Source organism: Enterobacter cloacae complex sp. IR5428 (genome assembly GCF_049238585.1).
Taxonomy (GTDB): Bacteria; Pseudomonadota; Gammaproteobacteria; order Enterobacterales; family Enterobacteriaceae; genus Enterobacter; species Enterobacter intestinihominis.
The window spans coordinates 57,467-170,881 of record NZ_JBMKHV010000001.1; the positions used below are offsets into that span (position 1 = coordinate 57,467).

At 55.4% G+C, this 113,415-nt stretch carries 108 protein-coding genes and 3 pseudogenes (2 of these 111 only partly in view); 56 read left to right on the forward strand and 55 right to left on the reverse strand.

Features of this window, described 5'->3' with window-relative positions:
- Positions 1–1,216: the 3' portion of a sugar metabolism global transcriptional regulator Mlc gene (gene mlc, locus ACOTXC_RS00270; protein ID WP_022647966.1), read on the forward strand. 5 nt of this gene lie to the left of the window's left edge; 1,216 of the gene's 1,221 nt are visible here — the last part of the coding sequence; the start codon falls outside the window, past its left edge; its stop codon occupies positions 1,214–1,216.
- A 131-nt stretch (positions 1,217–1,347) separates the two neighbouring features.
- Positions 1,348–2,043, forward strand: coding sequence for a dethiobiotin synthase (bioD, locus tag ACOTXC_RS00275; RefSeq protein WP_421767278.1), 696 nt, complete (start codon positions 1,348–1,350; stop codon positions 2,041–2,043).
- On the opposite strand, the gene clcB is transcribed toward bioD, so the two are convergent.
- From clcB to ACOTXC_RS00310, 7 genes are all read right to left on the reverse strand, one after another.
- Positions 1,978–3,288: a voltage-gated ClC-type chloride channel ClcB gene (clcB, locus tag ACOTXC_RS00280; protein WP_023299996.1), complete on the reverse strand. Its 1,311-nt coding sequence runs from the start codon at positions 3,286–3,288 to the stop codon at positions 1,978–1,980. The genes bioD and clcB overlap by 66 nt on opposite strands.
- A 104-nt stretch (positions 3,289–3,392) precedes the next feature.
- Positions 3,393–4,541 (reverse strand): osmoprotectant ABC transporter ATP-binding protein OsmV, encoded by a 1,149-nt coding sequence (osmV, locus tag ACOTXC_RS00285; protein WP_022647969.1) that lies wholly within the window; start codon positions 4,539–4,541, stop codon positions 3,393–3,395.
- Positions 4,541–5,188, reverse strand: a complete 648-nt coding sequence (gene osmW, locus ACOTXC_RS00290; RefSeq protein ID WP_022647970.1) for an osmoprotectant ABC transporter permease OsmW — start codon at positions 5,186–5,188, stop codon at positions 4,541–4,543. Before osmW ends, osmV begins: the two co-directional genes overlap by 1 nt.
- A gap of 8 nt (positions 5,189–5,196) precedes the next feature.
- A complete protein-coding gene (gene osmX / locus ACOTXC_RS00295) occupies positions 5,197–6,096 on the reverse strand; it encodes an osmoprotectant ABC transporter substrate-binding protein OsmX (RefSeq protein ID WP_017694085.1) in 900 nt (299 codons plus the stop codon).
- A gap of 18 nt (positions 6,097–6,114) precedes the next feature.
- A complete protein-coding gene (gene osmY / locus ACOTXC_RS00300) occupies positions 6,115–6,825 on the reverse strand; it encodes an osmoprotectant ABC transporter permease OsmY (protein ID WP_022647971.1) in 711 nt (236 codons plus the stop codon).
- A 261-nt stretch (positions 6,826–7,086) separates the two neighbouring features.
- Positions 7,087–7,830, reverse strand: coding sequence for a YoaK family protein (locus ACOTXC_RS00305; protein WP_171936418.1), 744 nt, complete (start codon positions 7,828–7,830; stop codon positions 7,087–7,089).
- Positions 7,831–8,129: 299 nt separating this feature from the next.
- Entirely contained in the window at positions 8,130–9,257 is a 1,128-nt protein-coding gene (locus ACOTXC_RS00310) for an alpha/beta hydrolase (protein ID WP_421767279.1), read from the reverse strand.
- 114 nt (positions 9,258–9,371) lie between these two features.
- On the opposite strand from ACOTXC_RS00310, the gene ACOTXC_RS00315 reads away from it, so the two are divergent.
- Positions 9,372–10,256, forward strand: coding sequence for a LysR family transcriptional regulator (locus tag ACOTXC_RS00315; RefSeq protein ID WP_023306110.1), 885 nt, complete (start codon positions 9,372–9,374; stop codon positions 10,254–10,256).
- An 86-nt stretch (positions 10,257–10,342) separates the two neighbouring features.
- Positions 10,343–11,002, forward strand: a complete 660-nt coding sequence (gene catA / locus ACOTXC_RS00320; RefSeq protein WP_023300000.1) for a type A chloramphenicol O-acetyltransferase — start codon at positions 10,343–10,345, stop codon at positions 11,000–11,002.
- A 56-nt stretch (positions 11,003–11,058) separates the two neighbouring features.
- Here catA and ACOTXC_RS00325 read toward each other — a convergent pair whose 3' ends face one another.
- The 7 genes from ACOTXC_RS00325 to ACOTXC_RS00355 all read right to left on the reverse strand — a co-directional run bounded on the left by ACOTXC_RS00325 (position 11,059) and on the right by ACOTXC_RS00355 (position 17,454).
- Positions 11,059–11,370: a YebG family protein gene (locus tag ACOTXC_RS00325; protein WP_022647976.1), complete on the reverse strand. Its 312-nt coding sequence runs from the start codon at positions 11,368–11,370 to the stop codon at positions 11,059–11,061.
- Between the two features lie 108 nt (positions 11,371–11,478).
- Complete coding sequence (gene dmsD, locus ACOTXC_RS00330) at positions 11,479–12,093, reverse strand: Tat proofreading chaperone DmsD (protein ID WP_032624331.1); 615 nt, start codon at positions 12,091–12,093, stop codon at positions 11,479–11,481.
- Positions 12,094–12,138: 45 nt separating this feature from the next.
- Complete coding sequence (locus ACOTXC_RS00335) at positions 12,139–12,993, reverse strand: dimethyl sulfoxide reductase anchor subunit family protein (RefSeq protein ID WP_421767280.1); 855 nt, start codon at positions 12,991–12,993, stop codon at positions 12,139–12,141.
- Position 12,994: 1 nt separating this feature from the next.
- On the reverse strand, positions 12,995–13,612 hold the full coding sequence (locus ACOTXC_RS00340) for a DMSO/selenate family reductase complex B subunit (protein ID WP_017384545.1): 618 nt from the start codon (positions 13,610–13,612) through the stop codon (positions 12,995–12,997).
- Positions 13,613–13,622: 10 nt separating this feature from the next.
- On the reverse strand, positions 13,623–16,061 hold the full coding sequence (gene ynfE / locus ACOTXC_RS00345; protein ID WP_421767281.1) for a selenate/tellurate reductase subunit YnfE: 2,439 nt from the start codon (positions 16,059–16,061) through the stop codon (positions 13,623–13,625).
- Between the two features lie 130 nt (positions 16,062–16,191).
- Entirely contained in the window at positions 16,192–16,497 is a 306-nt protein-coding gene (locus tag ACOTXC_RS00350) for a DUF1161 domain-containing protein (protein ID WP_006808860.1), read from the reverse strand.
- A gap of 102 nt (positions 16,498–16,599) precedes the next feature.
- Positions 16,600–17,454, reverse strand: coding sequence for a beta-1,4-mannosyl-glycoprotein beta-1,4-N-acetylglucosaminyltransferase (locus ACOTXC_RS00355; RefSeq protein ID WP_023306114.1), 855 nt, complete (start codon positions 17,452–17,454; stop codon positions 16,600–16,602).
- 192 nt (positions 17,455–17,646) lie between these two features.
- Here ACOTXC_RS00355 and ACOTXC_RS00360 point away from each other — a divergent pair, with 192 nt between their 5' ends.
- Complete coding sequence (locus ACOTXC_RS00360) at positions 17,647–18,357, forward strand: YnfC family lipoprotein (RefSeq protein WP_032622202.1); 711 nt, start codon at positions 17,647–17,649, stop codon at positions 18,355–18,357.
- Between the two features lie 17 nt (positions 18,358–18,374).
- Here the strand turns inward: ACOTXC_RS00360 and speG are convergent, their stop codons facing one another.
- Positions 18,375–18,935, reverse strand: coding sequence for a spermidine N1-acetyltransferase (speG, locus tag ACOTXC_RS00365; RefSeq protein ID WP_022647983.1), 561 nt, complete (start codon positions 18,933–18,935; stop codon positions 18,375–18,377).
- Entirely contained in the window at positions 18,935–19,273 is a 339-nt protein-coding gene (locus ACOTXC_RS00370; RefSeq protein WP_421767282.1) for a DUF1283 family protein, read from the reverse strand. Before ACOTXC_RS00370 ends, speG begins: the two co-directional genes overlap by 1 nt.
- A gap of 150 nt (positions 19,274–19,423) precedes the next feature.
- Between ACOTXC_RS00370 and ACOTXC_RS00375 the strand changes: the two genes are divergently transcribed.
- The 5 genes from ACOTXC_RS00375 to ACOTXC_RS00395 all read left to right on the forward strand — a co-directional run bounded on the left by ACOTXC_RS00375 (position 19,424) and on the right by ACOTXC_RS00395 (position 25,250).
- Entirely contained in the window at positions 19,424–19,750 is a 327-nt protein-coding gene (locus ACOTXC_RS00375; protein WP_023300008.1) for a YnfA family protein, read from the forward strand.
- Between the two features lie 111 nt (positions 19,751–19,861).
- Positions 19,862–21,076 (forward strand): D-mannonate dehydratase ManD, encoded by a 1,215-nt coding sequence (gene manD, locus ACOTXC_RS00380; RefSeq protein ID WP_023300009.1) that lies wholly within the window; start codon positions 19,862–19,864, stop codon positions 21,074–21,076.
- Positions 21,077–21,090: 14 nt separating this feature from the next.
- On the forward strand, positions 21,091–22,110 hold the full coding sequence (locus ACOTXC_RS00385) for a Zn-dependent oxidoreductase (RefSeq protein WP_421767283.1): 1,020 nt from the start codon (positions 21,091–21,093) through the stop codon (positions 22,108–22,110).
- A gap of 73 nt (positions 22,111–22,183) precedes the next feature.
- Positions 22,184–23,563: an MFS transporter gene (locus ACOTXC_RS00390; RefSeq protein ID WP_180243660.1), complete on the forward strand. Its 1,380-nt coding sequence runs from the start codon at positions 22,184–22,186 to the stop codon at positions 23,561–23,563.
- Between the two features lie 223 nt (positions 23,564–23,786).
- Positions 23,787–25,250, forward strand: coding sequence for a mannitol dehydrogenase family protein (locus ACOTXC_RS00395; protein ID WP_421767284.1), 1,464 nt, complete (start codon positions 23,787–23,789; stop codon positions 25,248–25,250).
- Between the two features lie 44 nt (positions 25,251–25,294).
- Here ACOTXC_RS00395 and ydfZ read toward each other — a convergent pair whose 3' ends face one another.
- Entirely contained in the window at positions 25,295–25,498 is a 204-nt protein-coding gene (gene ydfZ, locus ACOTXC_RS00400; RefSeq protein WP_003857405.1) for a putative selenium delivery protein YdfZ, read from the reverse strand.
- Positions 25,499–25,785: 287 nt separating this feature from the next.
- On the opposite strand from ydfZ, the gene ACOTXC_RS00405 reads away from it, so the two are divergent.
- Entirely contained in the window at positions 25,786–26,217 is a 432-nt protein-coding gene (locus ACOTXC_RS00405) for a universal stress protein (protein WP_023300013.1), read from the forward strand.
- A gap of 35 nt (positions 26,218–26,252) precedes the next feature.
- Here ACOTXC_RS00405 and ACOTXC_RS00410 read toward each other — a convergent pair whose 3' ends face one another.
- Both ACOTXC_RS00410 and ydfG read right to left on the reverse strand, forming a co-directional pair.
- Positions 26,253–26,939 carry a GntR family transcriptional regulator gene (locus ACOTXC_RS00410; protein ID WP_003857403.1) on the reverse strand — a complete coding sequence of 229 codons (687 nt, stop codon included), beginning with the start codon at positions 26,937–26,939 and terminating at the stop codon, positions 26,253–26,255.
- 90 nt (positions 26,940–27,029) lie between these two features.
- On the reverse strand, positions 27,030–27,776 hold the full coding sequence (gene ydfG, locus ACOTXC_RS00415; protein WP_022647991.1) for a bifunctional NADP-dependent 3-hydroxy acid dehydrogenase/3-hydroxypropionate dehydrogenase YdfG: 747 nt from the start codon (positions 27,774–27,776) through the stop codon (positions 27,030–27,032).
- Between the two features lie 143 nt (positions 27,777–27,919).
- Between ydfG and dcp the strand changes: the two genes are divergently transcribed.
- On the forward strand, positions 27,920–29,953 hold the full coding sequence (gene dcp, locus ACOTXC_RS00420) for a peptidyl-dipeptidase Dcp (protein ID WP_421767285.1): 2,034 nt from the start codon (positions 27,920–27,922) through the stop codon (positions 29,951–29,953).
- Positions 29,954–30,250: 297 nt separating this feature from the next.
- Here dcp and ACOTXC_RS00425 read toward each other — a convergent pair whose 3' ends face one another.
- A complete protein-coding gene (locus ACOTXC_RS00425; protein ID WP_022647993.1) occupies positions 30,251–30,358 on the reverse strand; it encodes a YnaM/YnfT family protein in 108 nt (35 codons plus the stop codon).
- Between the two features lie 208 nt (positions 30,359–30,566).
- Positions 30,567–30,794: a hypothetical protein gene (locus ACOTXC_RS00430; RefSeq protein ID WP_071881491.1), complete on the reverse strand. Its 228-nt coding sequence runs from the start codon at positions 30,792–30,794 to the stop codon at positions 30,567–30,569.
- Positions 30,795–30,943: 149 nt separating this feature from the next.
- On the opposite strand from ACOTXC_RS00430, the gene ACOTXC_RS00435 reads away from it, so the two are divergent.
- Positions 30,944–31,108, forward strand: coding sequence for a YnfU family zinc-binding protein (locus ACOTXC_RS00435; protein WP_213083702.1), 165 nt, complete (start codon positions 30,944–30,946; stop codon positions 31,106–31,108).
- A gap of 248 nt (positions 31,109–31,356) precedes the next feature.
- Here the strand turns inward: ACOTXC_RS00435 and ACOTXC_RS00440 are convergent, their stop codons facing one another.
- From ACOTXC_RS00440 to ACOTXC_RS00450, 3 genes are all read right to left on the reverse strand, one after another.
- Positions 31,357–31,575: a cold shock domain-containing protein gene (locus ACOTXC_RS00440; protein ID WP_022647994.1), complete on the reverse strand. Its 219-nt coding sequence runs from the start codon at positions 31,573–31,575 to the stop codon at positions 31,357–31,359.
- 367 nt (positions 31,576–31,942) lie between these two features.
- Positions 31,943–32,632, reverse strand: coding sequence for an SOS response-associated peptidase (locus tag ACOTXC_RS00445; protein ID WP_023306122.1), 690 nt, complete (start codon positions 32,630–32,632; stop codon positions 31,943–31,945).
- A gap of 263 nt (positions 32,633–32,895) precedes the next feature.
- Positions 32,896–33,135, reverse strand: coding sequence for a DinI family protein (locus ACOTXC_RS00450; RefSeq protein ID WP_006808847.1), 240 nt, complete (start codon positions 33,133–33,135; stop codon positions 32,896–32,898).
- A gap of 325 nt (positions 33,136–33,460) precedes the next feature.
- Between ACOTXC_RS00450 and ACOTXC_RS00455 the strand changes: the two genes are divergently transcribed.
- Positions 33,461–33,880, forward strand: a complete 420-nt coding sequence (locus ACOTXC_RS00455) for a translesion error-prone DNA polymerase V autoproteolytic subunit (RefSeq protein WP_045621679.1) — start codon at positions 33,461–33,463, stop codon at positions 33,878–33,880.
- A 1-nt stretch (position 33,881) separates the two neighbouring features.
- Positions 33,882–35,150 (forward strand): Y-family DNA polymerase, encoded by a 1,269-nt coding sequence (locus tag ACOTXC_RS00460; protein WP_032671166.1) that lies wholly within the window; start codon positions 33,882–33,884, stop codon positions 35,148–35,150.
- A gap of 79 nt (positions 35,151–35,229) precedes the next feature.
- Here ACOTXC_RS00460 and ACOTXC_RS00465 read toward each other — a convergent pair.
- Positions 35,230–35,334 (reverse strand): annotated as a pseudogene (locus ACOTXC_RS00465) (ASCH domain-containing protein); the annotation flags it as partial.
- Positions 35,335–35,451: 117 nt separating this feature from the next.
- Here ACOTXC_RS00465 and ACOTXC_RS00470 point away from each other — a divergent pair.
- Entirely contained in the window at positions 35,452–36,213 is a 762-nt protein-coding gene (locus ACOTXC_RS00470) for an OBAP family protein (protein WP_023300017.1), read from the forward strand.
- 74 nt (positions 36,214–36,287) lie between these two features.
- Here ACOTXC_RS00470 and ACOTXC_RS00475 read toward each other — a convergent pair whose 3' ends face one another.
- The 3 genes from ACOTXC_RS00475 to ACOTXC_RS00485 form a co-directional block, all read right to left on the reverse strand.
- Positions 36,288–39,596, reverse strand: a complete 3,309-nt coding sequence (locus ACOTXC_RS00475) for an autotransporter outer membrane beta-barrel domain-containing protein (protein WP_421767286.1) — start codon at positions 39,594–39,596, stop codon at positions 36,288–36,290.
- A gap of 333 nt (positions 39,597–39,929) precedes the next feature.
- Positions 39,930–40,895: a magnesium and cobalt transport protein CorA gene (locus ACOTXC_RS00480; protein WP_022648001.1), complete on the reverse strand. Its 966-nt coding sequence runs from the start codon at positions 40,893–40,895 to the stop codon at positions 39,930–39,932.
- Between the two features lie 121 nt (positions 40,896–41,016).
- Positions 41,017–41,874 carry an alpha/beta fold hydrolase gene (locus tag ACOTXC_RS00485; RefSeq protein WP_038415997.1) on the reverse strand — a complete coding sequence of 286 codons (858 nt, stop codon included), beginning with the start codon at positions 41,872–41,874 and terminating at the stop codon, positions 41,017–41,019.
- Between the two features lie 368 nt (positions 41,875–42,242).
- On the opposite strand from ACOTXC_RS00485, the gene ACOTXC_RS00490 reads away from it, so the two are divergent.
- Together ACOTXC_RS00490 and ACOTXC_RS00495 are read left to right on the forward strand one after the other, a co-directional pair.
- A complete protein-coding gene (locus ACOTXC_RS00490) occupies positions 42,243–42,608 on the forward strand; it encodes a hypothetical protein (RefSeq protein WP_023300020.1) in 366 nt (121 codons plus the stop codon).
- 10 nt (positions 42,609–42,618) lie between these two features.
- Positions 42,619–44,715, forward strand: coding sequence for a pyrroloquinoline quinone-dependent dehydrogenase (locus tag ACOTXC_RS00495; protein ID WP_022648004.1), 2,097 nt, complete (start codon positions 42,619–42,621; stop codon positions 44,713–44,715).
- 75 nt (positions 44,716–44,790) lie between these two features.
- On the opposite strand, the gene ACOTXC_RS00500 is transcribed toward ACOTXC_RS00495, so the two are convergent.
- Entirely contained in the window at positions 44,791–45,381 is a 591-nt protein-coding gene (locus ACOTXC_RS00500) for a DUF4142 domain-containing protein (protein ID WP_063849247.1), read from the reverse strand.
- 250 nt (positions 45,382–45,631) lie between these two features.
- Between ACOTXC_RS00500 and ACOTXC_RS00505 the strand changes: the two genes are divergently transcribed.
- Both ACOTXC_RS00505 and ACOTXC_RS00510 read left to right on the forward strand, forming a co-directional pair.
- On the forward strand, positions 45,632–45,910 hold the full coding sequence (locus tag ACOTXC_RS00505; protein WP_003857380.1) for a DUF1471 domain-containing protein: 279 nt from the start codon (positions 45,632–45,634) through the stop codon (positions 45,908–45,910).
- A gap of 307 nt (positions 45,911–46,217) precedes the next feature.
- Positions 46,218–46,391 (forward strand): annotated as a pseudogene (locus ACOTXC_RS00510) (GnsA/GnsB family addiction module toxin).
- Between the two features lie 86 nt (positions 46,392–46,477).
- On the opposite strand, the gene ACOTXC_RS00515 reads toward ACOTXC_RS00510, so the two are convergent.
- Both ACOTXC_RS00515 and ACOTXC_RS00520 read right to left on the reverse strand, forming a co-directional pair.
- Positions 46,478–47,314 (reverse strand): alpha/beta fold hydrolase, encoded by an 837-nt coding sequence (locus tag ACOTXC_RS00515; protein WP_250116497.1) that lies wholly within the window; start codon positions 47,312–47,314, stop codon positions 46,478–46,480.
- A 659-nt stretch (positions 47,315–47,973) separates the two neighbouring features.
- Positions 47,974–48,963, reverse strand: coding sequence for a 2-hydroxyacid dehydrogenase (locus tag ACOTXC_RS00520; protein WP_003857375.1), 990 nt, complete (start codon positions 48,961–48,963; stop codon positions 47,974–47,976).
- Between the two features lie 210 nt (positions 48,964–49,173).
- Here ACOTXC_RS00520 and ACOTXC_RS00525 point away from each other — a divergent pair, with 210 nt between their 5' ends.
- The 3 genes from ACOTXC_RS00525 to ACOTXC_RS00535 are packed head-to-tail and all read left to right on the forward strand — an operon-like array spanning position 49,174 to position 52,326.
- Positions 49,174–51,813, forward strand: a complete 2,640-nt coding sequence (locus tag ACOTXC_RS00525; RefSeq protein ID WP_421767287.1) for a YdbH family protein — start codon at positions 49,174–49,176, stop codon at positions 51,811–51,813.
- On the forward strand, positions 51,810–52,001 hold the full coding sequence (locus ACOTXC_RS00530; RefSeq protein ID WP_003857369.1) for a YnbE family lipoprotein: 192 nt from the start codon (positions 51,810–51,812) through the stop codon (positions 51,999–52,001). The genes ACOTXC_RS00525 and ACOTXC_RS00530 overlap by 4 nt, the downstream gene beginning before the upstream one ends.
- A 7-nt stretch (positions 52,002–52,008) precedes the next feature.
- Positions 52,009–52,326, forward strand: a complete 318-nt coding sequence (locus ACOTXC_RS00535) for a YdbL family protein (protein WP_022648010.1) — start codon at positions 52,009–52,011, stop codon at positions 52,324–52,326.
- Here the strand turns inward: ACOTXC_RS00535 and feaR are convergent, their stop codons facing one another.
- Complete coding sequence (gene feaR / locus ACOTXC_RS00540) at positions 52,327–53,235, reverse strand: transcriptional regulator FeaR (RefSeq protein WP_023300024.1); 909 nt, start codon at positions 53,233–53,235, stop codon at positions 52,327–52,329.
- 241 nt (positions 53,236–53,476) lie between these two features.
- Between feaR and ACOTXC_RS00545 the strand changes: the two genes are divergently transcribed.
- Together ACOTXC_RS00545 and ACOTXC_RS00550 are read left to right on the forward strand one after the other, a co-directional pair.
- Positions 53,477–54,976, forward strand: coding sequence for an aldehyde dehydrogenase family protein (locus ACOTXC_RS00545; RefSeq protein ID WP_022648012.1), 1,500 nt, complete (start codon positions 53,477–53,479; stop codon positions 54,974–54,976).
- A gap of 152 nt (positions 54,977–55,128) precedes the next feature.
- Positions 55,129–55,203, forward strand: a pseudogene (locus ACOTXC_RS00550) (hypothetical protein); the annotation flags it as partial.
- 97 nt (positions 55,204–55,300) lie between these two features.
- Here ACOTXC_RS00550 and ACOTXC_RS00555 read toward each other — a convergent pair.
- From ACOTXC_RS00555 to paaZ, 7 genes are all read right to left on the reverse strand, one after another.
- A complete protein-coding gene (locus ACOTXC_RS00555) occupies positions 55,301–56,407 on the reverse strand; it encodes a GGDEF domain-containing protein (RefSeq protein WP_045309013.1) in 1,107 nt (368 codons plus the stop codon).
- Between the two features lie 52 nt (positions 56,408–56,459).
- The gene (locus ACOTXC_RS00560) at positions 56,460–58,433 is read right to left on the reverse strand and encodes an alkyl/aryl-sulfatase (RefSeq protein ID WP_048966596.1); all 1,974 of its coding nucleotides are present in this window, start codon (positions 58,431–58,433) and stop codon (positions 56,460–56,462) included.
- Positions 58,434–58,599: 166 nt separating this feature from the next.
- Complete coding sequence (tynA, locus tag ACOTXC_RS00565) at positions 58,600–60,873, reverse strand: primary-amine oxidase (RefSeq protein WP_421767288.1); 2,274 nt, start codon at positions 60,871–60,873, stop codon at positions 58,600–58,602.
- Positions 60,874–61,032: 159 nt separating this feature from the next.
- Positions 61,033–61,428 carry a hypothetical protein gene (locus ACOTXC_RS00570; protein WP_421767289.1) on the reverse strand — a complete coding sequence of 132 codons (396 nt, stop codon included), beginning with the start codon at positions 61,426–61,428 and terminating at the stop codon, positions 61,033–61,035.
- Positions 61,406–61,699, reverse strand: a complete 294-nt coding sequence (locus ACOTXC_RS00575; protein WP_223825170.1) for a polymorphic toxin type 44 domain-containing protein — start codon at positions 61,697–61,699, stop codon at positions 61,406–61,408. Before ACOTXC_RS00575 ends, ACOTXC_RS00570 begins: the two co-directional genes overlap by 23 nt.
- Positions 61,700–61,812: 113 nt before the next feature.
- A complete protein-coding gene (locus ACOTXC_RS00580) occupies positions 61,813–62,295 on the reverse strand; it encodes an Hcp family type VI secretion system effector (protein WP_022648017.1) in 483 nt (160 codons plus the stop codon).
- A gap of 225 nt (positions 62,296–62,520) precedes the next feature.
- Entirely contained in the window at positions 62,521–64,560 is a 2,040-nt protein-coding gene (gene paaZ, locus ACOTXC_RS00585) for a phenylacetic acid degradation bifunctional protein PaaZ (protein ID WP_421767290.1), read from the reverse strand.
- 285 nt (positions 64,561–64,845) lie between these two features.
- Between paaZ and paaA the strand changes: the two genes are divergently transcribed.
- The 14 genes from paaA (at position 64,846) to ACOTXC_RS00655 (ending at position 78,205) form a co-directional block, all read left to right on the forward strand.
- Positions 64,846–65,775 carry a 1,2-phenylacetyl-CoA epoxidase subunit PaaA gene (gene paaA / locus ACOTXC_RS00590; protein ID WP_421767291.1) on the forward strand — a complete coding sequence of 310 codons (930 nt, stop codon included), beginning with the start codon at positions 64,846–64,848 and terminating at the stop codon, positions 65,773–65,775.
- A gap of 12 nt (positions 65,776–65,787) precedes the next feature.
- Positions 65,788–66,075, forward strand: coding sequence for a 1,2-phenylacetyl-CoA epoxidase subunit PaaB (gene paaB / locus ACOTXC_RS00595; RefSeq protein ID WP_003857353.1), 288 nt, complete (start codon positions 65,788–65,790; stop codon positions 66,073–66,075).
- Positions 66,076–66,083: 8 nt separating this feature from the next.
- A complete protein-coding gene (gene paaC, locus ACOTXC_RS00600; protein ID WP_063138213.1) occupies positions 66,084–66,830 on the forward strand; it encodes a 1,2-phenylacetyl-CoA epoxidase subunit PaaC in 747 nt (248 codons plus the stop codon).
- 11 nt (positions 66,831–66,841) lie between these two features.
- A complete protein-coding gene (gene paaD / locus ACOTXC_RS00605; RefSeq protein ID WP_003857347.1) occupies positions 66,842–67,339 on the forward strand; it encodes a 1,2-phenylacetyl-CoA epoxidase subunit PaaD in 498 nt (165 codons plus the stop codon).
- A 7-nt stretch (positions 67,340–67,346) separates the two neighbouring features.
- Positions 67,347–68,417 carry a 1,2-phenylacetyl-CoA epoxidase subunit PaaE gene (paaE, locus tag ACOTXC_RS00610; RefSeq protein WP_063147361.1) on the forward strand — a complete coding sequence of 357 codons (1,071 nt, stop codon included), beginning with the start codon at positions 67,347–67,349 and terminating at the stop codon, positions 68,415–68,417.
- A complete protein-coding gene (paaF, locus tag ACOTXC_RS00615; protein ID WP_022648023.1) occupies positions 68,414–69,181 on the forward strand; it encodes a 2,3-dehydroadipyl-CoA hydratase PaaF in 768 nt (255 codons plus the stop codon). The genes paaE and paaF overlap by 4 nt, the downstream gene beginning before the upstream one ends.
- A complete protein-coding gene (gene paaG / locus ACOTXC_RS00620) occupies positions 69,181–69,969 on the forward strand; it encodes a 2-(1,2-epoxy-1,2-dihydrophenyl)acetyl-CoA isomerase PaaG (protein WP_108367520.1) in 789 nt (262 codons plus the stop codon). The genes paaF and paaG overlap by 1 nt, the downstream gene beginning before the upstream one ends.
- Position 69,970: 1 nt before the next feature.
- Positions 69,971–71,395 (forward strand): 3-hydroxyacyl-CoA dehydrogenase PaaH, encoded by a 1,425-nt coding sequence (paaH, locus tag ACOTXC_RS00625; protein ID WP_421767292.1) that lies wholly within the window; start codon positions 69,971–69,973, stop codon positions 71,393–71,395.
- Positions 71,385–71,807: a hydroxyphenylacetyl-CoA thioesterase PaaI gene (paaI, locus tag ACOTXC_RS00630; RefSeq protein WP_023300032.1), complete on the forward strand. Its 423-nt coding sequence runs from the start codon at positions 71,385–71,387 to the stop codon at positions 71,805–71,807. The genes paaH and paaI overlap by 11 nt, the downstream gene beginning before the upstream one ends.
- The gene (pcaF, locus tag ACOTXC_RS00635) at positions 71,807–73,012 is read left to right on the forward strand and encodes a 3-oxoadipyl-CoA thiolase (protein WP_063849241.1); all 1,206 of its coding nucleotides are present in this window, start codon (positions 71,807–71,809) and stop codon (positions 73,010–73,012) included. The genes paaI and pcaF overlap by 1 nt, the downstream gene beginning before the upstream one ends.
- A 26-nt stretch (positions 73,013–73,038) precedes the next feature.
- A complete protein-coding gene (gene paaK, locus ACOTXC_RS00640; RefSeq protein WP_069596525.1) occupies positions 73,039–74,355 on the forward strand; it encodes a phenylacetate--CoA ligase PaaK in 1,317 nt (438 codons plus the stop codon).
- Between the two features lie 122 nt (positions 74,356–74,477).
- Positions 74,478–75,413, forward strand: a complete 936-nt coding sequence (gene paaX / locus ACOTXC_RS00645; protein ID WP_032622213.1) for a phenylacetic acid degradation operon negative regulatory protein PaaX — start codon at positions 74,478–74,480, stop codon at positions 75,411–75,413.
- 9 nt (positions 75,414–75,422) lie between these two features.
- Positions 75,423–76,028 carry a phenylacetic acid degradation protein PaaY gene (gene paaY, locus ACOTXC_RS00650; RefSeq protein ID WP_023300036.1) on the forward strand — a complete coding sequence of 202 codons (606 nt, stop codon included), beginning with the start codon at positions 75,423–75,425 and terminating at the stop codon, positions 76,026–76,028.
- A 179-nt stretch (positions 76,029–76,207) separates the two neighbouring features.
- On the forward strand, positions 76,208–78,205 hold the full coding sequence (locus ACOTXC_RS00655) for a BCCT family transporter (RefSeq protein ID WP_023300037.1): 1,998 nt from the start codon (positions 76,208–76,210) through the stop codon (positions 78,203–78,205).
- A 38-nt stretch (positions 78,206–78,243) separates the two neighbouring features.
- On the opposite strand, the gene ACOTXC_RS00660 is transcribed toward ACOTXC_RS00655, so the two are convergent.
- Positions 78,244–78,879 carry a helix-turn-helix domain-containing protein gene (locus ACOTXC_RS00660; RefSeq protein ID WP_032624309.1) on the reverse strand — a complete coding sequence of 212 codons (636 nt, stop codon included), beginning with the start codon at positions 78,877–78,879 and terminating at the stop codon, positions 78,244–78,246.
- Positions 78,880–79,082: 203 nt separating this feature from the next.
- On the opposite strand from ACOTXC_RS00660, the gene ACOTXC_RS00665 reads away from it, so the two are divergent.
- Positions 79,083–81,059 carry an alkyl/aryl-sulfatase gene (locus ACOTXC_RS00665; protein WP_022648033.1) on the forward strand — a complete coding sequence of 659 codons (1,977 nt, stop codon included), beginning with the start codon at positions 79,083–79,085 and terminating at the stop codon, positions 81,057–81,059.
- Between the two features lie 53 nt (positions 81,060–81,112).
- Here ACOTXC_RS00665 and ACOTXC_RS00670 read toward each other — a convergent pair whose 3' ends face one another.
- Together ACOTXC_RS00670 and ACOTXC_RS00675 are read right to left on the reverse strand one after the other, a co-directional pair.
- Entirely contained in the window at positions 81,113–81,865 is a 753-nt protein-coding gene (locus ACOTXC_RS00670) for a hypothetical protein (protein ID WP_022648034.1), read from the reverse strand.
- Position 81,866: 1 nt separating this feature from the next.
- Positions 81,867–82,064, reverse strand: coding sequence for a hypothetical protein (locus tag ACOTXC_RS00675; protein WP_022648035.1), 198 nt, complete (start codon positions 82,062–82,064; stop codon positions 81,867–81,869).
- Between the two features lie 258 nt (positions 82,065–82,322).
- On the opposite strand from ACOTXC_RS00675, the gene ACOTXC_RS00680 reads away from it, so the two are divergent.
- Genes ACOTXC_RS00680 through ACOTXC_RS00715 form a run of 8 tightly spaced genes read left to right on the forward strand, consistent with a single transcriptional unit; the run spans position 82,323 to position 88,203 of the window.
- Complete coding sequence (locus ACOTXC_RS00680) at positions 82,323–82,757, forward strand: nuclear transport factor 2 family protein (protein ID WP_022648036.1); 435 nt, start codon at positions 82,323–82,325, stop codon at positions 82,755–82,757.
- On the forward strand, positions 82,754–83,473 hold the full coding sequence (locus tag ACOTXC_RS00685; protein WP_023300039.1) for an SDR family NAD(P)-dependent oxidoreductase: 720 nt from the start codon (positions 82,754–82,756) through the stop codon (positions 83,471–83,473). Before ACOTXC_RS00680 ends, ACOTXC_RS00685 begins: the two co-directional genes overlap by 4 nt.
- On the forward strand, positions 83,470–84,729 hold the full coding sequence (locus ACOTXC_RS00690; protein WP_155025840.1) for an NAD(P)/FAD-dependent oxidoreductase: 1,260 nt from the start codon (positions 83,470–83,472) through the stop codon (positions 84,727–84,729). The genes ACOTXC_RS00685 and ACOTXC_RS00690 overlap by 4 nt, the downstream gene beginning before the upstream one ends.
- 1 nt (position 84,730) lies before the next feature.
- Positions 84,731–85,453, forward strand: a complete 723-nt coding sequence (locus ACOTXC_RS00695) for a DUF1365 domain-containing protein (RefSeq protein WP_417648269.1) — start codon at positions 84,731–84,733, stop codon at positions 85,451–85,453.
- Positions 85,450–86,670, forward strand: a complete 1,221-nt coding sequence (locus ACOTXC_RS00700) for an SAM-dependent methyltransferase (protein ID WP_038416012.1) — start codon at positions 85,450–85,452, stop codon at positions 86,668–86,670. The genes ACOTXC_RS00695 and ACOTXC_RS00700 overlap by 4 nt, the downstream gene beginning before the upstream one ends.
- Positions 86,667–87,152, forward strand: coding sequence for a DUF2878 domain-containing protein (locus ACOTXC_RS00705; RefSeq protein WP_421767293.1), 486 nt, complete (start codon positions 86,667–86,669; stop codon positions 87,150–87,152). The genes ACOTXC_RS00700 and ACOTXC_RS00705 overlap by 4 nt, the downstream gene beginning before the upstream one ends.
- The gene (locus ACOTXC_RS00710) at positions 87,149–87,673 is read left to right on the forward strand and encodes a hypothetical protein (RefSeq protein WP_421767294.1); all 525 of its coding nucleotides are present in this window, start codon (positions 87,149–87,151) and stop codon (positions 87,671–87,673) included. Before ACOTXC_RS00705 ends, ACOTXC_RS00710 begins: the two co-directional genes overlap by 4 nt.
- Positions 87,670–88,203 carry a DUF3833 domain-containing protein gene (locus ACOTXC_RS00715; RefSeq protein ID WP_421767295.1) on the forward strand — a complete coding sequence of 178 codons (534 nt, stop codon included), beginning with the start codon at positions 87,670–87,672 and terminating at the stop codon, positions 88,201–88,203. Before ACOTXC_RS00710 ends, ACOTXC_RS00715 begins: the two co-directional genes overlap by 4 nt.
- On the opposite strand, the gene ACOTXC_RS00720 is transcribed toward ACOTXC_RS00715, so the two are convergent.
- Positions 88,200–88,658: a DMT family transporter gene (locus ACOTXC_RS00720; RefSeq protein ID WP_022648044.1), complete on the reverse strand. Its 459-nt coding sequence runs from the start codon at positions 88,656–88,658 to the stop codon at positions 88,200–88,202. The genes ACOTXC_RS00715 and ACOTXC_RS00720 overlap by 4 nt on opposite strands.
- 4 nt (positions 88,659–88,662) lie before the next feature.
- A complete protein-coding gene (locus ACOTXC_RS00725; RefSeq protein ID WP_003857304.1) occupies positions 88,663–89,097 on the reverse strand; it encodes a DMT family transporter in 435 nt (144 codons plus the stop codon).
- A 98-nt stretch (positions 89,098–89,195) separates the two neighbouring features.
- On the opposite strand from ACOTXC_RS00725, the gene ACOTXC_RS00730 reads away from it, so the two are divergent.
- A complete protein-coding gene (locus tag ACOTXC_RS00730; protein ID WP_421767296.1) occupies positions 89,196–90,128 on the forward strand; it encodes a LysR substrate-binding domain-containing protein in 933 nt (310 codons plus the stop codon).
- Positions 90,129–90,131: 3 nt separating this feature from the next.
- Here the strand turns inward: ACOTXC_RS00730 and ACOTXC_RS00735 are convergent, their stop codons facing one another.
- Complete coding sequence (locus ACOTXC_RS00735; RefSeq protein WP_421767297.1) at positions 90,132–91,160, reverse strand: methionine synthase; 1,029 nt, start codon at positions 91,158–91,160, stop codon at positions 90,132–90,134.
- Positions 91,161–91,186: 26 nt separating this feature from the next.
- On the reverse strand, positions 91,187–92,161 hold the full coding sequence (locus ACOTXC_RS00740; protein WP_063147385.1) for a DUF1852 domain-containing protein: 975 nt from the start codon (positions 92,159–92,161) through the stop codon (positions 91,187–91,189).
- 168 nt (positions 92,162–92,329) lie between these two features.
- Between ACOTXC_RS00740 and ACOTXC_RS00745 the strand changes: the two genes are divergently transcribed.
- Positions 92,330–92,869 carry a DUF2058 domain-containing protein gene (locus ACOTXC_RS00745; RefSeq protein WP_022648048.1) on the forward strand — a complete coding sequence of 180 codons (540 nt, stop codon included), beginning with the start codon at positions 92,330–92,332 and terminating at the stop codon, positions 92,867–92,869.
- Between the two features lie 7 nt (positions 92,870–92,876).
- On the opposite strand, the gene ACOTXC_RS00750 is transcribed toward ACOTXC_RS00745, so the two are convergent.
- Together ACOTXC_RS00750 and azoR are read right to left on the reverse strand one after the other, a co-directional pair.
- Positions 92,877–93,563 carry an RluA family pseudouridine synthase gene (locus tag ACOTXC_RS00750; protein ID WP_023300051.1) on the reverse strand — a complete coding sequence of 229 codons (687 nt, stop codon included), beginning with the start codon at positions 93,561–93,563 and terminating at the stop codon, positions 92,877–92,879.
- An 89-nt stretch (positions 93,564–93,652) separates the two neighbouring features.
- Positions 93,653–94,258, reverse strand: a complete 606-nt coding sequence (gene azoR / locus ACOTXC_RS00755; RefSeq protein WP_022648050.1) for an FMN-dependent NADH-azoreductase — start codon at positions 94,256–94,258, stop codon at positions 93,653–93,655.
- 203 nt (positions 94,259–94,461) lie between these two features.
- Here azoR and hrpA point away from each other — a divergent pair, with 203 nt between their 5' ends.
- Entirely contained in the window at positions 94,462–98,364 is a 3,903-nt protein-coding gene (gene hrpA, locus ACOTXC_RS00760) for an ATP-dependent RNA helicase HrpA (RefSeq protein WP_421767298.1), read from the forward strand.
- An 83-nt stretch (positions 98,365–98,447) separates the two neighbouring features.
- Here hrpA and ACOTXC_RS00765 read toward each other — a convergent pair whose 3' ends face one another.
- From ACOTXC_RS00765 to ACOTXC_RS00785, 5 genes are all read right to left on the reverse strand, one after another.
- Entirely contained in the window at positions 98,448–99,107 is a 660-nt protein-coding gene (locus ACOTXC_RS00765; protein ID WP_023306151.1) for an O-methyltransferase, read from the reverse strand.
- Positions 99,108–99,181: 74 nt separating this feature from the next.
- Positions 99,182–100,561: an efflux transporter outer membrane subunit gene (locus ACOTXC_RS00770; protein WP_417929589.1), complete on the reverse strand. Its 1,380-nt coding sequence runs from the start codon at positions 100,559–100,561 to the stop codon at positions 99,182–99,184.
- A complete protein-coding gene (locus ACOTXC_RS00775; RefSeq protein WP_032624299.1) occupies positions 100,558–101,640 on the reverse strand; it encodes an HlyD family secretion protein in 1,083 nt (360 codons plus the stop codon). The genes ACOTXC_RS00770 and ACOTXC_RS00775 overlap by 4 nt, the downstream gene beginning before the upstream one ends.
- Before the next feature lie 22 nt (positions 101,641–101,662).
- Entirely contained in the window at positions 101,663–103,315 is a 1,653-nt protein-coding gene (locus tag ACOTXC_RS00780; protein ID WP_023300055.1) for an MFS transporter, read from the reverse strand.
- A gap of 158 nt (positions 103,316–103,473) precedes the next feature.
- Positions 103,474–104,793 (reverse strand): MFS transporter, encoded by a 1,320-nt coding sequence (locus tag ACOTXC_RS00785; RefSeq protein WP_063137718.1) that lies wholly within the window; start codon positions 104,791–104,793, stop codon positions 103,474–103,476.
- 391 nt (positions 104,794–105,184) lie between these two features.
- Here ACOTXC_RS00785 and ACOTXC_RS00790 point away from each other — a divergent pair, with 391 nt between their 5' ends.
- The 3 genes from ACOTXC_RS00790 (at position 105,185) to cybB (ending at position 108,648) form a co-directional block, all read left to right on the forward strand.
- Positions 105,185–105,979, forward strand: a complete 795-nt coding sequence (locus tag ACOTXC_RS00790) for a YdcF family protein (RefSeq protein ID WP_022648057.1) — start codon at positions 105,185–105,187, stop codon at positions 105,977–105,979.
- Between the two features lie 199 nt (positions 105,980–106,178).
- On the forward strand, positions 106,179–107,618 hold the full coding sequence (gene aldA, locus ACOTXC_RS00795) for an aldehyde dehydrogenase (protein ID WP_032624297.1): 1,440 nt from the start codon (positions 106,179–106,181) through the stop codon (positions 107,616–107,618).
- A gap of 499 nt (positions 107,619–108,117) precedes the next feature.
- Positions 108,118–108,648, forward strand: coding sequence for a cytochrome b561 (gene cybB / locus ACOTXC_RS00800; RefSeq protein WP_022648059.1), 531 nt, complete (start codon positions 108,118–108,120; stop codon positions 108,646–108,648).
- A 42-nt stretch (positions 108,649–108,690) separates the two neighbouring features.
- Here cybB and ACOTXC_RS00805 read toward each other — a convergent pair whose 3' ends face one another.
- Both ACOTXC_RS00805 and ACOTXC_RS00810 read right to left on the reverse strand, forming a co-directional pair.
- Positions 108,691–109,758 carry an oxidoreductase gene (locus tag ACOTXC_RS00805; protein ID WP_280004665.1) on the reverse strand — a complete coding sequence of 356 codons (1,068 nt, stop codon included), beginning with the start codon at positions 109,756–109,758 and terminating at the stop codon, positions 108,691–108,693.
- A gap of 13 nt (positions 109,759–109,771) precedes the next feature.
- Positions 109,772–110,515: a DeoR/GlpR family DNA-binding transcription regulator gene (locus tag ACOTXC_RS00810; RefSeq protein ID WP_023300061.1), complete on the reverse strand. Its 744-nt coding sequence runs from the start codon at positions 110,513–110,515 to the stop codon at positions 109,772–109,774.
- Positions 110,516–111,271: 756 nt separating this feature from the next.
- On the opposite strand from ACOTXC_RS00810, the gene ACOTXC_RS00815 reads away from it, so the two are divergent.
- Together ACOTXC_RS00815 and ACOTXC_RS00820 are read left to right on the forward strand one after the other, a co-directional pair.
- Positions 111,272–112,585 carry a TolC family outer membrane protein gene (locus tag ACOTXC_RS00815; RefSeq protein ID WP_421767299.1) on the forward strand — a complete coding sequence of 438 codons (1,314 nt, stop codon included), beginning with the start codon at positions 111,272–111,274 and terminating at the stop codon, positions 112,583–112,585.
- Positions 112,586–112,705: 120 nt separating this feature from the next.
- Positions 112,706–113,415: the 5' end (the start) of an Ig-like domain-containing protein gene (locus ACOTXC_RS00820; RefSeq protein WP_421767300.1), read on the forward strand. Its footprint extends 17,296 nt past the window's final position; only the first 710 of its 18,006 coding nucleotides appear in the window; it begins with the start codon at positions 112,706–112,708; its stop codon lies beyond the right edge, outside the window.

Sequence of the window (113,415 nt, forward strand, 5' to 3'; positions counted from 1 at the left end):
TGCTGATAGTCAGCCAGGGCATATCGATCAGATCAAGCAGACCAACGCGGGCGCCGTTTATCGCCTGATTGATCAGCTGGGTCCGGTTTCGCGTATCGATCTTTCGCGCCTGGCACAACTGGCACCCGCCAGTATTACCAAGATTGTCCGCGAAATGCTGGAAGCCCATCTGGTTCAGGAGACAGAAATTCAGGAGCCGGGCAGCCGTGGCCGTCCGGCGGTAGGGCTGGTGGTGGAAACGGAAGCCTGGCACTACCTGTCGCTGCGAATTAGCCGCGGGGAAATCTTCCTCGCGCTGCGCGACCTCAGCAGCAAGCTGGTGGTGGAAGACCGGCTGGAGCTCCCGCTCGATGCAGAGCAACCACTCCTCGATGCCATTCTGACCCACATCGACCAGTTCTTTATTCGTCACCAGCAGCGCCTTGAACGTTTAACGGCGATTGCGATCACCCTGCCGGGAATTATTGATACCGAAAATGGCATTGTGCACCGCATGCCGTTTTATGAAAACGTCAAAGAGATGCCGCTGGGCGACGTGCTGGAAAACCACACCGGTGTGCCGGTCTACATTCAGCATGATATCAGCGCCTGGACGATGGCGGAGGCGTTATTTGGCGCTTCCCGGGGCGCGCGCGACGTAATTCAGGTGGTGATTGATCATAACGTTGGCGCAGGTGTGATCACCGACGGGCGTCTGTTACATGCTGGCAGCAGTAGCCTGGTAGAGATTGGCCATACGCAGGTCGATCCGTACGGAAAACGCTGCTACTGCGGTAATCATGGTTGTCTGGAGACGATTGCCAGCGTCGAAAGCGTGCTGGAGCTGGCGCAGGTGCGGCTCAGCCAGTCAATGAGCTCCACGCTTCACGGTCAACCGTTGAGCGTCGAGGCATTGTGCACTGCGGCAAGGCAGGGCGATCTGCTGGCGAAGGACATCATTACCGGCGTGGGCAATAATGTCGGGCGCATTCTGGCCATTATGGTGAACCTGTTTAACCCGCAAAAAATACTGATCGGCTCCCCGCTCAGCCAGGCGGCGGATATCCTCTTCCCGGCGATTTCCGCCTGCATCAACCAGCAGGCGCTTCCCGCGTACAGTAAAAACATCGTGGTGGAAAGTACGCAATTTTCCAACCAGGGTACGATGGCTGGCGCCGCGCTGGTAAAAGATGCGATGTACAACGGCTCGTTACTGATTCGTTTGCTTCAGGGCTAACTCTTTTCCATAGATGTACGAAAATTTGCGCTATCTCAAGCCGGGTAGCGCACGCTTCCCGTAGACTTTCCCCACTGAATTATTTACCTGGTTTATATTTTTTGAAGCATACCCAAGAGGTGGAATGAGTCATGCTTAAGCGTTTCTTTATTACTGGTACGGATACGTCTGTCGGGAAGACCGTCGTATCCCGCGCGTTACTTCAGGCCCTGGCGGCAAGCGGTAAACGCGTTGCAGGATACAAGCCGGTAGCAAAAGGCAGTAAAGAGACGCCAGAAGGGCTGCGCAATAAGGACGCCCTGGTTCTGCAAAGCGTCTCGTCTCTGGAACTGCCTTATGATGCCGTCAATCCCATCGCGTTAAGCGAAGAGGAAAGCAGCGTCGCTCACAGTGGGCTTATCAACTACGGTCTGCTTTCTGATGGCCTGGCAAATCTGAGTGAAAAGGTTGACCACGTTGTCGTTGAAGGGACCGGTGGCTGGCGCAGCCTGATGAACGATTTACGTCCCCTTTCCGAGTGGGTGGTGCAGGAGCAGCTGCCGGTGATTATGGTCGTGGGCATTCAGGAAGGGCGCATCAACCATGCCTTGCTGACGGCGCAGGCTATCGCTAATGACGGCCTGCCACTGATTGGTTGGGTGGCGAACCGTATTAACCCGGGCCTTGCGCACTACGCAGAAATCATCGACGTGCTGAGCAAAAAGCTACCTGGCCCGTTGGTAGGCGAACTGCCTTATCTGCCCCGCGCCGAGCAGCGCGAATTAGCGCACTATATCGATCTCTCGGCTTTCGGCGGTATGCTGGCCGTAGATCGAGTCGTGGCGTAGCGTTCTCGACAATACCGACGCCACAACACAGGCAACCAGCAAACCGGGAAGTAAAAAATACTGCCCGGTCATCTCACATACCATCAAGGCCGACATGATTGGCGCATGCGTTGTGGCGGCGAGCAGCGTCGCCATACCCGCCAGCCCAAGCAGGATCGCCGTCTCAGAGCCAGGAAACCACAGCGCAAAGATCTGCGCAAACAGCATTCCCGTTGCCATACCAACGAACAAGGTTGGCGTAAACACGCCTCCCGGTGCGCCGGACCCGCTGCTTGCCAGCACCGCCAGGAGCTTGCAGATAAAGACGCCGGCAATTACCGACAGCAGCGGCGGCGACTGCAAAAACGCCTGAACCACGCTATAGCCATTCCCCCATACCTTCGGCGTCAGCAGCGACAGCAGCCCGACGATCAGCCCCCCCAGCGCCAGCTGCCAAGGCGGTGAAAGTTTGAGACGCAGAAACAGAGAATGGCTGAAAGCCATTAGCCACATCAGCAGCGGGCCGCACAGCCCAGCCAGCAGACCCACGCCAACGATCAGGAAATAATCCACCGCCGTAAGCATCTCGCTGAGATGGACATCATATAGCGTATTCGCGCCGGGACTTAACAGGCGCGTGGTCAGCAGGGCCACCACAGCGGCAATCACCACCGGGCCGAGGGAGGCCAGCATAAGTGTGCCAAACAGGATCTCTGCGATAAACAGGCTGCCCGCCAGCGGCGCATGATAGGCGCTGGCCATCCCGGCGGCGGCACCGCAGGCGATCCACAGTTTCCATTCGGATTTCGGCGTACAACGTTGTGCAAAAAAGGAGGCAGCGAGGGCGGCAAGCAGGATCATGGCGCCTTCCCGGCCGATGGCGCTGCCGCTGGCGACCACCAGCAACGAGGCGAGGGATTTCACCAGGCTGGCGCCGTAATCAAACTGGCCATCACCCGTCTCCAGCGCCTCCATATAATCGGTCGGGGCGTGGGGACGTTGTGCCGTCATGCGCTGCCATCCCCACAGTAGCACTCCCGCGGCCAGACCACCCAGCGCAGGCGTGAGCGCCCGCCGCCAGGGCGATAACGCGGCAGCGGCGTTCACCAGGCTTCCGCTTTCGTTGCTGAGAAACAACCACTCCAGCAGATACATGCTGTGGCGGAACACCGCAACGGCCAGCGCTGCCAGCACGCCGGTGACGGTAGCAATCAGGAGACGGCGAAACATCGCGCGGATGTCGGGGTATGCGTGAAGACGTTGCATGAAGTCGTGATTAACGGGGACGATACGATATTGTGGCGGGAAAACGTGAGGTTAGCAAAAGGTATGCGTGCGGAAAAAGGCCGGGCAGTACCCGGCCTGAATGCTTAACTCTCGCTATGAATATTCAACGCCCGGCGCGTACGCCCTGAGCTCAAATACTCCGCAATATAATCCTGGGATATCTCGCCGTTATAGCGTCCGTCCTCGTCCACAATCGGCATCCAGCTGGTGTTGCTCTCATACAGGCGAGAAAGCACCACGCGCAGGTTATCCTCGGCCTTACCTGTCATGCGGAACGGATGCAGAATATCACCGCAGCTGCCGCTGGCATTACGCGCTTCGCGGCGCTTCACAAAGCCCAGCGGTTTGCCGAGATCATCAACCACGGTAATGGCGCGAATATCGTTGTCATCCATGGTGGCGAAGGCCTCTGGCAGCGGCGTCGATTCGCGTACCGTAATCGTCGGCTGCTGGTCGGTGACGTCGCCCGCGGATACCAGCAGCAGGCGTTTCAACGTCCGGTCCTGACCAACAAACGAGCCGACAAACTCATTGGCGGGTTTCGCCAGCAGCTCGTCCGGGCTGGCGCACTGAACAATACGCCCCTGACGGAAGACGGCAATACGGTCGCCCAGCTTCAGCGCTTCGTCAATATCGTGGCTCACCAGCATCACGGTCTTTTTCAGCTTGCGCTGCATCTCAAGGAACTGGTTCTGGATCACCTCACGGTTAATCGGGTCAACCGCGCCGAATGGTTCATCCATCAGCAGGACTGGAGGATCCGCTGCCAGCGCGCGGATGACGCCGATACGCTGCTGCTGACCGCCGGACATTTCGCGCGGATAGCGGTGAAGGAATTTATGTGGATCCATTGCCACCATATCCATCAGCTCCTCGGCACGGGATTTACAGCGCGCTTTGTCCCAGCCCAGCATGCGCGGCACGACGGTAATGTTCTCTTCGATAGTCATGTTCGGGAACAGGCCAATCTGCTGGATCACGTAGCCAATGTTGCGGCGCAGGGTCACGGTGTCCATCCCGCTGGTGTCTTCGCCGTTAATCAGGATCGTCCCGCTGCTTGGCGTAATGAGACGGTTAATCATCTTCAGGGTAGTGGTTTTCCCGCAGCCGGACGGGCCGAGCAGCACGCACATTTCCCCTTCAGGCACGTTCAGATTGACGTTGTCGACGGCCTTAAACGTCTGGCCGTGCTTCTGTGAAAATTGTTTGGTGAGGTTTTCCAGTTTTATCATTATCGAATCCCCTTCGGAGTCAGTACCACCTGCAAACGGTGCAGCAACCAGTCGAGCACAATCGCTAAAAGACAAATCATCAGCGCGCCCGCAATTAACATACGAATATCACTCCCGCCAATACCGTTAAGCAGCAGCAGGCCCAGACCGCCCGCGCCAATCACGGCAGCAATCGCCATGACGCCGATGTTCATCACCACGGCGGTGCGGATGCCGCCAAAAATGACCGGCAGCGCCATTGGGATTTCCACCCAGCGCAGACGCTGCCAGAAGGTCATGCCGATGCCGCGTCCCGCTTCGCGCAGGCCGGGTGGCAGGCTGTCGAGCGCCGTGTGGGTGTTGCGCACAATCGGCAGCAGTGAATAGAGGAACACCGCCGTAATCGCGGGCAGGGCGCCAATGCCCTGACCGATCAGCGAAAAGAGCGGGATCATCAGGCCGAAAAGCGCAATTGACGGGATGGTGAGCACAATGGTGGCAATCCCCAGCACCGGCGTTGCCAGCCATTTATGGCGGACAATTAAAATACCCAGCGGCACGCCAATAACAATCGCCAGGCCCACGGCGAGTGCCACCAGCCAGAGGTGTTGCAGCGTCAGGGTTAAGAGATAGTCCCAGTTGTCGAGAATATAGTGAATCGTCTCCATAGCGCCTCCTACAGCAACTGTTTGCTACGCAGGAAATCACGGGCGACCTGCTGCGGTGACTGATGGTCGATATCCACCTTTTTATTCAGTTCGGTGATAACGTCGTTGTTGAGCTGGGCTGAGAGGGTGTTCAGCGCCTCCTCCAGCCCCGGGTTAGCCTCCAGCGTGTCTTTTCGAACAACTGGCGTCACGGCGTAACTCGGGAAGAAGCCTTTATCGTCTTCCAGCACTTTAAGATCGAAGCCCTTCACGCGCCCGTCAGTGGTGTAGATCAGCCCGGCATCGACAAACCCGTCGCGCACCGCGTTATAGACCAGCCCCGGATCCATCTGGCGGATCTGCGGGCGGTCCAGCTCCATGTTGTAGGCCGCCTGCAACGGTTTCATCCCGTCGCTACGCCCGGCAAATTCCAGGTCAAGGCCCAGCAGCCAGTTGTTATCTGGATCGGTTTTACGGATCTGCTCAATCTTTGCCACCATCTCAGACATGGTATTGATATGTTCAGCCTCGGCGCGCTTGCGCTGCATGGCAAAGGCATAGGTATTGTTCATATCGGCAGGTTTAAGCCACACCAGACCGTGCTTTGCGTCGAGGCGTTTCACCGTCTCGTATGACTCCTGCGGCGACATGCGTTTGTTGATATGGTTGAAGATGATCAGCGACGTGCCGGTGTACTCCCAGGTCATATCAATCTGCTTGTTAATCATCGCGTTACGGGAAATCACCGTCGCAATATTAGTCTGCGGCTGCACCTGAAATCCTTTCTTTTGCAGATACTGTACGGTCATGGCCGAGAGAATGTGCTGCTCGGTAAAGCTCTTTGTTGCCAGGATCAGCGGCGCGGCGAGCGCCTGGCTGGTGAAGAGCGCGGCGGCGCACAGCGCCGTCAGGCCGGAAAACAGTCTCATAGAAGCTCCTTGTTATAATTATCGCGCGAGATGCGGGCTCAGTAGTCGACCCAGTGCCGCCAGCAGCGTATCCAGAATCAGGGCGAACAGGGCGGTGGCCGCCGCGCCCAGGATCAGCGTCGGGAAGTCATTCAGATAGATCCCCGGGAAAATCAGCTCGCCGTAGCTGCTGGCGCCAATCAGGAATGCCAGCGGTGCGGTACCGACGTTAATCGCAGTGGCAATGCGAATACCGGAAAGCATCACCGGCCAGGCGTTAGGAATTTCGACCTGATGCAGGCGCTGCCATTTGGTCATGCCGATGCCGTTTGCCGCTTCCAGCAACGACGCGGGAACAGAGCACAGCCCGGCATAGGTGTTACGCACAATCGGCAGCAAAGAAGCGAGAAAGAGGGCGATAATGGCCGGTTTATCACCGATGCCAATCACCACCATCGCCAGCGCCAGAACGGCCAGCGGCGGCAGGGTGTTGCCCACGTTAAAGATTTGCATCACGTATTCGGCGATACCCCGTGCCGCTGGACGGCTCAGCAGAATACCGCTTGGAATGCCCACCAGCAGGGCAAAGAACATTGATGAAAAGACCAGAATCAGGTGCTGTTGACCGAGGTAGAGCAGGTCAACCTGGCGCGCCTTAATTGTCTCCAGTCCAATTCCCCAGGTGAGGAGAGCGAGGACCACGATAATCGCGCCGACAAAAAGCAGCGAACGTTTAAGTAATGGGTGCATTGCGGTGTGTCTCCCTGTGCGCATGCGTTATAGCAACCACCTGTTGCGGTTGCCTGTTGTTATGCCATGTTTCGGCAGGGGTACTTCACCTATAGCAAGCGAAACGGAAGGGTTCCAGCAAAGGGGGTAAAACAGTAACCCTATGAAATTAGTGACAACCTGAGTTAAGCCTTATGGCGTAAGGGCTGTCAGTGGGAAGGCAGAATAGTCTTAAAGAAGCACGCCTCAAGTGACAACGTCACTTGAGGCGTGCTGATCACCCTATCGACTAAGCGCGGCGCGTACCTTTCGAACGCGCCACGAGATACGAACGATTGAAAAGGCGGCGATAAACACCAGCATCAGGCCCAGTGCCAGCATCGCGTGGAATCCAAACTCTCTGAAGAGGATCAGCCCCGCAATCCCGCCGGTAATAAACGAGAAAAGGGTGGTTAAATGGGTTTTGAGCTGGCTCTTTTGCGCGGCCGTGTCTTTGGAATAATCCCGGCGCAGCATGGCGACCATAACGGAGGCCAGCGAAATGCCGGCATCGGTCAGCGTGCCGGTAATGTGCGTGGATCTCACCCGACCGCCGGAAAGCTGAGTTGAGGTGGAGTTATGAATTCCCATCAAACCGCACAGGAAAAGAATAATCTCCTGATTCGTGGCGAAGGAGTGAAAATACATTTCATAGAGGGATACCCCGGCAAGTAATAGCCCTTCAAAAAATAAAACCTGGCTGAATATCAGCCTGACGTTATGGATAATTCCCCAGATAACAATAATCCGCGCAACAATGGCGCCAGTGACAAACGACAGAATAATGGCGCCAAAAAAAAGAATATCACTGAGATCGGTGGAGGAAACTTCGCTGGATAACTGCGATGTATTACCCGTCATATGAGAGGGGAAAAAGCCGAACGCGCCCAGCGCAATGGCATTCAGCAGTCCCGCGGAGGTCGCCAGCCAGAGTGCAAGACGACGATCCTCCTGATGCGTTCGTTCTTTCTTTAATTTAATCAGCAAAGAATACCTCCAGTTTGAGCTTTGCCTGAATGCTCAAGCTAACAAAGCGATGTCGCCGACTGACCAGGATATTGCTTAATTATTATTTCAACGGGAGGAGTGCGAGGTTTTGTAATTAAATAAAATAACCCTGTTAATATAATGCCTTATTGCAGATGCCACGAGCAGACTGACGGGCAAAAATACTGTCCCAGTGTGCATGCACGCTGTAGCGGGATGGGATTTGATTCAGTGTAGACATAGGTGTCATTCACGACGATGAGAAGAGATGCCCCCGTGATTTCCGGGGGCTTAGAGTGTTATTTCAGACTGGTTTTGAAGAACTGCTCAAACTGCGCGAACGGGATTTTTCCTTCGACGTTATCGTAGAGATCAACATGGTTTGCACCGGGAACAATCACCAGCTCTTTCTCTTTGCTGCCGACGGCTTTGAACGCATCCTCCGCAAAATAACGAGAGTGTGCGTTTTCACCGGTCACAATCAGCGTTGGGATAGTGATCTCCCCGGCATAGCTCAGCAGCGGCATATTCATAAAGGATAACGGCATGGTCGCAGTCCACGCGCCGGTGGAGTTTACGGAACGGGCATGGAAACCGCGCGGCATACGGTAGTAATCATAGAACTCTTTCAGTACCGGATGCGGATCGGTGGGCAGTGCTTCCGGCAGAATGCGCTCGGCCGCCGTCACCTTGCCATTCTCATCGACATTAATATCGTGGCCGCCATGGGCGAAAGTGCCGCTTTCAGCATCTTTCCAGCGCTGCGCGTTCAGATACTGCAACACGGCCCGACGATCGGCCGCTGAATAGCGATCTTTCCCGTTGCCCACGCCGTGACCCATCGCGCGGCTCATATCGTACATTACGCTGGTGGCGACCGCCTTCACGCGGGTATCCATGGATGCCGCGTTCAGCGCCATACCGCCCCAGCCGCAGATACCAAGAATGCCGATACGGTTACGGTCGACTTCTTTCTGTAACCCCAGGAAATCCACAGCGGCGCTAAAGTCTTCGGTGTTGAGGTCAGGGGAGGCAACGTTACGCGGCTGGCCGCCACTTTCCCCCGTGTAGGATGGGTCGAAGGCCAGGGCCACGAACCCCTGCTCAGCCAGAGTCTGGGCGTACAGACCGCTGGATTGTTCTTTAACCGCACCGAACGGCCCACTGACGGCTATCGCCGCCAGTTTCTGGTCGCCGTGGTTCCTGGGAATGTACAGATCGCCCACCAGAGTGATCCCGTACCGGTTCTGGAACGTCACTTTGCGGTGGTTGACTTTATTGCTCTCGGCGAAGGTTTTATCCCAGGTTGTCACCATCGAAACGGGGGCGTTAGGATTTTGCGTTTCTGCATAACTCATTGTTGTCACTCCACTTAATGATGCGCATAACAGCAGCGCAACGGACAGTTTTTGGGTGAATGTTTTCATAAGAGGTACCGTGTGTTGTTGTAATGAGGCCATTATAGTTAGCAGAAATAATGCTGATTAGAGGCCTGAAGCTGCTAGGATTAATATCATTTTGTTATGAATTGACGAGGCATGATGGCGAAGCGGGAAAACTATAATGAACTGTATCTCTTTATCCAGGTGGTGCGGGAGGGAAGCTTCACGGCAGCCGCACAGCGGCTCGGGCTGGCGCAATCCGGGATCAGCCGATCGGTTCGCGAGCTGGAAGAGCGGCTGGGCGTTCAGCTTCTGGTGCGTACTACGCGCAAGCTGTCGCTGACACACGCCGGGGAACAGCTTTACCAGACCGCCGGTTCCGCCTTTGATGCGCTTGATACCGGGTTGACCAGACTGGCGCATTACCGCCAGACGCCGTCCGGCACGGTGCGCATTAATGCCAGCCAGCACGCCATCGAGAAATGTCTGCTGCCAAAGCTCGCTATCTTCAAACAGCGTTACCCGGATATCCGTCTGGAATTGATGAATGAGAGCCGGTTCGTGGATATCATTGCCGAGCGATTCGACGCGGGCGTCCGGCTGGGACCAGAGGTGGGACAAGGAATGATTGCGGTGCGCATCACGCCCGATATGGAGATGGCTGTGGTTGCCGCCCCGGCGCATTTTCGGCGCTATGGTTTCCCGCAGACGCCCGCCGATCTGGATGCTCATCCCTGCATTGCCTACCAGTTTGCAGACGGTAACCACTATCAATGGGAGCTTGTTCAGGACGGGAAACGAGTTACGCACCGGCCTGAGGGGCAATGGGCCTTTTCCGACAGCTACATGGAGGCTGAAGCGGCCCGGCTGGAACTCGGGCTGGCCTATGTCCCGGTTGAGCTGGTGGCTGACGATCTGGAGCGTGGCACGCTTATACGCGTCTTACAGCGCTACAGCCTGCGGATGGACGGGCTTTACCTCTATTACCCGCACCGCAACGTGTCCCCGGCGCTGAGAGCGGTTATCGATACGTTGAAAATTTAAGGCAGCCTCTGCTCGACGGTCTATACAGCTCCTGGGTTTGTGGTACGCTACTATTTTATATAGCGCTGCTTAATTAAGGCAAAGAAATGACAAAAATAACGCCAGAATATACGGCTGTAGACTTATCGAGTTGGGCAAGGAAAGAACATTTTGAAGTCTTTCAGAGCTTTGCTCAATGCACGATTAACCAAACGGTTCAGCTGGATATCACTGCGCTGCTGAAGCATATCAAACAGGTTGGCTGGAAATTTTATCCTTCGATTATTTCCCTTATTTCGACAGTCGTTAACCGCCATTCTGAGTTCCGTATGGCTATGAAGGATAATGAGCTTGTAATATGGAATGAGGTGCATCCCAGCTATACCCTTTTCCATAAAGAGACGGAGACGTTTTCATCATTATGGAGTCACTTCGACGGGAATATTCATCACTTTCAGAACGTTTATGCAGAAGACGTTTCTCGCTATGGTGATAATCTTGCCTACTGGCCCAAAGAAGAGTACCGGGAAAATATATTCTTCATATCGGATATTCCGTGGGTCAGTTTTACCAGTTTTAATATCAACGTGGCTAACATGCAGAACTTTTTTGCGCCCATGTTCACGTTTGGAAAATACTTTAACCAGGATGGAAAAGTCTTGTTGCCTTTCGCCGTTCAGGTTCATCATTCTGTCTGTGATGGTTTCCATGTGGCCAGACTAATCAACGAGTTGCAAGAGTTGTGTGATAATTTACCGCACTATTAAGCCGCGAGCCGTTTCCGGCCCGCGGCAGCAGGACAGGTGATGAGTCGTTCTGACGATCAGGCGGCTTTGACGGCCCGGATTTTTTTGCTGCTATCCGCCTCTGGCGCTGTTTTATCCGTTGCAGCATTGAGCTCGGGAAGCTTGCTGGTACGCAGGATATGCTGCACGGACTCTTTCTGCTCGGCAAGATACAGACCAAGGTTTTCCGCCTGCGTTTCATCCATCTGCATTCCGCTTTGCAGCAGCCAGTCGGTGAACGCTTCTGCCATGTCGAGCAGTTTGTCGTGAGCGTCAGCCTCTTTCTTACTGGCAAAAGTCATTTTCTCTTCACCTTTTCTTACGACCACGAATTTTGTTTCAACAGCCATTTTGCACCTCCAATACTGTAATTATATACAGTATAGCAGTTCCGGATCTGCGTTGCAGCAAAAATGTCCGAACCTGGCTTACACAACGGATGTACAAGCCAGGAGCTGTTATCGGTACAGCGTTTTTTCTGCAATCGGGATCAGCAAAGTGGACTGCCATTCTGCCAGCGTCAGCTGGGCAAGTTTACCCAGCGCCGTGTAGAACGGATGGGCCGCGTTTTCAACGAATACGCTAAGGAAACGCGTGCTCCACGGCAGCAGATGCCAGGCCATAAGCTGGTCGCGTTCTGTGTCGCGACCGTTCTCGGCAAGCCATGCCGCCAGCATCAGCAACGTTCCGAAGTGATCTTCCGGCTCATTCTGCTGCATCTCAAAGGCGATATGGTTTTCACGCATCCACTGGCGCAATGCAAGGGTCGAATCGCCAAACAGCACGGACTCGCGATCGAGCCAGACGGAGCCCCACGGGGGGGCGGGAAGGGCATACGGGCCAATAAACAGACGCTGCCAGGCGTCTTTCAACGCTTCGTCCGACGGGTTCTTAAACATACTGGCCACGGGCTGCAGGCTTTCCTGCGCCAGCGGCCAGTCCTGCACCCAGTCACCTGCGGTCAGGGCACTCACCAGCGGTGCGGTCTGCTCGCTGTCAGGGGCAAAATAAAACAGCGCGCCCAGTACCCGGGCGCTGAACGCGAACGATTCGCGGTGTGAGACGTCATTCATTACAACTTTCCTTACTTGTGCGCGGGGGTAGCCCGCGCACCTGTGTTAACCTGCAATTGCTAACCCTGCGGTCATATGCAAACCATAAAATAGCCCACGGCCAATCAGTTCACCCACAGCCACCAGCACGAAACCTGCAAACAGGCCGAGCGTTTTCGGTTCCTGACGACGAATAAGTGGACAGATCCAGCAGCCTAAACCCGCCGCCAGCAGCGCGATGCGCCATACCTGAAGCGAACCATAATCCGGCAGCAGGGCGTTAGCCTGCTGGATAGAACTCTGGATCGTCCCCAGCGTATTGCTTTGCAACACGACGACCGCCACGCATGCGATGAGTGCCAGTACGCTGACAGACGCGGCAAGGGTACCTTTGTATGTCACGTTTGCGACCCGCAGAAGCAGCGCGGCCAGCATCGGGCCAGTAAGAGCCATCGTCAGGAAGAAGGCCAACGTGGTGTAGCCCGTATACCAGGTCGGAACGGTATCGATCTGATAGACCCGGGTCATCGCCCAGACAAAAACGACACCCAGGAGCTGGCTGACAACCATCCAGATTTTGCCTAAAGCTGGGGGCATTTTACCGATAACCAACACCAGCCACCAGAAACCGCCCACGGCAAAGAAGATCGAACCCGCCGCGATCTCATTACTCAGCGCTGACGCTCCCACGCGGTTAAGCGAGTTGAAGGCGCGCAGCGGGGAGCCAAGATGCAGTACCGAGGCCATAAACCCAATACCCATTACCAGCCAGAGAAAAAACAGGCTGCGCACGATGCGTATTCTTGCCTTGTCATCACCTTCACTCAGCCAGGCGAAGCCCATCACGATTAATGCGCCAGCCACGCACTGCCCGAAAACGGTGAAGATCACCAGCGGCCATTCATGCCATCCACTTCCCATCTCACACCTCCTTCGGGTTTGCCAGGTAGCCGGTGGTGTCACCCGTCGGACGGCTGTTGGCGTTAGGTTTAATCACAATACTCGGCTTCGTGAAGTGCGCAGACGGCAGCGGCGCGACCGCAGCAAGCTGGCCGTGTTTTTTGCGCAGCTCTTCAATCGGGCCAAAGTCCAGCGCGCGCAGCGGGCAGGACTCGACGCAGATGGGCTTTTTGCCGTCCGCCACGCGGCTGTGGCAGCCGTCGCACTTGGTCATGTGGCCTTTAGCCGCGTTATACTGCGGCGCGCCGTACGGGCAGGCCATGTGGCAGTAGCGACAGCCGATGCAGACATCCTCGTCCACCACCACAAAACCGTCGTCTCGCTTGTGCATTGCCCCGCTCGGGCAGACCTTAGTGCAGGCCGGATCTTCGCAGTGGTTGCAGGCAATCGACAGGTAATAGGCGAAGACGTTCTGATGCCAGACGCCGTTATCCTCCTGCCAGTCGCCGCCCGCGTATTCATAAATACGACGGAAGCTGACGTCCGGGGTCAGATCTTTGTAATCCTTGCAGGCCAGCTCGCAGGTTTTACACCCGGTGCAGCGGCTGGAATCAATAAAAAATCCATACTGGGTTGTCATCGGTTAATCCTTATGCCTTCTCGATCTGCACCAGGTTCGTGTGCTGCGGATTGCCTTTCGCCAGCGGTGACGGGCGGTGTGTGGTCAGGGTATTGATGCAGGAGCCGTGATCGACACGATCGCCGTTCATGTTGGCGTCATGCCAGGCGCCCTGGCCCATCGCGCTCACACCAGGCATGATGCGCGGGGTGACTTTGGCGGCAATGCGCACTTCGCCGCGATCGTTAAACACGCGCACCGTGTCACCGTTTTTAATGCCGCGCTTCTCGGCGTCTACAGGGTTAAGCCACACCTCCTGGCGACAGGCGGCCTGGAGCACATCCACGTTGCCGTAGCTGGAGTGGGTACGGGCTTTAAAGTGGAAACCGAACAGTTGCAGCGGGAATTTGCTGCGCTCGGGCGCGTCCCAGCCTTCAAAGGTTGAGGTATAGACCGGTAGCGGGGTGATGGTTTCGTCTTTTTGCAGTTCCCAGGTTGCCGTAATATCCGCCAGCTTGCTGGAGTAGATCTCGATTTTCCCGGACGGGGTTTTGAGCGGATTGGCATCCGGATCGTCACGGAATTTTTTATAGGCCACAAAATGTCCATTTGGATCTTTGCGCTTATAAATACCCATTTTTTTCAGCGCGTCGTAGGACGGCAGCAGCGGATCTTTGGCAACCATTTTGGCGTAAAGGTAGCGCAGCCACTGCTCCTGCGTACGGCCTTCGGTGAATTTCTGATAGACATCCGGTCCGAGACGTTTCGCTACTTCGCTCATGATCCAGTAGATGGGTTTGCGCTCAAACTTCGGGGCGGTTACCGGCTGGAGGAAAATCAGGTATCCCATGTTGCCGGCGTAATCGTTGGGGATGATATCTTCCTGCTCAACGGTCATCAGGTCCGGCAGGACAATATCGGCATACTTCGCGGACGAGGTCATGAAGTTGTCGATAACGACGATCGTTTCGCACTTACTCTCATCCTGCAAAATGTCGTGAGTTTTGTTGATATCAGAGTGCTGGTTGATGATGGTATTACCCGCATAGTTCCAGATGAACTTGATCGGCACATCCAGCTTATCCTTGCCGCGTACGCCGTCGCGCAGGGCGGTCATCTCCGGTCCACGCACGATGGCATCCGTCCAGCTGAAGCAGGAGATTTGCGTTTTCACCGGATTTTCCGGCAGCGGCATACGTTCGATGGTGATGGTGTAGGTCGATTCGCGCGCGCCGCTGTTGCCGCCGTTAATGCCGACGTTGCCGGTCAGGATCGGCAGCATGGCGATGGCGCGGGATGTCTGCTCGCCGTTGGCCTGACGCTGCGGGCCCCAGCCCTGGCAAATGTAGGCCGGTTTTGCCGAACCGATTTCACGGGCCAGCTTAATAATGCGATCGGCAGGAATGCCTGTAATGCGCGACGCCCATTCCGGGGTTTTCGCGGTTTTGTCATCACCCTGGCCGAGAATATAGGCTTTGTAATGACCGTTAACAGGTGCGCCTTCCGGCAGGGTTTTTTCGTCATAACCCACGCAGTATTTATCGAGGAAAGGCTGATCGACGAGGTTTTCATTAATCAGCACCCACGCAATACCTGCCACCAGTGCGGCATCGGTGCCCGGACGAATCGGGATCCACTCGTCTTCGCGGCCTGCGGCGGTGTCGGTGTAGCGCGGATCGATAACGATCATCCGTGCGTTAGACCGTTCACGTGCCTGTTCAAGGTAGTAAGTGATCCCGCCGCCGCTCATGCGCGTTTCTGCCGGATTATTGCCGAACATCACCACCAGTTTGGTGTTTTCGATATCTGATGTACTGTTGCCGTCGTTGCTGCCGTAGGTGTAGGGCATTGCGCAGGCGATCTGCGCGGTGCTGTAGGTGCCGTAGTGGCTGAGGAAGCCGCCGTAGCAGTTCATCAGGCGTGCCACCAGCGAGGCGTAAGGGGAGGAGCGGGTGATATTGCCGCCGACAATTCCGGAGGAGTAGTTAATGTAGACCGCTTCGTTGCCGTATTTTTCGACCACGCTTTTCAGGCTCGCGGCGATGGTGTCCAGCGCTTCTTCCCAGGTGATACGTTCAAACTTGCCTTCTCCGCGTTTGCCCACGCGTTTCATCGGATAGTTCAGACGGTCTGGATGATTAATGCGACGGCGAATTGAACGGCCTCGCAGGCAGGCGCGAACCTGATGGTTGCCGTAAACATCCTCGCCGGTATTATCCGTTTCAACCCAATAGACTTCGTCATCGCGAACGTGCAGACGCAGCGCGCAGCGGCTACCGCAGTTTACCGAGCAGGCGCCCCAGACGACTTTATCTTCCGCTGGCTGAATAGCGGTCTGCACTGCGGCGGCGGCGCTTTTCAGACCAAAAGGCAATGCGATCCCACCGGCGGCAAGCGCCAGAGATCCTATGGCAGTAGATTTAACCAGAGTTCGACGGCTTATCCCGTCGTGATGTTCAACTTCGGACATAACTCACCCCATCATTGTTAATAATTATTTTCACCCGTGACTACAACCGGGCTAATGATGGGGGGAGTGTTACTTATTTAGAGGTATTAAATATTAATCCTCGTCAACTCAGGGGAATTGAGTGGGAAAATCATTGCGGCTCAGCGGGTGCATTCTCCTGCGTACCTGCACCGCTTACCGGGTAGTTTCCGCTACTGGTGCGAGTGTACAAAATTTTGAAAGTATCGTTGGCGCAATGCCCAACGACCTGCGCATCCGGCTGGTCGGCCTGATCGTTCGGCACGATGTTCAGGGTAAAGCCAGACTCCGGTACGCCGTTGTTGATAATCTTCTGCTGAATGTCGCTTTTCACGCGCTCGCAGGAGTCCGGGGCCGCAAGAATAGCAGGTGAAGCACTCATTAACAGCAGGGCGGTAATCCAGGGTAACCGTTTCATCTGTAGCTCCTTTTCACTGTGTAGACTGTAAGCATAGCAGGGTTAGGGTAAGCTTTTGTTTTTGTGTCTCTCTTTCTGAATTGTCCTGGAGCCCCGCCTGCGTCATAAAATAAATTGCGAATAATGGTGCTGATTGTCTACCAGATAAGAAGGCAGGGTGCGTTTTGATACCTCTTGCCTGACCAGTTTTCGGTCTCGTCCCCAGATATCTTCGGCGTTGGTGATAACCTTCATAATATGTTCCGGGTTATTAAATTCCGGCAGATCGTATTCGGTATGAGAAATGGTAGACATTTTTTCGGAAATTCTTTCTGGGGTCATTACCCAGGAGAAATGCCAGCCGCCATCTTTCACAACCTTATTATTGATTTTTAGCCAGTTCCATTTAAACCATGACCAGTTTTTATCTTTGCGTGCACGCTTCCAGTTTCTGAAAGATTCAGGCTCACCGTGGAAGAAATGCTTAAGGTTGTAATAGGACGTCGCGCGGGGCAAGGTACATTTTCTCGGCGTACCATCCATGTTGTGAACCTGAAGATTAAACTGATAGTTGAACACGTTTTGATGAATAGTCGTGCAGAGCGCGCGTGGATTAATGGCCCTGACCGTCTCGGGAGAGAAAATTTCATCAACGTCTGACACCAGAATCAGATCGTCGTCTGCCGCGTCTTTTAACCCATTCATAATGGAGTTGCGAAGCGCTGCTTCATTTGCCCAGGCATCAACCTGGTTATTGTCAGCACTGTTTAAAATAGGCTGCGCGTCAAAAGGCACGTAAATAATTTTGTCTCTGAATTTGGCAAACTTCGTAATATCGAAATGTAATTCTCGCGGTATGCCCGTAAAAGAGTGTGTTGCTTCTACAATGACAAAACGGTCAACGACATCAGCGAGCGTATGTAATCTGATGTCGAGCAACATATCTTCGTCATAGTACAAAAAACAGTCGTAAATCATGATGTTAACCCGAAAATTTAAGAATCTAATTTTATAATAATGTGGAATTTTCCGCGCCCAAAGTAGCCACTTTGGCAGGTCTCGTCAATGCAAATGACGGATTTATACAGCGTAAAGAGTCAAATGAAGTGCTGTTATGTAAGTTGCTGTATTTGCTAATATGATTGTATCTCACTCTGAACGGTAAATGATGTGAATAAATACGCAGCGATAACGCTACTGGCAACGGTACTGGTGGGATGTGACAACAACACCGCGCCGCTGTCATTTACGCCGGAGATGGCGAGCTTTTCGAACGAGTTTGACTTTGACCCTCTGCGCGGGCCGGTGAAAGATTTTACCCAGACGCTGTTGAACGATAAGGGTGAAGTCTCTAAACGCGTGACCGGAACGATGTCGTCGGAGGGGTGTTTCGATACCCTTGAACTGCACGATCTGGAGGCTAACACGGGCGTTGCGCTGGTGCTGGATGCTAACTACTACGTCGATGCGGAAACCCAGCAGCAGAAGGTGAAGTTGCAGGGAAAATGTCAGCTGGCGGAACTGCCGTCTGCCGGCCTGACGTGGGACACCGACGATAACGGGTTTGTGGTTGCCGCGCACAGCAAAGAGATGGAAGTGAAGTACCAGTATGATACCGACGGCTACCCGCTCGGTAAAACCACGGTCTCCGGCGACCAGCGTTTATCGGTCAAATCGATGCCGTCGAAAGATCTGCGTAAGCGCATGGATTATACGGCGGTAAGCCTGTTGAACGATAAACCGATGGGCAATGTAAAGCAGAGTTGCGATTACGATCGCCACAACAACCCGGTGAGCTGCGAGCTGGTTATCGTCGATGACAGCGTTAAACCTGCCATTGAGCGCAAGTACACCATCAAAAACAGCATTGAATATTATTAAGAATAAAACCGCGCAGGTTACTGCGCGGTGGGTTTAAGCAGGTTGGCGGAGGAGGATTTATGCCCGGCCAGATGCTGATGCTGGAAAATGCACATGCGGATGGTGTTACGGTATTCGCCATTAATAAAGAACTCATGGATCAGTTCACCTTCCACCATAAAGCCGAGCTTACGGTAGATATGAATCGCTTTTTCGTTCTCTTTATCGACGATGAGGTAAAGCTTGTAGAGATTCAGGACGTTAAACCCATAATCCATCGCCAGCTTTGCCGCCCGCGACGCAAGACCTTTCCCCTGGTGCTCCGGTGAAATAATGATCTGAAATTCCGCCCGACGGTGAACATGGTTGATCTCAACCAGCTCAACCAGCCCGGCTTTCTCACCTTCGCACTCCACCACAAACCGGCGTTCACTTTGATCGTGGATATGCTTATCGTAGAGATCGGACAGCTCGACGAAGGCCTCGTAAGGCTCTTCAAACCAGTAGCGCATTACGCTGGCATTGTTGTCGAGCTGGTGGACAAAGCGTAAATCTTCGCGCTCCAGCGGACGGAGCTTTACGTCACACGGCGTAGACATTACGGTGCTACCGTGCGGCCAGTGCGACGATCGAGACAGCGCAGGGTGTTAGGCTCCCAGTAAGCGTTGACGTTGGCACTTTGCTGGCATTTGTCGCGGGTATCAAACGCGACGTCTTCTTTATCCCACTCTTTTTCCACGCGCTTATTCACTTTCTGACGCAGGCTGCGGGTGTCATTCCATTGTTCTTTGTCCATGGCAGCATTCTGGCGGCTTTGCGCGCTGTCACCAGACTCAATGATGAGTTTGCTGGTTTCGGCTGATGCCGTTGCGGTGAAGGCGAACGAGGACAGCGCCAGTGCGGCTGTCAGACAAAGGCGTTTGCTTAATGTAGTCATAGCGTTTCCTTTAAACGGGTGCAGACAATCGGATTACCCCGTTGGATTCTACACCAATCCGAAAGGGTGTCATACCCGCGCGGCAGGTATGGGAACGATGAGAGCATTATCGCGTATGATGTCTAAATCAATCCTCACGAAACGAGAAAAATGTTCAAAACGACGCTGCTTTTTTTCGCGACCGCGCTGTGTGAAATCATCGGATGCTTTTTGCCGTGGCTCTGGCTAAAGCGGGGCGCTTCCGCGCTGCTGCTGATCCCGGCGGGTGTGTCCCTGGTCCTTTTCGTCTGGCTGCTCACCCTGCATCCGGCCGCCAGCGGGCGGGTTTATGCGGCCTACGGGGGGGTGTACGTCTGTACTGCGCTGCTGTGGCTGCGCTTTGTCGATGGCATCAGGCTAAGCCTGTATGACTGGGCAGGCGCGCTGGTTGCCCTGTGCGGCATGTTGATCATCGTGGCCGGCTGGGGACGCGCATAGTCGTCCTCATAGTGTGATCACCCGCTGATTTTTCGATCGTTATACTTGTATGGTAGTAGTGTAGTTGCGTAAATTTCCTGCATCACAACGAGCGATGTAAGGAAATGGATTATGAAGATTGTCGGGGCTGAAGTATTTGTCACCTGCCCGGGGCGTAACTTTGTCACCCTTAAAATCACCACCGATGAGGGCATTGTCGGCCTGGGTGATGCCACGCTTAACGGACGTGAACTTTCCGTTGCCTCCTACCTGAAAGATCACCTGTGCCCTCAGCTGATTGGCCGCGATGCGCACCGCATCGAAGATATCTGGCAATTCTTCTATAAAGGCGCGTACTGGCGTCGTGGCCCGGTCACCATGTCAGCGATTTCTGCCGTGGATATGGCGCTGTGGGACATCAAAGCGAAAGCCGCGAACATGCCGCTCTATCAACTTCTTGGCGGAGCCTCCCGGGAAGGGGTGATGGTTTATTGTCATACCACCGGGCACACCATTGACGACGTACTGGAAGATTATGCCCGTCATAAAGAGATGGGCTTCAAGGCTATTCGCGTGCAGTGCGGCGTGCCGGGGATGAAAACCACCTATGGTATGTCTAAAGGAAAAGGGCTGGCGTATGAGCCTGCAACCAAGGGCGACTGGCCGGACGAGCAGCTTTGGTCCACCGAGAAATACCTCGACTTCACGCCGAAACTGTTCGACGCAGTGCGCAGTCAGTTCGGCTTCAACGAACATCTCCTTCACGACATGCACCACCGTCTGACGCCCATCGAAGCGGCGCGATTCGGCAAAAGCATTGAAGAGTACCGCCTGTTCTGGATGGAAGACCCGACTCCCGCTGAAAACCAGGAGTGTTTCCGCCTGATCCGCCAGCACACCGTCACGCCCATTGCGGTGGGGGAAGTGTTCAACAGCATCTGGGACTGCAAGCAGCTGATTGAAGAGCAGCTCATTGACTATATCCGCGCCACCATAACCCATGCGGGCGGCATCACCGGGATGCGTCGCATTGCTGACTTTGCCTCACTCTACCAGGTGCGTACCGGCTCACACGGCCCGTCGGATCTGTCGCCGATTTGCCACGCCGCGGCGCTGCATTTTGACCTGTGGGTACCGAACTTTGGCGTGCAGGAGTATATGGGGTATTCAGAGCAGATGCTGGAAGTGTTCCCGCACAGCTGGCGCTTCGATAACGGCTATATGCACCCGGGCGACAAGCCAGGGCTGGGCATTGAGTTTGATGAGAAGCTGGCAGCGAAATACCCGTACGAACCGGCCTGTCTGCCGGTGGCCCGTCTGGAAGACGGCACCCTCTGGAACTGGTAAACGAGGAGCGAATAATGAAAAGCGTAGTGATCCAACAGCCGAATGCGCTGGTGATTGAGGAGCGTCCTCTCCCGTTGCCGGGCGCAGGCGACGTCCGCGTCAGAATTAAACTCGCCGGTATCTGCGGTTCAGACAGCCATATCTATCGCGGGCATAACCCGTTTGCGAAATACCCGCGGGTAATCGGTCACGAGTTCTTTGGCGAAATAGACGCGGTTGGCGAAGGTGTGGAGAGTACCCGACTGGCCCAGCGCGTGTCTGTGGATCCGGTGATCAGCTGCGGGCACTGCTACCCGTGTTCCGTCGGAAAACCGAACGTTTGTACCTCGCTGGTGGTGCTGGGCGTCCACCGTGACGGTGGCTTCAGCGAATACGCCGTCGTGCCGGCGAAAAATGCCTGGCACATTCCGGATGCGATCCCTGACAAACACGCGGTGATGGTTGAGCCCTTCACCATTGCCGCCAACGTGACGGGGCAGGCGAAACCCACCGAACAGGACGTGGCGCTGATCTACGGCGCAGGCCCGATGGGGCTGGTCACCGTGCAGGCGCTAAAGGGCGTTTACAAGGTGAAGCAGGTCATCGTGGTGGATCGGATTGATGAGCGGCTGGGGATGGCGCAACGCAGCGGCGCAGACTGGGTCTTCAACAACAGCGAGCACTCATTACAGGCCGCGCTGGATGAAAAAGGCATCAAGCCGACGTTAATCATCGATGCTGCCTGTCATCCATCCATTTTGCAGGAAGCGATTACGCTGGCGTCTCCGGCGGCGCGCATCGTGCTGATGGGCTTCTCCAGCGACCCGAGCCAGATCGTGCAGCAGGGGATCACCGGCAAAGAGCTGTCGATCTTCTCTTCGCGCCTGAATGCCAACAATTTCCCGGTGGTCATTGACTGGCTGGAAAAAGGGCTGATCGACCCTGAAAAACTGGTCACCCATACATTTGACTATCACCACGTTACAGACGCCATCGAACTGTTTGAAAAAGACCAGCGGCAGTGCTGCAAAGTCTTGCTCACGTTCGACCAATAATAATTCACGCGGCTAAGAGCCTGCGAAGACAGGCTCTCAGTGGTACGCATCTTACCTTGCAGAGATAGCCATTATGACTCAAGCACAACCTCAAAGAAGTACGTCAGACCTGGTGAAAGCCGCCGTATCCGGCTGGCTGGGCACCGCCCTGGAGTTTATGGATTTTCAGCTTTACTCCCTTGGCGCCGCGCTGGTATTCCATGAAATTTTCTTCCCTGAACAATCCGCGGCCATGGCGCTGATCCTGGCGATGGGGACCTATGGGGCAGGCTACATCGCGCGTATCGTCGGGGCATTTATCTTCGGCAGAATGGGAGACAGAATTGGCCGCAAAAAGGTGCTGTTTATCACCATCACCATGATGGGGATCTGCACCACCTTAATCGGCGTCCTGCCAACCTACGCGCAGATCGGGATTTTCGCACCGGTGCTGCTGGTGACGCTGCGTATTATTCAGGGGCTGGGCGCGGGGGCAGAAATCTCCGGCGCAGGTACCATGCTGGCGGAGTACGCGCCGAAGGGTAAACGCGGCATCATCTCCTCGCTGGTGGCCATGGGAACCAACTGCGGGACGCTGAGCGCCACGGCGATCTGGGCCGTGATGTTCTTTGCCCTCGATCGTGAAGAACTTATTGCCTGGGGCTGGCGCGTGCCATTCCTCGCCAGCGTGGTGGTGATGATCTTCGCCATCTGGCTGCGTATGAACCTTAAAGAGAGCCCGGTGTTTGAGAAGGTTAACGACGCTGAAACCATTGCGCCGGTTGCTGCGCCGGATACCTCATTAGGCGCGATGTTTAAGAGCAAATCGTTCTGGCTGGCGACGGGGCTGCGCTTTGGTCAGGCCGGCAACTCAGGTTTGATTCAGACTTTCCTTGCCGGATATCTGGTGCAGACGCTGTTGTTTGATAAGGCGATCCCAACCGATGCGCTGATGATCAGTTCGATTCTCGGCTTCCTCTCCATCCCGCTGCTGGGCTGGCTGTCCGATAAAGTGGGGCGCCGTCTGCCGTATATCCTCCTTAACATTTCAGCCATTATTCTGGCTTACCCGATGCTGTCGATTATCGTCGATAAGAGTTACGCGCCGGGCGTGATTATGCTCTCTATCATCGTTATTCATAACTTTGCGGTGCTCGGGCTGTTCGCGCTGGAAAACATCACCATGGCAGAGATGTTTGGTTCGCGGAACCGCTTTACCCGCATGGCCATTTCGAAAGAGGCGGGCGGGCTGGTAGCCGTAGGCTTTGGTCCGGTGCTGGCGGGGATCTTCTGCAACATGACCGGGTCCTGGTGGCCGATTGTGGTGATGCTGGTGGCGTACTCGCTGATTGGGCTGGTCTCCGCGTTGCTGATGCCAGAAGTGCGCGACCGCGATTTGAGTGAAGCCGAAGATGCTGCGGAGGCTCCTCATAAGGAATCGGTAGCCTACGGCGCGCTCTCTTCACGCCGCTAGTGGTTTACATCTTGTGTTACCTGTCACACAACTTTTTACTGATGTCACACCACATGGCGAAAAGTTAATGTAAATCAAGATCTGAAAACGATGTATCAGTATGGTTAATGGCAGCGTTTTTTGACTCCGACTGCCATTCTAGTTGGTGTAGTCAGCAGGCGCTGCCGCTCTTAAAAGGAAGCGGCAGTGGATCACAGCTTTCATTAATTAACGAGTCTCAATCATGGAAAACCGGTTATTACAGGCGAAGGCAACGCGTCCTCAATACGATCGCGACAGCCTCAAGGCACGCATTGTTCATTTAGGTTTTGGCGCGTTTCACCGTGCGCACCAGGCGGTGTACACCGATATACTCGCCGCAGAACAGGGCAGCGACTGGGGTTACTGCGAAGTTAACCTGATTGGCGGCGAACAGCAGATCGCCGATCTGAAGGCACAGGATAACCTTTATACCGTGGCAGAGATGTCTGCCGATGCGTGGACGGCGCGCGTGGTCGGCGTCGTCAAAAACGCGCTGCATGCGCAGATCGACGGGCTGGAAACCGTGCTGGCTGCGCTGTGCGAGCCGCAGGTCGCCATTGTTTCCCTGACCATCACCGAGAAAGGATATTGCCACTCCCCGGCAACCGGACAACTGATGTTCGATCATCCGTTAATCGTTGCAGACCTGCAAAACCCGAATCAGCCTAAATCTGCGCCGGGCGTGGTGGTTGAGGCGCTGGCGCGTCGCAAGGCGGCGGGGCTACCGGCATTCAGCGTGATGTCATGCGATAACATGCCGGAGAACGGCCACGTGATGCGCAATGTGACCTGTGCCTACGCGCGCGCTGTTGACGGCAATCTGGCGGACTGGATCGAAGCGAACGTCACCTTCCCGTCAACCATGGTGGACCGCATTGTGCCCGCCGTCACGGCTGATACGCTGGATAAAATCGAACAGCTGACTGGCGTACGCGATCCGGCAGGTGTCGCCTGCGAGCCGTTCCGCCAGTGGGTGGTGGAAGATAATTTTGTTGCCGGACGCCCCCAGTGGGAAAAGGCCGGTGCGGAGCTGGTTTCTGATGTCATTCCGTTTGAAGAGATGAAGCTGCGAATGCTTAACGGCAGCCACTCGTTCCTGGCCTATCTCGGCTATCTGGCCGGTTATCAGCACATTAACGACTGCATGGAAGATGAACATTATCGCGCAGCCGCGCATGCGCTGATGCTGATAGAGCAGGCGCCGACGTTGAAAGTGCGGGGCGTGGATTTGGGGCGTTATGCCGACCAGCTGATTGCGCGTTACAGCAATCCGGCCCTGCGTCACCGCACCTGGCAAATCGCCATGGACGGTAGCCAGAAATTGCCGCAGCGCATGCTCGATTCCGTGCGCTGGCACCTTGTCCACCAGAAACCCTTCCCGCTGCTGGCCCTGGGCGTGGCGGGCTGGATGCGTTATGTCGGCGGTGTGGATGAGCAGGGTAACGCGATTGAGGTGAGCGATCCGCAGCTGGCGGTGATTCAGGCGGCGGTAAACGGTAGCGCTGAAGGTGAAAGCCGCGTTAGCGCGCTGTTGGGCATTGAGGCTATTTTCGGTAACGAGCTGCCGAAGGACACGGTATTCGTGGCTGCCGTCATGCAGGCCTATCAAACGTTGCTGCATAAAGGCGCGAAGGCCACGGTTGCTGAGTACGCAGCCCGGCTTTAACGCTTTGACATGCCGCCGTTCGCGGCGGCATGTCGGGGCACAGCTTAGTGCATCCCCAGGCGAATCAGCTCAATCGGTTCGAACTTACCTTCGCATCCTTCCACTTCAACCGTTTTACCACGACGCACCTGCTCGGCATTAAGGCCGTCGCTGTGGATCGCTTTAATCACGCCGAACTGACCTGTGCCGCTAATCATGACGCGGCTGCCAGTGGTGATTGCATTTCGGTTACGGTCGTATGTCATCATGGTATTTTCTCCTCTCGCACTTATCCGTTACGGCGCTAATTCAACGGCTGCCGTTCACGGGGCACTATTAATACGCCTCTCTTAAACGAAATTATTTGCTTTTGATCAAGCTCACACTTTTTTCTTATTTCCTGATGGCGTTGACGGTTCAGGACACCGCTTTACAAAGCGGACAGTTATTTTCCTTAATTGATAGTTTCCAGACGCAAGTGTTTAGGCTTTGTTTATATCCACAATGCCATTCTGGAGGCAGAAAATAACCCTTCATCGGAAAAGGAGTCAGGCTTATGTATAAGAAAATTTTGATGCCTGTTGACGTGTTTGAAATGGATCTAAGCGATAAAGCGGTACGCCACGCGGTCAACCTCGCGAAATCGGAAGGCGCGACGATCACCCTGGTCAACATTCTCCCTAACAGCAGTCGTTCGTTACTGCGGGGGTTCAATGCCGATATTAAGAAGTTCGAAGAGTATATGACCGCCGAGTCGGATAAGAAGATGAAGGCACTGAAACGGCTCTTTGATATGTCCCCGGAAAATATTGATTGTGAAGTACGTTTCGGCAACGTACGCGATGAAATCATCCAGCTCAGCAAAGAGGGGAAATATGACGTTATTGTTATCGGATCAAGAAACCCGAGCATGACAACACATCTGCTGGGCTCGAATGCTGAAACTATCCTGCGCTACGCCACTATTCCGGTATTAGTGGTCCGCTAATCACTTCGCCGCAACCGAAAGGGGGCGGCGAAGCTTTATTCTTCGCTAAACCACTCGCGGTTTTCCTGACGAATTAACTGAACTGACTCGCTAATTTCCTGAAGGTGAAGCGTCATCGCTTTATCTACGGCTTCCACGTCGCGTTTTTCCAGTGCGCTGAAAATATCGTGATGCTGGCGCAGCAACATCTCTGGCGGAGAAACATGGTCGAGGCTCATGTAGCGCACGCGGTCGATGGTAGCTTTGATGTTTTCGACGGTATCCCACGCGAGCTGGCACTCGGCGATCTGCGCCAGTTTCTGGTGAAATTCGTCGTCCAGCTGGAAAAAGTCGTTTAACTGTTTGCGGTCGATGGCAATGCGTTGCTGATGCAGGTTTTGCTCCAGCAGGTAGCACTGGTTATCGTTGATGAGCGACGCGGCGCGACGCACAACGGCGCACTCAATGGCCTGGCGAACAAAACAGCCATTCCGTACCTGCGAAAGCGAAATTTTATTTACATAGCTGCCGCGCTGAGGGCGGATCTGGATAAGGCCGTTTTCTGCGAGCTTAATAAACGCCTCGCGCACGGGCTGACGGGAAACGTCAAAACGTACCGAAACCTCTTTTTCTGAGAGTGGCGTTCCCGGTGGGATCAGGCAGCGAACAATATCACGGCGTAAGATGCGATAAATTTGCTGATTTACAGGCTGGGTAGGATTAAGTTGCGATTCAGCGGCCATGGGTTGTGATTTCTCAGAGAGTTAACCTGAACATACTACCATTCTTTTACCCGTCATCACATACCCGGCCCGCAGGCCGGGAAGGGTGAATTACCCGCGATGCACGCTGAGTCCGGCATAGGTCTGGCTGACGGGCATCATCTCAACCGTGTTGATGTTGACATGCTTCGGCAGCGTCGCGACCCACCAGACGGTTTCGGTGATATCTTCCGGCGTCAGCGCATTCGCATTTTCATAGGTTTTATCCGCTTTCGCGTCATCGCCTTTGAAACGCACGTTGGAGAATTCCGTTCCACCGACCAGGCCCGGCTCAACATCGGTCACGCGGATCGCGGTACCGTGCAGGTCGGTGCGCAGGTTCAGGCTAAACTGGCGTACAAAGGCCTTGGTTGCGCCATAGACGTTGCCGCCCGCGTAAGGCCAGCTGCCTGCGGTGGAACCGATATTAATGATATGACCACGGTTACGTTCAACCATGCCCGGCAGCACGGCGCGGGTCATGTACACCAGGCCTTTGTTGTTGGTGTCGATCATGTTCTCCCAGTCTTCCACGCTGGCTTTGTGGGCAGGCTCCATGCCCAGCGCCAGGCCAGCGTTATTGACCAGCACGTCGATTTCACGCCATTCGGCAGGCAGGTTGGCAATCATCTCTTCAATGGCGGCGCGGTTGCGCACGTCCAGCTGTGCGGTCAGGATGCTGTCGCCCAGCTCGTCTTTCAGCTCCTGGAGACGCTCCTGACGACGACCCGTTGCAATCACCTTATGTCCGTTGGCGACGAAGCGACGCGTGATGCTTTCACCAAAACCTGCTGTCGCCCCGGTAACTAATATAATCATCTCACTGTTCCTCAACGCTTTTTGTGTTGTACTACCATAGCACGCTCTCGGGCGGGTCGTTAAGGCAACATTTGTATGACGCCATTGCAGGCCGGAGCAGGCTGGCCTACTCTGGTGAGAAATACCGTGCTCAGGAGTAAACGATGTCGGTCAACAACCCTTTCTTTGACGTTAGCCTGCTGCCTTATCAGGCTCCGCGTTTTGATGTGATAGAAGACAGCCACTATCGCCCGGCGTTTGATGAAGCAATGCGCCTCAAGCGTGCAGACATTGACGCGATTATCGCGCAGAGCGCCGTGCCGGACTTCAACAACACCGTGCTGGCGCTGGAAAAAAGCGGGGCCATGCTGTCGCGCGTCAGCAGCGTGTTCTTCGCCATGACGTCCGCACACACCAACGATTATCTTCAGGCACTGGACGAGCAGTTCTCCACCGAACTGGCCGGGCTGGCGAACGATATCTGGCTAAACGATACGCTTTTCGCCCGCGTGGAAGCCGTCTGGCAGGATCGCGACACGCTGGATGCCGAATCCCGCCGGCTGACGGAGGAGACGTATCAGCACTTTGTTCTTGCGGGCGCGCGTCTGAACGCCGATGAAAAAGCCGAGCTGAAAGCCCTGAATACCGAAGCCGCCACCCTGACCAGCCAGTTCAACCAGCGCCTGCTGGCGGCGAACAAGGCGGGAGGGCTGGTGGTGGATGATGTTCACCAGCTTGACGGACTCAGTGCGGAGGAGATTGCTGCCGCGGCTCATGCTGCCGCAGAAAAAGGGCTGACGGATCGCTGGCTGATCCCGCTTCTGAATACCACGCAACAGCCCGCGCTGGCGGCGCTGTCTTTGCGCGAGACCCGTAAAAAGCTGTTTAGCGCGGGCTGGGAACGCACTCAAAAAGGCGACGAAAACGATACGCGCGACCTGATCCTTCGGCTTACCGCGTTGCGGGCAAGACAGGCGCAGCTGCTCGGCTTTGACAACTATGCCAGCTGGAGCATTGCCGATCAAATGGCGAAAACGCCGGATGCCGCGCTCGAATTCATGCGCGGGATAGTTCCTGCGGCGCGCAGCAGGGCCGCGCTGGAGCAGGCGGATATTCAGAAGGTCATTGACGACGAGCAGGGCGGTTTTACGGTGCAGGCCTGGGACTGGGCGTTTTATGCCGAACGCGTGCGTTCAGCGAAATACGCGCTGGATGAGTCGCAGATCAAACCCTATTTCGCGCTCAATACCGTGCTGGAAGATGGCGTATTCTGGACCGCCACGCAGCTGTTCGGTATCCGCTTTGTCGAGCGTTTCGATATTCCGGTTTATCACCCGGACGTTCGCGTGTGGGAGATTTTCGACCACACGGGTGAAGGCATGGCGTTGTTCTACGGCGACTTTTTCGCGCGTGATTCCAAAGCGGGCGGGGCGTGGATGGGGAATTTTGTTGAGCAGTCTCACGAGTTTGCCGCGCGTCCGGTGATTTATAACGTCTGCAACTATCAAAAACCAGCGAACGGGCAGACCGCGCTGATCTCCTGGGATGATGTGATTACCCTGTTCCACGAGTTTGGCCATACGCTGCATGGCCTGTTTGCCAGCCAGCGCTATGCCACGCTTTCAGGCACCAACACGCCGCGTGATTTCGTTGAATTCCCGTCGCAGATCAATGAACACTGGGCCAGCCATCCGCAGGTGTTTGCGCACTTTGCCCGCCATTATCAAACCGGCGAGCCGATGCCGGATGCGCTGCGGGAAAAAATGCTCAATGCGACCCAGTTTAATAAGGGTTATGACATGACGGAACTGCTGAGCGCCGCGCTGCTGGATATGAACTGGCACGGCATTCATGAGCCCATTGAAGACGTGGAAGCCTTTGAAGCCGCCGCGTTGAAAAAAGAAGGGCTGGATCTTCCAGCCGTACCGCCGCGCTATCGCAGCAGCTATTTTGCCCATATCTTCGGCGGCGGCTACGCGGCGGGCTATTACGCCTATCTCTGGACGCAGATGCTGGCGGACGATGGCTATCAGTGGTTTGTCGAGCAGGGTGGTTTGACGCGCGAAAACGGACAGACATTCCGCGAGGCGATTTTGTCGCGCGGCAACAGCACTGATTTAGCTGAACTTTACCGGAACTGGCGCGGGCACGATCCGAGGATCGAACCGATGCTGGAGAATCGTGGATTGAGTGTTTAAGGGCTTTTTAGTGTGGAAACAGAACCGGGCGTGATGCCCGGTTATTTGTTCGATTTTTTCTTCCCCGAAACTCCTCCAAATTCCTCCCCAAAATGAATCCTTAAATTCTGCGAAATTTGCAGGATAACTTTCTTATGGCTGACCCTATATATCAGGGCGAACGACTGGGCAGCTTCCTGCTGCGCCAATGGAGAGGGAATTAATTGTGGAACGTACCCGGGGCTGGAGTGGCGCTGCCTGCGAGGAAAGGTGAATAGGCTGCCCAGTAAATAAAGAGGTTATGGAAACTTGAATACATTACAGTTCATCAGGATTGTTCGATACGCTGATCCCGATCTTGATCAGACTTAAAATCATCAATGCCAGTACCATTGCCACGATAGTAGAGATGATAAGCGTTGTCATAAAGGCCCCCTTTGTGAGTATATCTTTTAGACTGTTTGAATCAAAAAATGTTCCGAGTCCTAAAAAATATATGACATTAGACAGGAATGTATCGTCTGCTAAATGAAAAAAAAGCCTACGCCAGGTAGGCAATACTGATAATTCCTAATTGTTTTAATAATGCTTGTTACTAAAGGTTATCTGCAGTGTTGGTAGAAGATATTGAAGCTTATAGATACTTCCTGGCTGCATCTAATATTTCCTGAGATGTAAGCTCTCGATCTGATGCAACATAGATAACTTCATGGTCACCTGTTAAAGAGGGAAAACCGGCTGACATTATCGGAAGGTTTATCCCTTCTCCATTAGGGTATTGTTCGCGTATTGATGTCACGCCCTTAAGTACGGTGATTACTTTACCTGGTTTACCATTAAAGAAAATAATTACTTTTTTCATGTATCACCATGTATTTCAGGGGGTTTTATGGCCCGGGGTTGTTCGAAAGGGGTTGATTTATTGACGTTTAGTTACCTCTTTCGAAATTAAAACAAGCAATATTCTGCCTTAACGTGTACTGTAGCAGTCCATTTGTACTGGAGAAGCTTATGTCTGCACGTAAAAACACGCAATTCCGCCGAAATTATTTAGTCAAATGCCCTTGTCCAAACTGCACAAGAGACTCGGAGCATAGTTACAATCGTGTACAAAAGGGAGCTCAACTGGTTTGCCCTTACTGCAACGCGTTGTTCAAATCCCCTCAACATTACTAAAAAATCTCATATAATAACTAAGAAGTGATGCTTTTGGAGGCTGCCTAACCTCTTACGCACTTTAATATTTTATAAGCAGTTAGTTTCTGCTTTGAGACTATTCATGCAGCAGTCCTGCATTTCATCACATCGGTCAGCAAATTTGACGGTGCTGTAAATATGCTGGCCTGTTGTAATGATATTCGCAAACGATAAATGACGCTTCTGATTATTTAATTCACAGAAGCTTAAGCGGTCATTGAGGGGGGTTATTTATCGCAAAGCGTAACATTTGCAGCTGTCGGACCTTTGGTACCGGCAATGACAGCAAATTTAACTTTTTGGCCTTCAAAAAGAGTTTTGAATGTCTCTCCCTGTAGAGAAGAAGAGTGAACAAGGATATCTTTACTTCCATCGAGTGGGGAGATGAAGCCAAAGCCCTTATCATCGTTAAACCACTTAACAAGACCTATCATTTTTGATGACATAAAAACTCCACTTGAACACTTAAAAGTTACAAGTTCATGAAAAGAAACGCATGATGGCATACGTATGGACTCAAGAGGAGGGGATATCAGAGATAGCACCTGGTTATGAGGACTACTTTGGAAAAGTCAGATTCACATTGCATCGAACCAACCGCATCATTAAGGCACGTGTAGATCTTTTAAGCAAATCTTATTTTAGCCATCTGGGAGGCCATACAGATTAGATTAGCCAATCCAAATTTTTCCTGTGTCGTCAAATTTGATTTATAGCAAGGAAATAATTTGTCCCGTAAAATGACAGGAGTTGTCAAAGGTTTTGACTTCAATAGAGGGAAGGGTTTTATTATCCCATCTAAAAAGTGCAGGTCTAACTAAGATCAGATTTGATTTCTATTTGCTCTATCAAATTCCTCCCCTGGTTTTTTACATTTCCTACTGTACGCGTTACCGCATGCCAGACGAACTTATCGGTGGGCACTGCACCATCTGAAGCTATCTCTTCAGCTTCTTTCCCGCCAACATGCTGTCGCATCCACTCGCGTGCCGCTTCTGGTGACAAAACCAGTGGCCTGCGGTCATGAATGTCGACGAGGCCTTTATCAGCCGCAGACGTCACAATCAGAAATCCCTCGGCTTCATCGCCGCGCTCAAACGGTGTGCTTCCGATCGCCGCCATAAAGATTGGCTGACCGTCGGCCCGGTGGATGAAGTAGGGTTGTTTCTTGTCACCTGACTTCTTCCATTCGAACCATCCATCGGCAAAACAGATCGCCCGGCCATGTTGCCACAGAGGTTTAAACATTCTGCTGGTGGCCGCGGTTTCTACACGTGCGTTAATCAGTGGTGCTTTGTCCCACCATCCAGGTGCGTAGCCCCAGAACACCGGATCGAGGTGCAGTAGTTCGTCGCGTTCGCTCAGCAGCAGGACTTTGGTACCGGGCGCGACGTTGTACCGACCAATGGGGGCCGGGTCATACGCGATGTCGCGATCGCCTTCGTCGGCAAGGTAGGCCAGGTATTCTTCACGGGTTTGGGCTTGTGCAAAGCGTCCACACATAGAAACCTCCAGTCGGATGTCATACTCAAAGTATAGGGCAGGGATAAGATGACTTGATCGACATGCAAAAGCTGTATCTTGTACAAGATAACGCGAGAAAATGGGCAGAAATTCCGGGAGGCGTTTTTATCTTGCGGGCACGATCCGAGAAATGAACCGATGCTGGAGAACCGCGGGTGAGTGATTAAAGGCATTACTGGCTGAAAACAGAACCGGGCATTGCGCCCGGTTTTTCCCCGGTGGGCTGGTATTTGTTAACCTTGTTACTCTTGCGTCAGCCACATGTCCGACTCTTCAAACATTTCCTCAAGCATACGGTTCAGCTTTTCCCGGTCGCTTTTGCTGGCATCGCTATTCAGGCCATTCGCCTGCATTGGCTTAACCGTCACGCTGGCATCAGGAAAAATCCGGTGCACACGTTTTGTCAGTTCAGCCAGAATTATCTCCCTGGCTCCCTCCAGCCCCTGTACGTTTCGCTTGTCATAAACCAGTTCAACAAACATTATTTTTTCCCTATGAATATTAATTGTGCGATTCTGTCTGCACGTAAAAATACTACTGTATATGGGTACAGTCAAACGGCATTCCGGCTAAAGAAATGCCATGCCGCCCTTCACCTTGTTTATGTTGATGACAATCTATTCATTTAGCCTTTAAAACGAGCAGTCGAAGCGTTTAATCGTAAATTTACAAAAACCATAATTTGAAGCCAGAGAGAAACTTACAAACGAAACGGTGAAGGTTTAAACAGTCGCTACGGTTCAGCTGCCTTGCGCGTGCTTCAAAACAAAACTACTGTATATAAAAACAGTATTAGAGGTATGCGTAATGGAATTTATCAGACCTACAGAACTGCGTGAGATTATCGCGCTTCCACTTTTCAGTGATTTAGTTCAGTGCGGATTCCCAAGCCCGGCTGCCGATTATGTGGAGCAGCGCATTGATCTTAATGAACTTCTGGTTGCCCACCCCAGCTCGACGTATTTCGTTAAAGCCGCGGGTGATTCAATGATTGAAGGGGGAATAAGCGACGGCGATTTACTGGTGGTCGATAGTTCCCGAACGGCTGAGCACGGCGATATCGTCATCGCCGCGGTGGAAGGGGAATTCACCGTTAAGCGCCTGCAACTGCGGCCTAATGTTCAACTCAATCCGATGAACAGCGCTTATTCACCGATTATCGTTGGCAGTGAAGACACGCTGGACATTTTTGGTGTGGTCACTTTTATTGTTAAATCGGCCAGCTGATATGTTTGCGCTCTGTGATGTGAATTCATTCTATGCATCATGCGAGACGGTATTCAGGCCAGATTTGAGAGGCCGACCGGTGGTTGTCCTCTCAAATAACGACGGTTGCGTGATAGCGCGCAGCGCAGAGGCCAAAGCCGCTGGCGTTACCATGGGGGCGCCATACTTTAAGCAGAAAGACCTGTTCCGGCGCGCCGGCGTGGTTTGCTTCAGCAGTAACTACGAACTTTACGCTGACATGTCCAGCCGGGTAATGACCACGCTGGAAGAAATAAGCCCTCGCGTCGAAATATATTCCATTGATGAGGCCTTTTGTGATCTCACCGGGGTTCGTAATTGCCGGGACCTGACTGATTTTGGCAAGGAGATCCGCGAAACGGTTTTGAAGCGTACGCACCTGAGGGTCGGCGTTGGCATAGCCCAGACGAAGACGCTGGCGAAGCTGGCAAATCACGCGGCGAAGAAATGGCAGCAGCAGACGGGTGGGGTGGTTGATTTATCCAATATCGACCGCCAGCGCCGGTTGTTGGCTATCGTGCCTGTAGAGGACGTATGGGGCGTGGGCAGGCGCATCAGCAAGAAGCTCAATGCGATGGGTATCAAAACGGCGCTGGATCTCTCAGAGCAGAGCACGTGGATTATCCGCAAGCACTTCAATGTAGTGCTGGAGCGAACGGTCCGGGAGCTGCGCGGCGAGCCGTGCCTCGATCTGGAAGAGTTTGCACCGACAAAGCAGGAGATCGTCTGTAGTCGGTCATTCGGTGAGCGCGTGACAGAATACGAGCAGGTGCGCCAGGCTATATGCAGCTATGCGGCCCGTGGCGCTGAGAAGTTACGTGGCGAGCACCAGTATTGCCGCTTTATCTCGGCGTTCGTAAAGACCTCTCCGTTCGCTCTGAACGAACCCTATTACGGCAACAGTGCCTCAATGACGCTTCTCACACCCACTCAGGACTCCCGCGACATTATCAACGCCGCGGTAAAGTGCCTCGACAAAATCTGGAAGGAGGGCCACCGCTACCAGAAAGCCGGCATTATGCTCGGGGACTTCTTCAGCCAGGGCGTTGCCCAGCTCAATTTGTTTGACAATAGCGCGCCGCGTGCCGGAAGTGAAAAGCTGATGGAAGTGCTGGATCGTCTGAACGCGAAAGATGGAAAGGGTACGCTTTATTTTGCCGGGCAGGGCATACAGCAGCAATGGCAGATGAAGCGTGAAATGCTTTCGCCGCGGTATACGACCCGGTATTCAGATTTACTGAGAATTCGATGAATGTTAATGGCTGTTTTGTGCCAGAAGCGGACATTGATATAAATGGCAATTGATCAAACGCCAGCCCCTTTACTTTGTCCTACAGGATCTCAACCACTTCAAACTCTTCTGCGATCAACTCCATATCTTCAGAAAAATGGCCTTCGCGGCTGAAAAATCTCTGATGCTCTTTCTGCCAGTATTTAAATGGTGTTCTTAAACGGAACGTACGCCAGTTTGCCGGATGGTTTAATAAAAACTCTCCTGGCGTGTCTGCGCGAATGTACTACTTTCAGTAAAGTGACTTTTACAGGGAGGGTCAATGAAACCATTATCGCTTTTATTATTGTCGAGCCTGACGTTAGTGGGTTGTGGCGCGAACAATACCCCTTCAAATACGCCTGTTCCGGGTGTAAAAACCTCCGTCGGGACGAGCACGCTTGAAGCCGGTGCTCAGCTTATCCAGTCCCGTCCGCCCATTGATGCAATGAGTGCCTACCTTGACGGTTTCCATTTTTATAGCGGGGATAAAAATGGCCAGATGGAAGCCCATCATTATGTAACCGTGTTGAATGAAGACGTGATGCAGGCGGTGATCTACGACGGTAACACCAAAGATGCCCGTTTAATGGGCGTTGAGTACATCATTAGTGAGCGTTTGTTTAACACACTGCCGCCGGAAGAAAAAAAATTGTGGCACAGCCATCAATATGAAGTGAAATCCGGCAGCCTGATTGCTCCAGGTTTACCTGCAGTGGCTGACAAAGCATTGATGAGCAAAATTGTGAATACCTACGGCAAGACCTGGCATACCTGGCACACCGACCGCGATAAAAAGCTGCCGCTCGGCATTCCGGCACTGATGATGGGCTTTACCGGGGAAGGGCAGTTAGACCCTAAACTTCTGGCGGACAGAGATCGACGCTTTGACGTGAGCACGCAAGCCATCAAAGAAGAACGTAAGGATATTGTGGCGCACCCAGTTGCTAAGGGAGCGGATGCCTGGCAACGTGGTGAAGAGATCCAGCTTAAGCGGGTTAAAGGTTCAGGTGAGCATGGCCAGGGCGACACAAGCCATTTTTGATATCAAAAGCCTTCAGGAATACCCCGGCAACGCCGGGGACAGGGCCAGTCCTATTATTTTCTCGTCCTCAGGCATCAGAAACGCCAGGTGGCTGAAAGATTACCTGCAATCGAGTCATAGCCAGAACGAAACATTTCGCTTTCAACCCCGATGCCCAATTCGACATCAGCGTTGATTTTATAGCTCATACCTGCCTTAACACCCAGAGTGTCACGACCAGTCACCTGATTCCTGGAACTAAACCCTGTGCTTCGATAGTTGGCGAAAGAGGCTTGTTGCACTACGTTGCCATCAAGCAGTTCATGATCCCAGCTGAGCTGCAGCTCAGCTGCGAACGATGCCCCTGAAGCGAGGGGTACATTCCAGTTACCATTCACCCCGATACGTGATCTCAGAGAATCGAAGGTCTGCGAACCCAGCATCAGTCGGCTGCCGTCATTGCCGCTTTCCTTCACGCCGGGACGATGTAATGTGGTGTAATTCAATGACGTTACCGGTCCGGCGTTCACATTATTATTCAGCGCCCATCGATAGCCTCCGCCGGCCGTAACAGAACCTGACAATCCGGTCCAGGTGGCATGGTGGCTTGCTCCGTAAGTTTCTACATTAATGTTTCTGTCCAGCCAGCTGTCTTCAATACCCAATCGGCCAGTGCCGAATAAATACATTCCTTCGGACCTTTCAGCGCCGTAACGAGCATGAACACCCAGATCGAAAGCAGTGGTTTTCCCGGTCGCGGTTTCTGGTGATTTCACCGTCACCGACTGACCGCTGACCGCACCATGAAAGCCATAAATCCAGTTGTGATTCTCATCGTTTTGTTTTTCAGCACCGAATACAATGCCATAACTGCTGGCGTCGTACCCTACACTGTCACCCTGACGCTGTTGCCAGAAGCCGCCGCCAAAGGGTATGGCAAAGCTGCGCCATTCGCCTTCCGTCAGTTGCTTCGGCATAACCACAGGATTTGGCCCGCCAACGATCCGCGCTATCTGCTGTTCACGCTGCAGGGAACTTGCGAACATGGCGCTGTAGGCGCCCGCAGAAAGTTGCGGCAAGGCATTGCTGATACTCCCGCCATCAGTGGCTGAGAAATCCAGAGTACGGTACAGCGGTTGTATATCCGACTTAGCTTCCGCCACAATTTTATCCAGCGCTTGCCCTACCTGACGCGCATTAGCGTCCTGCGCATACCGGCTGTATGCGTTTGAAGCGCGCAGCATTGAGAGCTGCCAGCCATTCTTTCCCTGTGGCGTTGTTTGCAGCGTTAGCGTGGGTGAACGGAGCACGCTGTTCACCGCACTGAAATTGCCGTCGGAAGCGTCCGTTTTTAGCAAATCTTGCGTATTCAGACGCCAGTTTGTTGCGTACCAGTCCGGCTGCGGCGCAAACGTCAGTTGACCGTCAAATTGTGCGTGACCGTCCACTCGCAGAGTATCATGCCTGCCGCGCCCGTCGACTTCCAACAACAACTGCCCGGTATTCCCCTGTTGATAAGCACCGGATATATTGATTTGCCCAAGTGAATTACCCGGCGCAAGGATCCCGTTATTTACAAAGCGGCCTTCCTCATTAAGCGTATAGCTGGCGTTGCCGGACAGGCTGGCACCTGGCGCGATAGTCATGCTGTAAATCTGGAAATCGCCATTAAGCGAGGTTTTCCCTCCGTGCGCGTCCAGTGCCAGATTATTGATACCTTCAATGTTTCCGCGGTACGTAAAGCTGAAATCAGCATCGGCAGCTTCCGTCGCTTGCCCGTACGCATTGGCCTTCCGACCGAAGGTAAGCAGCGTTAACCGCTGTTGGCCATAGTCATCCCGCTGGGCGTAGTCCGAATAAATATCACCCTCCAGCCGGGCACCCGTTAATATATTTATATTACCGACCAGCGCGTTCGGTGATATATAAATCGCCGCGCCTTTACCGGCAACCCGTCCGCTGATGTCGGCATTGTCTACCAGCGCTCCCTGCAACTCGGGTAATAACGCATCGTAATAGCCGTCCACGATATGAAGCCAGGATCCACGATAGTCCACCTCGTTACCCAGGAGGTTATTGCCAAAATCAAAACTGATACCGACGCCACTGGCTCCCAGTGCCTGAACGTCGCCACGTTGAATAAGGCTGTGCTGTTTACCGTAGGCAAACATCACTCCACGGCCATTAACGCCATCGGCGTATATCCGTACACCGGGATCGATGCTCAGGGTGTTATTTTGCCCATCTATACGGATGCCCGCGCCGCCAGCCCCTGACGTCAACAGGTCCGCTTGTTGAAAGATATGGTTATTACTGCCATACACATGCAGGCCAACTCCCAGATTAGCGGTATTGTATTGACCAGCCAGATAGCCATCCGCCTGCTGATTACGCTGAAAATAGCCATTGCGGTTAACGAGCGTTTGCCCGTTGCCATATAGCGAAAAACCGAAAAAGTTACGCCGGTCAATCTGATATCCCATATCCTGCAGCAACGCCAGTTCCGCTTCCATAAACGTGGTGTAATTGCGGTAGTTCTGATGGCTCATCATGCTGTTTTTCAGCTCGATATGGCTCATGTAGTTATCATCGACCGAGCCGTCGTCTGCTAACATTTTCACCGGCACGCCAGGCATGGCGCCTGCAAGGACTTCATCCACATGCCTGCCGGTGAAATAGCCTTTATCAAGCCGTACATCAAAGCCTTGTGGATCCCATCTGTTATTGCATCCATTACACAATATTACTTGCCCTGGCCGGGCAGGATTGCCACGGTCATCGCGCAGATGGCTGGTCCAGGAGCCAAAAGGCACGGTATCGAAAGCGGGCGTGAATGTGCCACTTCCTTGCAGATCGGTAACCATATTGGATATTCCCAGTCCATGTGCCAGCTCATGAACAGCGACGCTGACCAGATCGGCCTTTCCAGTGCGCGGCAATTGCGCGGGCACATAGGGAACGTTATCAAAATCCAGTTTGCCCATGATGAATTGGGCGTGGGAACCAAAGGTCAGCTCTCCGGTATCAATGCCGTTCAATGCGCCTTGCAACTGCGTCAGACTTATAATGCCGTCGGTAACTGAATCGCTGGAACCTGCGGCATTCTCGTCGTTAAACGTCCCCACATTGATAATGGCAGGCAGTTGCCCCGGGCTGGGGGTAATAACCTCAGCCCAGTAACGCATAGCATCGAGTATTTTTTCTTTTTGTTGCTGGCCAAGATCCCAGGTTGACTCAGACGCATTCGGCCAGTCCGGCATAAAGGGGCCGTCGGCAACATTAAAGAAACGCACTTCAAATACCGCAATATTATGTGGGTTATAGACCAGATAGCTTTCTCCTGCATACGGATTATTACTGACAAATAAACCCGTTAATGCAGCCGTCATAAAAACCCTTTTCATATTAACCATCCATGTGTGAAAAAATAATGTTTACGTCCGTAAATATAAATTCACATCTGAGCTCAATGAATCATAAACAAATATAATAATTATCGATGTGGTTTGATAATTTAGAATAACGAGTGACCTTGCCCTGTGATAGCCTCGTTTTTCAGGATTTTATAAACGGTGGAGCGGGCGATCCCGGATTGAGAAACCGGGTCCCGGTGAACAGGAATGTACCGACATATGCAGGGGAAATAACGGATAGGGTATGGTGTCGTGGCATAATCGACATAAGCGTGAGGCTTTACTGTACTTCACGACACCAAAAACTATCAGATCGCTTATCAATCAAAGCCAGCGAGAGCGTTTGAGCCGAAGCCACAGTAATACACAGGCTCCCAGCGTGACAGCGACCGTAGCCGGATAACCAAAGAGCGTCTTCAGTTCCGGCATATGTTCGAAGTTCATACCATACATGCTAAAGACTACCGTCGGGATCACGAGGATGGCCCCCCAACCGGCCAGTTTCTTCACGACTTCGTTTTGCTGCACTGAAACCAGTGCCAGGTTAACGTGCATCGCGCTGCTTAGCAGCTCACGCATGTCATTTACATCCGTTACTACATGGCTTGCGTGATCCTGAATATCTCTGAAATACGCCCTGAGGGGTTTTGGAATAAGTTCTTCATGAATGCGGATAAGCTCTGTACAGATTTCTTCTACTGGCTGAGCGGCGTTGCGAAGCCCGAGTAGATTACGGCGGAGGGAATACACGTCCTGAATAGCTTCACGGTCAAATTCACTGTGAAAAAGTGTCGCTTCTATATCACCAATTTTGGTGTTGAGGCGCGCAGTCAGCTCTGCATAACTGTCAACAATAAAATCCAGAATACAGTAAAGAGGATAAGCCGGACCGTACGAAAGCATGTCCGGGGCCTCAGCAGCACGGGCGCGTATAGGTGCATAGCTCACTGAAGCACCATGGCGCACCGTAATAAGGAAGTTTCGGCCCACAAACAAATGCGTTTCGCCAAACTCAATATTGTCGTCCTGTCCACTGACGGTTTTTACAACGATAAATGCCGAGCTGCCATAGCGCTCTATTTTAGGCCGCTGATGTGCATTAAGCGCATCCTCAACGGCCAGATCGTGCAGACCGAACTCCTCCTGGACTTTGTACATAAACGCAGGTTCAGGCTGCCAAAGCCCCAGCCAGATAAACGCATCGGTATCCTGGATGACTTCACTGATATCCTCAATATCTACGGTTTCGGCGGGGTGGCCTGAACGGTAGACCATACAGTTAACAATCATTTCCTGACTATCCCTTAAGCATGTGTCTAAGAAGCTTAACCATTTCCGTTAAATTTCCAAATTTTTATGCCGGCAGGTTTTAATATGTTGAATACTCAGAAAGGTCATGTTCACGCGTCGTTCAATCCGGGCACTGACTCTCCAGCCATTGACCGACGACGGGCCATAATTTCTCCGCACATCGCGTACGAAAAAATCCCATATGCCCAATGGACGAAAGACCAAACTCTGCGTGCCGTATCTCGCAGCGTTCTATTTTTGCTTGTTGCACCGGCTCCATCAGCCGCGCAATAGCTTCACGGTTAGCCCAGGGATCGTCATCAAATCCCATTACCAGCACGGGTAGGGTGATCTCACTTGCCCGTTGGCGTGCATTCCAGTGTGGATCATCGTAGAAATATCCAGGCATTGCGCTCCAGCGCCCCCATTGAAGCATGACTGGCGCCGGTAAATCTTCACCCAGCCCCAGGCGCCTGGCAGGCATGTAACCGAAGATACGGCACAGAATCGGAGCCAGAACACGTAATACGCACCAGACACGCACCTTTTCTGTAGTGCGTTTGATGGTGCTCGTCACCCCGGCATGTGAGGCTACAATGACCGCAGCTTGCAGGGCGTGGGTGGCTGTTGAAAGCAGAACGGCATGCCCGCCCACACTGTGTCCTACCGCCAACAGGCTAAGCCCTGGAAAATGTGCTTTAGCCCAGGCGGTTATACATCCGACGTCCTGGTCGATCCAGTCAGACATAGAAACGCGGTAAGTACGGACCAGCCCGGATTTAGAGAGGCCGGTGCCGCGATAATCGTATGTGAGGACGTTGAATCCTCTGTTAAAAAGATATTCTGCGAATCCCTTATAAAACCCCTGTACAACCGCCGTTGCCGGATGAAGGAGCACTATCGCTTTGGCATCGCTTCTTTCCCAAATTGTGGCTGCCAGAAATCCACCTTCATTGACGGGTATTATGACTGAACGCATTCATAGAGCCTTATTTATGTGGTCATACCAGTTATGCCTGAATTAAATCTAGCCTTTACTACCCCATCTGGCGATTTTTTTTTACACCCCAGCGTTCGTCCCTCGCTCAAAGCAGACAATAAACCTCGCCCGAGCGTTTTTAGCGAAACACACTGCCTTATGGGCTCAACGTGAGGAAGGGGACTCGCCGGATAAACGCCCCTTTAAAAAATCCTCTTCTATACTCAGTTACGTTTAGGGAAATATGCCGCCGTTTTTCACGTCGCGTTGTTTTAATAGCCATTGCACGCGCGAACAGCAGGGACATATATCCACGAAAACGCCTTAATGTTGGTCCATTTTGCATTTTTTAGAGGGGGATTCCTGGTATGTTGCATTCTCAATCTTCGCGCGTCGGCACTATTTTGCTGCTGTTGGCCGCGGTTATAGGCTTCGCGGTGGCGCTATACGCCTGGTGGACGCCGCTTACCGGCGTCACAGGCACCATTGGCGCACTGGGCGTGGCCATTGCCAGCGCGGTGCTGGCGATACTGATCTTTGTGTTACGTGCGGCATCGGGGCGCGGGGCGCGTGTTTTCCTGATTATTGTCACCCTGGTGGTGTTGGCGGGTATTGGTTTTGCCGCCGCGCTGCTGCACCAGTACATCATAACGGCAGCCATGGTGGTCGGCCTGATTGGTCTGATTATGCTGAGCAGCCATTCCGCCCGTTACAACCATTCCGTCAGAACCTGAGGAGCCGCCCGTGCATAACGATAAGCATTATCCCTTCATAAAAGTCAGCATGACGGCGCTGGCGCTGCTGGTCACCCCGTTCGCGCTGCAGGCGCAGGATAAAGCCGCTGAGGCCTCTCAGGGGACCCAGGAATCACTGAATATTGATGCGGCCGATCAGCAGGCGCCTGGAACCACAAAAACCACAGACGATGCCTCAACCGGTAGCGGTGACGGAAAGAAAGTCGCCTCGGCCAGCCAGCCAGCGACGCCGCTGGTGCCCGGCACGCCAACCTGGGACAGCTTCCACGGCCAGCTTAACGCGCAGAAATACAGCCCGCTTACCCAGATCACGGCGGATAACGTCAGTAAATTAACGAAAGTCTGGGAGTTCCATACCGGCGACGTCTCGGATGGTAAAGGTGATACGCCAGCGACCGTGTGGTCCGCAACGCCCATTTTCGCTAACGACACGCTCTACATCGGTACCCCTTTCGATCGCCTGATTGCGCTGGATCCGGGCACGGGTAAAGAGAAGTGGCACTATGACACCAAATCGTCGCGCAAGGCACTGACCCAGCCGGTGCTGAAAAACCGCGGCGTTTCCTACTGGCAGGCCAAAAATCCGGTGAAGGGAGAGGCGTGCCAGAAGATGGTCTATATGGGCACCGTTGACGGCAAGCTCTTTGCGCTGGACGCCGATTCAGGCAAACCGTGCAGCGGCTTTGCGGACAACGGGGTGCTGGATCTGAATCAGTGGAACACCGTTAACGCCAAGTATCCGCTCTCTGTCCTGCAACCGCCAACCGTCGTCGGCAACCATCTGCTGGTGGGTTGGGCCGGGAAAGACTGGGCCTATGCCGAAGCGCCTCCGGGTACCGTATTTTCTGTCAACGCCCAGACCGGCAAGCTTGAATGGACCTTTGAGGCGATACCGGCAGAGATCCGCAAGCGTACCGGTACCGCTAACGTCTGGACGCACATGTCCGCCGATGAGGCCAATGGGCTGGTCTATCTCCCGGTCTCATCGCCGTCTCCCAACTATTGGGGCGGCAACCGCGTCGACGCAATTCCGCTTGGCACCTCCACCACCGCGCTGGACATCAACACCGGTAAAGTGGTCTGGTCCCGTCAGTGGGTACACCACGACGTCTGGGATTACGACATCAACTCTGCCCCGACGCTGATGGATATCACCGTAGACGGCAAGCAGATCCCGGCGCTGGTTCAGGCCACCAAGCAGGGCTTCCTGTTTGTGGTTAACCGCCTGACCGGGGAGGACGTATGGCCAATCGAAGAGCGTCCGGTTCCGCAGGGTGATGGTTCGGTCCAGGGCGAAGTTCTCTCGCCTACACAGCCGTTCCCGACCAAACCTGCGCCGCTGCTCGACCAGTCGAAAAAGCCGGAAATCTGGAAGCTGGCGGATATCGTCGGTGGCGGCCAGTGCTCTCGCCTGTGGGATAACCTGACCTATGAGGGAATGTATACTCCGCCTACCACCAAAGGCGAAGGCACGCTCACCTATCCCGATAGCGCCGGCGGCGTGCAGTGGGGCGGGGTGGCGTTCGATCCGCAAAAACAGATCGCCATCGTCAACACCTCGCATATCGTTCAGTACGTGAAGCTCTACAGCCGTGAGGATTACGATAACGCGGACAAAGACTCCGGCAACGAAAGCGGCTTTGCCCCACAGGAAGGCGCCCCGTACGGTATGCGTCTGCTGGTGGCGAGCAACTGGCTGGGCATGCCGTGCTGGCAGCCGCCATTTGGCGAAATCGTGGCGATAGACATGCACACGGGCGATGTGAAATGGCGTCGTCCGGTTGGCGCCTCACAGCAGTATGGCTTCTTCATGCCGGAAAGCTGGGGTTCGCCTACCATTGGTGGCCCGGCAGTGACGGCGGGTGGCGTGATCTTCATCGGTGCTTCAATGGATGCCAAAGTGCGTGCCTACTCGGTAGAGAGCGGTGAAGAGCTGTGGTCCGATCAGGCAGAAGCTCCAGCGGTAGCGAACCCGTCCGTGTATGAATATAAGGGTCGGCAGTATGTGGCCTTCGTGGCTGGCGGGAACACGATCCTGAAGGATCAGGTAGGCGATCAGGTGGTTGTCTACGCGTTGCCGGAATAATTCATCAGGAAGGTGAAATAAGCGTGGGGCCTGCGGGCCCCACTTTATTTTGCAGTAGTCGTTTCACCGACGCACTTATTTATCGGCTGATGCGCCAGCACGCGTTGACATCTGCTCGGCGGACTTCAGATGCTGCTCAACGACTGGCGTGTGCTCGTTGGCCAGAGCCTTCACATCCGGATCGTCGATTTTACTGGCGTCGCTCTTAAGCTTCGACAGCACCTTCTCGTGGTCCTTCACGCCAGCATATTCCATATACATTTTGTCAAAAGCGTCACCGCGCTGGTTTTCAAGCCTTGAGTTCAGGGCTTTATGGGCGGCGTCTGGCTCGGTCGGCAGCTCTACGCCCTTTTTCTGGGCAACGGCCTGCACTTTGGTCAGGGCGGCGCCGTGGTCGTCGACCATTTTCTGGGCGAATGTTTTCACTTCACTGGTCTGGGCCTTGTCCAGGGCGAGCCTGGCGGCGGCGACTTCGTTGATATTGGCCTGCGCCATGTCCTTCAACGCTTTCTCGTCGCCGGAGCTGAGTCTGGCGTCCGATTGAGCCTGGCCCGCAGCGTTAGTTTGCGCGGCGCTTGTCGTCTGGGCTTGTACGCCAACGGTGCTGAACATTGCTGCAACTGCTGATACGGCTAGCAGCCTTTTCAGGGTTTTACTCGTGTGCATATTGTTCTCCTGATGGTCATGGTACAGGTAAGTTTCGGTTACCTAACGCGCAACCGGGCAGATAAATGCTAACTGCACAGGTCAGTATAGTAGATGAACCTGCTGTAATCGCAGGTTGCGTCAGAGAGGGCAGGTAATAATGCTCAATAAGGCGACGCTTATCGCTCAGTCTCTCTACGACAATGGCACGGATCATTCCCATATTTGATGCTAATGTTAAATAGATAGATTTATTAACAGGAGGAATGATATGAAAAAAGCACTATTAGGGAGTGTATTGGCTTTAACAGTTGCAAGCTTTGGCGCATCTGCGGCAGATATGATTTCCAAAGATGAAGCGCACCACTTCAAACTTGAATACCTGGGCAATGTATCTGTAGGGGCTTCAGGTGGACAAATTTCTTCACCTTCAGATCTTCATCAAAAACTCTCGAAACTGGCAGATGAGAAGGGCGGGAAATACTATGTCATCATCGCCGCTCGAGAGCATGGCCCTAACTTCCAGGCCGTAGCAGAAGTCTTCAAATAATCTTTCCGAATAACGCAGAAACCCGCTCATGGCGGGTTTTTTGCTTATAGGGAGCAAAAAAAATGCCCCTGGTGCGGGGCGAGTTTGAGTCAAATCTTTTCTTATGTTTATGTGCTCTAAGGCGTTGGCACAATAACAGCTTATTCAAATAATGCAATCTAAATGCATATTTAAATGCAATGGCCCCATCTGCCCCTCATCTCAAGGTGAAGGCAGCATACGTAACGCAGATAGTCTACGCTTTACATAGGGTTATGGTTAAAACCAGTTAGATACTGGAAACAGTAAACGGCCGCAAGAGGTAAATATGAAAGTTGACGCAATGACGCAAAAGGCAGAGGAAGAAATTTCAGCGCTTATAGCCAAAAAAATTGCAGAATTACGAAAAAAAACAGGGTAGGAAGTATCTGAAATTGAGTTTATCGCTCGTGAGGCCATGACAGGCCTGGAGGGGTATGAAGTAAAAATCAAACTCCTGTAAGCGTTTCTTCCTGAAATGTCGCTCAATTCTTGCCGCAAAAGAGAACCGGGCGTGGTGCCCGGTTGTTTTATGGATAATCAACGTCTTTATAAGCGAATAAACGTCAGGATATCGGCATTTATGGTATCTGCATGCGTGGTATGCATCCCGTGCGGGAAGCCTGGATAGATTTTTAGCTCGCTGTTTGCGAGCAGCTTATCCTGAAGAAGGGAGGCATTTTTATACGGGACGACCTGATCGTCATCACCCTGCAACACCAGGACGGGAACCGTGATGGCTTTGAGATCGTCCGTCTGGTCGGTTTCTGAAAATGCCTTAATGCCATCATAGTGGGCTTTGGCGCTACCGATCATACCCTGACGCCACCAGTTCTGGATTGTTCCCTGCGAAACCTCTGCTCCGTCTCGGTTAAATCCATAGAAAGGACCGCTGGCGACGTCGAGGTAAAACTGGGCGCGGTTAGCGGCCAGCGCCTGGCGGAAGCCGTCGAACACCTCAATGGGCGTACCGCCGGGGTTCGTGTCTGATTTTACCATCAGCGGAGGAACGGCGCTGACCAGTACCGCTTTGGCCACTCGCCCCTGAGGCTGGCCGTACTTCGCAACGTATCTGGCGACCTGGCCTCCGCCGGTGGAGTGGCCGACGTGCACGGCATTACGCAAATCAAGGCTTTCGACCACGGCTGATGCGTCGGAGGCATAATGATCCATATCATGACCTTCACTCACCTGATCGGAACGACCATGACCACGACGGTCGAGGGCGATGACGCGGAAGCCTTCTGCAAGGAAAAAGAGCATCTGGTTATCCCAGTCATCGGCGCTCAGCGGCCAGCCGTGATGGAAAACGATCGGCTGCGCATCCTTCGGACCCCAGTCTTTGTAATAAATACTGACACCATCTTTCGTTGTTACGAATGCCATATTTCAGACTCCTCTGCTAATGGCAACATGTGTGAAGGCTAAGTAAATAGCCCAGCATTTAGGGACGTAATAAAACTGACTTATATTAATCTTATTACTGATATATCTGCTTAAAGTGTAGAAGGGTTCCTGAAAACAGTTATAGATTAATTTTGTATGGTCATTATTTATTTTTAAACGAAATATCTTCTAAACCAGCCGGGGCACTGTGTTATTTTTCTCGCGTGGTGAATCCCCCTGTGCGGAGGGGCTAAACAGCACGTGTAGCTTAGGCAATCAGTAGCGGGTCAAGGTGGCTGACCAACGACTCACCGGGAGGCACCCGGCACCACACATACGTTAAAGCTTGTATCTCGCTGAATTTATTAGGGATGGTGTATGAAGTTGGGCTTTTTGGCTGGAGCAGTGCTGGCAACCTGGTTGTCTTTAACCTACCCGACGCAAATGAGAGCTGTTTTTGAACAACTGGTTACGATAGTGCAGCAAATCACGCAGCCTTCAGCAGAGCCTCATTCTGATATGGTCACACCGGAACAGTCATATCCTTGATTGTTATATTTACGATGAACGCTACCCATCTTAATAGTTAACCTGTGCTTATTTTTCTGATGGGCTTATTATTGGCCGGGCAGAGGTTACCGCCACCCGGCCTGACGGTCTTAAACGATCGCGTTAGGGCACGCTTCGCCCTTATCAAGCTGCTGTAAATTCCCCAGCGTGGTTTCCGAAATACTGATCAGCGCTTCGGCGGTCAGAAACGCCTGGTGGCCGGTGAACAACACGTTGTGGCAGGCCGACAGGCGACGGAACACGTCGTCCTGAATCACGTCGTTAGATTTATCCTCAAAGAACAGATCGCGTTCGTTCTCATACACGTCCATACCCAACGCGCCGATTTTTTGCGTTTTCAACGCTTCGATAGCGGCCTGAGAGTCGATCAGTCCGCCGCGGCTGGTATTGATGATCATCACGCCGTCTTTCATCTGGTCGAACGCCGACTGGTTAAGCAGGTGATAGTTTTCAGGAGTCAGCGGGCAGTGCAGGGAGATAACATCAGACTGCGAGAAGAGCGTTTTCAGATCGACATACTCCACGCCCAGCTCCAGCGCAGCGGCGCTTGGGTACGGATCAAACGCCAGCAGGCGCATGCCAAATCCTTTCAGGATGCGTAGGGCGGCCACACCAATTTTGCCGGTACCGATCACGCCTGCGGTTTTACCGTACATAGTAAAGCCGGTCAGCCCTTCCAGAGAGAAATTGGCATCACGGGTACGCTGATAAGCACGGTGAATACGACGGTTGAGCGACATCATCATCCCGACGGCATGTTCTGCCACGGCTTCCGGAGAATAAGCCGGAACGCGAACGACCTTCAGACCCAGCTCTTTGGCGGCATCGAGATCGACGTTGTTAAAGCCCGCGCAGCGCAGGGCAATGTATTTCACGCCCTGTTTTTTCAACTCTTCCAGTACCGGTCGGCTACCGTCATCGTTAACGAAGATACACACGCCTTCGCAGCCGTGGGCGGTTTTAGCCGTCTTTTCAGTCAGCAGAAAGTCGAAAAATTCAAGATCGAAACCGTACGTCTCGTTAACATGTTGCAGATACTTTTTGTCGTACTGCTTTGTGCTATATACCGCGAGTTTCATAAGACTTTCTCCAGTGATTTTGGAACCACGTTAGCATGTTTAAAATTATCTTACAATTTTTCAAAATTCATTGAAATCAATAAGTTCTATGAATTATTGTAGAGCATCTACTCTTAAAAATGGCATTACCTTCAACTGACTGGCTAAACATGCGACAATGAGCGGCAAGAACGGCTTATTTATTTCGCAAAATCAGGATATTAACTGCCCATGAAGGGTAAATACAAAGCCGCAATCGCGCTATTACTGCTGCTATTTCTTGTGCCGCTGACGCTGCTGATGACGCTCGCCCAGTGGGTGCCCACGCTCGCCGGGATCTGGCTTCCCGTTGGAACACGCATCGCGTTTGAAAAAAGCCCTCGGCTCACGCGCCACGCCCTGATCATCCCCGATCTCCGTTATCTGGTAGAAGAGTGCGAAATTGCCCGCGTGGAAAACGTGACCCTGTCACACCCCAGCCGCTGGGATCTGGATATTGGCGCACTTGAACTTAACTCTGTCTGCCTGAGCAAATTACCGCAATCGGCGCCGTCTACGGTGGCGCCGAAAACGCTGGCGCAGTGGCAGGCCATCCTGCCCAACACCTGGCTGACCATCCACCGTTTTACCCTTTCTCCCTGGCAGCAGTGGGAGGGTGAGCTGCATGCCTCACTCACGCCAGCCCGCCAGGACATCACCTATAAAGGCGAGCAGGTGAGCATTAAGGGGCAGTTGCGCGGCCAGACGCTCTCCTTCAGCCAGTTCGATGTGCAGCTGCCGGACCAGTCGCAGCCCGTGAAGCTGGTCGGTGAATTTACCCTGCCGCTGGTGCCGGACGGCGTACCGGTGAAAGGGCATACGGTCGCGACCTTTAACGTGCCACAGTTATCCTCGCTGGTCGATGCCGATCTGGACTGGGAGGATAATCAGGGCCAGCTGGTGGTTATGGCGCGGGACAACCCCGATCCGCTGCTCGATTTACCGTGGCAGATCACCGCTCAGCAGTTGACCATCAGCGACGGGCGCTGGAACTGGTCAGCCTCCGGTATGCCGATGAGCGGTCGCATCGGCCTGAAGGTGGATAACTGGCAGCAGGGGCTGGAGAAAGCCACCTTCACGGGGCGGCTCAACGTGCTGACCCAGGGGGACGCGGGTAAGGGCAACGCGGTGCTGAATATCGGACCCGGCTCGCTCAGTATGGAAAACAGCGCTATGCCGCTGCACCTGAGCGGGGAAGCCAAGCAAAACGATCTGATCCTGTATGCCAGACTCCCGGCGAAGCTGACCGGCAGCCTTTACGATCCGCAGCTTACGTTTGAACCCGGCGCACTATTGCGCTCGCGCGGACGCATCATTGACTCGCTGGATATCGATGAGATCCGCTGGCCGCTGGCGGGCGTGAAGCTCACGCAAAAGGGCGTGGACGGCCGCCTGCAAGCCATTCTGCGGGCGCATGAAAACGAGATGGGCAATTTTGAGCTGCATCTGGACGGCCAGGCTAACGACTTTTTACCGGACAACGGTTTGTGGCAGTGGCGCTACTGGGGTAAAGGGAACTTCACGCCGATGAACGCGCGCTGGGATGTCCGGGGAACCGGGGAGTGGCGCGACAACGTTATCGAACTGACCGATCTTTCCACGGGGTTCGACAAATTGCAGTACGGCACGATGCTGGTCAGCAAGCCGCGCCTGGTGCTGGATCACCCGGTGCGCTGGTCGCGGGACCCGGATAACCCCACCTTTAGCGGTGCGCTCGCGCTCAATGCCGGCCAAACGCGCTTTTCGGGTGGAAGCGTGCTGCCGCCGTCCGTTTTGACCTTCAGCGTTGACGGGACAGACCCGACGGTGTTCCAGTTTAAAGGGAACCTTCATGCGGATGACATCGGCCCGGTCCAGGTGAATGGACGCTGGGACGGCGAACGCCTCCGCGGTCAGGCCTGGTGGCCAAAACAGTCTCTTACAGTGTTCCAGCCGCTGATCCCGCCAGACTGGAAAATGACCCTGCGCGGCGGAGAAATGTACGCGCAGGTGGCTTTCTCGGCGGCCCCCGACCAGGGGTTTGAGGCCGGGGGGCACGGCGTGCTGAAAGCGGGCAGCGCGTGGATGCCGGATAACGAAATCAACGGCGTTGATTTTGTTCTGCCGTTCCGCTTAAGCCAGGGCACCTGGTCACTGGGCACGCGCGGACCGGTAACGTTACGAATCGACGAGGTGAAAAACCTGGTCACAGCCCGAAATATCACCGCGGATCTTCAGGGCGATTATCCCTGGACCGAAGCGAACCCGCTCCTGCTCACCAACGTGAAGGTGGAAGCGCTCGGCGGGAAAATCACCATGCAGCAGTTGAGAATGCCGCAGCACGATCCGGCTTTACTGCGCGTGGATAATATTTCCTCCAGCGAACTGATAAGCGCGGTAAATCCGAAGCAGTTTGCCATGTCCGGCCCGGTGAGCGGCGCGCTGCCGTTCTGGCTGGACAATGAGAAATGGATCATTAAAGATGGCTGGCTGACCAACCCGGGGCCGATGACGCTGCGCATCGACCAGGACACGGCGGATGCCATTGTGAAAGACAACGTGGTTGCCGGGGCGGCGATCAACTGGCTCCGCTATATGGAAATTTCGCAGTCGTGGACAAAACTCAATGTGGATAATCTGGGTGTGTTAACCATGCAGGCGGCCATTAAAGGCACCAGCCGCGTCGAGGGCAAAAGCAGTTTCGTTAACCTGAATTACACCCATGAAGAGAACATTTTTACCCTCTGGCGCAGCCTGCGCTTTGGGGACAATCTGCAAACATGGTTTGAGCAACATGCGGCGATACCCCTTCTCCGCGGTTCGACAGGCAAGGAAAGTGAGGAACAACAATGAAAAAGAGGGCTGGTGTACTCACCGTGGCCGTCGTCGCGCTGCTGTCAGGCTGCACGCCGCGCATTGAAGTGGCGGCGCCCAAAGAGCCGATCACCATCAACATGAACGTGAAAATCGAGCATGAAATCCATATCAAGGTGGATAAAGACGTCGAAGCCCTGCTGAAATCCCGCAGCGATCTGTTCTGAGGATGCCATGAAACGATTAGCTCTGATGTTACTGGCGCTGGGGATGAACGTTCACGCCGCCACGCTTACGCTCAACGATGCGCGCACCCAGGGGCGCGTAGGGGAAACCCTGAGCGGCTATCTTGCGCCCGTTCAGCACGACGCTGAAACCCTGGCGCTGGTGAACCGTATCAACGCCGCACGCACGGAAAGTTACCAGCAGCTTGCTGACAGCAATAATTTGCCCGTCGACGAGGTGGCGAAAATGGCGGGGCAAAAGCTGGTGGCCCGCGCGCAGCCGGGTGAGTACGTGAAGGGGATTAACGGCAAATGGCTGAAAAAGTAACTAGCGGTAACGCTTACGGTATTCGCCCGGCGAAACCCCGAAACGCTGCTTAAAGGCGGTGGAAAAATGGCTATGGTCGGTAAAGCCCCAGCTGTAGCCAATGCCCGCCAGCTTTTCGTCATCGCCGATGGAACGCAGCGCCTGAGCGCATAAATCGAGGCGACGGTTCTTAATATACTGCGCCACCACCAGCCCTTTCCCGGCAAACATGCGGTACAAGCTACGCACGGACATGCCGCTCTCTGAGGCTATCCACTCCGGTCTTAACGCCTCCGACTGAATATGATCGTCAATCAGGGACAGAACGTGGCGGAACTGACGCTCCTTGCGCGGAAGCACCTCGTCATGCTGCTGGAAGGCCGGACGCAGCAGACACACCATCGCCTCCAGCGCCGCTTCGCTTTCACTGGCGCTGAGATCGGCATTGCCCATGCTCTCCTGTAATAGTCGGTAGCTCAGCTGTACGGTAGGCAAACTGCGGGAGAGGGGCAACGCGCACCTCACTTCCTGAAAACGCGCGTGTTGCTCAATGATTTGTCGCGGGAGCAACAGAGAAATCTGGCGGGAACGCTCCTGCCAGTAAATGGAGCACGGGCGGGAGGCATCAATCAGCGTGATATCCCCGGCTTTCAGCAGCGCGCGCTGGTCGTCCTGTTCGATTCCGGCGCTGCCTTCCAGCTGAAACACGGTGTAGAACCAGGCGTCGTTGCCGTTTTTGATCTCCTGACGGGTGCGAAACAGGTTAACGCCTGCGGCGGTCACCGTGCTCAGCTTCAGACTTTGGGTATAGCTGGTTTCCAGTTCGCCGAGAAACGCCCCCTCTAACGGACGTGCCGCAAAGCGCCCACAAACCTGGTTAATTTGCGCCAGCCACTGCTGAAAATTGTCCTGTTCGCTTGCACATGCCATTGATGTTCTCGCTGCACCGTCACTGTTTTCGCATTGTTGCATTTATGTTGCATATTGTCAGGGCTACGAGGCTGACTATAGGAAAGAACACTCAACGGTTACAGCGATATAAGCGGGAATTATCACGATTTGCGGAGCCTGTCACAGCTGGCAAAGCGAATGTCACACAGACAAAAGCAGGAATGCGAATCCCCTCTTAGACTGCATACACACCCTGCGAAGCATAACGAAGGAGTATCCTATGTCCGAATCACACGTCGCCGTACTGCCTGGCGTGCAGCAGTTTTTAGATCGCCAGCACGGCCTGTGGATCGAAGGGCGTCAGGCGGCATCCGATAGCGAAAAGCGTCTGAACGTCTACAACCCGGCGACCGGAGAGGTCATTGCCTCCACCGCCGATGCCAGCGTTGATGATGTCGATCGTGCGGTGATGTCTGGCTGGCGCGCCTTTGTCGCCCGAAGCTGGGCCGGGCGGCTTCCGGCAGAGCGGGAACGCATCCTGCTGCGGTTTGCGGATCTGGTGGAACAGCATGGCGAAGAGCTGGCACAGCTCGAAACCCTGGAGCAGGGGAAATCGATTAACATTTCCCGCGCCTTCGAGGTGGGCTGCACCCTGAACTGGATGCGCTACACGGCAGGGCTGACCACCAAAATTGCCGGTAAAACCCTCGATCTCTCGATTCCACTGCCGCAGGGCGCGCGTTATCAGGCGTGGACGCGTAAAGAGCCGGTTGGGGTCGTGGCGGGGATTGTGCCGTGGAACTTCCCGCTGATGATTGGCATGTGGAAAGTGATGCCCGCGCTGGCGGCAGGTTGCTCCATCGTGATCAAACCCTCGGAAACCACGCCGCTCACACTTTTACGGGTGGCGGAACTGGCGAGCGAGGCGGGGATCCCGGATGGCGTATTCAACGTGGTGACCGGCAGTGGCGCCGTCTGTGGCGCGGCACTGACCTCGCACCCGCGCATTGCCAAAGTGAGCTTTACCGGATCGACGGCGACGGGCAAGCAGATTGCCCGCGCGGCGGCGGATACGCTAACGGGCGTGACGCTGGAACTGGGCGGCAAAAACCCGGCCATCGTGCTGAAAGATGCCGATCCGGCGTGGGTGATTGAAGGGCTGATGACCGGCAGCTTCCTGAATCAGGGGCAGGTCTGCGCGGCCAGTTCACGTATATATATTGAAGCTCCGCTGTTCGACACGCTGGTCAGCGGCTTTGAACAGGCCGTGAAATCCCTGAGCGTCGGGCCGGGCATGTCGCCGGACGCGTTTATCAACCCACTCGTATCGCGCGCCCACTGCGATAAGGTCCAGGCGTTTCTGGATGAGGCGAAGGCGCACAATGCGGAGCTGATCGCCGGGAACCGGGGGCCAGACGGCAAAGGCTATTACGTTTCGCCAACGCTGGTGGTCAACCCGGATAATCATCTGCGACTGACGCGTGAAGAGGTCTTCGGGCCGGTGGTGAATCTGGTCCGTGTAGCTGACGGGGAAGAGGCGCTTCAGCTGGCGAACGACACTGAATACGGCTTAACGGCCAGCGTCTGGACGCAGAACATCAGTAAAGCGCTGGAGTACACCGACAGGCTACAGGCCGGAACCGTGTGGGTGAACAGCCACACGCTGATAGATGCCAACCTGCCGTTCGGCGGCATGAAGCAGTCTGGCACCGGGCGCGATTTCGGCCCCGACTGGCTGGATGGCTGGTGTGAAACCAAGTCGGTGTGTGTGCGGTATTAAAAAAACGCCGGGTGGCGGCTACGCCTTACCCGGCCTACGGGATCGAGGAAAAAGGTTGGTTTTGTAGGCAGGGTAAGCGCAGCGCCACCCGGCGTAACTTACAGCGACCACCGATTCCGCCCGGCCTCCTTCGCCCTGTACAGCGCCGCATCGGCGCGGGCGATGATTTCCGCCCCGACTGGCTGGACGGCTGGTGCGAAACTAAGTCGGTGTGTGTGCGGTATTAAAAAAACGCCGGGTGGCGGCTACGCCTTACCCGGCCTACGGGAGCAAGGAAAAGGTTGGTTTTGTAGGCCGGGTAAGCGCAGCGCCACCCGGCGTAACTTACAGCGACCACCTATCCCGCCCGGACTCCTTCGCCCGATACAACGCCGCATCGGCGCGGGCGATGATTTCCGGGCCGGCCAGTCCTGGGGTATAGCCTGCAATGCCCATACTCACCGTCACACATTCACTCACCTTCGACGCGCTGTGCGCAATGGCTGCGGTGCGCAGGCCAGCCTGGATCCGCGCGGCGACTTTCTCAGCAACGCTTTCTTCACAGTCAAAGAGGATCACGACGAACTCCTCACCACCGTAGCGCGAAACCACATCCTCTGGCGTGCGCACCGAGGTGTTCAGCACCTCCGCGACCCGCGCGAGACACGCGTCCCCCGCCTGGTGACCATAGGTGTCGTTATACAGTTTGAAGTAGTCGACATCCAGCATCAGGACCGTGAAGCGTTTGCCTTGCTCCACCGCATTTTCCAGCACCAGCTCCATCGCCCGGCGGTTGGCCGTTTTCGTCAGCGGATCCTGATGGGCCAGCGCATCCAGCCGCGAAATTAAACGCTGATTCTGCTGGTTGCGACGCCAGGCCTCTTCAAACCAGCTTAAGAGGATGTAGCGTCCGCAAACGAGAATGAACGTGAACACCACCCACAGCCCGGCAAAGCGAAGGTTCATCTCCTGATTCAGCAGCATGCTGGCAACGGGCATGGTGATCCACAGCGGCGCGATAAAGCACACCAGTCCCACCGGATGAAAATAGAGCGCGGTCATACCGGCCATCAGCAGGGTAACGAATATCGGCCAGGGATGAGGAAGCTGTATCACGTTGATAAACCAGTAACAACTTATCGACCACAGCAGGCTACACATTAACAGCACGGCGCTGACGCCGCGGATGTGGCGCCAGGCCATTATTACCAGCGCCACGGAAAGGATGACTACCCCCAGCATGGAAGCGTCAATCATCTGTGTGAGAGGTGGGCTGACGTGTAAGAGGGTATCAATTTGGCCGAACAGGGAATTGCGCAGCAGGATCATGAGCGCAAAGCTCGCGTTGACGAAGGCGAGCCACGGCAGGTTCATGGCCAGCCCGTGGACAACCATGGCGTTACGGGTCGGCCAGGTCGCGGGCTCCGGAGTGGCGTTGTGTCTTTTTTCCATGAGAGAGAATGTCCCTGTGGCGGGCGGAAAGACCGCCCGCGAGTGCATGCCTTTACGGGGTCACAATGTTAAACCAGAATTCAAATTTATCCATGTAACCGAGCATGGCATCGAGTTTTGCGGCATCGCCCGTCACTTTGATATCGCCATTATCCTGAGCCTGTTTAAGCGTCACTTCTTTCAGGATGATTTTATTCAGCGTATCGCGGTTGAGGGTCACGGTCGCGTCAGCATCCTTCGCTTCGGCGTTCGCCGTGTGGTTCAGCACGCCATTTTCCAGCTCCAGCTTGTATTTGCCGCCGTCGCTGCCGAGGTCGATGTTAAACACCGATTTTGCATCTGCTGCTTTTTCACCGTTGATATGCACCGCCAGATAGTCAAAGAACATTTCTGGCGTCATTGCGCGCACGGTATCCGGGCTGGCGGTATTCGGGGTCGGACCTTTCACCACGCCGTTACGCAACTCCTGCGCGCCGGTCAGGTAGAAGTTACGCCATGGGCCGGATTCAGCCTGATAACCCAACTGCTCCAGCGCATCCGCTTCAAGGTTACGTGCGGCCTGGTTGTTTGGATCGGCGAATACCACTTTGCTGACCACCTGAGCCACCCAGCGATAGTTGCCCTGGTCAAAATCGGTTTTAGCTTTACTCAGGATGGCATCCGCGCCTCCCATATACTCCACAAATTTCTTCGCGGCTTCTTCAGGCGGCAGTTCATCCAGGGTCGCGGGGTTGCCGTCAAACCAGCCTAAATAGAGCACGTAGGTGGCTTTGACGTCATGACTGACTGAACCGTAATAGCCTCGGTTGGCCCAGGTATTGGCCAGGGAGTTCGGCAGCTTGAAGTTGGCGGCGATCTCGTCACGCGTCAGCCCTTCATTCGCCATGCGCAGGGTCTGGTCGTTGATGTAGCGGTAGAGGTCGCGCTGGCTTTTCAGCAGGTTAACCACATTCTCGTTGCCCCAGGTCGGCCAGTGGTGCTGCGCCATGATAACTTCGGCCTTATCACCCCAGCGTACAATTGCCTGGTTGATGTATTTCGACCATGGCAGCGGTTCACGAATTTTCGCACCGCGCAGGGAGTAGGTGTTGTGCAGGGTATGGGTAACATCTTCCGCAGATTCGATCAGCTTTTTCTCTTCGATATACCAGAGCATCTCGGAAGGCGCTTCCGATCCCGGTGCGAGCATAAAATCATAGGTCAGGCCGTCGATCACCTCTTTCTGACCATCTTTCTCGATGATATTGGTCGGGGCGATCAGGGTCACCGTCCCGGCGGAGGTGGTGGTGCCGAGACCCGCACCCACCTGGCCTTTCGCATCCGGCTTCAGCAGGTTGCCGTACATATAGCTGGCGCGGCGGCTCATGACGTTGCCCGCCATGATATTTTCCGCGACGGCGGCCTCCATAAATCCGGCTGGCGCGTAGACTTTAACCTTGCCGGACTTCACGTCGGCTTCGTCCACCACGCCGCGCACGCCGCCATAGTGGTCAACGTGGCTGTGGGTGTAAATAACAGCGACGACAGGTTTCTTGCCGCGATTTTTATAGTAAAGATCCATCCCGACTTTGGCCGTCTCCGCCGACACCAGCGGGTCGACCACGGTAATGCCTTCTTTACCTTCAATAATGGTCATGTTTGACAGGTCGAGGTTACGGATCTGGTACACGCCCTCGGTGACTTCAAACAGGCCGCTGATGTTAATCAGCTGGGACTGACGCCATAAGCTCGGGTTAACCGAATCGGGCGCTTTATCGCCTTCCTTGATAAAGGCGTACTGCTGTGGATCCCAGACGGTGTTGCCTTGCTCCCCTTTGATAATTTCCTGAGGTAGCGGGGCGATAAACCCTTTGTGGGCATTGGTAAAATCGGTGTTATCGGAGAAAGGAAGTTGGTTGAAGAGTGCGTTGTTGGCCTGCTGAGTTGCTGCGGTTGCATCCTTAGGGGCTTCTGCGGCCCAGGCTGAACTGGCGGAAATGAAAAAACCGGCCAGCGCAAGGCTTCTTGCTATCTCATTGACTTTCATCCTAAAACCTCTCGGTTATGTATAGCGTTGTTCATGGACACTTCGATATCTACAAAATGTTTCAGATGTTGCAAAAGCATTAAGCGAAGTAAGATTAACTATAATCGGGGAGTGGTATTCAGCAAGAAAGCGAATGAAAAACCGGGCATCGTGCCCGGTCAACGTGTTATTTCTGCTCTTTTTTCTTACCGAGCGTTGGCGTCTCGTCAAAGAAGTTCCACGGCTTGAGTAACGTGTGCACCCATTCCGTCGGCATTATCGGCCACTCCTCGGCGCGGGCGACATGGGTGGTGCCGGTGGTCATCCAGATGACGTTATCCTGGTCGTTCAGCGACTCGTTATCTTTGCTGTACTGGCCGAGGCCCGTATCGTGCGTGGAACGGTTCGGGTATTTTCCCTCCGGGTACATCTCGTCGGGATGGTAACGCGTCACCCACAGCTGTTTATCCATAAAGCTCAGGCGGTGATATATCCACTCGTCCGGGGCAAACTTCGCGCCCGTCGCCACCGGGTGTGTGCCCCCCGCGTAAGGGATGATCTGATACGAGACCGGGTTGCCCATGCGGTTCTCTTTGCTGGTGTTGCTCAACAGACGGATGGTGCCCGGATCAAACTTCTGCGTCGCCTGCTGTTCGGTATCAATATCATACTGATTAACCTGCATGGTGCTGGTGCGCGGTCCGCCAGCGGTGTTAGGTTTGACGTCCGGATCCATGGCCACCAGCTTGTTGTTGATGCCGTCCACGTCCATATCCAGACGGAAGTTGTAGATGTGCTGGTGGGTGGTGCCGACAATATTATGGTCGATCAGCGTACCGTATCGGGTGTCATCCTTCGCGGTGGCATCATGCATGGTTTTCGTCTGCACGCCTTTCACCGCTTCAATGCCCGTGGCCCCTGCATCAATGCCGATGGTGCCGTTTTCGTGGAATACCCAGTCGAAGATATAATCGTAGTTACCCACGGTGCTGACCCAGCGCACCACCAGCTCGCGGCGCTCGGTGCTGACGTTGGGTTTACCTAACTCCTGATGCTTATACTCCGGCCCGGCGTAACGCTCGAAAATGGCGATCGCCCGGGGGATCTCCATTGGCGCACCGGTATAGTCCGGGATGGTTTCGTTGAGCATCACGGCGTTAGACGGAACATCCTTGCCGCGCACCAGCGGGGAGGTCAGGGTACCCATGCCGTAATCACCGGAGTCCAGGTAGGCCTTAAAGTACCAGCCGATATCCGGGTCGCCGTACGGCACAATCATGCCCCCGAGCGATCCCTGATACATCACCTGTCGCTTTTTGCCGTTGTCGTTATAGGTCACGGTGGAGATCATCGGGCCGACGCGCGAGTCCAGGCTCAGATGAAAATCCCAGTTCTGCCAGTGCACCATATCCCCGGTAATGGTGTAGTTCTTGCCTTCCGGCTCGATAATCTCCAGCGGTTTTTTCACCGTTTCAACGCGGTCACGGCCATCATAAGGACGCGGGGTGAGCGGCACCGGCACGACCGGGCCTTCCTCAATCTTCTGGATTTTCTTCTGCTCGAGATCCACCACCGCAACCAGGTTTTCGATCGGGTGCGCCCAGTAGTTACCGTCGCCCACGTCGAGATAGCTGATCACTTTCAGCAGGCGGTCTTCCTGTTTCAGCCCATCCTTGCCGTCAAAAAAGCCGACGGTAAGCGGGGTGGTGATCACTTTCTTCGGATCGGTAATGCCGCGCTTTTTCAGCACGGCGGCAAACTCCGGGCTTTCATTGATGATCTGCTGCACGGTATTGAAGTCATCCAGCAGCACCATGCCGTGCGCGTCTTTGATCGGCTCCCAGCGGAGGATCTTTTTGTCCTTCAGATCCACCCGGCTTTCGATGATGCGTTTGCCGTCAAGCATAATGATATTGGCCTGGCGGGGCGCATCCACCGCCGTGCCGTTAAGCACGAAGTCCCAGACTTTGGCTTTTTCTGGCTCCGCCAGCGCAATCTGGGTAAAGCGGGTATTGGGTTTAAAATCCGCAGAGGCTTTCACAATGGCTACGGCCTGGTTGATTTCATCAGCGGTCAGCGCGTTTAACGGATGGGGGCGTTTTTCAACCTGGAATGTCTGATCAAGACCGGACTGAAAGACATCGTTGATAAAAGTCTCCGGGATATAGGCCTTATTGTTCTTCATCACCACGGGCACCTGGAGCGTCAGCGGTTTGCCGTTAACGATGGCGGTGTTGGCGCCGGGTTTGACCTTCACAAAGGCACCGTCTTTAGCGATGGTGAACATCTGGGCGTAATCATCCCACTGCACGTCCGCGCCAAACGCCTGAAGCGTTTTGTCCATCGGGACCATATGCGCCTCGCTGCCGTGAGCGTAAACAGGGGATTGCCAGGAGCAACAGAGCGCAACGGCCATGGCCAGTGCCGTTCTACGGGCAGAAAAAGAAGAATTGCTTCCCATCGCAGACCTCATCTTGTTGTGTTTATTGTGTTGTGTCAGCCTTATCCTGACAGGCGCGCGCGAAAAGCGTTTGCCTGCATCTGCCAGGTTGTTTGTCAGTCTTGCCAGGTTAAAAAAAGACCGGGGGTGCATCACACCCCGTGAAAGTGAAAGTGTGCTTCAGTAAGGTGAACTGTCGAGATGAATGCAGACATCGAAACCTAACGTCGTGAACGAATAAACCGTACCGCGAACGCGAAGATAAATGTCTCCATTTTTAATTGCCACTGAAGCTTTATCATCATCGGTGATCATGACGGGATTGATATTCTTAATGTTAGACATGAATTCTTCCGGACTTTTTTTCGCATCAAAGAGATAAATATGAGACCTGTTTTTAGACAGTGACCCCGTCTCAACCTGGGTGATGTAAAGAGTTAAACGATCGTTAACCTTGATTTTTTCCTGCAAATTTTCATACACGGTAAAAAGATCGCGGAAAGGGTATGCAATGAATATGAGAAAACTAAAGATAATAATTCCAGCTCGCCAGTTAAAAACCCGAACGTCGCGCATAATCTATTCCTGCCCTTATCCATAACTGATCGACTGGATCATCACCGTAATTATTATTGTTCTGGAATTTTGCAAATTCGGCAGGATCGCTTGTCCCGGCAAGAATCTGTGCAGTGCCTGCCCCCCGGAGCAGAATTCCCTCAGGAATGCCTGCTGCCGCACCAACGGCACCGTAATGAAAATTGCCAAAATTGGCATACTCTGCACGGCCTTGTTTATAATCCCAGGGACCATGGTTTCTGACCATTTGATAAAACCATATGTAGGTCATTAATGAGGGGCCACCATGAAATCGCGCTATTATCATGTGGCTAACGACGTCCACGCCAGGTGGTGCAAAGGATGCAATATTATAGGGTGTTGAATAGGAAGGATTTCGCATATTTAACGCTCAGCCCAACAGTCTGCAAACTGTATATTACCATCGCAATATGTCCATGTTATTTTATCATAGCGTAGTTCCACGACTTCAAGATGATTATGTTTTTCTTTCGTCGGGTCTTTAATGTCATGCATCAATGGCGTAACGGAAACGACGCGAATATTATCGAGACGCATATTGTAATATTCTACTTCCTGTCCGGCGTCATTAATGCGATACCACCTGAACTCGGCCGTTTTAAGGGTTTGGCCAGTCGCAACCGCTTTCATCAGGTAAGGGGAGGAGGAATCGATTTCTTTTTGAAATACGACTGGGGCATGGTTACGTTTACTGGTAATTTTCCCGGTCAATGGATCGGTTGGGAGGCGAAGATTGTGTGTAAAGCCAGTGACTTCAATGCTTCCCTCACGGTAACAAACATCCACCGAGCCTGTAATTTTTGTACCACCATCGTCAGTCAAGAAAAGGTAAACAGGAATTGCCATAGTCTGTTAATCATCCATGTAATTTAACGTGGGAATATTCCCGGCGATAAATAATAACTATGCTAACTATACGGTCAATTTGCTTAGTGTTTCCGGTTGTAACTTATCCAAACCAGGCAGACTGGATGGTTCGATTAATCAAAGCCAACCAGCCCCTGTATTACCTTCCGTTTATTTTGATGCGCTCAAACACTCGAGGCAGCAAGGTTAATGCCATTGCTTTGATTAAAAGTCACCCTGCTGGCGCGCCACCAGCGTCAGGATGGAGTAAAGCGCCACGGCGTGCTGATGCTGGTTGAAGATCTCCACCGCCCATTCCACCACGCCCGTCGGTTTTTCCTCGGCAGTGCGCTGTTTCTTCAGCGTTTTACGTTTACAGGTCAGGCGCACCTGAATGGTATCGCCCGGCTTGACCGGCTCGATAAAGCGCAGGTTTTCCATGCCGTAGTTGGCAATGACCGGCCCAACCCCGGCATCGACAAACAGCCCCGCCGCGGCGGAAATCAGGAAATAACCGTGTACCACGCGCTCGCCAAAAATCGACTCCGCCGCGCCAATTTTGTCCATATGGGCATAGAAATGATCCCCGCTCAGGCAGGCAAAATTCACGATATCCGCTTCCGTCAGGGTACGACGCGGGGTCAGCAGGCTGTCGCCCGGCTGTAACTCCTCGAAGTATTTACGGAAAGGATGAACGCGATCTTCCAGCACCTCCGCGCCACGGACCCACTGTTTGCCGATGGCGGCGAGCATGGACGGGCTGCCCTGAATGGCCGTGCGCTGGAGATAGTGCTTCACCGCACGCAGGCCGCCCAGCTCCTCGCCGCCGCCCGCACGTCCCGGGCCGCCGTGCACCAGCTGCGGCAGCGGTGAACCGTGGCCGGTGGATTCTTTCGAGGATTCCTGGTTGAGGATCTGAATGCGTCCGTGGGCGCGCGCGGCACCGGCAATAAATTGCCGCGCCACGTTTGAATCTGCCGTGACCAGCGTTCCCGCCAGGCTGCCGCCACCCGCCCGCGCCAGCTGCATGGCGTGTTCACTGTTGCGGTACGGCATCAGGGTGGCGACGGGGCCAAAGGCTTCGGTGGCGTGAACGGCCGGAGTTTCGTCCGGCTGCGGGCAGAACAGCAGGGTGGGCGGGAAGAATGCGCCAGCCGCCTGCATATCGGCTTTACCACCCAGACGGATCTGGCAGCCCGAGGCAAGCAGATGATCGACTTTTTCCTGCACGTCAGCACGTTGCTCATGGTTGACCAGGGCACCCATCTTCACCCCTTCCTGGGCCGGATCGCCGACGACCACGTTCTCCAGCCGCGCAATCAGCGCCTGGCTGACGGCTTCAACCTGCGCTTCCGGCACGATGATGCGGCGGATGGCGGTACATTTTTGCCCGGCTTTGGCAGTCATCTCGCGCACCACTTCGCGAATAAACAGCGCAAACTCCGGCTGCTCCGGCGTCACGTCCTCACCCAGCACGCAGCAGTTAAGGGAATCTGCTTCCATGGTAAACGGAATGGAATGCGCGACGATATTCGGATGTACGCGCAGGCTCTGCCCGGTGCTGGCCGACCCGGTAAACGTCACCACGTCCTGGCTGTCGAGCTGGTTCAGCAGATCGCCCGCGCCACCACAGATCAGGCTGATGGCGCCGTCCGGCACCAGTCCGCTCTCGACGATCGCTTTCACCATCGCCTGAGTCACCTGCGCGGTGGCGGTGGCGGGCTTGATGATGGCGGGCATCCCGGCAAGCCAGGTGGGTGCGAGCTTTTCCAGCATCCCCCAGCACGGGAAGTTGAACGCGTTGATATGCACCGCCACGCCGGATTTCGACGTTAACACGTGACGTGCCGCAAAGCCGCCTTCCTTCGACAGCGGGATCAGCTCATCCTCCGGCCACAGGGTATCGTCCGGCAGCTCACGGCTGCCGAGGCTTGCGTAGGTGAAGAGGGTGCCGATACCGCCTTCAATATCCACCCAGCTGTCGGCCTTCGTCGCGCCGGTCTGGGCTGACAGGGCATAAAACCGATCCTTCTGGCTCAGCAGATGTTTGGCCACCGCCTTCAGCATGACGGCGCGCTCGATAAAGCTCATTGCGCGGAGCGCTTCTCCGCCTTGTTCAATGGCGTAACGGCGCGCGGCCGCCATATCCAGCCCTTCGCTGGTGACTTCAAATAGCGTTTCCCCGCTGATGGCGTGGGTGATGGTGCGCTCGCGGCCCCGGCCTGATTGCCAGGTGCCGGACAAGAAGCTGGCTAACTGCTGCATTTCTTCTCTCCAGGTGTTTCGTGATTTCACTATAAATAGTTTGATCGCGAATCATAAAAATCAAGCTGAGTTTTAATGAATTGTTAACGTTGTGATCTCTATTGCTTAGCCTGACCACCCGAAAGCCTTGTGTCATCGGCCTTTAATGAAAAGGCTTGCGAGCGTCGTCACAAAATAATCAAACACTTCTTGGGGTTGTATTTAACCTTTGTGTAACTTTTAAGAAACCAAATGATTCACCATTTTGCTGTTTGTGGTGATTTAACGAATCACAAAGGTGGTTATGTGACGCAAGAACAACGCTTTGAGCAACGCATCGCACAGGAGACGGCCATCGAGCCGCAGGACTGGATGCCGGATGCCTATCGCAAGACGCTGATCCGCCAGATTGGACAGCACGCCCACTCTGAGATTGTCGGCATGCTGCCGGAAGGAAACTGGATCACCCGCGCGCCGACGCTGCGCCGGAAAGCCATTCTGCTGGCGAAGGTTCAGGACGAAGCCGGACACGGCCTGTACCTCTACAGCGCGGCGGAAACGCTGGGCTGCGCCCGGGAGGACATCTATCAAAAGATGCTCGACGGCAAGATGAAATACTCCTCCATCTTCAACTATCCGACCCTGAGCTGGGCCGATATCGGCGTCATTGGCTGGCTGGTGGACGGGGCGGCCATCGTGAACCAGGTGGCGCTGTGCCGTACGTCTTACGGCCCGTACGCCCGGGCGATGGTGAAAATCTGTAAAGAAGAGAGCTTCCACCAGCGTCAGGGTTTTGAAGCCTGTATGGCGCTGGCGCAGGGCAGTGAAGCACAGCGGCAGATGTTGCAGGACGCCATCAACCGTTTCTGGTGGCCCGCGCTGATGATGTTCGGACCCAACGACGACAACTCCCCAAACAGCGCCCGCAGTCTTGCCTGGAAGATCAAACGCTTTGGCAACGATGAGCTTCGCCAGCGCTTCGTGGACAACACGGTGCCTCAGGTGGAGATGCTCAGCATGACCGTGCCGGATCCCGACCTGCGTTTCGATGAAGAGAGCGGCCACTACCGCTTCGGCGAAATCGACTGGCAGGAATTTGACGAGGTGATCAACGGGCGCGGGATCTGCAACCACGAACGTCTGGCCGCAAAACGTAAAGCCTGGGACGACGGCGCATGGGTGCGTGAAGCCGCTCTGGCCCACGCGGAAAAACAACGCGCCCGCCTGGCCGCATAAGAGGAATCAACCATGAGCAATGTTTACTGGCCGTTATACGAAGTTTTTGTCCGTTCGAAGCAGGGGCTGTCGCACCGCCATGTGGGCAGCCTTCACGCTGCCGACGACCGCATGGCGCTGGAAAACGCGCGCGATGCCTATACCCGCCGCAGCGAAGGCTGTTCTATCTGGGTGGTGAAGGCGAGTGAAATCGTCGCTTCCCAGCCGGAAGAGAGCGGGGAGTTTTTCGATCCGGCGGAAAGCAAGGTCTACCGCCATCCGACGTTTTACACCATCCCTGATGGCATTGAGCATATGTGAGGTTGGGGATGAACAACGTATCTGCTTATGCCCTGCGTCTGGGTGACAACGGTCTGGTGCTCTCACAGCGTCTGGGCGCCTGGTGCGGCCATGCGCCGGAGCTGGAAATTGACCTGGCGCTCGCCAATATCGGCCTTGATCTGCTCGGGCAGGCGCGCAATTTCCTGACCTACGCCGCTGAACGGGAGGGTAAGGGTGATGAAGACACCCTGGCCTATGGCCGCGATGAGCGTCAGTTCCGCAATTTGCTGCTGGTGGAACAGCCAAACGGCAGCTTCGCCGACACCATTGCCCGTCAGTATCTGATGGATGCGTGGAACGTAGCGCTGTACGAACGGTTGATCCACAGCAGCGACAGTCAGCTTGCCGCCATCGCGGCAAAAGCCATTAAAGAGGCGCGCTATCACCTGCGCTTTAGCCGCGGCTGGCTGGTGCGGCTGGGGGACGGGACAGAAACCTCCTCACAGAAAATGCAGCAGGCGGTGGATAGCCTGTGGCGCTTTACGGCTGAATTGTTCGACGCCGACGACGTCGAGCTGGGGCTGATTGACACCGACGTGGCGGTTGATCCGCGCGCCCTGCGGGAACCGTGGGAGCGCGAAGTGTTTGCCGGGCTGGCGGAAGCTACCCTCCGCGTGCCCGAGGAAGTGGCGTATCGCACGGGCGGCAAGAAGGGGCTACATACTGAACACCTCGGACCGATGCTGGCTGAGATGCAGTATCTCCAGCGCGTTTACCCCGACCAGCAGTGGTAAAGGAGAACGCTATGCAACGCCTCGTCGACATTGCGCCTGCCCAAATCCCGCAGATTTGGGCGCTGTTAAGCCAGATCCCCGACCCGGAAGTGCCGGTGCTGACCATCACCGACTTAGGCATGGTGCGCAGCGTGAAGGCGCAGGGGGAAGGCTGGGTTATAGGCTTCACGCCAACCTATTCGGGCTGTCCGGCAACGGAGCATCTGCTGGGGGCGATCCGCGAAACTCTGACCGGGAACGGCTTTTCCCCGGTACATATTGTGCTGCAACTGGAGCCCGCCTGGACCACCGACTGGATGACCGACGATGCCCGCAGGCGCCTGCGGGAATATGGCATCAGCCCGCCTGTCGGCCATAGCTGCCATGCCCACGTTCCCGCGGAGGTGAGCTGCCCGCGCTGTGCAAGCACCGATACCTCGCTCATCAGTGAATTTGGTTCCACGGCCTGCAAAGCGCTCTACCGCTGCAATACCTGCCGTGAGCCCTTCGACTATTTCAAATGTATTTGAGGCTGCCATGACAACGTTTCATTCATTAACAGTGGCAAAAGTGGAACCCGAAACCCGCGACGCGGTGACCATTACCTTCGCGGTGCCGCAGGCGTTACAGGAGGCGTACCGCTTCCGTCCCGGTCAGCATTTGACCCTGAAAGCCAGTCCTGGCGGGGATGAACTGCGCCGCTGCTACTCCATCTGCCGGAGCACCGCGTGCGGTGAGATCAGCGTGGCGGTCAAAGCCATCGAGGGCGGACGTTTTTCCCGCTATGCCCGGGACGAAATCAAACCGGGCATGGCACTGGAGGTGATGGTGCCCCAGGGGCATTTTGGCTACCAGCCGCAGGCTGAACGCGAAGGCCACTATCTGGCGATTGCCGCCGGGTCCGGGATCACCCCGATGCTGGCGATTATGTCCGCTACGCTGGCCACTGAAGCCCACAGCCACTTCACCCTGATTTACGGCAACCGCAGCAGCCAGAGCATGATGTTCCGCCGGGCGCTGGCGGACCTGAAAGATAAATACCCGCAGCGTTTGCAGCTGATCTCCATCTTCAGCCAGGAGACGCTCGACAGCGATCTGCTCCATGGCCGTATTGACGGGGAAAAGCTCCAGGCGCTGGCAAAAACGCTGGTGAATTTCCGCCAGTACGATGAAGCCTTCATCTGCGGCCCGTCGGCGATGATGGACGAGGCTGAGGCGGCGCTGAAAGCGCTGGGTATGCCGGAAAAAGCGATCCATCTTGAGCGCTTTAACACGCCGGGAACCCCCGTTAAACGGACAGTCAGCGTGCAGGCCGACGGGCAGAAGGTCACCGTCCGTCAGGACGGGCGCGACAGGGAGATCACCCTGACGGCGGACGACGAGAGCATTCTTGACGCGGCCCTGCGTCAGGGGGCGGATCTGCCTTACGCCTGCAAGGGCGGCGTGTGCGCCACCTGCAAATGCAAAGTGCTTCGCGGGAAGGTGGACATGGCGACCAACTACAGCCTGGAGCCGGACGAGCTGGCCGCAGGCTATGTGCTGAGCTGTCAGGCGCTGCCGATAACCGCTGACGTTATCGTCGATTTTGATGCGAAGGGGATGGCATGAGCGAACTGATTGTCACCCGTCATGGCCGCGTGTTGCAGCTGACGCTTAACCGTCCGGCGGCGCGCAACGCGCTCAACAATGCGCTGCTCACGCAAATCGCGGAGCAGCTTGAAGCCGCCGCCGCGGATGCGGAGATCGCCGTCTGTGTGATTTACGGCAACGAACGCTGCTTTGCCGCCGGGGCCGATCTCAACGAAATGGCGGAGAAAGACCTGCCCGCCACACTGAACGATATCCGCCCGCAGCTGTGGGCGCGGATAAACGCCTTCACCAAACCGCTGATTGCCGCCGTGAACGGCTACGCGCTGGGGGCAGGCTGTGAGCTGGCGCTGCTCTGCGACGTGGTGATTGCCGGCGATAACGCCCGCTTTGGCCTGCCGGAAATCACCCTCGGGATCATGCCGGGCGCAGGCGGCACACAGCGGCTAATCCGTAGCGTGGGCAAATCGCTGGCCAGCAAAATGGTGCTGACGGGCGAAAGCATCACGGCGGTTCAGGCGCACAGCGCCGGGCTGGTCAGTGACGTTTACCCGGCCTCGCTGACGCTGGAGTATGCCCTGAAGCAGGCGGGGCTGATGGCGCGCCACTCGCCGCTGGCGTTACAGGCGGCGAAGCAGGCGCTTCGCCAGTCGCAGGAAGTGCCGCTTCAGGCCGGGCTGGCGCAGGAGCGTCAGCTGTTTGCGCTGCTCGCGGCCACCGACGATCGCCGGGAAGGTATCAACGCCTTTTTACAAAAACGCACCCCAGACTTTAAAGGACGCTAATTGTGGAATTTATTCTGAGCCATGTTGAGCAGGGCGTAATGACCATTACGCTGAACCGCCCGGAGCGCCTGAACAGCTTTAACGACGTCATGCACCAGCAGCTTTCCGAATGCCTGAAGCAGGCCGAGCGCGATGACGCTATCCGCTGCCTGCTGATCACCGGGGCAGGACGCGGTTTCTGCGCCGGGCAGGATCTCAACGACCGTAACGTGGACCCGACCGGCCCCGCGCCGGATCTGGGCATGTCCGTTGAGACTTTTTACAACCCGCTGGTGCGCCGCCTGGCAAAACTGCCGAAGCCGGTGATTTGCGCGGTTAACGGCGTGGCGGCGGGGGCAGGTGCCACGCTGGCCCTCGGCTGTGACATGGTGATTGCGGCCCGTTCAGCCAGCTTTGTGATGGCCTTCAGCAAGCTCGGGCTGGTACCGGACTGCGGCGGAACCTGGCTGCTGCCGCGCGTGACCGGACGCGCCCGCGCCATGGGGCTGGCATTGCTGGGCGACAAGCTCAGCGCCGAGCAGGCACAGGCCTGGGGAATGATCTGGCAGGTGGTGGACGACGAGCAGCTCTCCGCCACCGCACAGCAGATGGCGCTGCATTTTGCCTCGCAGCCGACCTATGGCCTGGGCTTGATCAAGCAGGCAATCAACGCCGCCGAAACCAACACCCTCGACGCCCAGCTTGATCTGGAGCGCGACTATCAACGTCTGGCCGGACGCAGCGACGACTACCGGGAAGGCGTCAGCGCGTTCCTGGCAAAACGCGCGCCGAACTTTACGGGGAAATAAGATGGTGAATATCCATACGGTCGCCGTCATTGGCAGCGGCACCATGGGCGCCGGGATTGCCGAAGTGGCAGCCAGCCACGGTCATCCGGTTCTGGTGTACGACATTGACGCTGCGGCGATTTCCCGCGCCGTCGACGGCATTCGCCAGCGGCTGTCCTCTCGCGTTGCGCGCGGAAAACTCTCTGCCGACGCCGGGGAACAGATCCTCGCCCGCCTGACGCCGGTGACGAATATCAGTGCTCTGGCGAAAGCCGATCTGGTGATCGAGGCGGCCTCCGAGCGGCTTGAAGTGAAAAAGGCGCTGTTTGCCCAGCTGGCAGAGGTTTGCCCGCCGCAGACGCTACTCGCCAGCAATACCTCGTCTATTTCCGTTACCGCGATTGCGGCGGAGATAAACCACCCTGAACGCGTCGCCGGGCTGCACTTCTTCAATCCTGCCCCGGTGATGAAGCTGGTGGAGGTGGTCAGCGGGCTGGCGACCTCACCCGAAGTGGCCGATGCGCTGTGCGAGCTGGCGCTGAGCTGGGGAAAGCAGCCGGTACGCTGCCAGTCCACGCCGGGGTTTATCGTCAACCGCGTAGCGCGTCCTTTCTACTCGGAAGCCTGGCGTGCGCTGGAAGAGCAGGTGGCAGCGCCCGAGGTGATCGACGCCGCCCTGCGAGACGGCGGGGGTTTCCCGATGGGGCCGCTTGAGCTGACGGACATGATTGGTCAGGACGTCAACTTTGCCGTGACCTGCTCCGTATTTAACGCCTTCTGGCAGGAGCGTCGTTTTTTGCCGTCTCTGGTGCAGCAGGAGCTGGTGCTGGCGGGGCGTCTGGGTAAGAAAAGCGGGCAGGGCGTTTACCGCTGGCAGGAGGACAAACCCGCCGTCAGCTGGCTCGCCCCGGTCAGCCACAGCTTCAGCCCGATGCGCGCACAGCGAAGAAGTGACGGTGTCACGGAAATTGACGATCTGTTGCTGATCGAAACGCAGGGTGAAACCGCGCAGTCGCTGGCGCTGCGCCACGGCTGTCCGGTGGTGGTGGTCGACCGCATCGAGCGGGATGTGGCCGTTATAGCCGCCGCGCCCGGCAACCCGCACGCCGCCACGCAGAAAGCCATTTACTGGTTGCAGCACCAGGAGAAACGTGTGGTCCAGATTGCGGATTACCCCGGCCTGCTGATCTGGCGCACGGTGGCGATGATTGCCAACGAAGCGCTGGATGCCCTGCAAAAAGGGGTCGCCAGTGAGCAAGACATCGATACCGCCATGCGCTTAGGGGTCAACTATCCCTGCGGCCCCATCGCCTGGGGCGAGCGCCTTGGCTGGCAGCGTCTGTTAACGCTGCTGGAGAACCTGCAACGTCACTACGGCGAGGAACGTTATCGCCCCTGTTCACTGCTGCGCCAGCGTGCGCTTCTGGAGAGTAGTTATGAGTCATAACGCCTGGCATAACGCCCGCGCGATGTACGAACGGGACGCCTGCGCGCAGGCGATGGGGATGGACATTATCGAGATGGGCGAGGGCTACGCGGTGGTGACCATGACCATCACCCCGCAGATGCTTAACGGGCATAAAACCTGCCACGGCGGACAGCTATTCTCGCTGGCCGATACCGCCTTTGCCTACGCCTGCAACAGTCAGGGGCTGGCGGCGGTGGCCTCAGGCTGCGCCATCGATTTTCTGCGTCCGGGCTTTGCCGGCGATAAGCTGACCGCTACCGCGCGGGTGAAGCATCAGGGCAAACTGACCGGCGTCTATGACATTGAAATTCAGAATCAACAACAGAAAACCGTCGCTCTTTTTCGCGGGAAATCCCACCGCACCGGCGGCAGTGTGACAGGAGAAGCCTGATGCGTAACGCATTTATTTGTGAGGGTGTGCGTACCCCGGTCGGTCGCTACGGTGGAGGATTATCCAGCGTGCGGGCCGATGACTTAGGGGCCGTTCCGCTGCGTGCGCTGCTGGCGCGTTACCCGCAGCTCGATCTGGAGCGCATAGATGACGTGATCTTCGGCTGCGCAAATCAGGCCGGAGAGGATAATCGCAACGTGGCGCGCATGTCTTCGCTGCTGGCCGGGCTGCCGCAGACCGTTTCCGGTACCACCATTAACCGCCTGTGCGGCTCCGGTCTGGATGCCCTTGGCTTTGCGGCACGCGCCATTAAGGCCGGGGATGGCGATCTGCTGATCGCCGGTGGCGTCGAATCCATGTCCCGTGCGCCGTTCGTGATGGGCAAAGCCACCGCGGCGTTTCAGCGTCAGGCGGAGATCTTCGATACCACCATCGGCTGGCGATTTGTGAATCCGCTCATGCATCAGCAATACGGAACTGACAGCATGCCGGAAACGGCAGAGAATGTAGCGGAATTGTTAAATATAAGCCGTGCCGATCAGGACGCATTTGCCTTGCGCAGCCAGCAGCGCACCGCGCTGGCGCAGCAGAATGGCGTTCTGGCGCAGGAGATAATCCCGGTACAGGTAACGGGGAAAAAAGGCGCGGTAACGGAAGTGAGCGTAGACGAGCATCCGCGCGCCGAAACCACCCTTGAACAGCTTGCCGCGCTGAAAGCCCCGTTTCGCAAGAACGGTGTGGTGACGGCGGGGAACGCCTCTGGCGTCAACGACGGGGCGGCGGCGCTGATTATCGCCAGCGAGCCGATGGCGCTTGCCCAGGGGTTAATCCCGCGCACCCGCATTGTGGCCATGTCGACCGCGGGCGTCGAGCCGCGTCTGATGGGATTAGGCCCGGTTCCCGCCACCCGTAAGGTGCTGGAACGTGCCGGACTCAGTATCACCGATATGGACGTCATTGAGCTTAACGAAGCCTTCGCCGCACAGGCGCTGGGGGTGCTGCGTCAGCTGGGCTTGCCGGATGATGCGGAGCATGTCAACCCGAACGGCGGAGCGATCGCGCTAGGTCATCCGCTGGGAATGAGCGGTGCCAGACTGGCGCTGGCCGCGAGCAATGAATTGCACCGACGCGGCGGGCGCTACGCGCTGTGTACGATGTGCATCGGTGTGGGTCAGGGCATTGCCATGATCCTTGAGCGTGTTTGAGCGAACAATAATGTGAGTACCCTGCGATGATAAATACAAAAAAGCTTGATCCGATCGAAACCGCGTCCATTGATGAATTGCAGGCGTTGCAGACCGCGCGCCTGAAGTGGACGCTGAACCACGCCTACAACAACGTTCCGATGTACAAACGCAAGTTTGATGCCGCGGGCGTTCACCCTGACGATTTCAACGAGCTGGCGGACCTGCAAAAATTCCCGTGCACCACCAAGCAGGATCTGCGCGACAACTACCCGTTCGATACCTTTGCGGTGCCGATGGAGCAGGTGGTGCGTATTCACGCCTCGTCGGGCACCACCGGAAAGCCGACCGTGGTGGGGTATACCCAGAATGATATCGACAACTGGGCCAATATCGTCGCCCGTTCCCTGCGCGCCGCCGGAGGCAGCGCGAAGGATAAAATTCACGTCGCCTACGGTTACGGGCTCTTCACCGGCGGGCTGGGGGCGCACTACGGTGCAGAGCGTCTGGGGGCGACGGTGATCCCGATGTCCGGCGGCCAGACGGAGAAGCAGGCGCAGCTGATCCGCGATTTCCAGCCGGATATGATCATGGTGACGCCCTCTTACTGCCTGAACCTGATCGAAGAGCTGGAGCGTCAGATGGGCGGTGATGCCAGCGCCTGTTCCCTGCGCGTCGGCGTGTTTGGCGCCGAGCCGTGGACGCAGGCGATGCGCCGCGAAATCGAGAAACGGCTGGGCATTACCGCGCTGGATATCTATGGTCTCTCCGAGGTGATGGGGCCGGGCGTGGCGATGGAGTGTCTTGAAACCGCTGACGGCCCGACCATCTGGGAAGATCACTTCTACCCGGAGATCGTCAACCCGAATGACGGCACGCCGCTGGCCGACGGCGAGCAGGGTGAACTGCTGTTCACCACGCTGACCAAAGAGGCGCTGCCGGTGATCCGCTACCGCACCCGCGACCTGACGCGCCTGCTGCCGGGTACCGCACGTACTATGCGCCGGATGGATCGCATCAGCGGGCGCAGCGACGACATGCTCATCATTCGCGGCGTTAACGTCTTCCCGTCACAGCTGGAAGAGGAGATCGTCAAGTTCGAACATCTTTCGCCGCACTATCAGCTGGAGGTGAACCGCCGCGGGCATCTTGATTCACTTTCGGTGAAGGTCGAGCTGAAACAGAGTAGCTTAACGCTGACGCATGAACAGCGTTGTCAGGTCTGCCATCAGCTGCGTCATCGGATTAAATCGATGGTGGGGATTTCAACCGATGTGATGATCGTTAACTGCGGCAGCATACCGCGATCCGAGGGTAAAGCCTGCCGGGTGTTTGATTTGCGTAAGGTTGCGGCTAACGGATGAGGGATCTACACAAAATAATGTCTGCATCGACGGCCCCCTCTCCCTTGAGGGAGAGGGCTGGGGTGAGGGGGAAACCCCAGATTCCTATGCTATGATTCATCCAGGAAAAAAATAACAACAGAATGAATCACATGAATAAACTTGATGCCTTTATCCAGCATGCAGTCAGCTCTGTTCCCGTCAGCGGAACGTCGCTTATCTCCTCGCTTTATGGCGACGCGCTTTCCCATCGCGGCGGAGAGATCTGGCTCGGCAGTCTGGCGGCCCTGCTGGAAGGGATGGGATTCGGGGAGCGCTTTGTGCGCACCGCGCTGTTTCGCCTCAACAAAGAGGGCTGGCTGGACGTGTCCCGCATTGGCCGCCGCAGCTTTTACCGTCTCAGCGACAAGGGGCTGCGTTTGACCCGACGCGCGGAAAATAAAATCTACCGTGCAGAACTGCCGGCATGGGATGGTAAATGGCTGCTACTGCTTTCCGAGGGGCTGGATAAAACCACGCTCGCGGACGTGAAAAAACAGCTCATCTGGCAAGGGTTCGGCACGCTGGCGCCGAGCCTGATGGCCTCGCCGTCGCAGAACCTCGCGGACGTGCAGTCGCTGTTGCATGACGCGGGCGTGGCGGAAAACGTCATTTTCTTTGAAGCTCATTCGCCGCTGGCTTTGTCACGCGCGGCGTTACGATCCCGCGTGGAAGAGTGCTGGCAGCTGACCGAACAAAACGCGATGTACGAAACGTTTATCAACTCGTTCCGTCCGCTGCTGCCGCTGCTGAAAGAGGCGTCGCCCGAGGATTTAACCCCGGAACGCTGCTTCCAGATCCAGCTGTTACTCATTCATTTTTATCGTCGCGTGGTGCTGAAAGATCCGCTGTTGCCGGAGGAGTTACTCCCGGCGCACTGGGCGGGACAGAGCGCGCGACAGCTGTGCATTAACATCTACCAGCGCGTGGCAGCGGGAGCCCTGGCGTTTGTCAGTGAGAAGGGGGAAACCTCCGTCGGCGAGCTGCCCGCGCCCGGCACGCTTTATCACCAGCGTTTTGGTGGTCTGAATATCACATAAGGAGAGGGTATGCCTGTTTATCAAATTGATGGTCTGACGCCGGTCGTGCCTGAAGAGAGCTATGTTCACCCGACCGCGGTGCTGATTGGCGACGTGATCCTCGGCAAAGGTGTTTACGTAGGCCCCAACGCCAGCCTGCGCGGTGATTTTGGCCGGATCGTGGTGAAAGACGGCGCGAACATTCAGGATAACTGCGTGATGCACGGTTTTCCGGAGCAGGACACGGTGGTGGAAGAGGACGGGCATATCGGCCACAGTGCGATCCTGCACGGCTGCATTATCCGCCGTAATGCGCTGGTGGGGATGAATGCGGTGGTGATGGACGGAGCGACGATCGGCGAAAACAGCATCGTCGGGGCGGCGGCGTTTGTGAAGGCCAAAGCGGAAATGCCTGCGAATCACTTAATTCTTGGCAGTCCGGCGAAAGCGATTCGTGAGCTAAGCGCGCAAGAAATAGAGTGGAAAAAGCAGGGCACGCGGGAGTATCAGGTGCTGGTGGATCGCTGTAAGCAGACGCTGCATCAGGTAGAGCCGCTGCGGGAAGAAGAGCCCGGCCGCAAACGGCTGGTATTCGATGAGAACTTACGGCCCAAGTCGGCTGGCCGGGATAATTAACCATTTCTTGCCTGCGAAATAATGCAATGGCATAGGGATGCGTTAACGCGCAACAAATACCCTTTGGGGATAGTGTATAATTGAACGTTTCAGACCTGCATTCATAAAGGGATTTTGTTACCCTGACGCAGATCACGCCTCTCATTCAGAGCGGTCAATGCGTTTATGGAAGACACTATATGAGTGAAAACGACACTATCCCAAAGCAGTCCAAAAGCCAGATTAACAAAGCGGTATTTTACACATCTGCTTTGTTAATTTTCCTTCTTGTCGCCTTTGCCGCGATTTTCCCTGACGTTGCCGATAAAAACTTTAAGCTACTGCAACAGCAAATATTCACCAACGCCAGCTGGTTTTACATTCTTGCCGTCGCGCTGATTTTAATGAGCGTGACGTTCCTCGGCTTGTCCCGCTACGGCGATATAAAACTCGGGCCCGACCACTCCCAGCCTGACTTCAGCTACCACTCCTGGTTCGCGATGCTGTTCTCGGCGGGGATGGGGATCGGCCTGATGTTCTTCGGCGTGGCGGAGCCGGTCATGCACTACCTTTCCCCGCCGGTGGGGACACCTGAAACGGTCGCTGCGGCCAAAGAGGCCATGCGGCTGACATTCTTCCACTGGGGGCTGCACGCCTGGGCTATCTACGCCATCGTTGCGTTGATTCTGGCGTTCTTCAGCTACCGCCACGGCCTGCCTTTGACGCTTCGTTCGGCGCTTTATCCGATTATCGGGGACCGTATTTACGGCCCGATAGGTCATGCGGTGGATATCTTCGCGGTAATCGGCACCGTATTTGGCGTGGCGACCTCGTTAGGCTACGGCGTTTTACAGGTCAATGCCGGGCTGAACCACCTTTTTGACGTACCCATCAACGATACCGTGCAGGTGATCCTGATCGTCCTGATTACCGGGCTGGCGACCATTTCCGTGGTGTCCGGTCTGGACAAAGGCATTCGCATTTTATCAGAGCTCAATCTGGGGCTGGCGGTACTGCTGCTGGTGCTGGTGTTGTGCCTGGGGCCAACCGTACTCCTGCTGAAATCCTTTGTGGAAAATACCGGCGGATACCTGTCCGAGCTGGTGAGCAAGACGTTTAACCTGTACGCTTATGAACCGAAATCCAGCAACTGGCTGGGAGGCTGGACGCTGCTGTACTGGGGCTGGTGGCTGTCCTGGTCGCCGTTTGTCGGGATGTTCATTGCCCGTGTGTCCCGCGGCAGAACCATCCGCGAGTTCGTGACCGGCGTGCTGTTTGTCCCGGCGGGCTTTACCCTGATGTGGATGACGGTGTTCGGCAATAGCGCCATTTACCTCATCATGAACAAGGGAGCGTCCGATCTGGCGAATACCGTCCAGCAGGACGTGGCGCTGGCGCTGTTTAATTTCCTTGAGCATTTCCCGTTCTCTTCCGTGCTGTCATTTATTGCCATGGCGATGGTCATCGTCTTCTTTGTGACCTCAGCCGACTCCGGGGCGATGGTGGTGGATACCCTCGCGTCCGGCGGCGAGGCCAATACCCCCGTCTGGCAGCGCATCTTCTGGGCCGCGCTGATGGGCGTAGTCGCTATCGCGCTGCTGCTCGCGGGCGGACTGAGTGCGCTGCAAACCGTGACCATCGCCAGCGCGCTACCGTTCTCGATGATCCTGCTGGTCTCAATCTATGGCCTGCTGAAGGCGCTCCGACGCGATTTGACCAAACGCGAGAGCCTGAGTATGGCCACGATCGCGCCGACAGCGGCCCGTAACCCCATTCCGTGGCAGCGCAGACTGCGTAACATCGCATACTTACCTAAACGCTCCCTGGTGAAACGCTTTATGGAAGAGGTGATCAAACCGGCCATGGTGCTTGTGCAGGATGAACTGAATAAGCAGGGAACGCAGAGCCATATCAGCGACGCGTCGGACGATCGTATTCGCCTTGAGGTGGATTTAGGCAATGAGCTGAATTTCATTTATGAAGTCAGGCTGCGTGGCTATAACTCGCCGACCTTCGCGCTAGCGGCCATGGAGAATGATGAGAATCAGGCAGAACAGCACCGGTACTATCGGGCAGAAATCTACCTCAAGGAAGGTGGGCAAAATTACGATGTGATGGGTTGGAACCAGGAGCAGTTAATTAACGATATCCTGGACCAGTATGAAAAACATCTGCACTTCCTGCACCTGGTGCGTTAATCAGCCAGCCCCTGAAGCATTCGCTTCAGGGGCGTAATTTAATACGCCTCCGGCAGCGGACGGTCTATCGACACCAGCTTTCCGCGCTTCATGGTGATATAGCCCCCGGCTTTAAGATCCGCCAGCACGCGAAAGACATGCGTTCGCGACAGGTTAGTGCGCTTGATGATAAACAGCGCCAGACCCTCATTCTCTCCCGTGTGGGTTTCCTGCCGATAAAGATAGCGATAGAGCATGGGTTTAATGGTCTGGTAGCTGGTGACCTGCCTGCGTTCGTTATGCAGGTCGATGGTGAATATCGACATATAGGTCAGTATGGTGGCCAGCGCCTGCATGCGCTCAGGCCCACCCTGGAAAAATATCTGGTCGAAGTCGGCCCAGGATATTCTCACCAGTTTCACCCTGGCACTGCTGCGATATTCATACTTCGCCAGTGGACAATACCTTTCCATTAACCCGATCGGCATATACTCAATAGTATTGCCAATATTCAGCCCATCATCAGGCATTAATATCGTCAGCGACCCTTCAGTACAGAAATAAATATAGCCAGGTTCAACGGTGAGTTTTTTATTTGCGGCAACGGTTAAGACCTCGCCTTCACAAAGCATTTGCGGAAAAAATTGCCCAATATTGAGTTGCTGATAATAGGTATGGATATCCTGGAAATTCACGCTAAGCCTCTCCCCGCAACGTCTGCTATGGTAGCGAGTATAGCAGCAATAGCCCACGGATTACGAATCGATAAATAACCAGTCCCATATGGGACTATGAAGGGAAGGTATTCTGGTTAGAATGGTCCTCAATGAGTTCGCATTAAAATTATCCGCCACAATTAAATATCGCTGGCGGCGCAATTAATCTATGAGGCCATTTAATGAAATTAACGATAATCGCTAAACATCTGGCGCTGGCCGGTGTGTTGACGTCGCTGTCGCTTTCCGCGTTTGCGGAAGTACAGCCGCAGGATGCCACTCCTACAACCCAGCAGGCTAATAACGCCCTGTATAACAAATTACCGTTTGCCGATAAAACCGACTTTGAAAATGCCCATAAAGGCTTTATCGCCCCGCTGCCGCAAAACATGATCAAAGGCGAGCAGGGGAACGTTATCTGGAACCCGGCGAAATATGATTTCGTCAAAGAGGGTGAAAAAGCCCCGGATACGGTAAACCCGAGCCTGTGGCGTCAGTCACAGTTGATCAACATTGGCGGGCTGTTTAAGGTCACCGACGGCGTGTATCAGATCCGTAATCTCGATCTCTCCAACATGACCATCATTGAGGGCGAGAAGGGCATTACCGTTATCGACCCGCTGTTAAGCGCTGAACCGGCGAAAGAAGCGCTGGATCTCTACTATGCAAACCGCGGCAAGAAACCGGTCGTCGCTGTGGTGATCACCCACAGCCACGTTGACCACTATGGCGGCCTGCGCGGCGTGGTTGACGAAGCTGACGTCAAGTCTGGCAAAGTGAAAATCTACGCGCCGGATGGCTTTATGAAAGAGGCGGTTTCCGAAAACATTATGGCCGGAAACGCGATGAGCCGCCGTGCGAGCTATATGTACGGCAACCTGCTGAAGCCGGATGCAAAAGGCCAGGTGGGTGCAGGCCTTGGCACCACCACCTCTGCGGGTACTGTCACCCTCATCCCGCCGACCGACTACATTACCCATACCGGTCAGGAAGAAGTGATCGACGGTTTGACCTACGACTTTATGATGGCGCCGGGTTCAGAAGCTCCGTCGGAGATGCTGTGGTACGTCAAAGAGAAGAAAATGATCGAGGCCGCAGAGGACGTGACGCATACTCTGCACAACACCTACTCCTTGCGCGGCGCGAAAATCCGCGACCCGCTGGCCTGGTCTAAGTACATTAACGCCGCCATTGAGCGCTGGGGCGCGGACGCGGAAGTGATTATTGCGCAGCACCACTGGCCGACCTGGGGTAACGAGAATATCGTCAAGCTGATGAAAGGCCAGCGCGATATGTACCGCTACATCAACGACCAGACCCTGCGTATGGCCAACAAAGGCCTGACTCGCGATGAGATCGCCGCAGAATTTAAGCTGCCGGAATCGCTCGAGAAACAGTGGGCAAGCCGCGGTTACTACGGCTCCGTTAGCCACGACGTCAAAGCCACTTACGTGTTTTATCTCGGCTGGTTCGACGGCAACCCGGCAACCCTCGACGAGCTGCCGCCTGAACAGGCTGCGAAGAAGTTCGTGCAGTACATGGGCGGCGCTGATGCCATCATGCAGAAAGCCAAAGCGGATTATCAGCAGGGTAATTACCGTTGGGTTGCTCAGGTGGTCAGCAAAGTGGTCTTTGCCGATCCTAACAACCAGGCTGCCCGTAATCTGGAAGCCGACGCGCTTGAGCAGTTAGGTTACCAGGCGGAAGCGGGCACCTGGCGTAACTTCTACCTGACCGGCGCGCAAGAACTGCGTAATGGCGTGAAGAAGCTGCCGACGCCGAACACCGCCAGCCCGGATACCGTGCGAGCGATGACCCCGGAAATGTTCTTCGACTACCTGGGTGTGCACATCAACGGGGTGCGGGCCGGTAACGCGAAGGCGGTCTTCAATGTCGATCTCGGTAAGGATGGCGGAAAATACAAGCTGGAGCTGGAAAACGGCGTGCTGAACCATACCGCCAACGCGCAGGCGAAGGATGCCGACGCAACTATCGCGCTTGACCGCACCACGCTGAACAACATCATCCTTAAGAAAGAGACGCTGAAGCAGGCGATGGATAAAGGTGACGTGAAGGTGAGTGGAAACGGGGCGAAACTGGAAGAGATGCTGAGCTACATGGACAAATTTGACTTCTGGTTCAATATCGTAACGCCATAAGTTCAGGTTTCGTCCACATAATCCTGGCGCCTTAGAAATAAGGCGCCATTTTTTTATTCACGCATCGCCAGCGCGCTGGCACTTGCCGGGTCGAACAGTGAAATACTCTCGATCTGATCAAGCATGATCACCTTACGGAAATCCATAGCGCTTTTTGGCTCTGAGTCGAGCGTAACCTCATGCTCGGCGTACCATTTGCTGTAGTTGTGCTCAATACACAGCTGCATGTTCTCCCCGTCGCGGTAGCCGCTCAGCATCGGGATAAGCACGATATTGGCGGTTTTTTCATACTCCAGCGTGGCGGTATGGATCATGCCAATATAAATCCGCCGCGACTTCAGCGTGACGTGCGCAAGTTCACCTTCCTCCATGCACTGATAGAGCAGTTGTTCAATCCCGCTCGATTGCGCCAGCCGCTTGTAGAGCTTTTTCCGGCCTTCGCCGTCCAGCCGCGCGCTGCCGGCCCAGTTAGAACGATAGAGACAAAACAGGATCGCAAAGGCCAGCATCACCACGACCGGAGCCTGAATCCCTAAAAAGCTCCAGTTCATAAAATCAATTTGCCAGTCGGCGTATTTTGCGGACGTGAAATGGAACGTGTTGTCGGCGGCGGAGAGGGCGAACAACAGCAGCCAGAGCAGGCCGGTGGCGATCACGCCCTGTAAAACGAAAATGCAGCCATACAGCGCCACAAGGAAATAGACATCCCAGCCGAATGAACGCTTAATTTTGAACCGGGTTGAGAGATCGCGGCTGGTGTACCAGTAGCCGCATACCATCAATACCATGAATATTGCCGTTCCCATTTCAGGCCCTCTTCAGCGCGTTGACATGGCGCAGAAAGTCCTGCCGAACCTCGTTACTTTTGTAGTTAACCGAGGCGTTTCCATCCTGATCGATGATGATGCGGTCGCCATCCTCTACGGCTTCGATAATTTCCTGGTGACTCATAACCTGCAACAAGGATTCCGGGCTGGAAAAGAGCGCCATCAGTAAATTTTTCATCGCGTGACATCCTTATGAATTAAAAGGATAAGTCTGGAAGATAAATGGCACCTTTGCCTTAAGGTTATCCCTAAAAAATAACGGCACGGCGGTGAGAATCTGCTTTTGACTCAAATTGGCACCTCAGGGAAATTTTTTAAAATACTGAATTAAAAGAGGTATAAAAAATATATCTGCACAAACTTGGACAAATAACGCTAATTGTGTAAGTTTTAATTATGCGATTTCGCTACGTTGTTTACAGCCAGGATGTGACCCATGAGCACGTTGCCGTCCGTCATCAGTCGATTCGTTGATTATTACGCCACGCTGGATACCCAGCCACCTTCGGCGCTGGCAAAGATTTATCGCGCCGATGCCACGCTTATCGATCCCTTTGGCGAACACAGCGGGTTGTTCGCGATTCAGCGCTATTTCACTCACCTGCTGGCTAACGTCCAGCGGTGCCGCTTTACCGTCGATGCACCCTTGCAGCAGGGCGATCGCTTTGTTGTTACCTGGATGATGCACTGGTCGCACCCGCGTATTGCCCGGGGGGCAATGCGCCAGCTGCCGGGCTGCTCTGTGGTAGACATGCGCGACGATCGCATTGTTCGCCAGCGGGATTACTACGATGCCGGAGAGATGATTTACGAACATCTTCCGGTGCTCGGCTGGGCCGTACGCGGCGTGAAGCGGAGAGTGAAATCATGAAAACGGTTCTGATCACCGGCGCAAGCTCGGGCATCGGGGCCGGGCTGGCGAAATCGTTTGCCGACGATGGCTACCGGGTGATTGCCTGCGGGCGCGATGCGCAACGTCTGGCAGCCGTGCATCAGCACAGCCCCAACATTACGGTGCGCCTGTTCGATATGACAGACAGGGACGCCTGTCGCCAGGCGCTGGCGGACTGTGCTGCCGACACGGTGATTCTTTGCGCCGGAACCTGCGAGTATCTCGATCGCGGCGAGGTGGATGCCGCGTTGGTGGCGCGCGTCATGACCACCAATTTCATGGGGCCGGTAAACTGCCTTGCGGCGTTGCAGCCGCAGCTGATATCCGGCAACCGCGTGGTGCTGGTCAGTTCGATGGCGCACTGGCTTCACTTCCCGCGAGCCGAAGCCTATGGCGCCTCTAAAGCGGCGTTAACCTGGTTTGCTGAGACGCTGCGTCTCGACTGGGAGCCGAAAGGGATCGCCGTCACGGTCGTTTCACCTGGTTTTGTCGACACGCCGCTGACCCGAAAAAATGATTTCCCGATGCCGGGCCGGGTCAGCGTGGAGGACGCCGTCCATGCCATTCGTCGCGGTCTGGCAAAAGGGAAGGATCATATCGCGTTTCCCGCCGGGTTTAGCCTGGCGCTGCGCCTGCTCTCCGGTCTGCCCGATAAACTTCAGCGCGCACTGCTGCGCAGGATGGTGCGACCATGAAGATCGCGATTATCGGCAGCGGTATCGCCGGGTTAACCTGTGCCTGGCGGCTCGCCGGACATCATCAGGTCACGCTGTTTGAAGCGCAGGCCACGCCGGGCGGTCATACCGCAACGGTGGATGTCGACACGCCGCAGGGCAACTTTGCCATCGACACCGGTTTTATTGTCTACAACGACCGCACCTATCCGCGCTTCATGGGGCTGCTGAGCGAACTGGGCATCAGTGGGCAAAAAACGCAGATGAGTTTTTCGGTACATAACCCGCAGAGCGGGCTGGAGTACAACGGCCACACGCTGACGTCGATGTTCGCCCAGCGTCGTAATCTGTTAAACCCTGCCTTCTGGACGCTGCTGAAGGAGATCGTGCGCTTTAACCGGCTGGCGAAACAGACGCTCCGGGGTGACGTCAGCGAGTCCGCCACGCTGGAGACGTTCCTGCACCAGCACCGCTTCACGCCTTTTTTTGCGCGTCACTACATTCTGCCAATGGGGGCGGCTATCTGGTCATCCTCGCTACAGGAGATGAAACGCTTTCCGCTGCCGCTCTTTTTACGCTTTTTTGAAAACCACGGTCTGCTGGACATTACCCATCGTCCGCAGTGGTACGTGGTGCCGGGCGGCTCCCGGGAGTACATCCGCGCGATGCTGGACAAGCTTGGCGATCGCCTGACGCTGCACCTCAATGCGCCGGTGCAGCAGGTTATTCGCCACGATCGCGGGGTTGATATAACGCGTGAGGGCGTAACAGACAACTTTGATCAGGTGATCTTCGCCTGCCACTCCGCTCAGGCGCTGGCGATGCTCGCCAGCCCTACGCAGGCTGAACGTGAGGTGCTGGGTGATATCGGCTGGCAGCGTAACGAGGTGGTGCTTCACAGCGATCCGCGCTGGCTGCCGGTGCGCAAGCGCGCGTGGGCGAGCTGGAACTACCGCCTCAGCGAGCAGGATCGGGCCAGCGCCTGCGTCACCTATAACATGAATATCTTGCAGGGACTGCCGCCGGGTAGCCCGCTGTTTTGCGTCACCCTCAACCCGGAAACGCCGGTGGAAGAACGCTATGTGCTGCGCCGCTTTGTCTATGAGCATCCGCTTTTTAACCCGCAAAGCTGGCAAGCCCAGGCCCGACGCGGAGAAATAAATGGTCGCCAGCGGAGCTGGTTCTGCGGCGCGTACTGGTACAACGGCTTCCACGAAGATGGGGTACGCAGTGCGCTGGATGTGGTAAACGCCATTGCGGCCGGGGAGGGCAACTGAGATGAACAGCTGCCTTTACCAAGGCACATTGCGCCATCGCCGTCTTTCGCCAAAAGCGCACCACTTTACCTACAGCGTCTTTATGGCCTGGCTCGATCTCGATGAGCTGGACGCGCTGCCCTCCGTCGGTGTGCGCCGTAACCGCGTTGCGCCCGCGGCATTTTATGATGCGGACTACCCGCTGGGCACGCCGCTCAAAGAGCGCGTCCTTGAGCGTCTGGAAAATCTGACCGGCGAACGCCCGGCGGGGCGGGTCATGCTTCTAACCCAACTGCGTTATTTCGGCTTTCATTTTAACCCGGTCAATTTTTACTACTGCTATGACGGGGAAGACACCCTGCGCTGGGTTCTCGCCGAAGTCCGCAACACGCCGTGGAATGAACGACACTACTACGCGGTAGCGGGGCGGGACGCCCCACCGACGGAAAAAGCGTTTCACGTCTCGCCCTTTAATCCGATGGACATGGTCTACCACTGGCGCTTCAACAGTCCGGCCAGCACGCTGCGCATGCATATCGAAAACCATCAGGAGACGAAGGTGTTTGATGCCACTCTGACGCTGCGCCGGGAGCCGCTGACGCGCGTAGCGCTGCGGTCGCTGCTGGCGCGGATCCCGTTGATGACCCTCAAAACCGTTCTCGCTATTTACTGGCAGGCGCTCAGGCTGTGGCTGAAGCGCGTGCCGCTGCATAACCATCCCCTAAGCAGGAGTGAACGCTCATGACCGATCCCGTCTTTGCGCTTGAACCCGATTTCCCGCGCAACGTCCGCGTCGCGCGATGGCTGCTTTTTCGCCTGCTGAACGGGCTGCGCGGCGGCTCGCTGACGCTGCGTGAAGGCGCCCAGACGTTCCAGTTCGGCGACGCCTCCGCCGCGCTTCACGCTGAGGTGCAGGTACTCGCTCCGGGCGTCTACTGGCGCATTCTAACCGGGGGCAGCCTCGCCGCGGCACAAGCGTGGATAGATGGCGACTGGGAGACGGCCCACCTGACGCCGCTGCTGGAGCTGATAGCGCGCAATAGCCAGATCCTCGGGCAACTGGAAAAAGGGTTTCGCCTGCTCGGGAAACCTGTGGAGCGGCTACGGCACTGGATGCGGCGCAACTCCCGCGCGCAGGCACGGGAAAATATTGCCGCCCATTACGATTTGGGCAACGCCTTTTACGCCCATTTCCTTGATGAACAACTCCTTTACTCCAGCGCGCTGTTTACAGGGGAAGAGCAGGATCTGGCAGCGGCTCAGCAGGCAAAAATGGCCAGGCTGTGCGACCAACTGGCGCTCACCGCAAACGATCATCTGCTGGAGATTGGTACCGGCTGGGGGGCGATGGCGGAATATGCCGCCCGTCATTATGGCTGCCGGGTAACAACTACCACGCTATCGCAGGAGCAGTACCACTGGGCCACCGCGCGGATCGCGCGGGCAGGTTTACAGGATCGCGTTGAGGTGCTGCTCTGCGACTACCGCGATCTGACCGGAGTGTACGATAAGCTGGTGTCGGTTGAGATGATTGAAGCCGTCGGCCAACGCTACCTGCCAACGTTTTTCCGCACCTGCCAGGCGCGTCTGCGTCCGGGCGGGCGGATGGCGATTCAGGCCATCACCATTCAGGATCAGCGCTATCGCGACTACAGCAAAAGCGTCGATTTTATTCAGCGCTACATCTTCCCCGGCGGCTTTTTGCCCAGCATCACCGCCATGAATGAACTGATGACCCGCCATACCGATTTTGTCGTGCGTAACCTCTTCGATATGGGGCCGGACTACGCCCGCACGCTGGCGCACTGGCGTCAGCGCTTCGTTCACGCCTGGCAGGAGATTGAAAAGCTCGGATTTGATGACCGTTTCCGTAGGATGTGGCTGTACTACCTCGGCTACTGTGAAGCCGGGTTTAACGCCCGCACCATCAGCGTGGTGCAGCTGACTGCGGAACGCGTATGAAGCGCTACGGGCAGGTCTTTCTGCTGGCCATCGGGTTTGATCTCTACTGGACGCTGGTGGTGCTGTTTCGCGAGCAGGGGCTGGTCATCTGGATCGCGCTGGCGCTGATTGCCTGGCTGTTGTTACCGCCATCACACCGGGTATACGCTCTTGTGCTGGCGGCGACGGGCGCGATGCTGGACGCCCTTTGGGCGCTGACGGGGTTGATTTCATTCACTGGCACGTCTCTGATGCCGCTATGGATGGTGGCGCTGTGGCTGATGTTTGCCACCGTCTGGACGCAACTGACCCGCACGACCACCTTGCCGGGCTGGCTGCTGACGGCGCTGGCGACCCTGGGCGGGCCGCTGGCCTACCTGTTTGGCGAGCGTCTGGGGGCCATCACGTTCCTGGAGCCGACTTTTATCGTCGTCAGCTGGATGATCCCGGGCTGGCTGGTGCTGATGCTGTTTTTCCACCTGCTGATGGGGAGACAACAATGAGACATCTGTTACTCGCGCTCGCGCTAACCGTTATGGCCTGTAACGCGCAGGCGGCAGACTGGCTGAGCTGGCGCAAGGTAGGCGATGCCACCCTCACCTGGGGGCCGTTTACCGTTTATACCTCTCAGCTGCTGACGCCCGACGGCAGCTATACAGGAACAGACAGCGATAACGCGCTGATTATCACCTATGCCCGGGATATCGATGGCGACGACCTGGTCGAGGCGACCCGCGACCAGTGGCAGGCGCAGGGCATTTTGCAGCAGGAGCCGCAGAGTGAAGCCTGGCTGCGGATGCTAAAAGCGCTCTGGCCCGACGTCACGCCCGGCGCGCAGCTCGCGTTTGTGGTTAATAACGGTCAGGGGCAATTCTGGTATCGCCCCACGGCGTCGCAGAAAAAATTTACGCCCCTCGGGCCGCGCCAGTCGGCAGCGTTTAGCTCGCGCTTTCTGGCGATCTGGCTCGATCCCCGCACCGAGTATCCTGAACTGCGTCAGCAGTTAATCGGAGGACCACAATGAAACGATTCCTGTTAATGGCGCTTACACTGACAATGCTGGTGGCCGGGTGCAGCACAGAAGTGACCGAGTATCGTCAGCAGCAGCCAAGGCTTGATATTTTCCACTACTTCCAGGGCAAAACCGAGGCGTGGGGGATGGTGCAGGACCGCAGCGGTAAGCAGATCCGCCGTTTTCACGTCGAGATCGCCGGAGATGTTATCGGCGATACGCTGACGCTGAACGAGCATTTTGTCTATGACGACGGCGAGAAGCAGCAGCGCGTCTGGCATATCCGCCGCATTGGCCACGATCGTTACGAAGGCACGGCGGGTGACATAGAAGGTGTCGCGAGAGGTCAGGTTTCGGGCAACGCCCTTAACTGGCGCTACAGCATGAACGTGAAGGCGGACGGTAAAACCTGGCTGCTGCACTTTGATGACTGGATGTATTTGCAGGACAGCACCCGCCTATTCAATAAAACCGAGATGAAGAAATTTGGCGTCACCGTCGCCACGGTGACGCTGTTCTTTACCCGCAAAGAGGGCGGTTAATCCTCTTCGGGCTGAGGTTTACTGCTTGAGTAGATGAAGAAGAGCGCGATACTCAGGCAGACGACGGCCCCGAAACGGCTCGCTGAAAACGGAATGGCTTCATTGTTCAGCCAGCCAAAGTTATCAATCAGCATGCTCATGGCCAACTGACCCAGGATCACCGCTACCGTGGCAACGGCGGTGCCGATACGCTGCACCGCGAGCACCATAATCACTATATAGGGCACGCCGCACAGGGCGCCCAGAAGCTGCCACTTGGGCACATCCATCAGGCTGACCGCCTGTTTCGGCTCAAAAAAGAAAATGAGCAGGGCGGTTACCAGCGCGCCGACGGAAAAGGTCAGAAACGCGCTTTTGAATACCCCCACGCTGCTGCCTAATTGCCCGTTAATGGCAGCCTGAATGCTCAGTGTCGCGCCGCCAATCACCGCCAGAATAATCATAATCACTGTCATAACGTTACCCCTGCGCCACGAGAATGAGCGCGGCGATGATAAATCCCAGCGCAATAATGCGTTTTGTATCGATCCTGCGGTGCGGCGTACCCAGCAGGCCATAGTGGTCAATAATCAGGCTTTTAAAGACCTGGCCTGCCAGAATGCCGATCATCGTCATAGCAATACCGATCGCTGGCGTGGCAATGGTGAGAATGATGACGTAGACCGGGCCGAGCACGCCGCCCAGCAGGTGCCATGACGGCTGCGCAAAAAATGAGGGACTGTTGCGGGGGCTGAAAAACAGCATCAGCAGAAACGTCAGCCCGGTTCCCACGCTAAATATGCTGAACGCCGCCCACAGGTCGCCCACCTCCGCGCCCAGCGGCCCCAGCAGCCCGGCTTCCACGGACAGCCCCATGCCGCCGGCAATCACCAGTAAAATTAAAATAATGTGCATAACGCTTTTTCTCCTTTTTCCAGGCGGAGAAGATTACGTCTGAACATCATTGAGAAAAATGCCATAATGCAGGAAACACCTGTGCAGGAAATGCATTAATGATGGATGCCGGACATATCAGCGTTCGCGCGCTGCTGATCTTCATCGACGTTTATGAAACGCAGAATTTTTCCGTGGTGGCGAGGCGGGAAGGGATTTCTGCGTCGCAGGTTTCCCGCATGATCCACCAGCTTGAGGACGCCCTCGGGCAACAGCTTTTCTACCGCAACACGCGGGCGATTATGCCCACAGAGAGCGGGCATCTTTTTGTGCGCTATGCCCGGGCGATGGCCGGAAATCTGGAGGATGCGCGACGCGAGCTGGATGAACGTGCCCGCGAGCCGTCGGGCACGCTGCGTATCAATGGCCCGGTCTTTTTCGGACAACGGCACATCGCGCCGGGCCTGCCGGGGCTTCTGGCGCGTTATCCTCGTCTCTCCATTGAACTGACCCTCACCGACGATTTTATCGATCCGCACCGCGACGCCGCGGACGTTATCTTCCGCATCGGCGCGCTGACGGATTCCTCGTTTCACGCCCGAGTGTTCGGTCAGCAGTTCTACCATCTGGCGGCCTCGCCGGACTATCTGCAAAAACATGGCGCACCCGAGGGGCCGGACGATCTCAGCCGTCACCACTGTCTGGTTTACCGCGGCTCGTCCGGGCCTAACCGCTGGCTAATCCGGCAGCCGGGCGAGGCGTGGGTTCACTATCCCATCGTACCGCTGATGACTTCCAATAACGCGGAAACGCTCCTGATTGCGGCGCTGGGCGGCATGGGCGTTGTGCTATTCCCGGACTGGATGGTGAGCGAACGGCTCAAAAGCGGTGAGCTGGTGGCACTGCTGCCGGAAATGGAGTGTTCTATTAATACGGAGCCACTGACGATTGCGGCGATTTACCCGAACGCGCGTCATCCGCCCCTGAACGTCAGGGCGGTGATTGACCACTATATTGAGCGGTTCGGTACGCCGCTGTACTGGCAAACCTGAAGGTTAGCGGGCAAGCTCGCGACGGATAATGTCAGCCCCGGCGCTTAATGCCTTCAGCTTACCGTTGGCGACCTGGCGGGAAAGGGGAGCCATGCCGCAGTTGGTGGACGGATAGAGCTTGTCTGCATCCACAAACTGCAACGCCTTGCGTAGCGTATCGGCAACCTCTTCCGGCGTTTCGATGATCTGGGTGGCAACATCAATTGCCCCGACCATCACTTTTTTACCGCGGATCAGCTCCAGTAGATCCATCGGCACGCGCGAGTTGTGGCACTCCAGCGAGATGATATCGATCTTTGAGGTCTGCAACTTTGGAAACGCCTCTTCATACTGGCGCCACTCGGAGCCGAGCGTTTTTTTCCAGTCCGTATTGGCTTTGATGCCGTACCCGTAGCAGATATGTACTGCGGTTTCGCATTTCAGCCCTTCAATGGCGCGCTCCAGCGCGGCGATGCCCCAGTCATTCACTTCGTCGAAAAAGACGTTAAAGGCAGGTTCGTCGAACTGAATAATGTCAACGCCGGCCGCCTCCAGCTCGCGGGCTTCCTGATTGAGAATTTTTGCGAACTCCCAGGCCAGCTTTTCGCGGCTTTTATAGTGAGCATCGTATAGCGTGTCGATCATGGTCATCGGGCCAGGCAGCGCCCACTTGATCGGCTTATCCGTCAGCTGGCGAAGGTATTTCGCGTCGTCTACAAACACCGGTTTCTGGCGCGCCACCGCGTCTACCACGGTCGGCACGCTGGCATCGTAACGGTTACGGATCCGCACCATCTGACGATTTTCAAAATCCACGCCGCTGAGATGTTCAATAAAGGTGGTGACGAAATGCTGGCGGGTTTGTTCCCCGTCGCTGACGATATCAATCCCGGCGCGAATCTGTTCATCCAGAGACAAACGCAGCGCATCCTGTTTCCCTGCCAGTAATTCCTCATCCTGGAGTTTCCACGGCGACCAGAGCGTTTCCGGCTGCGCAAGCCAGGTGGGTTTCGGCAGGCTGCCAGCCGTCGATGTCGGGAGCAATGTTTTCATAAGAAGAACCTTTTATTCGTATTAAATTAAAGCGTGAAGTGATGAGACCACTGCTCAAGAAGGGTTTTATAGGGTTTGATGAACCGCTCTTCGGTATATTTACCCTGTTCAATGGCCAGCCGGCTGCGCTCTTCACGGTCATAGACGATTTTTGTTAATGAGTGATCCTGCTGATTCAGGTCGGGCTGATAGCACTGTCCCGCAGCGGAATTGGCATTGTAAATTTCTGGTCGATAGATCTTCTGGAACGTCTCCATGGTGCTGATGGTGCCGATCAGTTCCAGATTGGTGTAATCACGCAGTAAATCGCCGGTGAAGAAGAAGGCAAATGGCGCGACGCTGTTTTCCGGCATGAAATAGCGAACCTTGAGGCCCATCTTCGCGAAGTACTGTTCCGTTAGCGACTCGCCGTCCGGCTGGTACTCATACCCCAGCACCGGGTGGTGGTTACCGGTACGACGATAGGTGTCTTTGCTGGAGACGCTCAGGCAGATCACCGGCGCTTTTTTAAAGTTCGCCTGATATTCCGCAGAATGAATGAAGCTTTTAAAGATATTGCCGTGCAGCTCGCCAAAATTCTCGGGGAGGGTAAAACGGGGCTGATCTTTATTATGTTCCAGCAGCAGGACGCTGAAATCATAGTCACGAACATAGGATGAGAAGTTATTCCCGACGATGCCTTCGATGCGCTCGTGGGTTTTTTTATCCACGATCGTCGTTTGCAGAATTTCGATGGCCGGGAAAGTAAAATCGCCGCCGATATTCATATCGACTGAAATAATCTCCAGCTCGACGGCATAGCGGTCGGCTTTCGGGTTATCCCAGCTCGCCAGCGCGTTAAATCGGTTGTTGATCATCACCAGCGTATTGCGCAGGTTCTCCTGACGCTTCTCGCCACGCGCCAGGTTGGCGAAGTTGGTGGTGGTGCGCGTGTTTTCTGACGGGTTATAATTTTCATCAAAGCAACTGCGCTTAAGGGTAAATGTGAAAGCCTGACTCATTTGGTTATGCATCCTAAGTTCATGTTGCCTAAACGTTATCAATGCATAATTTATGCCTGAGCCACTGGCGCAGGGGAAGTGACTTAATTTCACTGCGTCATGAGGGTTCTTCATGAACTGCGCGATTCAGGTATAATCCCCCGACATTTCCAACCGGTTTAAACGATCATGACAAAACTCACCCTACAAGAGCAGATGCTAAAAGCGGGCTTAGTCAGCAGTAAAAAGATGGCGAAGGTTCAGCGCACGGCGAAAAAATCCCGCGTCCAGGCTCGCGAGGCGAGAGAGGCTGTTGAAGAGAATAAGAAAGCCCAGCTGGAGCGTGATAAGCAGCTGAGCGAACAGCAAAAACAGGCGGTGCTGGCAAAAGAGTTCAGGGCGCAGGTGAAGCAGCTGATTGAGATGAACCGCATCACCGTGGCGAAGGGCAACATTACCTTTAACTTTACCGATGGCAGCCTGATCAAAAAAATCGACGTCGATAAGCAGACGCAAACCCAGCTGATCAACGGTCGTCTGGCGATTGCCCGACTGGTGATTAACGCGAATGGCGACTGTGATTACGCGATTATCCCGGCGGTGGTGGCGGATAAAATTGCCCAGCGCGATGCGGACAGCATTGTGCTTAACAGCGCGCTGAGTCAGGAAGAGCAGGACGAAGACGATCCGTACGCAGACTTCAAAATCCCTGACGATTTAATGTGGTAAACCTCGTTCAGAATGGCGCGGCGTGACGGGCATTCATGGTCTCGCCGCTCAGCGGATGAATAAAACTCAGAACGCTTGCATGCAGCATCAGCCGGGGCGTTTCTTCCGCCCCCGGCCATTCCAGACCCCCATACAGATCGCACCCCAAAATAGGGTGGCCTAACTGCTGGCAGTGAATGCGCAGCTGGTGGGTGCGCCCGGTCTCCGGAGTAAGCTCAACCCGCGTCAACGGCATTGTCGTATCCTGGTAAATACGTTCCATCACCCGATAGCGGGAGCGAGCGGGCTTACCAGTGCGCGCACAGATCGTCATCAGCGGAAACAGCGCCGGATCTTTGGCAATCGGGGCATCCACGGTCCCTTCGTCCTGTTCCACATGTCCGCACAACAGGGCGGTGTAAACCTTGGTCACGGCGCGCTGGCTGAACTGGTGGCAAAGCGCGGCGTTAATCGCTTTGTTACGTGCAATGACCATCAGACCCGAAGTGCCAAAATCAAGACGATGCACCAGCGTGCAGCCGGGAAAGGTTTGCACCAGACGGTGGTGGACGGAATCGCGGTTTTGCGGATTTTTCCCGGACAGGCTGAGCAGACCTGAGGGTTTATTGATCAGCAGCAGATGCTCGTCCTGCCAGAGGATCTCAATGTCGTCGTGACAGGGTGGTGCAATAAACGTATCGATTATGACAGACATCAGGCCGCCGGGCTGGAGAGTGGGTGCGGATGATAACGAAATACGGGGGAAAGAAAAACCCTCCCACCGGGCGGTGAGAGGGGGAAAATTTAGGCTGCGACCAGGCTGTCGATAGCGGCTTTCGCGTCGGTCTGCGCTTTGGTGGCTACTTCCGGGCCGTAAGCGATACCTTCAGCGAACACGAAGTTCACGTCGGTAATGCCGATGAAGCCCAGGAACAGCGTCATGTACGGTGCGACCAGATCGGTAGGGGTATCTTTGTGAATACCGCCGCGGCTGGTCAGGACGATAGCGCGTTTACCTTTCACCAGACCTTCCGGGCCGTTCTCGGTGTAACGGAAGGTTACGCCAGCGCGCGCCACCAGGTCGAAGTAGTTCTTCAGCTGCGTAGGAATGTTGAAGTTATACATTGGAGCGTTGATCACGATAACGTCGTGGGCCTGCAACTCAGCAATCAGCTCGTCGGAGAGCGCCAGGGCTTCCTGCTGACGTGGGGTGAGAGGCGCATCGCTCGGACGCAGCGCGCCAACCAGCTCGCCGTCCAGCACAGGAATCGGGTTTGCCGCCAGGTCACGCACGGTGATTTCATCCGCGCTGTGCTGTTCACGCCACTGTTCAACGAAATAGTCAGCCAGCTGACCAGACTGTGAATACCCTGCCAGAATACTGGATTTCAACACTAATACTTTGCTCATGGGAATTTCCTGTTTTGTATTTGATTGAGGGGGTTGCCCCGTTGCTTGTTGACACTTTATTCACAATCCTGCCACAGGGATAGCGCAATATATCGAAGCCTATGTTCGAATTTTTTGAATAAGGCGCGAAAAGCACTGATGTGGTACTCTATAGCAATCATTAAAAAGAGATTTTATCCGGCAGTGCACTGCCCGTTAACGCTATGACAGAACAACAGAAATTATCCTTCCCGGTGCTGATGCAACAGCTTGATTCGCTGATGCTGCGCGATAAACAGCGGTTTGCGCGCCGTCTGCACGGCGTTAAGAAGGTTAAAAATCCTGATGCACAACAGGCCATTTACCAGGAGATGGCCAAAGAGATTGAACAGGCGGCAGGGAAAGTTGTGCTGCGTGAAGCCGCACGCCCGGAGATTACCTATCCGGAAAACCTGCCCGTCAGCCAGAAAAAACAGGACATTCTTGAGGCCGTGCGCGACCACCAGGTGGTGATCGTCGCGGGGGAAACCGGTTCAGGTAAAACCACTCAGCTGCCGAAGATCTGCATGGAATTAGGCCGCGGGGTGAAAGGGTTGATCGGTCACACGCAGCCGCGTCGTCTGGCGGCGCGCACCGTGGCGAACCGTATTGCCGACGAGCTGCAAACGGAGCCGGGCGGCTGCATCGGCTACAAGGTGCGATTCAGCGACCACCTCAGCGATAACACCATGGTTAAGCTGATGACCGACGGTATCCTGCTGGCGGAAATCCAGCAGGATCGTCTGCTGATGCAGTACGACACCATCATCATCGATGAAGCGCACGAGCGCAGCCTGAACATCGACTTCCTGCTCGGCTACCTGAAAGAGCTGCTGCCACGGCGTCCGGATCTGAAAATCATCATCACCTCCGCGACCATCGACCCGGAGCGCTTCTCAAAACATTTCAACAATGCGCCGATCATTGAAGTCTCAGGCCGAACCTACCCGGTTGAAGTGCGCTATCGCCCGATTGTTGAAGAGGCGGACGATACCGAGCGCGACCAGCTTCAGGCCATCTTCGATGCCGTCGACGAGCTGGGCACCGAGAGTTCTGGCGACATTCTGATCTTCATGAGCGGCGAGCGTGAGATCCGCGATACCGCCGATGCGCTCAGCAAGCGCGATCTGCGCCATACCGAGATCCTGCCGCTGTACGCGCGCCTGTCCAACAGCGAGCAGAACCGCGTGTTCCAGCCGCACAGCGGGCGCCGCATCGTGCTGGCGACCAACGTGGCCGAAACCTCGCTGACCGTACCGGGCATTAAATACGTGATCGACCCGGGTACGGCGCGCATCAGCCGCTACAGCTACAGAACCAAAGTTCAGCGTCTGCCGATCGAGCCGGTTTCGCAGGCGTCAGCTAATCAGCGTAAGGGCCGCTGCGGCCGCGTGTCGGAAGGGATCTGTATTCGTCTCTATTCGGAAGACGATTTCCTGTCGCGCCCGGAGTTTACCGATCCGGAGATCCTGCGAACCAACCTGGCATCCGTTATCCTGCAAATGACCGCGCTGGGGCTGGGCGATATCGCCGCCTTCCCGTTTGTGGAAGCGCCGGATAAGCGCAATATTCAGGACGGGGTGCGGCTGCTGGAAGAGCTGGGGGCCATTACTACCGACGAGCAGGCGACGGCCTACAAGCTAACGCCGTTGGGCCGCCAGCTTAGCCAGTTGCCGGTCGACCCGCGTCTGGCGCGCATGGTGCTGGAGGCGCAAAAACACGGCTGCGTGCGCGAGGCGATGATCATCACCTCGGCGCTCTCCATTCAGGATCCGCGCGAGCGTCCGATGGACAAACAGCAGGCGTCGGATGAAAAACACCGTCGCTTCCACGATAAAGAGTCCGATTTCCTCGCATTCGTCAACCTGTGGAACTACCTCGGCGAGCAGCAAAAAGCGCTCTCTTCGAATCAGTTCCGCCGTAAGTGCCGGGTGGATTTCCTCAACTACCTGCGCGTACGCGAGTGGCAGGATATCTACACCCAACTGCGCCAGGTGGTGAAAGAGCTGGGCATCCCGGTGAACAGTGAACCGGCAGAGTACCGCGAAATTCATATCGCCCTGCTGACCGGCCTGCTGTCTCATATCGGGATGAAGGATGCGGATAAACAGGAATTTACCGGCGCACGCAACGCGCGTTTCTCCATCTTCCCGGGCTCCGGTTTGTTCAAGAAGCCGCCGAAGTGGACCATGGTCGCCGAGCTGGTGGAAACCAGCCGTCTGTGGGGGCGTATCGCCGCGCGTATCGATCCAGAGTGGGTTGAGCCGGTGGCGCAGCACCTGCTGAAACGCTCATACAGCGAGCCGCACTGGGAGCGCGGGCAGGGCGCGGTGATGGCGACGGAAAAAGTCACCGTTTACGGCCTGCCGGTGGTTGCAGCGCGTAAGGTTAATTACAGCCAGATTGACCCGGCGCTGAGTCGCGAGCTGTTTATCCGCCATGCGCTGGTGGAAGGCGACTGGCAGACGCGCCATGCGTTCTTCCGCGAAAACCTCAAGCTGCGCGCCGAGGTGGAAGAGCTTGAGCACAAGTCCCGCCGCCGCGACATTCTGGTGGACGACGAGACGCTGTTTGAGTTTTACGACCAGCGCATCAGCCACGATGTGATCTCGGCGCGCCATTTCGACAGCTGGTGGAAGAAAGCCAGCAAAGAGACCCCGGACCTGCTCAACTTTGAAAAGAGCATGCTGATCAAAGAGGGCGCGGAGTCGGTCAGCAAGCTCGACTACCCGAACTTCTGGCATCAGGGCAACCTCAAGCTGCGTCTGACCTATCAGTTTGAGCCGGGCGCGGATGCCGATGGCGTGACGGTGCACATTCCGCTGCCGCTGTTAAACCAGGTGGATGAGAGCGGGTTTGAGTGGCAAATTCCCGGCCTGCGCCGCGAACTGGTCATTGCATTAATCAAATCCCTGCCTAAACCAGTGCGGCGTAACTTTGTACCGGCGCCGAACTACGCCGAAGCGTTTTTAGGCCGCGTCACGCCGCTGGAACTGCCGCTGCTGGACGCACTGGAGCGTGAGTTCCGACGCATGACCGGGACCACCATTGACCGCGACGACTGGAACTGGGATCAGGTGCCCGATCACCTGAAAATCACATTCCGCGTAGTGGACGATAAAAACAAAAAGCTGCTCGAAGGCCGTTCTCTGACGGAGCTGAAAGAAGCGCTGAAAGGTAAAGTCCAGGAGACGCTCTCTGCGGTGGCCGATGACGGTATTGAGCAGAGCGGGCTGCACATCTGGAGCTTTGGTCAGCTTCCGGAAAGCTATGAGCAGAAGCGCGGGAACTACAAGGTGAAAGCCTGGCCAGCGCTGGTGGATGAGCGCGACAGTGTGGCGATTAAGCTCTTTGACAATCCGCAGGAGCAACAGCAGATGATGTGGCGCGGGCTGCGTCGCCTGCTGCTGCTTAACATCCCGTCGCCGATTAAGTATCTGCACGAGAAGCTGCCGAACAAAGCCAAGCTGGGGCTCTACTTTAACCCGTACGGTAAGGTGCTGGATCTGATCGACGACTGTATCTCCTGCGGTGTGGACAAACTGATCCACGAGGCGGGCGGTCCGGTCTGGACGGAAGAGGGCTTTGCTCAGCTTCATGAAAAGGTGCGCGCGGAGCTGAACGATACCGTGGTAGAGATTGCGAAACAGGTCGAGCAGATCCTCACCGCCGTGTTCAATATCAACAAGCGCCTGAAGGGGCGGGTGGATATGACCATGGCCCTGGGTCTGTCGGACGTGAAGGCGCAGATGGCGGGGCTGGTGTATCGCGGCTTTGTCACCGGCAACGGCTTTAAGCGTCTGGGTGATACGCTGCGTTATTTGCAGGCGATTGAGAAGCGTCTGGAGAAAATGGCGGTCGATCCGCATCGCGATCGAGCGCAGATGCTGAAAGTCGAAAACGTGCAGCAGGCGTGGCAGCAGTGGCTCAACAAACTGCCGCCGGCGCGTCGCGATGACGACGACGTGCGGGAGATCCGCTGGATGATCGAAGAACTGCGCGTCAGCTTCTTCGCCCAGCAGCTCGGTACGCCGTATCCCATTTCGGATAAGCGTATCTTGCAGGCGATGGAGCAGATCTCCGGCTAAAACCATTGCCCGGTGGCGCTACGCTTACCGGGCCTACGGGAGAACATGTAGGCCGGGTAAGGCGTAGCCGCCACCCGGCTTTTTTATCGTTCCACCATCGCTAGCGTAAACCCATCCCACCCCTTAACGCCCACCGTTTGCAGCGCGGTGGCGGTTAAGCGTGGGTTATCTCCAGTCATCTCGATAAACTTCCGTACCCCCTGCACGCGTGCATCGTCGCTTTGCCCGTTAACCACCTCGCCGTCGCGCACCACGTTATCGCCGATTATGACCGTGCCGGGACGGGAGTAGTGCAGCGCCCACTCCAGGTAGCCGGGATTGTTTGGCTTATCGGCATCAATAAAGATCAGGTCAAAGGGCGGGACGTCACCGAAATTCTCGAGCGACTTTAGCGCCGGGCCTGTAATCAGTTCGATACGATCGCTGAGTCCCGCAAGGTGAATGTTCTGGCGTGCAACAGCGGCATGTTTCGGGTCCGCTTCAAGCGTAATCAACTTTCCATCCGGCGGCAGGGCGCGCGCCATCCAGATTGAGCTATATGCACCAAGCGTACCGATCTCCAGAATGCGGCGGGCCTGCGTCATGCGGACAAACAGCGCCAGCAGTTGCCCCTGATTTGCGGCAACGTCGTGCTCGGGTAAACCGGCGCGTTTGTTGTTTTCAAGGACGTTCTGGAGAACTTCATCTTCAGGAATAAGCGACGAAATCATGTAATTATCTACTGAACACCACTGCTGTTGCATAGATTGACTCCTTGGGGGTATCGCCAGAGGCGAAATGTAGGCCGGGTAAGGCGTAGCCGCCACCCGGCATGTTTTCACGCACTGACCCAACCGCCGCCCAGCGCTTTATACAAATCAATTTGCGCCAGCAGCAGGTTGTTTTTCACCTGTACCACGCTGGTCTGCACCGAGAACAGCGTGCGCTGTGCATCGAGCACATCCAGATAAGAAGAGTACCCGTTGCGGTAGCGGTTTTGCGCTATCCGCAGCGTCTCCTGCGCGACCGCCTGCTGAGCCAGCAGCTCGGTAAGCTGTTCCTGATAACGGGTGATGGCATCAAGGCTGTCATTCACCTCGGCAAACGCATTACGTACGGTTTTTTCGTAGCTGTACAACGCCTGATTACGCTGAGACTGGGAGATATCCACCTGTGCATTCAGCGCCTGTCGGTTCAGCAGCGGCGCAAGAATACTGCCGCCCACGCTCCAGAGCTGGAGGGGGTTATCCAGCAATCCCGACAGCGTGCGATCCTGCACCGATCCTGTGGCCGTGAGGTTGATCGACGGCAGCAGGCTGGCGCGCGATGCCGCCAGCGTCGCGTCCGCCGCAATCAGCTGACGTTCAGCCTGGACGATATCCGGACGTCGGTTCAGTAACGTCGACGGCAACTGGGAGGGCAGTTTCAGCGGCGTCAAGGCATCAAAGCTTTCACCGCGCGCAACGTCACCCGGGTTGCTGCCCAGCAGCAGGCTGAGCGCATTCTCCTGCTGCGCAATCTGGTGCTGAAGCAGTGGAACCTGAGCGCGGGTGGCGCGCAGCTCAGAATCCGATTGCATCAGCTCAAGGCGAGAGCTGTATCCCGTCTCAAACTGTCGTTTAGCAAGATTGAACGCCTCTTCACGCGATTTCAGCGTGGACTGGGTAACGCGAAGCTGTTCATCCAGCGACAGGAGAGTGACGTACCCGGAGGCCACCGACGATGCGACCGTGAGATCTGCCGCCGCGGCCGCCGCCTTTTGTGCCTCCAGCGACGCTTCGGCGGCACGGGAGGTGCTGCGGTTTACCCCCCAGATATCCACGTCGTAGCTGGCGGTCAGGCTGCCTTTGTACAACGTACCGTATACCGGAAGGCCTGTTGCGGCGGACTGCGAGCGCGCGCGCGTCCCGGTCACGCCCGCGTCAAGCGACGGGAACAGGCTGCCGTCGGCAGCGTACACCCGGGCCTGATACTCGTTAATCCGCTCGCGGGCAATCAGCACGTCGCTGTTGTTCTTCAGCGCCTGATCCACATAGCGGTTCAGATTGCTGTCGTGGAAATTGCGCCACCAGAGCTGTTCTGTCGGGCTGGTTGGCCCCGACGTCGCGCGCCACTGGGCCGGGATGTGCAGGGACGATGTGGCGGGCTCAACGTCAACCGACTGGCAACCCGCAAGGATAGCCATCATCAGCAGGCCGGCTATCGGGCGAAGCGTCATTGTTTCGCCTCCCGCGTGTCGATGGTGACCTGCACCGACATGCCAGGTCGCAGCAGCCGGTACGCCTCCGGCTCACCGAGTACCTCAATGCGTACCGGGATGCGCTGGGCGATTTTAACAAAGTTGCCCGTGGCGTTATCCGGGGTTATAGCGCTGAACTCGACGCCTGTGGCCGGGGATATGCTCTCCACGCGGCCCTGATAGGCTTTATCGTTTAACGCATCGACGGTGAATTTCACTGGCTGTCCGACGCGTAAATTCGCCAGCTGCGTCTCTTTGATATTGGCGATCACCCAGTGCTGCGGCGGGACCAGCGTGGTAAGGTGCGTCCCGGCGGTGACGTACGCTCCCAGACGCACCGCAATCTGCCCGAGCTGACCGTCACGCGGCGCGACAATGCGGGTGTTTTGCAGATCGATCTGCGCAAGCTCCAGCGCGGCTTTCGCATTTTCAACGTCCGCTTCCAGCGAAGCGCGATTGACGATAACCGTTTGTAGATCCTGGCGCGACATCTCAAGCGTTGCTTTCGCCTGGTCGATATCGGCGCTCCCCTGGGCGGCACTGGCCAGCGCCGCATCGCGCTCGCGAATGGACAGGGAGCCGTCTGCGGTCAGATCCTTCACGCGTTTCAGATCCGCCTGGGTTTTCAGACTTTGGGCACGGGCGTTTTTCAGTGCCGCTTCGTTTTTGGCAATCACCGCTTCCGCGCTTTTACGCTGTTGCAGGTTGTTGTTCAGCGCAGCAATTTTCATTGCCAGCTGCGCCTCGGCCTGATGGACGCGCTGGCGATAGATCCGGTCATCAATCTGCAACAGCAGGTCGCCTTTTTTAACCTGGACAAAATCCTGAACATGGACCTCAGTAATGTAGCCGTTGACTTGCGGACTGATGAACGTGGTCTGGCCGCGCACGTAGGCGTTATCAGTAAACTGGGTATGACGCGTGAACGGGGGCAACTGCCAGGCATAAAGGATCACCAGCACCCCGACAATGCCGATAGCCGCGGCGGTGAAAATGGAAACGACGCGTACATTTTTGCGGGTGTTGGCCTGCTCTTTGGCGGCATCCTGCTGACTCATAACTTCTCCTGAAAAATAGTCATTACTTATTGCCAGTGGCGTTCTTAAGGGCCATACGGGCGGTGATGCGCAGGCGCAGCAAGCGCCATAAAATCCAGACCAGCGTGGCTGTGGCAATGCTCGCCGTCAGGAGATAAGTATCGTTGTAAGCCAGAATGTTTGCCTCAAGCGTCGTCACCGTCTGAAGCTGAATAATGGCCTGGGTTCCCAACAGGGAACTGTCGCCAACCAGGCTTTTATACATCTGGGTGTAAAGCTGAATGCGTTCGTTCACCAGCGGGTTGAGGGTGGTGAGCTGGTCAGCCAGCAGGCTGGAATGGTACTTCTCGCGCCAGGTCTGGAAGGTACCAAGGATTGCAGAACCCAGCAGGCCACCAAGGTTCTGACTCATGCCAAACATTACGGAAAAGCTGACCAGATTGCGTGGTTCGGCGATCACCCCGCCAATGGCGGCCAGCATCGCAGGGGCGAGGAAGAAAGCGCTGCCGAAACCAAGCAGGAACTGGCTGAACATCAGCTGATCCGGCCGGGTCAGGTTGTTGGACTGGCTGTCCAGCAGCGAAGCAACAATCATCAGCGCCAGCGAGGTGATAATCGGCCAGGCCAGCTTAGTGGGTTTGATCGTCAGACAGCTGGTGACGATACCGCAGACGATTCCGGCGAAAATAGACCACGCCAGATGGGTCATCTGTTCATTCTGTAGGCCCGCATATTGCAGCCAGCCGATGACGCCGGTGTTCTGTTCCGCCAGTACGATGCGGATCAGCAGCATAATCAAACCCAGGCGTACGATGCTGCCGCTGGACAGCCAGCGGGTATTGAGCAGCGGGTTGCTGCGGTTATGTTCAAAAACGATTGCACAGACAATTAGCACCAGCGAGAGAGCCAACGCCCAGCCGATCCACGGTGTTTCAAACCACCATTCCAGACGCCCTAGCGACAGAACCGCGCACAACAGCGCCATACCGGGCGCAAGCAAAAAGAAGGTGATGAAATCTTTCTTCTCGAAAACTTTGCGTCGATCGCCCGGGGGCAGTTTCAGCACCATCACGCAGGCCAGTGAGATCAGGGCCAAACCCAGCTCGAAGAAGTACAGCCCACGCCACTCATCAAGCTGCAACAGCTCGGTGGAGAACAGCCGCGCCAGCGGTATCGCCAGCGACGAACCGGTAATGCCGATGGTCAGCGCCTTCAGTCGGTGCTTCGCGGGCCAGGCCTGTATCTGGTAATAAATGCCGAGCGAGCTGAGCGCGGCGGCGACCATCCCGTGTGCCGCCCGTACCATCAGCGCCGAGCTGAGATCGTTCACAAACAGGTGGAAAAAGGTGACCAGCACATACAGCACCAGGAAGCCTTCCGTAAACGCGCGCAAACCGTACTGCTGGCGAAATTTTACCAGCAGCAGGTTGATGGAGACGTTGGTCATGACATAGACGGCAGGCAGCCAGGCGATTTCAGTCGACCAGGCGCCGAAGGTGCCTTGCAGATTTTGCAGATTGGCGGTGACGACCGCGTTACCCAGCGCCCCGGTCAGACACACCAGCAGGCCGACCACGCCATAGGCGATCCGTTTCGACGTCGGATGTTCCGGGGTGGAAGGGGAACCCAGCAGAGCGGGTTTCTCGTGTGGCTGCCACTCGCGAGGAGCATAAGGATCGCGTTGGGGCAGGCGCATAACGGGGTTTACCTTTCAAAATGTTGAATTGTGAGCGGGCTAATGATTCTACGGCTGACGCAAATCATAATTCAAGTGAATACGAATATTGTATGTTAATCAAATGTAGAGGGAATGATGAAGAAAAAGTGCGGCTCGCGAACGGAGCCGCAATAATATTATCGCTGTTCCGGCTGCGCCTGAAGGTGGCGTTCACGGTTGATGCGGCTGGCACAAAAAATTGCAATGAGGGAGATAGAGACCGTCACGCCCAGATACCAGGCCACGGGTACCCAGTCGCCGTCGTATTTCGCCAGCAGTCCGGTAGCGATTAGCGGTGCCGTTCCGCCCGCCAGCGCGGCCCCAAGTTGATAACCCAGCGTGATACCGGTGTAGCGAACGTTGGCACTGAAAATTTCAGAGCAGAGCGTGCCGAGAACTGCCGTCACCGGTGCCCACAGTACGCCAAAAGCGATAACGGTCGCGAGCACAATTCCCCAGGTGGTACCGGTATTCAGCAGCATAAACCAGGGCACGATAAACAGGCCGAGCACGAAGACACTGACGGCGTACATACGCTGGCGGCCAACCCTGTCGGAGAGCAGCCCCATCAGCGGGATCATGATAGTGGCGACCAGTGCGCCAAGAGTTACTGCCTCCAGCGCCTGGGATTTCTGATAGGTCAGGGTGGTAGTGGCGTAGCTCACCACAAACGTGGAGAAAATATAGAACGGTGCTGTCTCCACAACCTTAAGCCCGGCGGCAATTAGCACTTCACGCCAGTGGTGTTTTATGGTGTCGCGCAGCGGAGCTTTCGCAACCTGGCCGGATTTTTTCACTTTCTGGAAATCAGGCGTTTCGTCAATATCTTTCCGAATCCAAAGCCCCAATATTACCAGCACGGAACTGAGCAGGAACGGAATGCGCCAGCCCCAGGAGAGAAAATCCTCTTCGCTGAACAGCGTCATTAGCGAGACGATAAATGTCGCCATCAACATGCCGATGGTAACGCCCGCCTGCGGAATACTGCCGAAGAAGCCTTTGCGTTTTTCTGGCGCATACTCGTAAGCCAGCAGCAGCGCGCCACCCCATTCACCGCCGATACCCATCCCCTGAATAATACGCATCAGGATCAGCAACGCGGGCGCCCACATCCCGATCATGTCGTAGGTGGGCAGCAGGCCAATCATCACGGTTGCACCTCCCATCAATGAAAGGGTGAGGACAAGCGTTTTTTTGCGACCGATACGATCCCCGATATGTGCAAAGAGAACGCCGCCAATGGGGCGAATAAAGAAGGTCAACGAGAAGGAGAGATAGGAGAGGATCAGCCCGATTACCGGGTCGACCATCGGAAAGAAAATCTTGTTAAACACCAGCGCGGCAGCGGTGCCATAGAGAAAATAATCAAACCATTCAATAGAACTTCCCGTAAGACTGGCAATTAATACCTTTTTGTTTTTCCGCAATACCGTTGTCGTGCTCTCATGTTGTGTCATGACTCAAAACTCCGCCACGTGGATGATAATAGAGGTGTTACCTGGCGCGCTTCAGGTGCAACCTGTCGGTGTGTAATGGTTGTGAAATTGTTAAGCAACTTAGGGTTGGATGTTACGTTTGGCAAGTCAGCCAGAACTAAAACGGGTCAGATCACGATGGATTAAGCAGCAACTGGTGCTTTTTCAGCACGCTGTTGTGGCAGGATGTGTTGAAGGGCAGATAATCAAAAGCACAAACCCAGGGTGCAACCCAATTGTTTTTGGATGTTTCTGGTTATTTCATCAAAATGACAAATATGCAGCGTAATGAGCACCTCGGCTTTCAGAGTGATCTCCTTTTCAACCCCGTTGTGTGAAGTACTCTAAAGATTAATGCTGTAAGGAGGTAACGATGACAATGGCACTTTTCCCCTGTCTGCCTGGCACAACCCTCGACGCCGTGAATACCGTTGGGGCGTGGCTTGCTCAGGACGACTATCAGGACAACCAGCCCGTTGATCTGGTGATTCTGGCGGGTAACGCGGTGATACCCGCGATTGATGCTGCCTGTAAAATCGCGGCTGAACAGGGGGTTCCTCTGATCATCAGCGGCGGGATCGGTCACTCGACGACCTTCCTCTACGCCGCGATTGCTAAGCACCCCCGCTATAACAGGATACCCACCACCGGGCGGGCTGAGGCGGCTATTCTGGCCGACATCGCCCGTGAATTCTGGAACATTCCGGCTGAGCATCTTCACGTTGAGGATCAGTCGACCAACTGTGGCGAAAACGCCCGCTTCAGCCGGGCGTTGATGAAACAGTCCGGACTGAACGCCGCCCGGGTGCTGGTAGTGCAGGACCCGACGATGCAGCGTCGCACAATGGCTACGTTTGCCCGCGTTTGCCGCGACGAGGCTGCATCGCCCGCATGGATGAGTCATCCCGGCCTGACGCCCGTGCTGCAAAACAGTGACGACGGTCTGGCGTTCAGCGGCCCGGTCGAGGGGTTATGGCCGGTAGAACGTTACCTGTCGCTGGTGCTGGGTGAATTTCCGCGACTCAGGGACGACATCAACGGCTACGGTCCGGCGGGACGTGATTTCATTGCCCATGTCGATATCCCTGCCGACGTGGACGCCGCGTGGCAGATCCTGCGAAACGACGTCATTCTCACCGACGCGCTGGTGAGCCGTTCTCTGCTGTAATGCTCTTGCCCGTTTGCGCCATCTTTTACGCAAACGGGCAGCCTTTGTTGCCGATTTGTGATTTTTGAAACGGGCTGACCCGTTTCTTTTATGAGATATCTCACAAAAACAGACTCATAGAGTAGGCAATTGCCCCGGTAATTATAGTTTTTAACATTAAGTTTACTTGTTAAAAACAGTGTGATTACAGGAGCAGGTTATGACAGTACCCGTACAACATCCTATGTATATTGATGGACAGTTTGTTGCCTGGCAGGGTGATGCCTGGATTGACGTGATCAATCCGGCCACGGAAGAGGTCATTTCCCGTATTCCCGACGGCACCGCCGAGGACGCCCGCAAGGCCATTGACGCGGCAGAGCGCGCGCAGGCTGGCTGGGAGGCGCTGCCTGCCATTGAACGCGCCAGCTGGCTACGCAAAATTTCCGCCGGGATCCGCGAGCGCGTCAGCGAAATCAGCGCGCTGATTGTGGCCGAAGGGGGCAAGATCCAGCAGCTGGCGGAAGTGGAGGTTAACTTTACCGCTGACTATATCGACTATATGGCCGAGTGGGCGCGCCGTTATGAAGGGGAAATCATTCAGAGCGACCGTCCGGGCGAGAATATTCTGGTGTTTAAGCGCGCCCTTGGCGTCACCACCGGCATTCTGCCGTGGAACTTTCCCTTCTTCCTGATTGCCCGTAAGCTCGCTCCTGCGCTAATCACCGGCAACACCATCGTTATCAAACCGAGCGAATTTACCCCAAACAACGCCATTGCGTTTGCCAAAATCGTCGACGAGATTGGCCTGCCGAAAGGCGTCTTCAATCTGGTGCTGGGCCGCGGTGAAACCGTCGGACAGGAGCTGGCCGGGAACCCGAAAGTGGCGATGGTCAGCATGACCGGCAGCGTCGGGGCGGGTGAAAAGATCATGGCTGCGGCTGCGAAAAACATCACCAAAGTGGGGCTGGAGCTGGGTGGTAAAGCCCCGGCCATCGTGATGGACGATGCCGACCTCGAGCTGGCCGTGAAGGCCATTGTGGATTCACGCGTCATCAATACCGGACAGGTGTGTAACTGCGCGGAACGTGTCTATGTTCAGAAGGGGATCTACGACCGCTTTGTGAATCGTCTGGGCGAGGCAATGAAAGCCGTCCAGTTTGGCAATCCGGCTGAGCGAACGGATATTGCCATGGGGCCGCTGATCAACGCCGCCGCGCTGGAGCGTGTGGAGCAGAAGGTGGCGCGCGCGGTGCAGGAAGGGGCTAAAGTGGTCCTTGGCGGTAAAGCGGCAGAGGGCAAAGGGTATTTTTATCCCCCAACGCTGCTGCTTGACGTACATCAGGACATGGCCATCATGCACGAAGAGACCTTTGGCCCGGTGCTGCCGGTGGTGGCTTTCGACACCCTGGAAGAGGCCCTGAAAATGGCCAACGACAGCGACTACGGTTTAACCTCGTCTGTATATACGCAGGATCTGAATGTCGCCATGAAAGCAATTAAAGGGCTTAAGTTCGGCGAGACCTACATTAACCGTGAAAACTTTGAAGCGATGCAGGGCTTCCATGCGGGCTGGCGGAAATCCGGGATCGGCGGGGCGGATGGCAAACACGGTCTGAATGAGTATTTGCAGACGCAGGTAGTCTATTTACAGTCGTAATCAGGAGCCCCCTCCATGCGAGATAATGTGTGCACTGAGCAGTTCCCTCGCCCCTTTGGGGAGAGGGTTAGGGTGAGGGGAACATACGGCTCTGGTGGTCATTCCGTTCACTTTAGGTTCCTTGCTACTCTGTAACAAAATGACCGGTGAACGTGCCAGGGTGGCTCAGTCGCCACCACCCTGGCTCCCGGCGGTAAATCGCCGCTTCGCGGTCCCTTCGGCTTATTCCTTCCGGCTTATCGGGGACGGGCGGAGGTAACATCCCTGTAAAGCCCGCCCTCTCGGCGCATCCCTGCGCCTCGCCCCGGCCGGAAGGCAAACGCCTCAGCGATTTACAGCCGGACCTGGGCATCGCTGTAATCCCTCCGTTATTCTGAAGGCACGTTAATGCTTCTGATTTCAAATAACTGGGAATACTCGGCCCTCCGTAAAAGGGGGTTCACATTTTCAGGAAAGGTGGTTATGTTGGCGCGATAACTGTTATTTATCGGGAAACAACATGCGCACAAAATATACGGGTCTGCAAATCAGCATTCACTGGCTGGTTTTTCTGTTAGTGATTATGGCCTATTGCGCCATGGAATTCAGAGGCTGGTTCCCGCGAACCGATCGTCCGCTTATTAATATGATCCACGTTTCCTGCGGGATCAGCATCCTGGTGCTGATGGTGGCGCGCCTGTTTATCCGCCTGAAATTCCCGGCTCCGCCCATTCAACCGAAACCAAAAGCGATGATCACCGGGCTGTCCCATCTGGGGCATCTGGTTATCTACCTGCTGTTTATTGCGCTGCCGCTGATCGGCATGGTGATGATGTATAACCGGGGAAATGACTGGTTTGCGTTTGGCCTGACGATGCCGCATGCGGCGGAGGGGAATTTTGACCTGGTGGATACGCTAAAAGCGTGGCACGTAACGCTGGCGAATCTGGGGTATTTTGTGATTGGTTTGCACGCCTTTGCCGCGCTGATGCATCACTATTTCTGGAAAGACAATACGCTGCTGCGCATGATGCCGAAAAAGCGTCAGTGACCGATAATGCCCTGCCAACCCGCAGGGCATTTTTTTTGCGGCTTATTGCAGTTGCGCGCGCTCCTGCGCCGTTAAGTCCAGTTCCTGAGTTGTACCCGTTTCTGAAGATTTTACCGCCGCTTCCAGCACCGCCATCACCGCCAGGGCTTCCACCGGATGGACCGGATTGTCAATCTTGCCGTTCAGGGCATCGCGCACGTTTATATAGTACTGCCGCTGGTCGCCTTTTGGCGCAGGGATAGCGCTGGCTTCACCCTGGGCATTAAACAGCACCATAGCGTCGCTGTCCTCACCCCAGCTTTCGCTACCCGGAATGACGCCTGCCAGAAGCTGGGCTTCCTGCTGATCGATGCGCGCTTTCACCACGCTGGCATTATCGCCGTGGACGGTAAAGCGGGCAACGCCGCCTGCCACCAGCATGCTGCAATGGAGGACCACTTTGTGTTCAGGATAGTTCAGCACCACGTGCGCCCAGTCGTTAATTTCCGCACCGTCACGCAGGGTGGCGATGTTGCCCTGTACCGACAGCGGCAGACCAAAAAGCTGTAGCGTCTGGTCAATCATGTGCGGGCCTAAGTCGAACCACAGGCCACTGCCGGGAACATTTTGCTCTCTCCAGCGCACGCGAACCTCCGGGCGGAAACGATCGATATGCGATTCAAAGTGTTTTACCTTGCCGATACTGCCTTGCTCAATCACCTGCTTAATGCCGAGAAAATCGCTGTCCCAGCGGCGGTTATGGAAGACAGAGAGCAGGCGCTGTTTTTCTTGCGCAAGCGCAATCAGATCTCGCGCTTCCTGCATATCCAGCGTAAATGGCTTATCCACCACTACGTGCTTGCCGGCGTTGAGCGCCAGGGTGGCCAGCGGCGCATGGGTCGCGTTAGGGGAGGCGATAACCACCAGGTCGATATCCGGGTGCTGAATAGCCTCTTCAGGGGTGGCAACAACGAGGACGTCCGGCAGATCGCGTTTGACCTTTTCTTCATCCCGGGATGAGACCACCGCCAGCTTCAGGCCGTCGACGGACTGGATCAGCGGGGCATGAAACGTCTTACCCACAAAACCATACCCGATCAGCGCAATATTCATTGTCTTCACTTTATTCATGACCTTCTCCACGTTAATGCGCGCAAACGGTAACCTGCACGGCGCTATGGTCCCCGAGCTCTGCCCAGGGACGATCTAAAAACAGTTGATGAATCTGGGATAACCCTGAAACCAGATAAGGTTCGCACTGGTTGAGTTTAAGATGGTCGGCGACTACCCAGTGCGCCTGGCTTGCGGCCAGCATGGCACGCTTCACCTCGGCATCCGCCTCCTGACTGGCGCTCAATCCGAGCTCGGCATGAATGGCGCATGCGCCAAGGATGGCGATATCCGCCCGGTAGCGAGAGAGCAGCGAAAGGGTGGCGCTTCCGGCAAACAGGCGCTGTTTCTGATCCCACTTTCCACCAAGCAGGATCAGATCGACATCTTCCCGATCGCTAACCTGCTGGGCGATATCAAGAGAAGGGGTGATGATGGTCAGCGGTCCCTGCAGGAAAGAGGCAACGGCCAGAAGTGTGCTTCCGGCGTCCAGAAAAAGCGTCGAGCCCGCAGGTACGCACTGCGCAACCTGTTTACCCAGCCGCTGCTTGATTTCAGGCAGTAAGGTATTCCTGCTAACTCGGTTCATCGTCGAGAGATTCAGCGCGATGGCGCCGCCATGGTTTTTTTGTGCCAGTCCCTGTTTTTCCAGATCGGTCAGATCGCGACGGATGGTATCCGCCGAAACCTGCAACTTTTCTGCCAGCTCAGTGATGCTGGCCTGGCCTTGTTCAGTAATAATTTCAAGTACATATTTCTGTCTGGCGGTTTTATGCATGGGTGCAGTATCCTGCAAAATGTCGCAATACTATGCAGTTTACAGCATTTTACAGGAAAGGGAATCGTAACAGGAGGGGGATGTTGTCCAAAAACAGTTTGATAAGGTGAATATTGAATTAGCATTAATCAGTCATCAAAAACATGTATGTATCGTTTAGACCTGATGTTAACGCTATGTTTTACATAGAAATTTGGTTAAAGCTACCGAATAAGGAGTTCGAATAAGAATATAAAACCAGATTATAAATATAAATTGGTGCTTATATCTATTAGATATTCTTTTTAAAGTAAAATAATTTAATATTAATCAGCGAATGACTTAAATTGACAGTTCTTTGAAAATCTTTGTGTCTGATTCGAGATGAAATAAACGCAAAAATGTACATCAAGGTGTTTCAGAATTTTCCTTAAATTACAGAGGGTTTATATGATTCAGCGTAAACGCATCTAATAGCCATTTGTCCAGAAACCCCATCTTTTTTCTTATTTGTAACACCACATTAACATTACGGATGTGGTCGCTCATATCACATTTTGTTATGCTGCGAATCAATAAATATTTAAGTAAATTCTTAAAAGAAAAAAAGAGATTGAACGGCTCTCATCTCAATTGAAATGGGTGTGGTCGACTATTGGCGGAATTTATCAAACAGGAGTGGGGCAAATAGGGTGAATTATTTGTACCTCTTCCTGGTAATTATTTAGCCATCACCTGAAGTCCGGGGGTATTATAAAGATGAAATGCAATAACAGGATGCTCAGATTATCTGCTTCCCTGACCTTAATTTCACTGGTGGTGACAGCGGCTCATGCAACTAACGGTCTGGTAGGAATATCTCCCGTTGCGGCAATGACGATGAAAGAAAGTATTCTTTTCGCTCTTGACCGCGACCCGTCGGTGAGTCAGCAGGCTGCACAGCTGGGGATTGGCCAGGCACAAATAGACGAAGCGCGTAGTGGCTGGATGCCACAAATAGCCCTGAACGGGAGTACGGGTCACAGCCAGACCACCGATTCGAGCGGCTCGTTGCGAAATTCCGCAGCCTGGGGGCTGAGCCTGACGCAGCTTGTGTACGATTTTGGCAAGACCAATAACAGCATCAGCCAGTCTTCAGCTCAGCGTGACAGCTATCGCTACCAGCTGATGAGCACGATGTCTGCCGTCGCGGAAAAAACGGCCCTCAGCTATGTGGAAGTGAAACGCTACAGCGATCTGCTACAGGCGGCAACAGAGAACGTGCAGGCGCTTAAATACGTTGAGCAGCTGGCAAAACTCCGCGCCGATGCAGGCGTAAGCTCCACCTCTGATGAGCTTCAGACCCGCACCCGTATTGCCGGAATGCAGGCGACGGTAGAGCAGTACAATGCGTCACTGAACAGCGCCCGCGCGCGGCTGGCGGTATTAACTGGCATACAGGCTGAACGCTATTCACCGGTTCCGGGAGGTCTGGCCGTGGAGTCGGATTCTCTCAATCGAATTGATTATTCACTGATCCCAACGGTGATGGCCGCGCAGAACATGGAGCGTTCAGCCCAGTACGGCGTAGAAACCGCGAAGTCACAGCACTGGCCAACCTTAAGCCTGAAAGGGGGCCGCACCCGGTACGAGTCTGATAATCGCGCGTACTGGGATGATCAGATCCAGCTCAATATTGATGCACCGCTTTATCAGGGCGGCGCGGTCTCGGCGCGCGTCCGTCAGGCCGAGGGCGCAAGGGCAATGGCATCGTCTCAGGTCGATCAGGCCCGTTTTGATGTCCTGCAAAAAGCCTCCGTCGCACAGGCCGACTGGACCGGGGCGCAAGGACGTATGGAGGCCGGAAAACGTCAGCTGGAAAATGCGTTGCGCGCCCGCGACGTCTACAAAAATGAATATACCCTGAGCAAGCGCAGCATTAACGATCTGCTCAGCGTGGAGCAGGATGTCTGGTCTGCCACCTCAGCGAAAATAATGGCTGAATACGATGGCTGGAGCGCGGCGATTAATTACGCCTCCGCGGTGGATAATCTCATGCCGCTTATCGGAATAGAGAAAAACGCTGCCGCGAAATTACCTGATTTGAGTTAAAAAAGGCGCGCCTTTCTGCGCGAAATAAGTCAGACAATAATGGGTGGTTTTTCCCAGGGATAGTTACATCCCTCTGGTGGACATAACCACAGGAATACGCGCACCTGCAAGGAGAAGAATATGAGTAACGCAAAAGTTGTTGATGTTATCATTCGAAAAACGGCAGAAAAAACGAAATTAACCGGTGAAGGTAATCTCTCGGTCTCTATTTCATCGCCGAGCGTGATTGAAATTCAGGGTTCTGCTCAGGACGTGGTGCGTTATGTCCGCCAGGGGAATGACCTCCTAATTTATATGAAAGATGGCAGCGTGATCCGCTGCAATAATTATTTTGTCGAAGACACGGAAACCCATAATCATTCCGAACTGGTATTTAACGATAACCAGGAGTTGACGCATATTTCATTTGCCGATGCCGGGGAAGCATCAGGCGTTGCCGCCACCGAATTAACCGCCCAGGCTGCACCCATTAGCAGCATTGAACCTTTTCTGGAGCAGGGAAGCGTCTTAAGCGATGCGCCGTGGGGCTGGATTGCCGGAGCGGCGTTGGGAGGCGGTGCGATTGGCGCACTGCTGGCTCACGGCGGTGACGGCGAAACCAAAACAAAAGTTATTGATAATACGAAAGAAGTCGAAAGCGCCACGCCAACATTTTTGCTGACGGATAACGCGGGTGACAAGCAGGGGGTGCTGAGTGCAAAAGAGGTCACGGATGATAACACCCCAACCTTCAGCGGTACCGGGCAGCCGGGCGCGACCATTCAGGTTAAAGACAGCAGCGGCAGCACAATCGCCAGCACCATGGTCGCAAAGGACGGCACCTGGACGGT

What these genes read in the sequence shown, in the direction of transcription:
- ACOTXC_RS00375 (WP_023300008.1), top strand. Translation starts at nt 19,424, where the DNA reads ATGTTCAAAACGACGCTGCTTTTTTTCGCGACCGCGCTGTGTGAAATC.
- ACOTXC_RS00675 (WP_022648035.1), bottom strand. Translation starts at nt 82,064, where the DNA reads ATGAAAAATTTACTGATGGCGCTCTTTTCCAGCCCGGAATCCTTGTTG.
- ACOTXC_RS00775 (WP_032624299.1), bottom strand. Translation starts at nt 101,640, where the DNA reads ATGAGTCAGCAGGATGCCGCCAAAGAGCAGGCCAACACCCGCAAAAAT.
- ACOTXC_RS00545 (WP_022648012.1), top strand. Translation starts at nt 53,477, where the DNA reads ATGTCCGAATCACACGTCGCCGTACTGCCTGGCGTGCAGCAGTTTTTA.
- ACOTXC_RS00340 (WP_017384545.1), bottom strand. Translation starts at nt 13,612, where the DNA reads ATGACAACCCAGTATGGATTTTTTATTGATTCCAGCCGCTGCACCGGG.
- ACOTXC_RS00720 (WP_022648044.1), bottom strand. Translation starts at nt 88,658, where the DNA reads ATGACAGTGATTATGATTATTCTGGCGGTGATTGGCGGCGCGACACTG.
- ACOTXC_RS00580 (WP_022648017.1), bottom strand. Translation starts at nt 62,295, where the DNA reads ATGGCAATTCCTGTTTACCTTTTCTTGACTGACGATGGTGGTACAAAA.
- ACOTXC_RS00805 (WP_280004665.1), bottom strand. Translation starts at nt 109,758, where the DNA reads ATGAATAAAGTGAAGACAATGAATATTGCGCTGATCGGGTATGGTTTT.
- ACOTXC_RS00750 (WP_023300051.1), bottom strand. Translation starts at nt 93,563, where the DNA reads ATGTCTGTCATAATCGATACGTTTATTGCACCACCCTGTCACGACGAC.
- paaK (WP_069596525.1), top strand. Translation starts at nt 73,039, where the DNA reads ATGATAAATACAAAAAAGCTTGATCCGATCGAAACCGCGTCCATTGAT.
- ACOTXC_RS00790 (WP_022648057.1), top strand. Translation starts at nt 105,185, where the DNA reads ATGACAATGGCACTTTTCCCCTGTCTGCCTGGCACAACCCTCGACGCC.
- ACOTXC_RS00390 (WP_180243660.1), top strand. Translation starts at nt 22,184, where the DNA reads ATGACTCAAGCACAACCTCAAAGAAGTACGTCAGACCTGGTGAAAGCC.
- ACOTXC_RS00310 (WP_421767279.1), bottom strand. Translation starts at nt 9,257, where the DNA reads ATGAAAACATTCACCCAAAAACTGTCCGTTGCGCTGCTGTTATGCGCA.
- paaD (WP_003857347.1), top strand. Translation starts at nt 66,842, where the DNA reads ATGCAACGCCTCGTCGACATTGCGCCTGCCCAAATCCCGCAGATTTGG.
- paaE (WP_063147361.1), top strand. Translation starts at nt 67,347, where the DNA reads ATGACAACGTTTCATTCATTAACAGTGGCAAAAGTGGAACCCGAAACC.
- ACOTXC_RS00460 (WP_032671166.1), top strand. Translation starts at nt 33,882, where the DNA reads ATGTTTGCGCTCTGTGATGTGAATTCATTCTATGCATCATGCGAGACG.
- ACOTXC_RS00410 (WP_003857403.1), bottom strand. Translation starts at nt 26,939, where the DNA reads ATGGCCGCTGAATCGCAACTTAATCCTACCCAGCCTGTAAATCAGCAA.
- clcB (WP_023299996.1), bottom strand. Translation starts at nt 3,288, where the DNA reads ATGCAACGTCTTCACGCATACCCCGACATCCGCGCGATGTTTCGCCGT.
- ACOTXC_RS00575 (WP_223825170.1), bottom strand. Translation starts at nt 61,699, where the DNA reads ATGACCTACATATGGTTTTATCAAATGGTCAGAAACCATGGTCCCTGG.
- ACOTXC_RS00555 (WP_045309013.1), bottom strand. Translation starts at nt 56,407, where the DNA reads ATGGAAAAAAGACACAACGCCACTCCGGAGCCCGCGACCTGGCCGACC.
- manD (WP_023300009.1), top strand. Translation starts at nt 19,862, where the DNA reads ATGAAGATTGTCGGGGCTGAAGTATTTGTCACCTGCCCGGGGCGTAAC.
- ACOTXC_RS00690 (WP_155025840.1), top strand. Translation starts at nt 83,470, where the DNA reads ATGAAGATCGCGATTATCGGCAGCGGTATCGCCGGGTTAACCTGTGCC.
- ACOTXC_RS00450 (WP_006808847.1), bottom strand. Translation starts at nt 33,135, where the DNA reads ATGTTTGTTGAACTGGTTTATGACAAGCGAAACGTACAGGGGCTGGAG.
- ACOTXC_RS00570 (WP_421767289.1), bottom strand. Translation starts at nt 61,428, where the DNA reads ATGCGCGACGTTCGGGTTTTTAACTGGCGAGCTGGAATTATTATCTTT.
- ACOTXC_RS00735 (WP_421767297.1), bottom strand. Translation starts at nt 91,160, where the DNA reads ATGAAAACATTGCTCCCGACATCGACGGCTGGCAGCCTGCCGAAACCC.
- hrpA (WP_421767298.1), top strand. Translation starts at nt 94,462, where the DNA reads ATGACAGAACAACAGAAATTATCCTTCCCGGTGCTGATGCAACAGCTT.
- ACOTXC_RS00695 (WP_417648269.1), top strand. Translation starts at nt 84,731, where the DNA reads ATGAACAGCTGCCTTTACCAAGGCACATTGCGCCATCGCCGTCTTTCG.
- ACOTXC_RS00325 (WP_022647976.1), bottom strand. Translation starts at nt 11,370, where the DNA reads ATGGCTGTTGAAACAAAATTCGTGGTCGTAAGAAAAGGTGAAGAGAAA.
- ACOTXC_RS00715 (WP_421767295.1), top strand. Translation starts at nt 87,670, where the DNA reads ATGAAACGATTCCTGTTAATGGCGCTTACACTGACAATGCTGGTGGCC.
- ACOTXC_RS00350 (WP_006808860.1), bottom strand. Translation starts at nt 16,497, where the DNA reads ATGAAACGGTTACCCTGGATTACCGCCCTGCTGTTAATGAGTGCTTCA.
- osmV (WP_022647969.1), bottom strand. Translation starts at nt 4,541, where the DNA reads ATGATAAAACTGGAAAACCTCACCAAACAATTTTCACAGAAGCACGGC.
- paaB (WP_003857353.1), top strand. Translation starts at nt 65,788, where the DNA reads ATGAGCAATGTTTACTGGCCGTTATACGAAGTTTTTGTCCGTTCGAAG.
- paaC (WP_063138213.1), top strand. Translation starts at nt 66,084, where the DNA reads ATGAACAACGTATCTGCTTATGCCCTGCGTCTGGGTGACAACGGTCTG.
- osmY (WP_022647971.1), bottom strand. Translation starts at nt 6,825, where the DNA reads ATGCACCCATTACTTAAACGTTCGCTGCTTTTTGTCGGCGCGATTATC.
- ACOTXC_RS00680 (WP_022648036.1), top strand. Translation starts at nt 82,323, where the DNA reads ATGAGCACGTTGCCGTCCGTCATCAGTCGATTCGTTGATTATTACGCC.
- ACOTXC_RS00655 (WP_023300037.1), top strand. Translation starts at nt 76,208, where the DNA reads ATGAGTGAAAACGACACTATCCCAAAGCAGTCCAAAAGCCAGATTAAC.
- ACOTXC_RS00520 (WP_003857375.1), bottom strand. Translation starts at nt 48,963, where the DNA reads ATGAAACTCGCGGTATATAGCACAAAGCAGTACGACAAAAAGTATCTG.
- ACOTXC_RS00740 (WP_063147385.1), bottom strand. Translation starts at nt 92,161, where the DNA reads ATGAGTCAGGCTTTCACATTTACCCTTAAGCGCAGTTGCTTTGATGAA.
- ACOTXC_RS00525 (WP_421767287.1), top strand. Translation starts at nt 49,174, where the DNA reads ATGAAGGGTAAATACAAAGCCGCAATCGCGCTATTACTGCTGCTATTT.
- paaF (WP_022648023.1), top strand. Translation starts at nt 68,414, where the DNA reads ATGAGCGAACTGATTGTCACCCGTCATGGCCGCGTGTTGCAGCTGACG.
- ACOTXC_RS00440 (WP_022647994.1), bottom strand. Translation starts at nt 31,575, where the DNA reads ATGTCATCAAAAATGATAGGTCTTGTTAAGTGGTTTAACGATGATAAG.
- ACOTXC_RS00430 (WP_071881491.1), bottom strand. Translation starts at nt 30,794, where the DNA reads ATGAAAAAAGTAATTATTTTCTTTAATGGTAAACCAGGTAAAGTAATC.
- bioD (WP_421767278.1), top strand. Translation starts at nt 1,348, where the DNA reads ATGCTTAAGCGTTTCTTTATTACTGGTACGGATACGTCTGTCGGGAAG.
- ACOTXC_RS00470 (WP_023300017.1), top strand. Translation starts at nt 35,452, where the DNA reads ATGAAACCATTATCGCTTTTATTATTGTCGAGCCTGACGTTAGTGGGT.
- ACOTXC_RS00490 (WP_023300020.1), top strand. Translation starts at nt 42,243, where the DNA reads ATGTTGCATTCTCAATCTTCGCGCGTCGGCACTATTTTGCTGCTGTTG.
- ACOTXC_RS00770 (WP_417929589.1), bottom strand. Translation starts at nt 100,561, where the DNA reads ATGACGCTTCGCCCGATAGCCGGCCTGCTGATGATGGCTATCCTTGCG.
- ACOTXC_RS00435 (WP_213083702.1), top strand. Translation starts at nt 30,944, where the DNA reads ATGTCTGCACGTAAAAACACGCAATTCCGCCGAAATTATTTAGTCAAA.
- ACOTXC_RS00455 (WP_045621679.1), top strand. Translation starts at nt 33,461, where the DNA reads ATGGAATTTATCAGACCTACAGAACTGCGTGAGATTATCGCGCTTCCA.
- pcaF (WP_063849241.1), top strand. Translation starts at nt 71,807, where the DNA reads ATGCGTAACGCATTTATTTGTGAGGGTGTGCGTACCCCGGTCGGTCGC.
- ACOTXC_RS00535 (WP_022648010.1), top strand. Translation starts at nt 52,009, where the DNA reads ATGAAACGATTAGCTCTGATGTTACTGGCGCTGGGGATGAACGTTCAC.
- tynA (WP_421767288.1), bottom strand. Translation starts at nt 60,873, where the DNA reads ATGGGAAGCAATTCTTCTTTTTCTGCCCGTAGAACGGCACTGGCCATG.
- paaI (WP_023300032.1), top strand. Translation starts at nt 71,385, where the DNA reads ATGAGTCATAACGCCTGGCATAACGCCCGCGCGATGTACGAACGGGAC.
- aldA (WP_032624297.1), top strand. Translation starts at nt 106,179, where the DNA reads ATGACAGTACCCGTACAACATCCTATGTATATTGATGGACAGTTTGTT.
- ACOTXC_RS00700 (WP_038416012.1), top strand. Translation starts at nt 85,450, where the DNA reads ATGACCGATCCCGTCTTTGCGCTTGAACCCGATTTCCCGCGCAACGTC.
- ACOTXC_RS00745 (WP_022648048.1), top strand. Translation starts at nt 92,330, where the DNA reads ATGACAAAACTCACCCTACAAGAGCAGATGCTAAAAGCGGGCTTAGTC.
- ACOTXC_RS00395 (WP_421767284.1), top strand. Translation starts at nt 23,787, where the DNA reads ATGGAAAACCGGTTATTACAGGCGAAGGCAACGCGTCCTCAATACGAT.
- ACOTXC_RS00710 (WP_421767294.1), top strand. Translation starts at nt 87,149, where the DNA reads ATGAGACATCTGTTACTCGCGCTCGCGCTAACCGTTATGGCCTGTAAC.
- ACOTXC_RS00515 (WP_250116497.1), bottom strand. Translation starts at nt 47,314, where the DNA reads ATGGCATTCGTAACAACGAAAGATGGTGTCAGTATTTATTACAAAGAC.
- ACOTXC_RS00500 (WP_063849247.1), bottom strand. Translation starts at nt 45,381, where the DNA reads ATGCACACGAGTAAAACCCTGAAAAGGCTGCTAGCCGTATCAGCAGTT.
- paaX (WP_032622213.1), top strand. Translation starts at nt 74,478, where the DNA reads ATGAATCACATGAATAAACTTGATGCCTTTATCCAGCATGCAGTCAGC.
- ACOTXC_RS00505 (WP_003857380.1), top strand. Translation starts at nt 45,632, where the DNA reads ATGAAAAAAGCACTATTAGGGAGTGTATTGGCTTTAACAGTTGCAAGC.
- azoR (WP_022648050.1), bottom strand. Translation starts at nt 94,258, where the DNA reads ATGAGCAAAGTATTAGTGTTGAAATCCAGTATTCTGGCAGGGTATTCA.
- paaZ (WP_421767290.1), bottom strand. Translation starts at nt 64,560, where the DNA reads ATGCAGCAGTTAGCCAGCTTCTTGTCCGGCACCTGGCAATCAGGCCGG.
- ACOTXC_RS00785 (WP_063137718.1), bottom strand. Translation starts at nt 104,793, where the DNA reads ATGACACAACATGAGAGCACGACAACGGTATTGCGGAAAAACAAAAAG.
- ACOTXC_RS00425 (WP_022647993.1), bottom strand. Translation starts at nt 30,358, where the DNA reads ATGACAACGCTTATCATCTCTACTATCGTGGCAATGGTACTGGCATTG.
- ACOTXC_RS00485 (WP_038415997.1), bottom strand. Translation starts at nt 41,874, where the DNA reads ATGCGTTCAGTCATAATACCCGTCAATGAAGGTGGATTTCTGGCAGCC.
- feaR (WP_023300024.1), bottom strand. Translation starts at nt 53,235, where the DNA reads ATGGCATGTGCAAGCGAACAGGACAATTTTCAGCAGTGGCTGGCGCAA.
- ACOTXC_RS00705 (WP_421767293.1), top strand. Translation starts at nt 86,667, where the DNA reads ATGAAGCGCTACGGGCAGGTCTTTCTGCTGGCCATCGGGTTTGATCTC.
- dmsD (WP_032624331.1), bottom strand. Translation starts at nt 12,093, where the DNA reads ATGAATGACGTCTCACACCGCGAATCGTTCGCGTTCAGCGCCCGGGTA.
- ydfZ (WP_003857405.1), bottom strand. Translation starts at nt 25,498, where the DNA reads ATGATGACATACGACCGTAACCGAAATGCAATCACCACTGGCAGCCGC.
- ACOTXC_RS00670 (WP_022648034.1), bottom strand. Translation starts at nt 81,865, where the DNA reads ATGGGAACGGCAATATTCATGGTATTGATGGTATGCGGCTACTGGTAC.
- catA (WP_023300000.1), top strand. Translation starts at nt 10,343, where the DNA reads ATGACAAAAATAACGCCAGAATATACGGCTGTAGACTTATCGAGTTGG.
- ACOTXC_RS00475 (WP_421767286.1), bottom strand. Translation starts at nt 39,596, where the DNA reads ATGAAAAGGGTTTTTATGACGGCTGCATTAACGGGTTTATTTGTCAGT.
- ACOTXC_RS00385 (WP_421767283.1), top strand. Translation starts at nt 21,091, where the DNA reads ATGAAAAGCGTAGTGATCCAACAGCCGAATGCGCTGGTGATTGAGGAG.
- ACOTXC_RS00530 (WP_003857369.1), top strand. Translation starts at nt 51,810, where the DNA reads ATGAAAAAGAGGGCTGGTGTACTCACCGTGGCCGTCGTCGCGCTGCTG.
- ACOTXC_RS00725 (WP_003857304.1), bottom strand. Translation starts at nt 89,097, where the DNA reads ATGCACATTATTTTAATTTTACTGGTGATTGCCGGCGGCATGGGGCTG.
- ACOTXC_RS00405 (WP_023300013.1), top strand. Translation starts at nt 25,786, where the DNA reads ATGTATAAGAAAATTTTGATGCCTGTTGACGTGTTTGAAATGGATCTA.
- ACOTXC_RS00780 (WP_023300055.1), bottom strand. Translation starts at nt 103,315, where the DNA reads ATGCGCCTGCCCCAACGCGATCCTTATGCTCCTCGCGAGTGGCAGCCA.
- ydfG (WP_022647991.1), bottom strand. Translation starts at nt 27,776, where the DNA reads ATGATTATATTAGTTACCGGGGCGACAGCAGGTTTTGGTGAAAGCATC.
- ACOTXC_RS00560 (WP_048966596.1), bottom strand. Translation starts at nt 58,433, where the DNA reads ATGAAAGTCAATGAGATAGCAAGAAGCCTTGCGCTGGCCGGTTTTTTC.
- cybB (WP_022648059.1), top strand. Translation starts at nt 108,118, where the DNA reads ATGCGCACAAAATATACGGGTCTGCAAATCAGCATTCACTGGCTGGTT.
- ACOTXC_RS00480 (WP_022648001.1), bottom strand. Translation starts at nt 40,895, where the DNA reads ATGATTGTTAACTGTATGGTCTACCGTTCAGGCCACCCCGCCGAAACC.
- ACOTXC_RS00665 (WP_022648033.1), top strand. Translation starts at nt 79,083, where the DNA reads ATGAAATTAACGATAATCGCTAAACATCTGGCGCTGGCCGGTGTGTTG.
- ACOTXC_RS00315 (WP_023306110.1), top strand. Translation starts at nt 9,372, where the DNA reads ATGGCGAAGCGGGAAAACTATAATGAACTGTATCTCTTTATCCAGGTG.
- ACOTXC_RS00335 (WP_421767280.1), bottom strand. Translation starts at nt 12,993, where the DNA reads ATGGGAAGTGGATGGCATGAATGGCCGCTGGTGATCTTCACCGTTTTC.
- ACOTXC_RS00445 (WP_023306122.1), bottom strand. Translation starts at nt 32,632, where the DNA reads ATGTGTGGACGCTTTGCACAAGCCCAAACCCGTGAAGAATACCTGGCC.
- ynfE (WP_421767281.1), bottom strand. Translation starts at nt 16,061, where the DNA reads ATGTCCGAAGTTGAACATCACGACGGGATAAGCCGTCGAACTCTGGTT.
- ACOTXC_RS00765 (WP_023306151.1), bottom strand. Translation starts at nt 99,107, where the DNA reads ATGCAACAGCAGTGGTGTTCAGTAGATAATTACATGATTTCGTCGCTT.
- ACOTXC_RS00815 (WP_421767299.1), top strand. Translation starts at nt 111,272, where the DNA reads ATGCTCAGATTATCTGCTTCCCTGACCTTAATTTCACTGGTGGTGACA.
- speG (WP_022647983.1), bottom strand. Translation starts at nt 18,935, where the DNA reads ATGTCTACGCCGTGTGACGTAAAGCTCCGTCCGCTGGAGCGCGAAGAT.
- ACOTXC_RS00810 (WP_023300061.1), bottom strand. Translation starts at nt 110,515, where the DNA reads ATGCATAAAACCGCCAGACAGAAATATGTACTTGAAATTATTACTGAA.
- paaH (WP_421767292.1), top strand. Translation starts at nt 69,971, where the DNA reads ATGGTGAATATCCATACGGTCGCCGTCATTGGCAGCGGCACCATGGGC.
- paaY (WP_023300036.1), top strand. Translation starts at nt 75,423, where the DNA reads ATGCCTGTTTATCAAATTGATGGTCTGACGCCGGTCGTGCCTGAAGAG.
- ACOTXC_RS00370 (WP_421767282.1), bottom strand. Translation starts at nt 19,273, where the DNA reads ATGACTACATTAAGCAAACGCCTTTGTCTGACAGCCGCACTGGCGCTG.
- osmX (WP_017694085.1), bottom strand. Translation starts at nt 6,096, where the DNA reads ATGAGACTGTTTTCCGGCCTGACGGCGCTGTGCGCCGCCGCGCTCTTC.
- osmW (WP_022647970.1), bottom strand. Translation starts at nt 5,188, where the DNA reads ATGGAGACGATTCACTATATTCTCGACAACTGGGACTATCTCTTAACC.
- dcp (WP_421767285.1), top strand. Translation starts at nt 27,920, where the DNA reads ATGTCGGTCAACAACCCTTTCTTTGACGTTAGCCTGCTGCCTTATCAG.
- ACOTXC_RS00355 (WP_023306114.1), bottom strand. Translation starts at nt 17,454, where the DNA reads ATGATTTACGACTGTTTTTTGTACTATGACGAAGATATGTTGCTCGAC.
- ACOTXC_RS00730 (WP_421767296.1), top strand. Translation starts at nt 89,196, where the DNA reads ATGATGGATGCCGGACATATCAGCGTTCGCGCGCTGCTGATCTTCATC.
- ACOTXC_RS00685 (WP_023300039.1), top strand. Translation starts at nt 82,754, where the DNA reads ATGAAAACGGTTCTGATCACCGGCGCAAGCTCGGGCATCGGGGCCGGG.